Annotated in this window: 92 protein-coding genes, 1 tRNA gene and 2 rRNA genes (1 of these 95 running past the window's edge); 56 read left to right on the top strand and 39 right to left on the bottom strand. The window is 43.7% G+C overall.

Annotated features, from left to right (window positions below; genetic code table 11):
- From ACGHAV_RS04960 to ACGHAV_RS04945, 4 genes are all read left to right on the top strand, one after another.
- Positions 1-905 carry the 3' portion of an OapA family protein gene (locus tag ACGHAV_RS04960; protein WP_390377263.1) on the top strand. The gene continues 421 nt to the left of window position 1, outside the view, so 905 of the gene's 1,326 nt are visible here — the last part of the coding sequence; the start codon falls outside the window, past its left edge; it ends in the stop codon at positions 903-905.
- 6 nt (positions 906-911) lie between these two features.
- Positions 912-2,072 carry an anhydro-N-acetylmuramic acid kinase gene (locus ACGHAV_RS04955; RefSeq protein WP_390377260.1) on the top strand — a complete coding sequence of 387 codons (1,161 nt, stop codon included), beginning with the start codon at positions 912-914 and terminating at the stop codon, positions 2,070-2,072.
- 142 nt (positions 2,073-2,214) lie between these two features.
- Positions 2,215-4,041 (top strand): EAL domain-containing protein, encoded by a 1,827-nt coding sequence (locus tag ACGHAV_RS04950; RefSeq protein ID WP_390377257.1) that lies wholly within the window; start codon positions 2,215-2,217, stop codon positions 4,039-4,041.
- A gap of 206 nt (positions 4,042-4,247) precedes the next feature.
- Positions 4,248-5,369 carry an alkene reductase gene (locus ACGHAV_RS04945; protein ID WP_390377254.1) on the top strand — a complete coding sequence of 374 codons (1,122 nt, stop codon included), beginning with the start codon at positions 4,248-4,250 and terminating at the stop codon, positions 5,367-5,369.
- 61 nt (positions 5,370-5,430) lie between these two features.
- On the opposite strand, the gene ACGHAV_RS04940 is transcribed toward ACGHAV_RS04945, so the two are convergent.
- The 3 genes from ACGHAV_RS04940 to ACGHAV_RS04930 form a co-directional block, all read right to left on the bottom strand.
- Positions 5,431-7,179, bottom strand: coding sequence for a substrate-binding domain-containing protein (locus tag ACGHAV_RS04940; RefSeq protein WP_390377252.1), 1,749 nt, complete (start codon positions 7,177-7,179; stop codon positions 5,431-5,433).
- 103 nt (positions 7,180-7,282) lie between these two features.
- On the bottom strand, positions 7,283-7,729 hold the full coding sequence (locus ACGHAV_RS04935; RefSeq protein WP_390377249.1) for an SRPBCC domain-containing protein: 447 nt from the start codon (positions 7,727-7,729) through the stop codon (positions 7,283-7,285).
- 144 nt (positions 7,730-7,873) lie between these two features.
- Complete coding sequence (locus tag ACGHAV_RS04930) at positions 7,874-9,673, bottom strand: trans-sulfuration enzyme family protein (RefSeq protein ID WP_390377246.1); 1,800 nt, start codon at positions 9,671-9,673, stop codon at positions 7,874-7,876.
- A 155-nt stretch (positions 9,674-9,828) separates the two neighbouring features.
- Here ACGHAV_RS04930 and ACGHAV_RS04925 point away from each other — a divergent pair, with 155 nt between their 5' ends.
- Positions 9,829-10,812, top strand: coding sequence for a D-2-hydroxyacid dehydrogenase (locus tag ACGHAV_RS04925; protein WP_390377244.1), 984 nt, complete (start codon positions 9,829-9,831; stop codon positions 10,810-10,812).
- Between the two features lie 41 nt (positions 10,813-10,853).
- On the opposite strand, the gene ACGHAV_RS04920 is transcribed toward ACGHAV_RS04925, so the two are convergent.
- The 7 genes from ACGHAV_RS04920 to ACGHAV_RS04890 all read right to left on the bottom strand — a co-directional run bounded on the left by ACGHAV_RS04920 (position 10,854) and on the right by ACGHAV_RS04890 (position 16,729).
- Entirely contained in the window at positions 10,854-11,426 is a 573-nt protein-coding gene (locus ACGHAV_RS04920) for a glutathione S-transferase family protein (RefSeq protein ID WP_390377241.1), read from the bottom strand.
- Between the two features lie 133 nt (positions 11,427-11,559).
- Entirely contained in the window at positions 11,560-11,904 is a 345-nt protein-coding gene (gene erpA, locus ACGHAV_RS04915) for an iron-sulfur cluster insertion protein ErpA (RefSeq protein ID WP_334013734.1), read from the bottom strand.
- A 176-nt stretch (positions 11,905-12,080) separates the two neighbouring features.
- Positions 12,081-13,631 (bottom strand): sensor histidine kinase, encoded by a 1,551-nt coding sequence (locus tag ACGHAV_RS04910; protein ID WP_390377237.1) that lies wholly within the window; start codon positions 13,629-13,631, stop codon positions 12,081-12,083.
- Between the two features lie 198 nt (positions 13,632-13,829).
- The gene (minE, locus tag ACGHAV_RS04905) at positions 13,830-14,084 is read right to left on the bottom strand and encodes a cell division topological specificity factor MinE (protein WP_390377234.1); all 255 of its coding nucleotides are present in this window, start codon (positions 14,082-14,084) and stop codon (positions 13,830-13,832) included.
- The gene (minD, locus tag ACGHAV_RS04900) at positions 14,084-14,893 is read right to left on the bottom strand and encodes a septum site-determining protein MinD (RefSeq protein WP_390377231.1); all 810 of its coding nucleotides are present in this window, start codon (positions 14,891-14,893) and stop codon (positions 14,084-14,086) included. The genes minE and minD overlap by 1 nt, the downstream gene beginning before the upstream one ends.
- Before the next feature lie 85 nt (positions 14,894-14,978).
- Positions 14,979-15,773: a septum site-determining protein MinC gene (gene minC, locus ACGHAV_RS04895; RefSeq protein WP_390377228.1), complete on the bottom strand. Its 795-nt coding sequence runs from the start codon at positions 15,771-15,773 to the stop codon at positions 14,979-14,981.
- A gap of 239 nt (positions 15,774-16,012) precedes the next feature.
- Positions 16,013-16,729 (bottom strand): DUF6776 family protein, encoded by a 717-nt coding sequence (locus ACGHAV_RS04890; protein ID WP_390377225.1) that lies wholly within the window; start codon positions 16,727-16,729, stop codon positions 16,013-16,015.
- Positions 16,730-16,832: 103 nt separating this feature from the next.
- Between ACGHAV_RS04890 and ACGHAV_RS04885 the strand changes: the two genes are divergently transcribed.
- The 3 genes from ACGHAV_RS04885 (at position 16,833) to ACGHAV_RS04875 (ending at position 19,274) form a co-directional block, all read left to right on the top strand.
- Positions 16,833-18,509 carry a chloride channel protein gene (locus tag ACGHAV_RS04885; protein ID WP_390377222.1) on the top strand — a complete coding sequence of 559 codons (1,677 nt, stop codon included), beginning with the start codon at positions 16,833-16,835 and terminating at the stop codon, positions 18,507-18,509.
- Between the two features lies 1 nt (position 18,510).
- Complete coding sequence (locus ACGHAV_RS04880; RefSeq protein WP_334013741.1) at positions 18,511-18,939, top strand: CopD family protein; 429 nt, start codon at positions 18,511-18,513, stop codon at positions 18,937-18,939.
- 143 nt (positions 18,940-19,082) lie between these two features.
- Positions 19,083-19,274: a hypothetical protein gene (locus ACGHAV_RS04875; RefSeq protein WP_334013742.1), complete on the top strand. Its 192-nt coding sequence runs from the start codon at positions 19,083-19,085 to the stop codon at positions 19,272-19,274.
- Positions 19,275-19,307: 33 nt separating this feature from the next.
- Here ACGHAV_RS04875 and ACGHAV_RS04870 read toward each other — a convergent pair whose 3' ends face one another.
- Positions 19,308-20,036, bottom strand: coding sequence for a UPF0149 family protein (locus ACGHAV_RS04870; RefSeq protein ID WP_390377219.1), 729 nt, complete (start codon positions 20,034-20,036; stop codon positions 19,308-19,310).
- Positions 20,037-20,274: 238 nt separating this feature from the next.
- Between ACGHAV_RS04870 and ACGHAV_RS04865 the strand changes: the two genes are divergently transcribed.
- Positions 20,275-21,471 (top strand): Nramp family divalent metal transporter, encoded by a 1,197-nt coding sequence (locus ACGHAV_RS04865; protein WP_390377216.1) that lies wholly within the window; start codon positions 20,275-20,277, stop codon positions 21,469-21,471.
- Between the two features lie 80 nt (positions 21,472-21,551).
- Here the strand turns inward: ACGHAV_RS04865 and ACGHAV_RS04860 are convergent, their stop codons facing one another.
- The 3 genes from ACGHAV_RS04860 to typA all read right to left on the bottom strand — a co-directional run bounded on the left by ACGHAV_RS04860 (position 21,552) and on the right by typA (position 25,312).
- Entirely contained in the window at positions 21,552-22,703 is a 1,152-nt protein-coding gene (locus ACGHAV_RS04860) for a MalY/PatB family protein (protein ID WP_390377213.1), read from the bottom strand.
- Between the two features lie 126 nt (positions 22,704-22,829).
- Positions 22,830-23,207 carry a response regulator gene (locus ACGHAV_RS04855; protein WP_390377210.1) on the bottom strand — a complete coding sequence of 126 codons (378 nt, stop codon included), beginning with the start codon at positions 23,205-23,207 and terminating at the stop codon, positions 22,830-22,832.
- Positions 23,208-23,479: 272 nt separating this feature from the next.
- The gene (gene typA / locus ACGHAV_RS04850; protein WP_334013748.1) at positions 23,480-25,312 is read right to left on the bottom strand and encodes a translational GTPase TypA; all 1,833 of its coding nucleotides are present in this window, start codon (positions 25,310-25,312) and stop codon (positions 23,480-23,482) included.
- Between the two features lie 470 nt (positions 25,313-25,782).
- Here typA and glnA point away from each other — a divergent pair, with 470 nt between their 5' ends.
- The 4 genes from glnA (at position 25,783) to glnG (ending at position 30,515) form a co-directional block, all read left to right on the top strand.
- Entirely contained in the window at positions 25,783-27,192 is a 1,410-nt protein-coding gene (gene glnA / locus ACGHAV_RS04845) for a glutamate--ammonia ligase (RefSeq protein ID WP_334013749.1), read from the top strand.
- 102 nt (positions 27,193-27,294) lie between these two features.
- On the top strand, positions 27,295-27,900 hold the full coding sequence (locus ACGHAV_RS04840) for a DUF4124 domain-containing protein (protein ID WP_390377206.1): 606 nt from the start codon (positions 27,295-27,297) through the stop codon (positions 27,898-27,900).
- A gap of 130 nt (positions 27,901-28,030) precedes the next feature.
- Positions 28,031-29,116: a nitrogen regulation protein NR(II) gene (glnL, locus tag ACGHAV_RS04835; RefSeq protein WP_334013751.1), complete on the top strand. Its 1,086-nt coding sequence runs from the start codon at positions 28,031-28,033 to the stop codon at positions 29,114-29,116.
- Positions 29,106-30,515, top strand: a complete 1,410-nt coding sequence (glnG, locus tag ACGHAV_RS04830; RefSeq protein WP_390377203.1) for a nitrogen regulation protein NR(I) — start codon at positions 29,106-29,108, stop codon at positions 30,513-30,515. Before glnL ends, glnG begins: the two co-directional genes overlap by 11 nt.
- A gap of 132 nt (positions 30,516-30,647) precedes the next feature.
- Here the strand turns inward: glnG and ACGHAV_RS04825 are convergent, their stop codons facing one another.
- The gene (locus ACGHAV_RS04825) at positions 30,648-31,787 is read right to left on the bottom strand and encodes an HD domain-containing phosphohydrolase (protein WP_390377200.1); all 1,140 of its coding nucleotides are present in this window, start codon (positions 31,785-31,787) and stop codon (positions 30,648-30,650) included.
- 255 nt (positions 31,788-32,042) lie between these two features.
- On the opposite strand from ACGHAV_RS04825, the gene ACGHAV_RS04820 reads away from it, so the two are divergent.
- The 6 genes from ACGHAV_RS04820 to ACGHAV_RS04795 all read left to right on the top strand — a co-directional run bounded on the left by ACGHAV_RS04820 (position 32,043) and on the right by ACGHAV_RS04795 (position 39,677).
- Positions 32,043-32,768, top strand: a complete 726-nt coding sequence (locus ACGHAV_RS04820) for a 1-acylglycerol-3-phosphate O-acyltransferase (RefSeq protein WP_390377197.1) — start codon at positions 32,043-32,045, stop codon at positions 32,766-32,768.
- Positions 32,769-32,800: 32 nt separating this feature from the next.
- Complete coding sequence (gene rraB / locus ACGHAV_RS04815) at positions 32,801-33,202, top strand: ribonuclease E inhibitor RraB (RefSeq protein WP_390377194.1); 402 nt, start codon at positions 32,801-32,803, stop codon at positions 33,200-33,202.
- A gap of 118 nt (positions 33,203-33,320) precedes the next feature.
- A complete protein-coding gene (locus ACGHAV_RS04810) occupies positions 33,321-34,109 on the top strand; it encodes a choice-of-anchor H family protein (protein ID WP_390377191.1) in 789 nt (262 codons plus the stop codon).
- Positions 34,110-34,296: 187 nt separating this feature from the next.
- Positions 34,297-35,580: a PotD/PotF family extracellular solute-binding protein gene (locus tag ACGHAV_RS04805; protein WP_390377188.1), complete on the top strand. Its 1,284-nt coding sequence runs from the start codon at positions 34,297-34,299 to the stop codon at positions 35,578-35,580.
- Positions 35,581-35,638: 58 nt separating this feature from the next.
- A complete protein-coding gene (locus tag ACGHAV_RS04800) occupies positions 35,639-38,302 on the top strand; it encodes an ATP-binding protein (RefSeq protein ID WP_390377185.1) in 2,664 nt (887 codons plus the stop codon).
- 202 nt (positions 38,303-38,504) lie between these two features.
- Complete coding sequence (locus tag ACGHAV_RS04795; protein WP_390377182.1) at positions 38,505-39,677, top strand: GGDEF domain-containing protein; 1,173 nt, start codon at positions 38,505-38,507, stop codon at positions 39,675-39,677.
- A gap of 104 nt (positions 39,678-39,781) precedes the next feature.
- Here ACGHAV_RS04795 and ACGHAV_RS04790 read toward each other — a convergent pair whose 3' ends face one another.
- The 3 genes from ACGHAV_RS04790 to pepA are packed head-to-tail and all read right to left on the bottom strand — an operon-like array spanning position 39,782 to position 44,526.
- The gene (locus ACGHAV_RS04790; RefSeq protein ID WP_390377179.1) at positions 39,782-42,556 is read right to left on the bottom strand and encodes a valine--tRNA ligase; all 2,775 of its coding nucleotides are present in this window, start codon (positions 42,554-42,556) and stop codon (positions 39,782-39,784) included.
- Between the two features lie 35 nt (positions 42,557-42,591).
- Positions 42,592-43,014 (bottom strand): DNA polymerase III subunit chi, encoded by a 423-nt coding sequence (locus ACGHAV_RS04785; RefSeq protein ID WP_390377176.1) that lies wholly within the window; start codon positions 43,012-43,014, stop codon positions 42,592-42,594.
- 6 nt (positions 43,015-43,020) lie between these two features.
- Positions 43,021-44,526 carry a leucyl aminopeptidase gene (gene pepA / locus ACGHAV_RS04780; protein WP_390377803.1) on the bottom strand — a complete coding sequence of 502 codons (1,506 nt, stop codon included), beginning with the start codon at positions 44,524-44,526 and terminating at the stop codon, positions 43,021-43,023.
- A 262-nt stretch (positions 44,527-44,788) separates the two neighbouring features.
- Here pepA and lptF point away from each other — a divergent pair, with 262 nt between their 5' ends.
- A complete protein-coding gene (gene lptF, locus ACGHAV_RS04775; RefSeq protein WP_334013762.1) occupies positions 44,789-45,901 on the top strand; it encodes an LPS export ABC transporter permease LptF in 1,113 nt (370 codons plus the stop codon).
- Positions 45,902-46,963, top strand: coding sequence for an LPS export ABC transporter permease LptG (gene lptG, locus ACGHAV_RS04770; protein WP_390377173.1), 1,062 nt, complete (start codon positions 45,902-45,904; stop codon positions 46,961-46,963). It abuts the gene before it with no gap.
- Between the two features lie 96 nt (positions 46,964-47,059).
- Here lptG and ACGHAV_RS04765 read toward each other — a convergent pair whose 3' ends face one another.
- Positions 47,060-47,629 (bottom strand): RDD family protein, encoded by a 570-nt coding sequence (locus ACGHAV_RS04765; RefSeq protein WP_390377170.1) that lies wholly within the window; start codon positions 47,627-47,629, stop codon positions 47,060-47,062.
- A gap of 315 nt (positions 47,630-47,944) precedes the next feature.
- Between ACGHAV_RS04765 and ACGHAV_RS04760 the strand changes: the two genes are divergently transcribed.
- The 8 genes from ACGHAV_RS04760 to ACGHAV_RS04725 all read left to right on the top strand — a co-directional run bounded on the left by ACGHAV_RS04760 (position 47,945) and on the right by ACGHAV_RS04725 (position 55,560).
- Positions 47,945-48,478, top strand: coding sequence for a sigma-70 family RNA polymerase sigma factor (locus tag ACGHAV_RS04760; protein ID WP_390377167.1), 534 nt, complete (start codon positions 47,945-47,947; stop codon positions 48,476-48,478).
- The gene (locus ACGHAV_RS04755; protein ID WP_390377164.1) at positions 48,475-49,176 is read left to right on the top strand and encodes an anti-sigma factor domain-containing protein; all 702 of its coding nucleotides are present in this window, start codon (positions 48,475-48,477) and stop codon (positions 49,174-49,176) included. Before ACGHAV_RS04760 ends, ACGHAV_RS04755 begins: the two co-directional genes overlap by 4 nt.
- A 252-nt stretch (positions 49,177-49,428) precedes the next feature.
- Entirely contained in the window at positions 49,429-50,949 is a 1,521-nt protein-coding gene (locus ACGHAV_RS04750; protein ID WP_390377800.1) for a DUF4331 domain-containing protein, read from the top strand.
- An 11-nt stretch (positions 50,950-50,960) separates the two neighbouring features.
- Positions 50,961-51,497, top strand: coding sequence for an Ig-like domain-containing protein (locus ACGHAV_RS04745; RefSeq protein WP_390377161.1), 537 nt, complete (start codon positions 50,961-50,963; stop codon positions 51,495-51,497).
- An 81-nt stretch (positions 51,498-51,578) separates the two neighbouring features.
- The gene (locus tag ACGHAV_RS04740) at positions 51,579-52,829 is read left to right on the top strand and encodes a saccharopine dehydrogenase family protein (RefSeq protein WP_390377158.1); all 1,251 of its coding nucleotides are present in this window, start codon (positions 51,579-51,581) and stop codon (positions 52,827-52,829) included.
- Between the two features lie 134 nt (positions 52,830-52,963).
- A tRNA-Leu gene (locus tag ACGHAV_RS04735) sits at positions 52,964-53,050 on the top strand.
- Positions 53,051-53,493: 443 nt separating this feature from the next.
- Positions 53,494-54,018: a methanogen output domain 1-containing protein gene (locus tag ACGHAV_RS04730; protein WP_390377155.1), complete on the top strand. Its 525-nt coding sequence runs from the start codon at positions 53,494-53,496 to the stop codon at positions 54,016-54,018.
- Between the two features lie 3 nt (positions 54,019-54,021).
- Complete coding sequence (locus tag ACGHAV_RS04725; RefSeq protein ID WP_390377152.1) at positions 54,022-55,560, top strand: response regulator; 1,539 nt, start codon at positions 54,022-54,024, stop codon at positions 55,558-55,560.
- Between the two features lie 82 nt (positions 55,561-55,642).
- Here the strand turns inward: ACGHAV_RS04725 and ACGHAV_RS04720 are convergent, their stop codons facing one another.
- Both ACGHAV_RS04720 and ACGHAV_RS04715 read right to left on the bottom strand, forming a co-directional pair.
- Positions 55,643-55,906 carry a hypothetical protein gene (locus ACGHAV_RS04720; RefSeq protein WP_390377149.1) on the bottom strand — a complete coding sequence of 88 codons (264 nt, stop codon included), beginning with the start codon at positions 55,904-55,906 and terminating at the stop codon, positions 55,643-55,645.
- Positions 55,866-56,576, bottom strand: a complete 711-nt coding sequence (locus ACGHAV_RS04715) for an alpha-1,6-glucosidase domain-containing protein (RefSeq protein ID WP_390377146.1) — start codon at positions 56,574-56,576, stop codon at positions 55,866-55,868. The genes ACGHAV_RS04720 and ACGHAV_RS04715 overlap by 41 nt, the downstream gene beginning before the upstream one ends.
- Positions 56,577-56,647: 71 nt before the next feature.
- Here ACGHAV_RS04715 and ACGHAV_RS04710 point away from each other — a divergent pair, with 71 nt between their 5' ends.
- Positions 56,648-56,896 carry a hypothetical protein gene (locus tag ACGHAV_RS04710; protein ID WP_390377143.1) on the top strand — a complete coding sequence of 83 codons (249 nt, stop codon included), beginning with the start codon at positions 56,648-56,650 and terminating at the stop codon, positions 56,894-56,896.
- 168 nt (positions 56,897-57,064) lie between these two features.
- Here the strand turns inward: ACGHAV_RS04710 and ACGHAV_RS04705 are convergent, their stop codons facing one another.
- The 5 genes from ACGHAV_RS04705 to ACGHAV_RS04685 all read right to left on the bottom strand — a co-directional run bounded on the left by ACGHAV_RS04705 (position 57,065) and on the right by ACGHAV_RS04685 (position 64,475).
- Positions 57,065-58,207, bottom strand: coding sequence for an acyl-CoA dehydrogenase family protein (locus tag ACGHAV_RS04705; protein ID WP_390377140.1), 1,143 nt, complete (start codon positions 58,205-58,207; stop codon positions 57,065-57,067).
- 97 nt (positions 58,208-58,304) lie between these two features.
- Positions 58,305-59,306 (bottom strand): helix-turn-helix domain-containing protein, encoded by a 1,002-nt coding sequence (locus ACGHAV_RS04700; protein WP_390377137.1) that lies wholly within the window; start codon positions 59,304-59,306, stop codon positions 58,305-58,307.
- Between the two features lie 79 nt (positions 59,307-59,385).
- Positions 59,386-61,029: an AMP-binding protein gene (locus tag ACGHAV_RS04695; protein WP_390377134.1), complete on the bottom strand. Its 1,644-nt coding sequence runs from the start codon at positions 61,027-61,029 to the stop codon at positions 59,386-59,388.
- A gap of 64 nt (positions 61,030-61,093) precedes the next feature.
- A complete protein-coding gene (locus ACGHAV_RS04690; protein WP_390377131.1) occupies positions 61,094-63,244 on the bottom strand; it encodes a 3-hydroxyacyl-CoA dehydrogenase NAD-binding domain-containing protein in 2,151 nt (716 codons plus the stop codon).
- A 22-nt stretch (positions 63,245-63,266) separates the two neighbouring features.
- Positions 63,267-64,475 carry an acetyl-CoA C-acetyltransferase gene (locus ACGHAV_RS04685; RefSeq protein WP_390377129.1) on the bottom strand — a complete coding sequence of 403 codons (1,209 nt, stop codon included), beginning with the start codon at positions 64,473-64,475 and terminating at the stop codon, positions 63,267-63,269.
- A 397-nt stretch (positions 64,476-64,872) separates the two neighbouring features.
- Here ACGHAV_RS04685 and ACGHAV_RS04680 point away from each other — a divergent pair, with 397 nt between their 5' ends.
- The 11 genes from ACGHAV_RS04680 to ACGHAV_RS04630 all read left to right on the top strand — a co-directional run bounded on the left by ACGHAV_RS04680 (position 64,873) and on the right by ACGHAV_RS04630 (position 78,802).
- A complete protein-coding gene (locus ACGHAV_RS04680) occupies positions 64,873-65,964 on the top strand; it encodes a CaiB/BaiF CoA transferase family protein (RefSeq protein WP_390377126.1) in 1,092 nt (363 codons plus the stop codon).
- A 17-nt stretch (positions 65,965-65,981) separates the two neighbouring features.
- Complete coding sequence (locus tag ACGHAV_RS04675) at positions 65,982-66,413, top strand: hypothetical protein (protein ID WP_390377123.1); 432 nt, start codon at positions 65,982-65,984, stop codon at positions 66,411-66,413.
- A gap of 203 nt (positions 66,414-66,616) precedes the next feature.
- The gene (locus tag ACGHAV_RS04670; RefSeq protein WP_390377120.1) at positions 66,617-67,117 is read left to right on the top strand and encodes a (2Fe-2S)-binding protein; all 501 of its coding nucleotides are present in this window, start codon (positions 66,617-66,619) and stop codon (positions 67,115-67,117) included.
- Positions 67,114-69,393 carry a molybdopterin cofactor-binding domain-containing protein gene (locus ACGHAV_RS04665; RefSeq protein ID WP_390377117.1) on the top strand — a complete coding sequence of 760 codons (2,280 nt, stop codon included), beginning with the start codon at positions 67,114-67,116 and terminating at the stop codon, positions 69,391-69,393. Before ACGHAV_RS04670 ends, ACGHAV_RS04665 begins: the two co-directional genes overlap by 4 nt.
- A 22-nt stretch (positions 69,394-69,415) precedes the next feature.
- Positions 69,416-70,105, top strand: coding sequence for a hypothetical protein (locus ACGHAV_RS04660; RefSeq protein ID WP_390377114.1), 690 nt, complete (start codon positions 69,416-69,418; stop codon positions 70,103-70,105).
- Positions 70,106-70,545: 440 nt separating this feature from the next.
- Positions 70,546-71,142, top strand: coding sequence for an NAD(P)H-dependent oxidoreductase (locus tag ACGHAV_RS04655; protein WP_390377111.1), 597 nt, complete (start codon positions 70,546-70,548; stop codon positions 71,140-71,142).
- Between the two features lie 33 nt (positions 71,143-71,175).
- Positions 71,176-71,538 carry a hypothetical protein gene (locus ACGHAV_RS04650; RefSeq protein ID WP_390377108.1) on the top strand — a complete coding sequence of 121 codons (363 nt, stop codon included), beginning with the start codon at positions 71,176-71,178 and terminating at the stop codon, positions 71,536-71,538.
- A 487-nt stretch (positions 71,539-72,025) separates the two neighbouring features.
- Entirely contained in the window at positions 72,026-72,457 is a 432-nt protein-coding gene (locus ACGHAV_RS04645) for a DUF3010 family protein (protein ID WP_390377105.1), read from the top strand.
- A gap of 289 nt (positions 72,458-72,746) precedes the next feature.
- On the top strand, positions 72,747-77,261 hold the full coding sequence (locus ACGHAV_RS04640; RefSeq protein WP_390377102.1) for an EAL domain-containing protein: 4,515 nt from the start codon (positions 72,747-72,749) through the stop codon (positions 77,259-77,261).
- Between the two features lie 130 nt (positions 77,262-77,391).
- Entirely contained in the window at positions 77,392-77,634 is a 243-nt protein-coding gene (locus ACGHAV_RS04635) for a hypothetical protein (RefSeq protein ID WP_390377099.1), read from the top strand.
- Positions 77,635-77,728: 94 nt separating this feature from the next.
- Entirely contained in the window at positions 77,729-78,802 is a 1,074-nt protein-coding gene (locus ACGHAV_RS04630) for an ADP-ribosylglycohydrolase family protein (RefSeq protein WP_390377096.1), read from the top strand.
- Positions 78,803-78,863: 61 nt separating this feature from the next.
- Here the strand turns inward: ACGHAV_RS04630 and ACGHAV_RS04625 are convergent, their stop codons facing one another.
- Entirely contained in the window at positions 78,864-79,628 is a 765-nt protein-coding gene (locus ACGHAV_RS04625; protein WP_390377093.1) for a hypothetical protein, read from the bottom strand.
- Positions 79,629-79,733: 105 nt separating this feature from the next.
- On the opposite strand from ACGHAV_RS04625, the gene ACGHAV_RS04620 reads away from it, so the two are divergent.
- A complete protein-coding gene (locus tag ACGHAV_RS04620; RefSeq protein ID WP_390377090.1) occupies positions 79,734-80,606 on the top strand; it encodes a LysR substrate-binding domain-containing protein in 873 nt (290 codons plus the stop codon).
- Here ACGHAV_RS04620 and ACGHAV_RS04615 read toward each other — a convergent pair.
- Both ACGHAV_RS04615 and ACGHAV_RS04610 read right to left on the bottom strand, forming a co-directional pair.
- Positions 80,603-81,757 carry a Kelch repeat-containing protein gene (locus ACGHAV_RS04615; RefSeq protein WP_390377087.1) on the bottom strand — a complete coding sequence of 385 codons (1,155 nt, stop codon included), beginning with the start codon at positions 81,755-81,757 and terminating at the stop codon, positions 80,603-80,605. The two genes, ACGHAV_RS04620 and ACGHAV_RS04615, sit on opposite strands and share 4 nt — an antisense overlap.
- A 115-nt stretch (positions 81,758-81,872) precedes the next feature.
- The gene (locus ACGHAV_RS04610; RefSeq protein ID WP_390377084.1) at positions 81,873-82,769 is read right to left on the bottom strand and encodes a LysR family transcriptional regulator; all 897 of its coding nucleotides are present in this window, start codon (positions 82,767-82,769) and stop codon (positions 81,873-81,875) included.
- 97 nt (positions 82,770-82,866) lie between these two features.
- Here ACGHAV_RS04610 and ACGHAV_RS04605 point away from each other — a divergent pair, with 97 nt between their 5' ends.
- The 4 genes from ACGHAV_RS04605 (at position 82,867) to ACGHAV_RS04590 (ending at position 87,219) form a co-directional block, all read left to right on the top strand.
- Positions 82,867-84,366 carry a CoA-acylating methylmalonate-semialdehyde dehydrogenase gene (locus ACGHAV_RS04605; protein WP_390377081.1) on the top strand — a complete coding sequence of 500 codons (1,500 nt, stop codon included), beginning with the start codon at positions 82,867-82,869 and terminating at the stop codon, positions 84,364-84,366.
- 9 nt (positions 84,367-84,375) lie between these two features.
- On the top strand, positions 84,376-85,251 hold the full coding sequence (gene mmsB, locus ACGHAV_RS04600; RefSeq protein ID WP_390377078.1) for a 3-hydroxyisobutyrate dehydrogenase: 876 nt from the start codon (positions 84,376-84,378) through the stop codon (positions 85,249-85,251).
- A 450-nt stretch (positions 85,252-85,701) separates the two neighbouring features.
- Positions 85,702-86,433 (top strand): hypothetical protein, encoded by a 732-nt coding sequence (locus ACGHAV_RS04595; RefSeq protein ID WP_390377075.1) that lies wholly within the window; start codon positions 85,702-85,704, stop codon positions 86,431-86,433.
- A gap of 21 nt (positions 86,434-86,454) precedes the next feature.
- Positions 86,455-87,219, top strand: coding sequence for a zinc-dependent metalloprotease family protein (locus tag ACGHAV_RS04590; RefSeq protein WP_390377072.1), 765 nt, complete (start codon positions 86,455-86,457; stop codon positions 87,217-87,219).
- Positions 87,220-87,330: 111 nt separating this feature from the next.
- Here ACGHAV_RS04590 and dld read toward each other — a convergent pair whose 3' ends face one another.
- Complete coding sequence (dld, locus tag ACGHAV_RS04585; protein WP_390377069.1) at positions 87,331-89,064, bottom strand: D-lactate dehydrogenase; 1,734 nt, start codon at positions 89,062-89,064, stop codon at positions 87,331-87,333.
- Positions 89,065-89,373: 309 nt separating this feature from the next.
- Here dld and ACGHAV_RS04580 point away from each other — a divergent pair, with 309 nt between their 5' ends.
- Complete coding sequence (locus ACGHAV_RS04580; RefSeq protein WP_390377066.1) at positions 89,374-90,180, top strand: thioredoxin family protein; 807 nt, start codon at positions 89,374-89,376, stop codon at positions 90,178-90,180.
- On the opposite strand, the gene ACGHAV_RS04575 is transcribed toward ACGHAV_RS04580, so the two are convergent.
- The 3 genes from ACGHAV_RS04575 to ACGHAV_RS04565 form a co-directional block, all read right to left on the bottom strand.
- The gene (locus ACGHAV_RS04575; protein ID WP_390377063.1) at positions 90,177-91,655 is read right to left on the bottom strand and encodes a DEAD/DEAH box helicase; all 1,479 of its coding nucleotides are present in this window, start codon (positions 91,653-91,655) and stop codon (positions 90,177-90,179) included. The genes ACGHAV_RS04580 and ACGHAV_RS04575 overlap by 4 nt on opposite strands.
- Before the next feature lie 284 nt (positions 91,656-91,939).
- Positions 91,940-94,351 (bottom strand): EAL domain-containing protein, encoded by a 2,412-nt coding sequence (locus ACGHAV_RS04570; RefSeq protein ID WP_390377060.1) that lies wholly within the window; start codon positions 94,349-94,351, stop codon positions 91,940-91,942.
- On the bottom strand, positions 94,351-96,912 hold the full coding sequence (locus ACGHAV_RS04565; RefSeq protein ID WP_390377057.1) for an HWE histidine kinase domain-containing protein: 2,562 nt from the start codon (positions 96,910-96,912) through the stop codon (positions 94,351-94,353). Before ACGHAV_RS04565 ends, ACGHAV_RS04570 begins: the two co-directional genes overlap by 1 nt.
- Before the next feature lie 559 nt (positions 96,913-97,471).
- Here ACGHAV_RS04565 and ACGHAV_RS04560 point away from each other — a divergent pair.
- Positions 97,472-98,797: a mechanosensitive ion channel family protein gene (locus tag ACGHAV_RS04560; RefSeq protein WP_390377054.1), complete on the top strand. Its 1,326-nt coding sequence runs from the start codon at positions 97,472-97,474 to the stop codon at positions 98,795-98,797.
- A gap of 39 nt (positions 98,798-98,836) precedes the next feature.
- Here ACGHAV_RS04560 and ACGHAV_RS04555 read toward each other — a convergent pair whose 3' ends face one another.
- The gene (locus tag ACGHAV_RS04555; protein WP_390377051.1) at positions 98,837-99,322 is read right to left on the bottom strand and encodes a hypothetical protein; all 486 of its coding nucleotides are present in this window, start codon (positions 99,320-99,322) and stop codon (positions 98,837-98,839) included.
- A gap of 181 nt (positions 99,323-99,503) precedes the next feature.
- The gene (gene katG, locus ACGHAV_RS04550) at positions 99,504-101,807 is read right to left on the bottom strand and encodes a catalase/peroxidase HPI (RefSeq protein ID WP_390377048.1); all 2,304 of its coding nucleotides are present in this window, start codon (positions 101,805-101,807) and stop codon (positions 99,504-99,506) included.
- Positions 101,808-102,261: 454 nt separating this feature from the next.
- Here katG and ACGHAV_RS04545 point away from each other — a divergent pair, with 454 nt between their 5' ends.
- A complete protein-coding gene (locus tag ACGHAV_RS04545) occupies positions 102,262-102,858 on the top strand; it encodes a porin family protein (protein ID WP_390377045.1) in 597 nt (198 codons plus the stop codon).
- A 69-nt stretch (positions 102,859-102,927) separates the two neighbouring features.
- Here ACGHAV_RS04545 and ACGHAV_RS04540 read toward each other — a convergent pair whose 3' ends face one another.
- Positions 102,928-104,670 carry a PAS domain S-box protein gene (locus tag ACGHAV_RS04540; RefSeq protein ID WP_390377042.1) on the bottom strand — a complete coding sequence of 581 codons (1,743 nt, stop codon included), beginning with the start codon at positions 104,668-104,670 and terminating at the stop codon, positions 102,928-102,930.
- A 247-nt stretch (positions 104,671-104,917) separates the two neighbouring features.
- Here ACGHAV_RS04540 and ACGHAV_RS04535 point away from each other — a divergent pair, with 247 nt between their 5' ends.
- The 5 genes from ACGHAV_RS04535 to ACGHAV_RS04515 all read left to right on the top strand — a co-directional run bounded on the left by ACGHAV_RS04535 (position 104,918) and on the right by ACGHAV_RS04515 (position 110,301).
- Complete coding sequence (locus ACGHAV_RS04535) at positions 104,918-107,155, top strand: VTT domain-containing protein (RefSeq protein WP_390377040.1); 2,238 nt, start codon at positions 104,918-104,920, stop codon at positions 107,153-107,155.
- Positions 107,143-107,847, top strand: a complete 705-nt coding sequence (locus tag ACGHAV_RS04530; RefSeq protein ID WP_390377037.1) for an endonuclease/exonuclease/phosphatase family protein — start codon at positions 107,143-107,145, stop codon at positions 107,845-107,847. The genes ACGHAV_RS04535 and ACGHAV_RS04530 overlap by 13 nt, the downstream gene beginning before the upstream one ends.
- 209 nt (positions 107,848-108,056) lie before the next feature.
- A complete protein-coding gene (locus ACGHAV_RS04525) occupies positions 108,057-108,422 on the top strand; it encodes a response regulator (protein WP_390377034.1) in 366 nt (121 codons plus the stop codon).
- Positions 108,419-109,003 carry a chemotaxis protein CheX gene (locus ACGHAV_RS04520; RefSeq protein ID WP_390377031.1) on the top strand — a complete coding sequence of 195 codons (585 nt, stop codon included), beginning with the start codon at positions 108,419-108,421 and terminating at the stop codon, positions 109,001-109,003. Before ACGHAV_RS04525 ends, ACGHAV_RS04520 begins: the two co-directional genes overlap by 4 nt.
- Positions 109,003-110,301 carry a sensor histidine kinase gene (locus ACGHAV_RS04515; protein WP_390377028.1) on the top strand — a complete coding sequence of 433 codons (1,299 nt, stop codon included), beginning with the start codon at positions 109,003-109,005 and terminating at the stop codon, positions 110,299-110,301. Before ACGHAV_RS04520 ends, ACGHAV_RS04515 begins: the two co-directional genes overlap by 1 nt.
- Positions 110,302-110,366: 65 nt before the next feature.
- On the opposite strand, the gene ACGHAV_RS04510 is transcribed toward ACGHAV_RS04515, so the two are convergent.
- The gene (locus ACGHAV_RS04510) at positions 110,367-111,377 is read right to left on the bottom strand and encodes an MBL fold metallo-hydrolase (protein ID WP_390377025.1); all 1,011 of its coding nucleotides are present in this window, start codon (positions 111,375-111,377) and stop codon (positions 110,367-110,369) included.
- A 233-nt stretch (positions 111,378-111,610) separates the two neighbouring features.
- On the opposite strand from ACGHAV_RS04510, the gene ACGHAV_RS04505 reads away from it, so the two are divergent.
- Both ACGHAV_RS04505 and ACGHAV_RS04500 read left to right on the top strand, forming a co-directional pair.
- Positions 111,611-114,010: a DNA polymerase II gene (locus ACGHAV_RS04505; RefSeq protein ID WP_390377022.1), complete on the top strand. Its 2,400-nt coding sequence runs from the start codon at positions 111,611-111,613 to the stop codon at positions 114,008-114,010.
- Positions 114,011-114,205: 195 nt separating this feature from the next.
- Complete coding sequence (locus ACGHAV_RS04500) at positions 114,206-114,784, top strand: hypothetical protein (RefSeq protein ID WP_390377019.1); 579 nt, start codon at positions 114,206-114,208, stop codon at positions 114,782-114,784.
- A 102-nt stretch (positions 114,785-114,886) separates the two neighbouring features.
- Here ACGHAV_RS04500 and rrf (ACGHAV_RS04495) read toward each other — a convergent pair.
- A 5S ribosomal RNA gene (gene rrf, locus ACGHAV_RS04495) occupies positions 114,887-115,018 on the bottom strand.
- Positions 115,019-115,159: 141 nt separating this feature from the next.
- Positions 115,160-115,275: ribosomal RNA gene (rrf, locus tag ACGHAV_RS04490) — 5S ribosomal RNA — on the bottom strand.
- Positions 115,276-115,343: the final 68 nt, after the last annotated feature.

Raw genomic sequence — 115,343 nt, 5'->3', positions numbered from 1 at the left:
TTAAGTACAGATTATCGTCTACAGAAACCTTGTTTGTACGTCCTGACAACAGCGACGAAAATAGCGTGTTAACGGCTGAAATTGAAAAGCGCGATGTAGACATTCGTTATAATTTTGCACAAGGTGAAATTACGTCGAGCTTTTGGAATGCCGCAGTCGATGCGGGCCTAACCAGCAACCAAATAATGAACTTAGCGGGCATATTTGGTTGGGATATCGATTTTGCCATGGAAATTCGCTCTGGTGATACTTTCAACGTGGTATTTGAAGAGCAATTTATTGATGGCGAATTTGTGGGTTATGGCGACATTGTTGCTGCTGAGTTCACAAACCAAGGTGAAGCATTCAGTGCGATTTTGCATGAAGACGGCACTTACTACACGCCTGAAGGCCGTAGTATGCGCAAGAGCTTCTTACGCGCACCAGTGAACTTTAGATATGTAAGCTCTAATTTCACTAAAGCACGCTTTCATCCTGTTCAAAAACGCTGGAAAGCACACCGCGGTACCGACTATGTTGCTGCCGTTGGCACACCAATTATGGCGGCAGGCGACGGCAAGGTAATTAAAGCGGGTTATGACAAGTACAACGGTCACCACGTATTCATTCAGCATGGTGAGAAATACACGACTAAGTATCTACACTTTAAAAAGCGCGCAGTGAAGCTTGGTGAGACTGTGAAGCAAGGCCAAACAGTGGGCTATTTAGGAAGCTCAGGTATGGTAACTGGCGCACACTTGCACTATGAATTTCTTGTAGATGGCGTGCACCGCAACCCTCGTACTGTGGAGTTGCCTAAGGCGCTGCCTATTGCAAAAGAAGAGCGTGAGCGTTTCATGGAAATTGCCAGCCTTCGCCAACAGCAGCTTAATAACAACAAGCGTATTATGCTTGCTATGAAATAGCTTTGTATGGCGAAATACATTGGCCTAATGTCAGGAACTAGCATGGACGGTGTTGACGCCGTCCTATGCGATATATCTAACCAAAGCTGCAATACACTCGCTGCCCATACACTCCCCTACTCAAACGACCTTCTAACTGTCTTAAACCGTCTATGCTCTGAAGGGCCTAACGAATTAAACACACTGGCAGTAGCCGATAGATTAGTAGCTGAAGCATTTGCGTTAGCCGTAAATGAACTGCTTGCTAAATGCGAACTTTGTGCCCGAGACATCGAGGCCATAGGCTCTCACGGCCAAACCATTAGACATTACCCTAACGGTGATGCACCAAACACAGGCTTTTCTGCACAATATGATAGAGGGTTTACCTGTCAGATAGGCGATCCAAATACCATTGCAGTGCTCACCAATATTGATGTTATCGCTGACTTTAGGCGAAAAGATATTGCGCTAGGCGGGCAAGGCGCACCGCTAGTGCCGGCCTATCATAACGCGGTATTTGCACACAAAGAAAAACATCGAGCTTTAGTGAATATTGGCGGCATGGCTAATATTTCTATCCTTGCGCCTGAAAATTCAGGCATCGCGCCGCTTGGTTTCGATACAGGGCCCGGCAATACACTAATGGACAAGTGGGCACAGCAGCACCTTAACAAAGCGTTCGACGAAAATGGCAACTGGGCGGCGTCTGGTAACGTTAACGAAGCATTGTTAAACCACCTCGTGAAAGACCCATACTTTAAACAGCTACCGCCTAAGAGTACTGGAAGAGAGTATTTCAACCTGCAATGGCTAAGGAAAACCTTACTTTCCTTTGCCGATACTGCACCAGAAGACGTGCAGGCAACTCTTTTACAGCTAACAGCAATTACCATTGCCAATGATGTGAAGCGTGAGTTGCCCGTACCAAGAAACCAAGAGCCTAATGAGGTTATTGTGTGCGGTGGAGGCGCGTTTAACAACACGCTTATGCAAACACTTCGTTCACTTATGCCCGCTTTAAACGTAGTAGATAGCAGTAATGCTGGTATTCACCCTCAACACGTGGAAGGTACTGCTTTTGCGTGGTTAGCAAATGCGTTTAAACACAATATTCCTGGCAATGTTCCTGCGGTAACCGGGGCATCACGGCCTGCGGTGTTGGGCGCACTCTTCAAATCTAACTAAAATCTTATTCTTTAGTCTAACTTTTGATTAATATTTAAACTATTCGAATTCCTTATACGTTTTTGTCTTATATGACACTGTCGCAGTGAGATGGTTATGTAATACATGAACACGCTTATCGATAGCGCTTAAGGTCCATTCGATGGAAATGATTAAAGGCAGTATCCCCGCAAAACCCTATCCAGTTGAAGAGTTAAGGTTAGATGTTCTTCGCCAAACCAATTTGCTCGACTCTGAAGCATCTGAACGCTTTGATGCTATAACGCGACTTGCCGCAAAATGCTTTGATGTGCCAATTTGCCTTATATCTCTAGTTGATGTAAACCGACAGTGGTTTCTATCAAAATGCGGATTAAATGCTAGCGAAACCCATCGAGATGATGCTTTTTGTGCGCATGCTATTCACGAAGAGACCATGCTAGTGGTTGAAGATACCCTAGAAAACCCTCTGTTCCGCCACAACAGACTGGTAACTGGAGCACCACATATTCGATTTTACACAGGTGCCGTACTAAGAGGTAAAAACAACTTACCTCTTGGCACACTTTGCATAATTGATACAAAGCCAAGAACAATGTCGGAAGAAGATAAAGCAATGCTTGCTGACTTCACAAAGCTGGCATCACAAGAGATAAACGTACCACAAACGCTTAGTGACGACCGCATGAGAAAGCAGCTACAGAGCTGCCGCGACCCGTTAACCAATGCGCTATTCTCTTCGGCTTTTTTTAAAGAAGTAGAGACCAAAATATCGTCTGCAAAAGAATCGTTTAAACAGTACATAGTGCAAATGCATATCGCAAATATTGATTATGTTACTACCGCATTTGGTAGCGTAACCGCTGACGAGATGGTGCTTGAAATAATAGCGCGATTAAGAAACTGCGCTGCGGATATTGGCATGTATTCCATTGGAAAGTTGAGCAACGATAGATTTAGCGTGTATTTACAGTCGCCACTTGAAAGCGATGATAATCTTACAGCGGAAAGATTAAAAACATGTCTTGAGAACCCTATCAATACGTCATCTGTAAGCCTGTCGCCAACACTTTCGCTTTGCGTATATCACTTGTCTGATACTACTCAATCACTTGAAGAAGTTAGCAAAATGTCGCGAGCCTACCTTGATTCATTCTCGAATGAAGATGGAGTTGTGAGCCGTGTATTGTGCGCAAAACAAAACGAGGAAATTCAAAAACGTTTCGTGTTATTGGGTGAAATAAACAATGCTATTTCCAAAGATAAGCTTCATTTGCTGTATCAGCCAAAATTAACCGCACAGGGGTTGGCTCTAGAAGGCATGGAGGTGCTATTAAGGTGGTATCACCCCACTCTAGGTGCTATTTCGCCACTGCTTATTCTTGAATTAGCAGAAGAGGCGAGACTACTTAACAAACTAGAGCGTTGGGTGTTCGATAAAGCACTGCATCAAGCAGCTGTGTGGCGCGCGCGTGGAATGAACGTGCCAAATATTTCTATTAATGTGAGTGGTAAAACACTGCTGTCGATGGGCTTTCAAAGCTTCATTTTGGAGCGATTAACCCATTACGACCTACCCGCAGACATACTAGATATTGAAATTGTTGAAAGCTCTATTTTCGAAGATATCGTTTCAGCTATTTCAGTAATGAAAAACTTGGAAGAAACGGGAATAACTTTTTCTCTTGATGATTTTGGTACAGGTCATTCATGCCTGTCGTATTTGAAAAACCTTCCGGTTAAGTTCCTTAAAATTGATAAATCGTTCGTTGATAATATCGTGGATGAACAAGAGGCTGCTACTGTGTGTTCAGGCATCATTAGTTTAGCTAAGGCAATGAACATACAAACGGTTGCTGAGGGCATTGAAGACGCAACCCAATCGATAATTCTAAAAAGTATGCGCTGCGATATGTTCCAAGGGTATCACTATGCTAAACCCCTTAGCGCCGAGCAGCTTGCTGAGAAATACCTGACACTTGCTTTGTAATGTTTAAATCTGTAAATGTGCTAGCCAACTTCTCTAATTTGGCTAGCACGATATCAACTTTTCTATAGCAAATCGCGATAAAAACCAGTCTTGAATCAATCCAAGTCGTAGCTATCTCTGTACTCACTGATACATAGCGGTGCGCAAACCCTTTTGGGTTTGCTATCAACTGACATCGCGTTAAAGCATAATTTCAAGGATTAAAAATGACAGACTCTGTACTATTTCAAACCGTTGAATGGGCGGGAAACAAACTAAAAAACCGCATGGTACTTGCACCACTTACCAGAGGACGAGCAGGTCCAGACCGCGTTCCCAATAAAATAATGGGCGACCACTATGTACAACGTGCTGGAGCAGGGCTGATTATTTCTGAAGCCACATCAATTTCAGAAGAAGGCAATGGTTGGGTAGAGTCGCCAGGAATATATACTGACGCTATGGTAGAAGGATGGCGCTCGGTGGTAAGCCGTGTTCACCAAGCAGGAAGTAAAATGGTGCTTCAGCTTTGGCATACAGGGCGTGCATCACATAGCGACTTTCATAATGGTGAACTGCCCTTATCAGCATCAGCGATAAAAATTGAGGGTGATGAAATTCACACGCCAAAAGGCAAAAAAGAGTATGAAGTGCCTAAGGCTATGACGGTAGATGACATTCAGCGTACCGTAGAAGACTATAAAAAAGCGGCAGCTAATGCTAAAGCGGCTGGTTTTGACGGCATAGAAGTACATGCGGCAAATGGCTATTTAATTAACCAATTCATTGATAGCAGAAGTAATCAACGTACTGATGAATACGGTGGCTCTTTGGCCAACAGATATCGCTTTTTATCTGAAGTGATGGACGCGGTGCTTAGCATTTGGCCAGCAGAGCAAGTTGGCGTTCGCCTTTCACCAAACGGCGTGTTTAACGACATGGGCGCTGATGATTATCGAGAAACATTCACCTATGTGGCCCAGCAGCTTAACAAACTAAAAATCGGTTACTTGCACGTTATGGATGGTCTAGCATTTGGCTTTCACGAGCGTGGCGAGCCAATGACATTAGCCGAGTTTAGAGCGCTGTTTGACGGTGTAATCATCGGCAACTGTGGTTACACCAAAGAAGAAGCTGAAAAGCGTATTAGTGACGGGGACGGTGACATGATTGCTTTTGGTAGACCGTGGATTACTAACCCTGATCTTCCAGAACGCTTTGCTCACAACTACCCCTTGACCGCGTTTGATGACCCTGCAAGCTGGTATGGCAAAAGTGTTGAGGGCTACAATGATTTTGAAACCTTCGATGAACAAAGTGGCAAAAGCACGCTTGAAGCGCTTAGCTGAATGTAAGTTTTAGTGACGTTGCGAACGCTATTTTTCGAAACGTAAAATACATAGTGTCGCGCTAGAATTCAGGCCTTACCGTGTTTTCTAGCGCGCTCTTAGTAATGGGCTTTACAGGTAAAAACGTTAATAACGGCACATCGTCACCCAGCATAAATCTAACCAGTATTTTTACAGCCAAATCAGCTTCCTCTGTTGGCGACTGCCACACCGACCCCCAAATTTTTCCTTGTTTTATAGCATCATAGCCATCACCAAACAGCGTAGCTGAGGTTACTTTCAAGTCGGTTGGCCAATTTGCATCTGTTAATGCCTGCATTGCGCCTAATGCCATATTATCGTCAGCAGCGTATAAACCATCGAACTCACTGTGACGTCTAATAACTCTTTCCATTGTGGTGTAAGAACGCTCTCTCGACCAATACCCTGAAGACACATCAATGACTTCAATATCAAACTCGCTGTCATGTTGGCGTCTCTCTTGTAAATAATGATGAAACCCTAGGCTTCTTAGCACTGCAGTTTTATATCCAGGGAATCCTTGAATTTCCACCACTTTGCCTTTACCACCCAACGCAGTGTCCATCATCTCGGCAGCTAGCCTGCCCTCTTTGTAGTTATCAGGGCCAATATAGCCCCTAACATATTTCCACAAACCTTCTGCTACAGGTGTATTTACCAAAAACACTGGAATGCCTGCCTCATAGGCATATTGAAGCGCAGGCTTAACCTTGTCACCGTGTACAGGCCAAAAAGCAACGACATCCGGCTCATTATCGATGACTTGTTTCATCAAATTGTTTTGCTGTTCGATACTGCCTTTAGCGTCGTGAACTGCAACGTTAACGCCTAGCATCTCCGCCATTTCAGTAAATTGTTCTATGTAAGTGCTTTGATAGGTGTCGGTAGACCAGCTGAAGCCAATAATAGCGACATTTATTTTATCTGATGATGACTTGATAGTACGGGGGGGCAGCCCGCTGCCTTTAAGTGATCGTAGCCGACTGGGCTCTAGATACGTGGCAACGGGGGTTTCATCAGGTATCATTTGAATATTGTCGTCTATTTGATAGCGCGAGAGTATTTCTTGGTATGTTCCAGAACGCTTCAGATGCGCAAAGCCTTCCTCGAAAGCTTGCTTAATACTGTCTTTTTGATCGTCGGCTTCGCTTATACCTAAATACAGTTCAGATGAACTTATGTATGGGGGAGACAACACAACCAAGTCTTTGTAAGCTGGCATCTGGAGCATGTAGTCTGCTGTTAGTCTATCGGTAATCGCGAAATCAATACGGCGCTTTTGGACCATATTAAATAGCTGTTCAGTAGTGCCAATCTCTACTTTATGTGCGCCCGTAAAATTACTATATTCATCCGAAATCAACATGCCTCTGTGAGAGGCAACACTGTGGCCCTTCAAACTTTCAAGGCGTCCATTCCACTTATCACTTTGTTCGGTATGTTTAACTAAAACAACAGGTAACGTGTTATGAATTAATACTCTAGAGCCGTTTATATCAACAACATCTTCGTAACTTGCCGGAAAAATAACATCTGCTTCACCCGTCATTATTTGTAACTTTGCGCGTGTCCACGGCATGCTGTATCGAATGACGTTGTAACCACCATAGAAAAAAGCAGACTCTACCACTTCACTTAAAAAGCCTTTGCGTTTATCAACATCACTCGTGTAAGGGGGGCGTTCTACCGTAACAATGCTGATGGGTTTAAGCTCACCCTCATTAGGTAAGTCAGCTTTTGCGAAGAAAGAAACGAAAAACAATAAAATAAAAAGAAAATGAAAAGGCATTTAGGCGCGATCCAACTGGTTAAAAACACGTGTTACCCCAAAAAGATAGTTTCACGATTGCATTTCTTCCAGTAAATCATACACCTAATTTAGTGCTTAAACGTTAGCTAAAGGCTTTTTTCTGGCTGGCAAATACGGCTAACTTTTCTAAACACGACATCCACGCGTAGTTGTGTTGGTCACATTCAGCTTTATTCGCAAAACCACTTTGAACAAGCACCAACCGTAAGTTTTTCTCGTCGATCTCTTCAAAATGAATATCTACCGACGTCATTACCGAGTCTTCTAAATCATCTTCCCATGCCCAAGAAAACGCCAGCTGTTCGTTTGCCAAAATTGTAACGTACTCGCCTGTTAACGACATTTCAGCACCATTGGGCTCCATCATTTTAACACGATACCTTCCGCCTTCTTTGAAGTCGCTCATCACTTGCGTCACAACACAATCGCCTGGCGCAAACCACTCAGCTAAGTATTCCGGCTCGTGAAATGCCGCAAAAACAAATGACAGTGAGGCATCTAGCGTAACATCAATTTTGAATTGGTGCATAGGGCAGCCTTTTAGCTTGAATAATAAAAATCCCGAGCCTGCATAAGGAAAGACTCAGGATGAAAAAACGTTCTCGTTTTTATATCGACCGCAATGCAGATTAACTTAATACTGGCTTGCCAGTTCTCTGTTAACCTTTAATGATTACTGGCCTTTCATTAACGATGCCATACTTGCCTTACTGCCAAAATGCTGCGCACATACGCGCTCGCTTGTACTTAAATACAACGTGTCTATGCGGTCGTTTTCCATAAATTTGGCACAAAAACCGGGAGAGTAAGGCTCAATAAAATGCTTCGCCGCTAGCATAAAGTGTGCAATGAGCTGTTTAACGTTATCGGTTCCCATGGCTATACGCATAGTAGTTAGCTCAATGCCCGCTTTCTTCTGCTCTTCGGTACTTAATTCGGAATGCGACGTTAACGCCGGGCAAAGAATAATGGTGTTGTTCTGTCCAATGCTCACCTGATGACTAAACGCGGGCTCAAGTGCATCAAAGAAACGCGTAAACACATCACGTGGTAAATTGGCGGGTGCCATATCTACCGTAAACAGCGTGCAAGGCCAGCCATGCGCATGCTGTTTCTCGCGAAGTCCAGCATTACTGTGTTCCGGCAAAGCATGACAGTTTACTCTTATTTGCTCGTGCGCATTTAAGAACGATGTAAACACTTCGGTGTTTATCACTTTCGTCATCATACGTTGTTCAAGGGTTTTCATGCCGTTTAAAACATCAAACGCTTTTTCAGAATCTAAAAAAGCCCCTTTAATGTAGTACACATCCCAAAACATAGTTTGCGACCAGTCCACACCATTCATGCTGCTGCCTTTTGGCTGAAACATTCTATGGCCTTCACCAATTACTACCCCAGCGGTAGTGGCACCGCTACCGCATAAATCCTTGGTGTAGCTGTGCATAACGTAGTCTGGTCTTGCCGCTTTGTTTTTATGTTGTAATGGTTGATGAAGCACAGGCGTTGCGAGTGTGGAATCTAGCATTACCAATGCACCCTCGGCATGTGCTAGTTCACAGATTCCAGGTACATCTAGTACGTACCCGTGCGGATTACACGGCGACTCTAAATACACATGCATACTAGCGCCATTGTTTAAGCGATCAGCATGCTGGTGTTTAGTTTGCTGCATGAAATCAGCAAAACTTTGGGCGTCGTAACCGTCAAACCAAGCAATCTGAATATCCATGCGATTACTGCGCGCAAAGTAGTCGTGAAGAAGCTGGTATACGCCGCCATACACATTTCGCGACACAATAAGTACATCGCCATGACTTAACACGTTAGACAAGCAAGCATCAATGGCTGCCATACCAGAGTTAAAGTTCCACGCCAGATATTCAGCGGCGTACGGACCAGCTTCCATATCAACAATGGCATTCGCTAGTGAGATATTGGTAGGGTTCAGCAAGCGTGAGTAAATTTGGTGAGTGAATTCTTTACCTTGGAAGGCGTCATCGACCCACTCGGTACAGGCATAAACGTAGGTTGCCGTGCGCACAACCACAGGCGTTGCAGAAAAAAGCGCGGTAACATTATCGAATAAAGGGTAATGCCCCTGAGAACCATTGCCCCCCGACAAGCTTTGATAAGTTGCTCTAAAGGGGTTTTGTAGCGTATCTAAAATTTTCGCAATTTGAAAAGAGAGAAACTTTTTAGCGTTGAAGTAAGCTACTCTGTCTTCTTTATCAAGCCCTTGTAGCGTATTGCTGGTAATGTCCCACAATTGCATTACGCTTGATTGCGCACCGTAAAGATGATGAGCTGTGCTTGCTAGCGCTTTTCCATAATCGCTTGTTGCATCTATTCCAAAATGAGAGAGTTGCTCGGCAACTAGCGCTTCCGTGGTGTTAGCCTCGGTTGTGTTTCGTTTTGGTGAAAGCACTTTCGCGTGCTCAACATTGATTGGAGTATTAGTATTTGACTGCATAGTGATTCCATTACGTATTGATACCAATGTTTATTGATATGGCACTTTTTCATTTACAAAAATGTAAAACTTTAATCACAACTTTAGAACAAAGCACGGCCCGATAAGTAGGATGCTAAGAGGAAAGAAATGTTTACTTGGAAAGAGAGAAGCTAATGAAAACAAGCGTTCCAAGCACTATTGCACTCACTATTCTAAGTGACGAAGCCCCAGATATTGAACAAGCTATAACGGCCCAATTGAACCACCAAGCAGAGAAGTTCGCTGACGTATCGATTGACGTTGTACAGTGCGCGATGTCTGCAACAAACATAGACGTAAACAACGTTAGTGTTTTACTTGCCGACCCCGACCTTGCTGCAAGCATCATTGAAAAGTGCCCAAGCCTGACGTGGTGTCAGTCAACATGGGCGGGCAATGCACCACTTCTGCAATTGAACAAAAAAGACTATGTGCTAACCGGACTGAAAGGTGTTTTTGGAAAATTAATGCGCGAATACGTTTTTGCCTATTTGTTACAGCACGCTAGGAACATCCCTACTTTTGCAGCGAATCAGCTAGCATTACCGCCTAAGTGGGAGGCTTCAAGTAGACTTCCTCTGAACGGACAAACATTAGGTATATTGGGTATTGGAAGTATTGGGCAAGCGTTAATTCCAGTAGCGAAAGCCTTTGGTATGCATGTTGTTGGGCTTTCACGAAGTGGCGCTCATGTTGAAGGTACTGACAAAGTATACACGCCCGACCAAATAGCTGACTTTGCAAAACGCGCAGATCACGTTGTTAACTTAATGCCTGATACACCGAATACGCAAAACATGGTGTCTTATGAATTGCTGAATCAGCTAAAACCACACAGTATTTTCATTAATGCCGGGCGCGGCAGCGCGGTAGATGAAGACGCTCTTATAAAAAGCTTAGATGAGGGTAAATTGGCGCATGCCGTGTTAGATGTGTTTAGACAAGAGCCCCTACCCGTCAATCACGCGTTTTGGGCACATCCCAACATTTCAATTACGGCACATACCGCTGCTGAATCGGCACCAAGCGACATAGCAGATGTGTTTTTAAACAACGCATTACGTTACGCCGCAAATAAGCCATTTAACTACGCATTTAACTTCGAGCAAGGCTATTAAGTATCGCGCCTAATAGCCTTGGCTGCTTTAAATTACGTTTACTAGTTACGTGGATCGGTAGCGGTTACTTCAATGCGGTGATGATGTTTTTCGTGAAAGGCTAGCAGCTGTGGGTACGCTTTCATGTTGTGCAGCTCTCTAAAAAGCACCCAGTCAATCATGGTATAAAGACAAATTTCTGGATAAGCCCACCCAGATAAACCACCTGCATCTACTTGTTCTGACAATGCACCAAGCACGGCTTCAATTCTTTCATTTTGCAAACGGTAATACATTTTATCCTGACTAATGTCGAAGTCAGACCGCTTTAACAACATTAACTGCACAAACGAATCGTTTGCTGCATCGATAAGTGTTAGCTGATTTTCTTCTTCCCACGATAAGCCAGTATGTCCAAGCTTTTCAGCCAGATAACGGTAAATGAGTCTTGAGTCGAAAATGACCCGCCCATCATCTTCTAAGCAAGGCACCTTTAATGTGGGGTTACGAGACGCTAATAAATCGCGGTCTGCACCCGAGAAGATTTGTAAATTTAAAAATTCATGTTCAGTGGAAGAAAGCATAATACGAATTCTACGAACATAGGGAGAAGTAGTGGAGCCATACAATTTCATACAAAATGCCTTATGCGAAAATTTTGATGAAATGAGTGTAGCTGGAATATGAAAAGAATGGGAAGAGCGAACTGAAGTACAACCGATAAGCATACAAATTAATAAGATGTATGCTTATGATTGTTAACCTTTATTACACGCTGAAGCTAGCGCCGCAGCCACATGTGGTTGTAGCATTAGGGTTTTGAACAAGAAAACGAGAACCTTCTAGACCATCTACATAGTCAACCACACCGCCAACTAAGTATTGCAGGCTCATTGGGTCGACAACCAGCGTTACGCTATCTTTTTCGATAGTCATATCACCTTCGTTAACTTTTTCGTCGAATGTGAAGCCGTACTGAAAGCCCGAACAGCCACCACCGGTAACATAAACACGCAGCTTTAGGTCAAGATTCTCTTCCTCTGTAACAAGGGCTTTTACTTGTGCTGCTGCTGCGTCAGAAAATTCAATTGGCAACGCCGTTTCTACAGACATACCTACCTCTTAATAATTACCGTGCGCCTATACACACTGTTGCACACAATTATCTAATACTTGAGTATTTTCATCAACTATTGGGGCAAAAGTTAACAAAACAAGTAAACGGTATATACCGGTAAACATTCGGGTGTACGCTGAACTGCACTTTTCTCCATCAACCAACAAATTATCTAACTTTTCTGGCCTTCGTCATGCTGCTCCATATTAGCCGTTCTTAGCTTGGGCATGCTAATTGTGAAACAGGAGCCAACATTCACTGTCGACTCTACCGCTAAAGCGCCGTTATGCGCCGCAATGATATTTTTTGATACTGATAAGCCGAGGCCCGTACCTTCGCCAATAGGCTTAGTAGTGAAAAAAGGAGAAAAGATTTTTTGTAGATTGTCTTCACTAATACCTACGCCACTGTCTTTTATCGACACAACGTAGTTACTATCAGCTTCATCTACCGTTACTACCACATCACCACCCTTTGATGTGGCGTGAAGCGCGTTAATAATAATATTTAAAACAACCTGCTCTATTTCGCCTCGGTTAGCGTGTACTGTAGCTTTGCCTTCAAAAAGATTAACTTGGAGCGCATGTTTGTATTGCTTGCTGTAAGAAGCAATTTTAGCCGCATGAGACACTAGCTCGTTTAAATCGACAGGCGTAAATTCGGTTTCACCGCGATACACAAAGGTACGCAAACTGTTGCTAATGTTACTTAAGCGCTCAATACCTTCCATATTGTCTTGCAGCACTTCGTTTATAGACAGCTCCAATTTTGAAAGCTTATCTAGCAAGGGCGCAACGTCATTACTCAACGCATGTTCATCAGCTAAATCGTTGAGCGACAGGAACAAGCTATAAAGTGTTTTTTTGAGGTATTTGTTGTTGGCAGAGATAAACGCCAAAGGATTATTGATTTCGTGTGCCACGCCGCTGGCAAGCAACCCCAAAGACGACATTCTGTCGGCTATGGCTAGCTGACGCTTTACCTCAATAAGTTCGTCTTGCAGTTTGCTACTAAGCTGAAATGTTTGCGCTACTGACTTATCCATGTTCAGCTTTTCAAGACCCAATCTAAGCTGAGCAAGATGCGTATCTAAAATAAAAAGCATTTCAACATCAATAGTTGGGGTTTCTATTAACAGTCCTATCCAACCCAATCTTTTATCGTCATACTCGAAATTAGAGTATACAAACCAAACCGTGCGGTTTTCACTGTCCAGCTCTTCGTTAAACGGTAATTCCTGAATACACCAAGAATTAATAATATTGTCGATTGAGGCAGGAATAAGGGAAGCAATATCAATATCGCCATAGTCAGGGTTTAATTCCCCTTTCACAAGCGGGTTAGTTTCAAATACTCCGTTTTGGCTGAATAAGCAGGTGGCAAAGCTGGCCGAGGTGAACTCGAAACACAGACCCAGTAGTGATTCTACATAGGTTTGTCTACTGCGGCTATTTTTATGCTCTTGTGCCGATTTAACTAAGAACTCTATTTCAGCTTGTTTTTCGGTACTGTGAAGAATAGCCTCACGAAGCTTCTCGTTAGCTAGGTAAGTTTTCTGTGCGTATTCGTCAAGCATGCTCTCGGCAGAATGACGCGCTTGCTTTTCACGCTCAAGCCGCCGCTTAAGCAGTGCAACTTCGTTTTGCAACGCAGCATTGGCTTGGTCCTGCTCAGTCAATTCCGTATGCACCAAGTCAATGTCTACTGTATCAAGTCTGCCCATAGCACCCTCCGAATCAGAGCACTCGGTAAGCATAAACGCCTAATTTGATAGACTGAGTGCACGTCCTTAAATTCAGTCTAGTTCAAAAAGTAATCACAACAATATTTCTCTTGTGTTATTAGCCAAAAGACTAATAACACAAGAGACCCGTTATATTGTGAGCATTTTTAATATATTAGCGCTTCATTGCTATGCTGCTTACTGCTCTGGAAGGGTAACGTTTAATTCTAAAACGCTGCAATCATCATTATTGTCCAGCTGCACCGACACTTGGTCATCAGCAATAGTGACATATTTACGGATCACCTGAATAATTTCTTGCTGCATCATAGGTAGATAATCGGGCTCGGTACGTTTTTTTCGCTCATGCGCTACAATAATTTGTAAACGCTCTTTCGCTACCGCGGCTGTACTTGGTTTTTGCTTTTTCTTAAGCAAATCAAAAATGCCCATTACTTACCTCCTAGCAGTCGCTTGAAGAATCCTTTCTTCTCTGCCTCAAGAAAGCGATGTGGGATATCTTCACCTAACAATCGTTTTACTGCGTCGGCGTAGGCTTGCCCTGCATTTGCTTCTTCATCCAAAATGACAGGTTGCCCTTGGTTAGAAGCCTTAAGTACTGCTTCAGACTCTGGAATAACACCTAGCAGTGGAATAGCTAATATTTCTTCAACATCGGCAACGCTCAGCATTTCAGCACTTTCAACACGCGTAGGGTTGTATCGTGTAAGCAGCAAGTGCTCCTTTACCGACTCGCCTTTTTCTGCGCGGAGCGACTTACTTTGCAAAATACCTAAAATGCGATCTGAATCACGTACAGAAGACACTTCGGGGTTGGTTACTACAATGGCTTCGTCAGCAAAATACAGTGCCATTTGCGCGCCCTGCTCGATACCAGCTGGTGAATCGCAGATAATAAAATCGAAGTCTTTCTTAAGCTCATCCAATACAGCTTGAACGCCCTCAATGGTAAGTGCATCTTTGTCACGCGTTTGAGACGCAGGAAGTATAAATAAGTTTTCTGTGCGCTTATCTTTAATCAGTGCTTGCTTCAACGTTGCTTCTTTATTAATCACGTTAACGAAGTCGTATACCACACGGCGCTCACAGCCCATAATAAGGTCTAGGTTACGTAAGCCCACATCAAAATCTATTACCACGGTTTTGTTGCCCGCCAATGCAAGCCCTGTGCTTATAGCTGCACTTGATGTGGTTTTTCCTACGCCACCTTTACCTGACGTAACTACGATAATCTTTGCCATATACTTTTCCTATTTTCCGCACTGCAACACGGTTATTAACGCTAAGTTTTTTTACGCTTAAGCTAATAGTGCTTAGTTTTTTCACTTAGCTAAGCGGTGCAATACGTAATGTTTCTTCTTCTAAAAATATTTGTGCGGGCTTTTTCCAACAATCGCCCTTCACAGATTCATGCATAATGAACTGGCCTGCTATAGATACCAATTCAGCGTCTAACGATTGGCAAAACACCCGCGCGTTGCTGTTACCTTTCACCCCGGCTAGCGCACGGCCTCTAAGCGTGCCATAAACATGTATATTGCCGTCAGCCAATAATTCAGCGCCTTCGCTAACCGATGCAGTAACCACTAAGTCGCTACCCTGGGCGTAAATTTGCTGTCCTGAACGCACTGGGCGTGATACTACTTTTGCAGGCTTAAGCACACTTGGCGTCTGTGCCGTTGGTAAAGACTGCACTGTACTGTTATTGGCATTTTCTGCCTTCACGGCGCTGTTCTGTTCTTTTTGAGAGGAATTTATGCCAGCGCCTTCTTCGCTATTTGTCTCTGAACGCTGCGACTTAAGTACACTGTCGGTAAACTTGCTCTGACTAACGTCAGCTAAGCCCAAGTCGTTGATAACAGGTTTAAGTTCGGCAACTTGCCCCTTTACTGCCATAGGCTGAAGGTTTAAACGCTTGCATAAGGCCACCAGCAACTCGAACTCTGTTGCAGACAAGGGTTTCAACAAATGCAAAATTAATGATGAACGGGTAAAAAATTGTGGAGCGCTTGCTACTTTTTGCGTGAGTTGCGCTTCAAACTCATCTAATTCAAACTCTATTACTTCAAGTACAATGCTAGTTAGCGTTGTACCCTTCATGCGAAAGCACGTTTCTGTCATTTTTTCTTCCTAGAAAGGCTTTTAACACCGCTTAGAATAAAAAGCCTAAGGGCGCAGAAACACGCCCTTATTTACTTGACTGACACTGTATCAAAATTCCCTCTAACGGCAACTGTTAAGGCTCCATTGGCCCTGAATAATCCACGTTTGCGCAATCAATTGAACACTTATCAATCAAACACTTATTTGGCGCAACGTAACATTGATATAAGTAATCAAAGCCAAAGGCTTTCACTGATTTATTTCTGAGGCTCAATAACCGTTGTTAACGCCTCGTCCCAGGGTATCGAAAGCGTATAGTCGCCTTTTCGGGTTTTGTATTGATAAAACGCGGTAGAAAATGAAATAGTGTCAGGCGTTACACCGTCAGGTAAGTCAAACGCCACATTTACAGCTTGGAAAAACCGGAATCTATATTTGATGTCTTGCGCTATAAAGCTTTCGTTTCCAGAAGAAACCGTGTATTTCGAGTTATCTTTTTGGCCTGTAAGCGTGACGTTCAGTGCGCCGTTTATTACCGCTTTTTGCTTACGAGATTGCAACAACACTAAACGAAGCTGGTAACGGTTATTGGCCAGTTTAAAAACTTCTACGCCCTCAATTGCGAAGCCATCTTCCGACTTTTCAGGAGCCACAACGCGCTCGTAAAAAGCAATAAGCTCTTGCTGCGCTTCAAGCTCCTTACGCTGTTCATTTACTACGCTTGTCATTTTTTCGGTTTCAAGTTTGGCAAGTTCAAGGGCTACCTCAAGCTGATTAACGCTTGTTGTCAGCTTATTATTTTCTTCAGAAAGCACATTGATGGTGTCTTGCTGCGCACGTACTTTTTTACTGTCGCCTTCATCGAAATAGCGCGCGGTTTGATAACCAAAGCCAATCATTAATATCATGACAAACGCCATAATAAGCGACCATTTATGACTTCCCAGCACTGCTTTTAATTGATCAACTGTCATTTTTTACGTCAATTTTCATGCTTAAACACCACCTTCTTAACATTATGAAAATTAAGTGTTTGTGGTAAGCTTATATCCTATGTTGATTCTACTGTAACACATCATGCGCATACAGGCTTTAAGAGAGGAAGTTGCTCACCCACGCACATCAGTGCAGTTATGCCTGTTAGGTATTGTTGGCGGTACCAGCGCTGCGTTTATTATTATACTTTTCAGATTATGCGTTGAGTGGCTTCAAGAATCCGGCATTGCAACGTTACAGTCTTTTCTTAAATACGACTGGCTCGTGTGGCTAGTTATGCCTCTGATAAGCGTGCTGCTTATTTTGTTTATCGCTTTTCTTACAGGCTTTAAACATTATCGATTAGGCATTCCTTTTGTTATTCACAGGGTTAAGTACTACTACGGCCATATTCCTTTTCGCACCACAATTAACCAATTCTTTGGTGGCATGCTAGCCCTTGCCGGTGGTTTTGTTGTAGGTCGAGAAGGCCCGTCTGTTCACCTTGGCGCGTCGGGAAGTGGTTTTTTAGGTCAGTGGCTACGTTTACCTTATAACAGTATAAGAATACTGGCTGGATGCGGTATCGCCGCAGGTATTTCCGCTTCATTCAACACCCCATTTGCTGCTGTTATTTTCGTGATGGAAGTGGTATTGAGAGAATACAAAATACATATTTTCGTGCCCGTTATGCTGGCTGCAGCATGCGGTTCAGTGCTTACCCGCATTGTGTTTGGTGAAGTAAACGAACTGTCCTTTCTTTCGTTTCACGCCATTAGTCAGTGGATGTATTTCTACTTAGTTGTGTTGGGTATATTGCTTGGCATACTTGCCGTGTTATTTAACAGCCAATTAATGCGTGTAATGACATGGTTCAGACCAGTTTCTATGGTGTGGCGATTGGTGTTAGCAGCAGTAATCACTGGCGTTATTGGCATGTTGATTCCTGAAGCGCTAGGGGCGAGTTTTGTTGATGTTGAACACCTTTTCGCAAGCTCACCAGGCACTTTGCTACTTATATCCACTTTAGTATTTAAAGTAATTTTAGCGGTGTTCGCTATCGGGCTAGGTGTACCAGGGGGAATTATTGGGCCCGTAATGGTTATTGGAATGCTGGCTGGCGCAGTGCTACTTCTGCCACTGTCTTATTTTATCGACGTGCCAGAATTCACCAGTAGTTTTGCACTTCTCGGTATTGCCGGCATGCTAACCGCGGTGCTGCATGCGCCCTTAGCCGCGTTATCTGCTGTAATGGAACTGTCTTACAGCCCACAAATCATTTTACCCGCTATGCTGGTGATTGTGCCTGCCTATGTAACCTCTACCCAGTTTTTTGGTAACCGCTCTATATTTATTAGGCAACTTGATTACCAGAACCTGCCCTATGCCATATCGTCAATTCGAGAAGCGTTAGAAAAAACCGGCGTATTGGCGGCGATGAACACAGACTACAAACTATTTCACGATGCGCCAGAAATCGCTCTACGCAATCATCTTGAAAAGAATCCAACTAAAATTGTGGTTCAGAAACTAAAATTTGAAATAGATGTGCAGTATAAGCTGGTCCAATACAATGTCAGTTTAGATCATGATGCATCGGCGCTCACTTATCATGAAATGGAAGGCATTAGTGCACAGTCGACGCTTCATGAAGTTTATGAGCATTTAAAAAATTCGCGTTCAGGCGCGGTGTATATTTACGATCAGGAGCTAAACGATATTGTGGGTGTAGTTACTTGGAATATCTTACAAAGCTTCCTACAGAAGGCACATTATTAACATGTACATTTTATGGTTTAAGGCATTACACATCTTTTTCATGCTCGCATGGATGGCAGGTATTTTTTATCTACCAAGACTGTTCGTCTACCACGCATCTACACAGTCTCAAGTGGTTAAAGATGAGTTTAAAGTAATGGAGCGTCGATTATGGTTCTTTGTAACGCCATTCGCCTTACTCACACTTGTCTTTGGCGTAGCGCTTATTGTTAGTTACGGAGAAACATGGTTTAAAATGTCTGGGTGGTTACACCTAAAGTTATTACTTTTACTTGCACTTTATGGCTACCACTTCTATTTGTTTAAGTTACTAAAGCAGTTTGCGCGAGATGAGAACAGACACTCATCCCGTTTTTATCGCTTCCTAAACGAAGCGCCTGTTCTGGTCGTACTTGCCATTGTGTGTTTGGCTGTAGTGAAGCCATTGTAATAATTTACAAAAACCGGACTATCAGGCAAGAAAAAACAATGTAGTATGAAAGACAGCACTCAAGGAACAAGTGCTGCAAAGGAGACCAAGCCAAGGGTGACCTCGGTTTGATTACATTGATTTGTTAAACACGAGATAAGCACATGGATGACAGTAACCAACACCTAAAACACTTGCTCAAACAGACTGACCTCGCTTTCAAAGCGCTTATGCGCGAGCCGTCGTCGTTGCATCTCAACGAAGAGTATGAAAAGGCAAAACTTGAGCTTGATAGCTACACGGCATCGTTAAAACATACGCTTGATCAAAGGCATCACCAGCAGCGGCAGCGCTAAAATGCTTGCGTTGGCGCGCAGGCAAAAATTGGCTTAAGTCACCTTATTAAACATTTCAAACTGATTAGGTAAAGCGTCTGCGAGCTCGCCGGCAAGCTTGATATAATCTTGAAGCACCGCAGGAAGTTGTTTAATTAACAGCGTTAAATTGTTGTTTAACTGCGCTGCTTGTTCGTCATTTCTGTGTTTTAGTGCCAGCTCAACATTGGCTAGTGTTGAAAACATTTTAAGACAGCGTGACAGTCTTACTTCGGGCGTCTCTTGAGCATCATCGCGTGTGCCTTGGTGAGCCCTACTTTTATCTTCGCTTGCCTGTTCATATAACTTTTTATCTGATTTTTTATCCCGCTTTTGTTCTAAATGTCGCCATGCACTTTGCCACACTGGCTCAACCATTTTGTGCACCTGCAAAAGCCCGTTCAGCCATAGCACTAGCGACTCAGAAGGTCTTGCTCCTGAGGGAGTGTCGACGGCCACAAACAATGCGCTATCAAGTGGCCCTCTACCTTGACGCATAAAGTCTAAATGCGCGCGTAACCCATTCATAAGTGTGTCTGCAAGCTCATCAACATCACTGTCTATTAACCTGCTGCCGCTTTGCTGAATAAACCAAGGCATCCACTGCTCAGGCATGGGAATTTCAGGGGCTGCGGCAACCGCGAATATCATTCCATCGGCTTGCATGGGTGGAGGAAGCACATTGCTAGCAGAATGCTTTTGCACAACGTCCTGTATATATGTAATGGGTAATGCTTCGCTCACCGGTGAATCCTGTATATGTTTGCGTTCTTTTTCTCGACACGTTAGGCTTCGCGTCCCTTTTTTTGATACTGCCTGTTTAACGCCAGCTTAACAAGCGCTGACGAAGCTAAACAGGTTAGTTTCAAATTTGGCACGCGACAATGAGGAAATCAGCACGTTCTGATTAGAATTGAACGGTATTGTTGCGTGCTTGCTTTCCTATTGTCATGATAGCAAAACTTAACCAAGAGTCGTTGCAATGGCAAAAGATAAATCAGGATATATCATCGCTGCCGCATTCATTGGGCCTGGCACCGTTACTACTGCTAGCTTGGCAGGGGCAAATTTTGGCTTTCACTTAGTTTGGGCATTGCTGTTCTCAGTTTTTGCAACCATTGTGCTGCAAGACATGGCCGCCCGCTTAGGTGTTGCAAGTGGCCAAGGCCTAGCCAGTGCAATGAAGAAGGTGGCGTACAAACCATGGCTTAAAAATGCGTTTATTTTACTAATTGTTAGCGCTATCGGTATTGGCAATGCAGCTTACGAGTCGGGTAATTTAACCGGTGCCGCAATAGGGTTAGACGCCTTTATCGATATTGGAATTGGCGCATGGGCAGCAATTCTCGGCGCACTTGCCATCGTGCTACTTTATTCTGGCAGCTATAAGTGGATTGAAACCATATTGGTGTACCTCGTCTTCATTATGGCTGGGGTATTCTTTATAACGTTGCTGGTTGCCAAGCCCGACCTTGCAGCTATGTTTAGCCAACTGCTTTCTCCACAATTAAATAACGATACCATCACAACCGTGCTGGCACTTATTGGTACCACTATTGTTCCTTACAACCTGTTTCTTCACGCCAGCCTAGTGGCAAAGTCATCGAAAGGACAAGATAAAAGTGCAGCCGTGAAGACCTGCAGAGCACAGTCGGCTAAAGCAATCAGCATGGGTGGATTAATAACCCTTGTGGTCATGGCAACAGCAATGATGGCGTTTTTCAATCAAGCGGCCACCATGGATGCCAGTAATATGGGCGCACAACTTAAACCAGTATTGGGCGATAAAGCACAATGGTTCTTTGCGCTTGGTTTATTTGCTGCAGGGCTAACAAGTGCCATTACTGCACCTCTTGCCGCAGCCTATGCGGTGACAGGTGCGTTAGGACTATCTGATGATATGCACAGCAAGCCATTCAAGGCTGTGTGGCTGGTAATTATTATCATTGGCGTAAGTGTGGCTGCATTGGGTTTTAAACCTTTACCAGCAATTTTGTTTGCACAAGCCACCAATGCCCTTCTGTTGCCTATTATTGCCATATTCTTGCTCATTGTTATGAACAAAAGTAATGCATTGGGTGAATTTAGAAACACGTGGAAAAGCAATATTGCTGGCGGCGTTGTGGTAACAACCGTGGTTGGTTTAGGGCTTTACAAGCTTTCTGGAGTTTTCTTTTAACCCCTCACTTATAAAACGGCTTCTGATTAGCGAAAAGTAAGCAGAAGCCGTTAAACTTGAATTAAATAGTTGTAGACCTATTAGCGTGCTAGACGAGATAAAATGTCATCTAGCATGGCGCTACTACAGCCAAAGTTAATCCTAAAATGATCAGCTTTGTGGAAATCTACACCAGGTGATGGCCCAACGCCCTTCTCTTCAGCCCAAGTTAAAACATTCTCAACGCCAAGCTTACTCGCATCTATCCACGCCAAGAAAGTAGCATCATTTTTAATCATGCTTAACCCCTCTATTTCATTAATGGCGTTAAATACTTTGTCGCGATTTGACTTCAAATAAGCTAACTGGGCCTGATGCCAGTCGTCACATTGAGTAAACGCAGCTTCGGTGGCTGCAAGACCTAATACGGTAACCCACGGCACAATACCTGCTGCAGCTTGGGTGAATGCTTGGCGTAACTTGCGGTTAGGAATGATTGCAAACGATGTACCTAAACCTGCAATGTTAAAGGTTTTACTGGCAGCCATTAAGGTGATGCTATTTTCAGCTAAATCTGCTTCTCGTCCTGCGGGAATGTGTTTTTTTCCCGGCTCTAATATTAGGTCGCAGTGAATTTCATCAGAGCAAAGCTTTACGTTGTTTTTATTGCAGATGGCCGCAATACGGTCTAGCTCGTCTTGTGTTAACACCGAACCAACAGGGTTCATCGGGTTACATACTATAAACAACTTACACTTAGGGTCGGCCGCCTCACGCTCTAATGCTTCAAAATCTAGCGTGTAGCGTTCTGGTATGTCGTCGGTAGCAGGTTGAATAACGGTACCAATATCAACACGCTCAAGGCCATTTAACTTGGGGGCAGCTAACAGTGGAGGATAGTTTGGCGTTTGTACAAGTACTTTATCACCCGCTTCACAATAGGCTTTGCAAGCAACGTTAAAGGCGGGCACCACACCCGGTGTCCATACCAACCATTCGGGTTCAATATGCCAATGGTGTTTGTCTTTAAGCCAGCGAACTACAGCGTTTATTGCGCCTTCGTGATGTGCTGGCAGTATGTAGCCCATATTGCCGTGCTCAATCTGTGAGGATAACGCATCTAGAATAGGCTGTGCACAACGAAATTCAGTATCAGCAACCCAGGCGGGAATAATGTCTTTGCCTTGGTATTTTTTCCATTTGAATGAAAAGGTGTCTTTTCTGTCTGGGGTATTATCGAATAGCGCGCTCACGTGAAGTCCCGTATCTCATTTCTATAAAAATTCAGATACCAGTGTAGAAGTTTCGTTTTCAAGAAACTAGGCGCAAATGCAGTTTTACTATATCGAAATCAACTTAATTAGGAATGGTAGTTCTTTCTAGGCCAGTGCCTTCATTACTTCTTGTGACTTGTTGATGAGGTCTTTCATATCAAGTGGTTTCGCCAGAAACCCTGAAACCTTGAGATTTTTAGCCTCAACAACAAGGTCTTTATGCGGGTCGGCGGTGATCAGCAGAAAGGGAATGACCAACCCTTTCGCTTGAATGGTTTTAAGTAAACTAAGACCGTCAAATTCAGGCATTACCTGATCGCTTATCACTAAGCTAATAGAATTAGACGTTTGTTGAAGGAGGAAGTCACGAGCAAACTTACTGCGACTGAAAGGGTATACCGTAGCGTTAAGCTTGGTCTCTAATGCATCAGTAATAAGGTCTAACGTAATAGGGTCATCTTCAACAACAGCAACTGAGAACACGGCTTACTTCCTCACTACAAACTTCTTCATAAATTAGACATATGAAACTCAACACACTGCATTAAACAACCTGGCGCAAAGTGCAAGATCACACATCTTTACTATTCCTAAGCATAGAAGGTAGCAAGTAATTTCTCCACTCACCTTTCGGATAACTTATCAAAAGGTATTATTTCATTTTACTGTCAGTTGCTTACAAATAATCTGCCGATAAAACAAAAAAAATGCCAACACGAGGTTGGCATTTTTCAACGTTTTTGCGTTTAAGTCGTTTACGACTTAGGTGCGCGAGATGCGCGCTTACGCTCGTTTTCAGTAAGAAGCTTCTTACGAATACGAATAGACTCAGGTGTTACTTCTACTAGTTCGTCATCGTCGATAAACTCAAGCGCTTGCTCAAGAGACATCTTGATTGGTGGAACAAGTGTTTGTGCTTCATCAGTCCCCGATGCACGAACGTTAGTAAGCTGCTTACCTTTAAGCGCGTTTACTGTTAGGTCGTTGTCGCGGCTGTGAATACCAATAACCATACCTTCGTAAACTTCAACACCGTGACCGATAAATAGGCGACCACGCTCTTGCAAGTTAAACAGGGCGTTAGTTAGTGCTTTACCGTTTGCGTTCGCAATTAGTACACCATTCTTACGCTTACCGATAATACCGCCTTTGTAAGGGCCATAGTGATCGAACGTATGATACAGAAGACCAGAGCCCGACGTCATTGTCATAAAGTCTGTTTGGAAACCAATTAGACCGCGGCTTGGAATTACGAAGTCGATACGTACACGACCTTTACCGTCTGGAGACATGTCGGTCATTTCAGCTTTACGAAGACCTAATTGCTCCATGATTGAGCCTTGGTGTTGCTCTTCACAGTCGATAGTTAGCGTTTCGTAAGGTTCTTGTGTTTCACCGTCTACCTCTTTCAGAATTACTTCTGGACGAGATACAGCAAGTTCGTAACCTTCACGACGCATGTTTTCAATAAGAATACCAAGGTGAAGTTCACCACGGCCAGATACGCGGAACTTGTCCGGATCTTGTGTTTCTTCTACACGCAGCGCAACGTTGTGAACAAGCTCATCGTTCAAGCGCTCAAGAATGTTACGCGACGTTACGTACTTTCCTTCTTTACCAGCAAACGGAGACGTGTTTACTTGGAAAGTCATCGTAACTGTTGGCTCGTCAACCGTTAGCGGAGGAAGTGCTTCAACAGTGTTAACGTCACAAATAGTGTCAGAAATCTTAAGCTCGCCAAGACCTGTAATGGCAATGATATCGCCAGCATGTGCAGATTCAACTTCGTGACGTGCAAGACCAAGATAGCCATATACTAGGCCAACTTTACCGTTACGCTTTTGACCGTCAGCAGTTACAACTGTAACTTGCTGGTTAGGCTTAACTGAACCACGCTTAACACGACCAACACCAATTACACCTACATACGAGTTGTAATCAAGCTGTGAGATTTGCATTTGGAATGCGCCATCTACATCGGCGTCTGGTGCAGAAACCTGCTCAACGATAGTTTCGAAAAGTGCAGTCATATCTTCTGCCTTTTCATCAGCATCGTGCGATGCCCAGCCGTTAAGCGCTGAAGCGTAAACAACTTGGAAGTCTAGCTGTTCATCAGTTGCACCTAGGTTGTCGAAAAGGTCGAATACTTGATCCATAACCCAATCAGGACGTGCACCTGGCTTGTCAATTTTGTTGATTACAACAATTGGCTTAAGACCCTGTGCGAATGCTTTTTGCGTTACGAAACGCGTTTGCGGCATTGGACCTTCTTGTGCATCTACAAGTAGAAGTACAGAGTCGGCCATTGACATAACACGCTCTACTTCACCACCGAAGTCGGCGTGTCCTGGAGTATCCACGATGTTAATGCGGTAGTCATTCCAGTTAATTGCCGTGTTTTTCGCAAGGATGGTAATGCCACGTTCTTTCTCGATGTCGTTCGAGTCCATTACACGGTCTTCTTGCTCGCCTCGAGATTCAAGGGTGCCAGACTGTTGTAACAGTTTGTCTACCAGGGTTGTTTTACCGTGGTCAACGTGAGCGATAATTGCGATGTTACGCAATTTACTAATATCAGTGGTATTCATGCTTATATAGAGCCTGTGTAAATCGGTGCCTACCCCTTTCACAATGAAATAAGTGTGCACGAGATTTGTTGCAAAAAAATGCAGATAGAAAAATTTGCGCGGATTGTACAGAAAAAACACGACATTTGCGCATCTTTTTTTGATCCCAAACGAAATAAAGTTATCGCTATTATTCCAGACCCTCTCTTATCACGATGATTGCTCAAATTAATTACAAGCCAAAAACCGATTTGGGTGGTAAGTGTACAAAAAGTCATCTAGGCTAATGATCAACTATTCGCAACTCTTGAACCATTTGCGTGCATCTACGCACCAAAATAGTGCACAACACTTTACTAGAGAGTGATTTGCCCTGCCCTATGCCGCAGAAAACGGTATGCATATAGATGGCATGATAATCGCTTTCACTTTTTTCACTGTTGGGGTGAAGCTGATCATTCCGCATTTTTACATTAAACCTGGAGGACACGATGTCAGTAGAAAAGGCATTAGAGCTGATTAAAGAAAGTGAAGCGAAGTTTGTAGATTTACGTTTTACCGATACAAAAGGTAAAGAGCAACACGTATCAATTCCTGCTAGCCAAGTTGACGAAGATTTCTTCGAAGAAGGAAAAATGTTCGACGGCTCTTCAATTGCTGGTTGGAAGGGCATTAACGAGTCTGACATGGTACTTCTTCCAGATGCAGCAAGCGCTGTAGTAGACCCGTTTGCAGAGGAAACTCAAGTAAACATTCGCTGTGACATCGTAGAGCCTTCAACGATGGAAGGTTACGAGCGTGACCCACGTTCTGTTGCACGTCGCGCAGAAGAATACCTTAAGTCTACAGGTATCGGCGACACATGTTTCTTCGGTCCTGAGCCAGAGTTCTTCCTTTTTGACGACGTTCGTTTCCATACTGACATGGCTGGTTCTTTCTACAAAATCGACTCATCAGAAGCGAAGTGGAATTCAGGCGAAGAGTTTGAAGGTGGCAACATGGCGCACCGTCCAGGTGTGAAAGGCGGCTACTTCCCAGTACCTCCAGTAGATTCTGCACACGATATTCGTGCTGCTATGTGTCTTGTTATGGAAGAAATGGGCCTTGTAATTGAAGCGCACCACCACGAAGTTGCGACCGCTGGCCAGAACGAAATTGCATGTCAATTCAACACGCTGGTTAACAAAGCTGACGAAATCCAAATTTACAAGTATGTTGTTCACAACGTTGCACACGCATACGGCCAAACTGCTACGTTTATGCCTAAGCCACTTGTAGGCGACAACGGTTCTGGTATGCACTGTCACCAATCAATTTCTAAAGATGGCGTTAACATCTTTGCTGGCGACAAGTATGCTGGTCTTTCTGAAGAAGCGCTTTACTACATTGGTGGTATCATTAAGCACGCGCGTGCAATTAACGCATTTGCTAACGCTTCTACAAACTCTTACAAGCGTCTTGTACCAGGCTTTGAAGCACCAGTTATGCTTGCTTACTCTGCACGTAACCGTTCTGCTTCAATCCGTATCCCTCACGTTACTAGTGATAAAGCGCGCCGTATCGAAGTTCGTTTCCCTGACCCAACAGCTAACCCATACCTAGCATTCACTGCAATGCTTATGGCTGGTCTTGACGGAATTAAGAACAAGATCCACCCTGGCGACGCAATGGATAAAGACTTGTACGACCTACCTGCTGAAGAAGCAGCGGAAATTCCAACTGTTGCAAGCTCGCTAGAAATGGCGCTTGAAGCACTTGATAACGACCGTGACTTCCTTAAAGCGGGTGGCGTTATGACTGACGACATGATTGATGCATACATCAACCTTAAGTCTGAAGAAGTGACTACTCTTAACATGACAACTCACCCTGTTGAGTTCGACATGTACTACAGCGTTTAATTTACGCGGTATTAAGAAACATACGAAAGCCCGCCTAGCGGGCTTTTTTTATGCCTAGCGATTATCTACTATGTTGTAATGGGCATGATAGAGGTGAATCTGGTGCTAAATAAAAAACAACTACTTTCGCTGTTACTTTCACTAGGTGTTCTGTGTTGCAATGTATCCTTAGCGCAAACGGCACAGACTACGCAAAACGAAAATAGTGGAACCAAAGCCACTGAAAGCAAAGCCCAAAACGCAGCGGGCAACAAAGCTATATACAAAATAGTGAATAGCGACGGCACCGTAACCTATACCGATAAGCCCGCATCACAAGCACAGCCTATGGCATTCGATGACAAAACGTTAAACGTAGTGAATGCAGCAAAAGCGCCTGTGCTGCCGCCACCAGCACCTAACAAAGCAAAACCACAATATCGCGTTTCCATTGTTAGCCCTCAGCCAGAAGCGACAGTTCGTAACAACTTAGGCGAAGTGACGATATCCGCAAAACAAACCGGCACGCCTAAAGCTCCGCTTTTTAGATTAGTGTTTGACGGTGCACCATACAAAAGCAATTCATCAGGCTTGTTTAAGCTTAAAGGTTTACATCGTGGTGCACACACGTTCAAAATTGAACTTACCGACAATACGGGCAAGACTCTTGCATCGTCTCCTACTCAAACCCTTTACCTTCATCAGGCATCGGCGTTAATTAATAACTAATAGCGTGCAACACCAGCGCCGAAGGCGCACCATGGCAGTTCAGTCACATTAAATAAATAGGCTGTTTTGTCGCGATTCGAAGGATTGCACGCTACAATGCACAATATTGGTGCAAAGGAGATAAACTCGGATGCAATCCACCGAGTTAGACACATTACAACTTATCAATAGCCTTAATACCGCGCTGGTAATGGTAGACAGCAAGCTAGTGATTGTTTACGCCAATCATGCTGGCGAAGCGCTGTTTGAAACGGGGCGCAAACAGCTTGTCGGACATCCTCTACCTGAATTCTTCTTACCTGGCACTATTGAAACAACGCGTTTGAAAGCCGCTATTCGCAAAGGTGAAGATTTCACAGAAAACGAAATTAAATTAGCCTTTAGAGATAATCGCTATGTATCTGCCGATTTAACCGTTACCAATATTCAAATTGATGGCGCGCCACGGCTTCTGTTTGAAGTAAAGAAAATTGACCAACAAAAGCGTATTTCTCGTGAAAATTTACAAAACGCACAGCACTATGCTGCAAGAGAGTTAGTTCGCGGTTTAGCCCATGAAATTAAGAATCCGCTTGGCGGCATTCGCGGGGCGGCACAGCTTCTTGAAAAAGAACTAAGCGACGAACATAAAGAGTTCACCCGCATGATCATCGAGCAGTCAGATCGTTTACGAAGTTTAGTTGATAGGCTGTTAGGTCCGAACTCTCTACCGCGTTTTGAGTGGAGTAATGTGCATCAAGCGCTAGAGAAAGTACGCAGTCTTATGCGCGTAGATTCTGAAAACCCCATTACCATTGTGCGCGACTACGACCCCAGTATTCCGCCTCTCATGCTTGACCCAGATATGATTCAGCAAGCAGTGCTTAATATTGTGCGTAACAGTGTGCAAGCATTGCATGAGAGCAATACGCCATATCCAGAAATTCGGCTAGTTACGCGTATTGAGCGCCAAATGACTATCCAAACCAAACGACACCCCTTAGTAGCAAAAATTAAAATTGTTGATAACGGCCCGGGTATTCCTGCTGAAATCAAAGACACCTTGTTCTATCCCATGGTAACCAGCAAGCAAAACGGCTCTGGTTTAGGGCTATCAATATCACAAACCCTGATTAATCATCACGGGGGTAAAATTGATGTAGATAGCTACCCAGGACACACCGAATTCGTAATTTACATACCAATAAATCGTAAGGAGACAGACGATGACGAATGAATCTGTATGGATCGTCGACGACGATAGTTCAATTCGTTGGGTGCTGCAAAAGGCCTTGCAAGCAGCAAATATTAGTTGTCTTAGCTTTGAGAACCCTGAAGACTTGCTACTACAGCTGCAAAGTGGTCAGGCACCGGAAGTCATTATATCTGACATTCGAATGCCTCAGATGGATGGTATGACGCTGCTTAACGAAGTGCACAGTTCGCATCCACTGCTTCCGGTTATCATAATGACCGCGCACAGCGATTTAGACAGTGCAGTAAACGCTTATCAAAAGGGGGCATTTGAATATTTGCCAAAGCCTTTTGATATAGACGAAGCTGTAACTTTAACACAGCGCGCTATTGCGCATGCCCGAGAACAATCTAACGTACCAAAAGTGACGCCAGAAGATGCTGTCACCGAAATCATTGGTGAAGCCCCTGCCATGCAGGAAGTATTTCGCGCGATTGGCCGACTTTCTCGTTCATCAATTAGCGTATTAATTAATGGGCAGTCGGGTACCGGTAAAGAACTAGTAGCTCAAGCACTGCATAGACATAGCCCACGCGCTAGCAAACCATTTATTGCGTTGAACATGGCGGCAATCCCCGCCGACTTGGTAGAGTCTGAGCTTTTTGGTCATGAGAAAGGCGCGTTTACCGGAGCGCAAGCGGCAAGACAAGGACGCTTTGAACAGGCCGATGGCGGTACCCTATTTTTAGATGAAATTGGTGATATGCCGCTTGATGTACAAACACGTTTGTTACGCGTCTTAGCAGACGGCCAATTTTATCGTGTAGGTGGCCATCAGTCAGTAAGTGTCGACGTTCGAATTATTGCGGCAACACACCAAAATTTAGAACAACGTGTAGCAGACGGTAAATTCCGAGAAGATTTATTTCACCGTTTAAATGTAATTCGAGTACACCTTCCCTCACTTGCAGAGCGTCGAGAAGATATTCCTTTGTTAACCCGCCACTTTTTACGGCGCGCCGCGAAGGAGCTTGATGTAGAGGCAAAAAGTATTTCAAAAGATGCTGAACGCGTTATGTCTCAACTGCCATGGCCGGGCAACGTTAGGCAACTGGAAAACGTGTGCCGATGGCTAACGGTTATGGCAAGTGGTCAAGAAGTACTACCTAGCGACTTACCGCCCGAAATACACGGCGACAGCAGCACCCCAAATGTTGCCACACAAGAAGGCGGCTGGCCGGAACTGCTAGCAAGTTGGACCGACCAACAACTACGCGATGGTAACCACAATATATTGAATGATGCTATGCACACCTTTGAACGCATTATGCTTGAGCGTGCTTTACAACACACTCACGGCCATAAGCAGGATGCAGCAAAACGCTTGGGGTGGGGAAGGAACACGCTAACACGTAAGTTGAAGGAACTGGGAGTTAGCTAACGTTAAGTGACGTCACGTCATATATAGGTAGCGTGAATTTACCGTCCAACAAAAAAGGCAGGCTTATAATAAGCACTGCCTTTTTTATGATTGTTAAAAAGCGTTATTCGTTTTCAGGCTCAAATCAGGTATTTAAAGCCCTTTCGTTAATAGCACAGTCATCGCTTTATTGAAGGTGCGCACCCATTTCATACTAAATTGTCCTTTCGCAATCTTATTAATGCGAATAACGGCGTCTTTCTTTGACAATACGTTGTCTTGATTATGGGCCCTTGGATGGGTCATAGCGTCGTACGTATCAACAATGGCTAATAGCTTTGCACCTTCGCATATATCGTCCTCTTTAATGCCAAGGGGGTAACCTGTACCGTCGGTTCTTTCATGGTGTTGCATCACTATTTTGCGTGCAACATCCCACTGATCTAAATGCTCTAATAATCGTGCACTCTTATACACGTGAGAACGCATCAAGTTGAACTCTATTTCCGTTAATTCCTCGCCCTTATGCAGCAGCTTTAATGGCATAAAAGCCATACCGAAGTCGTGCACGTAACTAGCCACAGCAAGCTGATCTTCATCAATGGGATTTTCAGCTACATCGTTAATATACATAGCCAACTTTGCTATACGATCGCCCCTGCCCTGCCAGTAGTCAGAGCGACGTTCAATGGTTTGCATAAGGTCGCGAAAGAACAAGATGTCTTGTTTCTTCTCGCTACTAATATCTTTTGGAATACCTGTCGCTGAAATTTTAGGCGGTTTTATTTGAACACTTTCAGGGTCGTCATCGTCAACAACCACGTCCAGCGCCGGATTTAGCAATAATACTGCTTCGGTTAAGCGTTTTTCATGCTCTGCGCTGTTATCAGGGGAAATTCGGCTTATTGCAAGCACCAACTGACCATGTAAATTATCGTCATACTCCGCTTTGCCATTGCTCATCACGCTTTCGACAAACGCTTTAACTCTATCCATGGTAAGCAATACCAAGTCACTCATTGTGCTGGTGTACGCCACTTGGCCTTTACGTAGATAATCCAGCAAGTCTTCAACATGCTGTAAAAGCGGGATCATAGGCGAAAAATTAACTAGCCCAAGATCACCTTTTATAGTGTGTATGGAACGGAATAATGCCCGCTGAAGCTCATTGTCTTCCGGGCGAAGTTCTAGTTCTATCAGCGTCTGCTCGCTTGACTCATAAAGCTCGTTTATCTCCTCCATTAAATCGGCAAGAATATCTTCTTCTAAGTCGTCTGGAGTGAATGTTTGCATACTAATTACCGAGTTAATATCCGTTTAGGCTTTTTATAAGTGTAATGGGGTATCGGCAAAATTTCCTCATACTAAAGAAGATAAAGTGGCGTAGCCCATTAAAAACTTCTTATTTATTCACCACTTTGTTTTAAATTTCAGCAAACGCATTTGCAAACCTTGCGATAATCAATTCATTGCTACAAAAACTCATCGGACAAGTGTACGCTGAAACTTCAACTATACTGCGCGCGTCATTTATATCTAGGAGTTGTTTTGATAGCTTTATTCCGCGTTCCTGCTCTTTTTATTGCCTTTTTACTTATCAATATAGTGCTTTACGTGGTGTGTCTTTTACGCCCGTTTCACCGAGACAACGTGCATATTGCTGGGCAAATGTATTCGTTAATGGCAAAAGTGGTTGGATTGAAAATAGTCATCAGAAAAGACCCTGCTGTTAAAGACAATGAGCCTTATGTATTCATTGCGAATCATCAAAATAGCTTTGACGTTATTACGATATGTAAAGCTGCCCTACCCGGCGTGGTCACTATCGGTAAGAAAAGCCTTATCTGGATCCCTATTTTCGGCCAAATTTATTGGCTGTCAGGTAACATTTTAATAGATAGAAAAAACTCTGGGAAAGCCCGAAATACGCTGGATATCGCAGCCAATAAAATAGCTAAAAAGAAAACATCGGTATGGCTATTTCCCGAGGGCACACGTAGCTATGGGCGCGGCATATTGCCGTTCAAGCAAGGCGCGTTTCGACTAGCAAAAACCACAAACGAGCCTATTGTCATGGTAACGGCCAGTAATCTTCACAAAAAAGTAAAATGGAACCGCTGGAACAATGGCACATTGCTTATCGACATATCAGCGCCAGTACCTTTGAATGATGATCGCGATGTAAAAGAATGGATGGCGCATTTCAACAAACAAATGAAACAAAAGTTTGATGAACTGAATGCACAGGTCGATGAACTGGAAAAAAGCAGGTAAACTTGCCCCAATTTTTACAGTGAGTGTTTATTATGAACCAGTTTGATGAAAGAGAAGAGTGGTACGAGTTTAACCAAGAAACCATAGATGCCCTCTTAGAAGACGGTAGCCAAGCCGATGCTGATTACACCATTGAACACCATTTCGCCAGCACCGACTTTGACGTATTAGAAAAAGCTGCTGTAGATGCGTTTAAGGCAGGTTTTGAAGTAACTGATGCCGAAGAGCTGATGCTTGATGATGGTGAAACTATATTTTGTTTTGATGCCGTTGTTGAACGCAAACTCGATATTGAAAAACTGAATGCAGATTCTGACACACTTTTGAAAATCGCAGATAAACATGACGTGACCTACGACGGATGGGGAACGTACTTCGAACCACGTGAAGACGGCGATTTTGAACAAGACGGTGACTTTTTAGACGACGAGTAAACAAGTTTCTTAGTATTCAATATCACTAAATAATTCACGTTAAGTAACGCTTCAGGTTTTGTTCATCTTTTTCCATCGACAATGACACTGTCATAACCGATTGGAAAAGGATGCACAAATGAACATACCCACTTTCTCTTTCGCTACATTTACTGCACTTGCATTCATTCAAGTGTTTACGCCAGGCGGCGCGTATGCTGATACAAGCGAGCGTACAATTGCGGTTGAATCGAATGAATTTCGTTACGATAAGCCCTTTTCACCAGAACCGTCTTCTACGGTAGCAGAAACTTCACGTACTCAGGCCAAGCTGGCCGCTATAGAAAAAGGTTCACAAAGCGTAAAACTGAACAAACAACAGCGCGAACAAAAACACATTGGCACCGATAAAAATGCGCGTGAAACAACAATTAGCAGCATTAATGAATTTTGGATTTACGAAAGCTTTGTCACGCTAGACAACGATATAGATTACGACGGCTACCATTCTACGTTTTCTATTGAATTCGACGCAGACACTATTTTCACCAGCGCCCCAGTCTATGCTGTACTGTATATAGGTAATAACGGGCTTTACGATGCTATTCACGTTTCATCAGAGTTTTTTATCTATGGTGAAGACGCCACCGATAGCTTTACCATTGAAAGTACGTTGGTATCTGGCTTCCCAACAAACGACTACGACTTACTGCTAGAGCTTTACGACGCTGATACAGAAGCATTAGTAGCGTTTACCGATGGTAACGATGATGTAGCCCTAACGCTGCTGCCACTTGAAAGTAGAAATAACGAATATGTGGTAGAAGAAACAGTCGTTATTGTTGAGGAGCATGGCGGTAGCTGGTCGTTCTTATCATTGCTTTTCATTCTTGGCGGTGTGATATACAAAACCACAAAAAGACAATAGCACCCGCAAGATTTCACCAAAGCGTTTGGGTTCAGTAAGCTAAATCACTAACCCAAGCGTGCTTTTATCATCACACCCAATTCAGCTATCGCTTTCTTATTTACATAAATATATTAACTTTATTTGGTATAAGCGCATTTAACTGCCAAAATGATGTAAGGACTTGGTTTGCCACGGATTCAAGTTAATGCCAAATACCCCCCAAAAGCATAATTCTACATCAACACAGCGACGAACGCTTCTTAAAGGCGGAGTGGCTTTTGCACTTACAGCAGGCGTTACACCTTTCGCCATTGGCAAGTCAAAACCAACGTTGCGCGTGCTAGGCACACACGTAACGTTACAAGAATCATTACGCCAGCGCGCCATGGAAGATTTAGGCATTAACATTACTTTTGAACCAGGTGGCAGCGCCACAGTACTTCAAAAAGCGTCAATGAACCCATCGTCTTTCGACTTATATGAACAGTGGTCGAACAGCATTAATGTGTTGTGGCGAGCGCAGGCCATTCAGCCCATTGAAAAAAAGCGATTACAGTATTGGGACGAAGTGAATAACCTGTGTAAGACGGGAAAGTTAACAGAAAACGCAAGAATGGGAGCAGGAGATGCGCCCCATAAAATCATAAATGTACAAGAAGATGGCACACTTGGTGAACGGCACACAAGTGAAATTAGCTTTTTGCCCTATGTACATAATGTTGATTCCTTTGGGTATAACCGAAACCATTTACCTAATGAGCTTCAAGGTCAGGAAGAAAGCTGGGGATGGCTGTTAGACAGTCGCTATTCAGGGAAAGTTGCCATAGTTAACGACCCTACCATCGGGCTTTTCGACCTTGCGCTAGCCGCTGAAGCAAAAGGGTTTATACGCTTCAATGATATAGGCGCTATCACCGAAGACGAACTCGATGACCTTTTTAATTTGCTTATCGAGCTTAGCCAACTCAATCACTTCAGCGGTTTTTGGACTTCGGTACCTGAATCTGTGCAATTTATGAAAAGCGGTAGAGCAACCATAGAGAGTATGTTCTCTCCCGCTGTTTCCGCACTCAATGGGCAAAATATTCCCGTCACTTTTGCCGCCCCAAAAGAAGGGTATAGAGGTTGGCATGGTGTTATGTGTTTGTCGTCGGCAAGCCAAGGGCGCAATAAAGACGTGGCCTATGAATACATGAACTGGTGGCTATCTGGTTGGCCCGGCGCGTTTATTGCGCGACAGGGTTATTATATTTCGAACCCTCAACGTTCCGCATCATACCTATCAGAAGCCGAATGGAACTACTGGTATAAAGGAAAAGTAGCGTCTGAGTCACTTAAAGGTACCGACGGGAAAATAAGTGTCGAAAAAGGGTCACAGCGTACTGGTGGTAGCTACGAGCAGAGATTTAGTAACGTGGCCGTATGGAACACCGTTATGCCAACCTATGCGTATAGCCTTCAAAAGTGGTATGAATTTATTACTTCCTAAATTACAGTGTGTTAGCACACAACAACCTCTTTGAATAATAAAGGCAAACAAAACCAGTATGCTCTCATCAATACGTGCACAACTTATTTCTGTGTTAGTTGCATTAATTGCGTTAATTCTTATACAAGGCTACGTTGCGCGTGAAAATCAGGATATTTTGAATACTGGTGTTGCTTCAGCCTCCAAAGCCGTTGTTGAAGTTGGGCTGGTAAAAGAGCTTGAGCGCGACGTTATAGACTTACAGCGAAACGTTCTGATTTTCAAAGAGAATGCGAGCAAGTCTGCAATCACACGATTCTCGCGTTTAATGGTAAGCATTAATGAAAAGCTGGATAGATTAGCCGGTGATGGCTCGTCAGTGAATATTAGTAACGACGACTACATTCTTACGCGCATGCGAGAGCATTTGAGTTCATACCAAGAAAATTTCACCCAGGTGGTCGATGCGCGCTCAGAGCGAGATAACTTGGTAACAGCAGGTTCACTGTCTGATATTACTCAGCTTGAAGCTTTATTGAGGAAAAGTACTGAGAAGGGTTTAGTTCAACAGAAAGACGCAAACGAAGCGTTAGCCCATTTACTTAAAGCAGAAAACACCATGCTTAAGTATTTTGCGAAACCCGATGTTGTGCTTATTCGTTCATTCAATGCAGCAATTGACGCCTTTCTTGAAATGTCGTTATCAAGCGACCTTACAACACAGCGCTCTCTTGAAGGGTTAGCTATTGCCTCTAAAACCGGTTTTCTCAAGCTAACACAAATCACGCAGGGAAATTTATTTTTAGTTAATGTGGTTATGGCAGGCTCTGCAAACGAATTTCTTTATCTTAGCGGCGAGCTTGCTAACAAAGTGTCGGCAAATTCCAAAGAAGTCACCACGCAAACCTACCTACTTGCAGAGCAAACGCAGCGAAACGGTGAGATTTTTTCTTTTATTGCAATCTTACTTGCACTTATTGCGGCACTTTATTCAATACTACGAATTTTGGAGCCTATACGGTCGATAACCGAGGTATTCAACAAGCTGTCAGAAGGCGTACAAATTGACAATATTCCAGCCAGCACTCGTAAGGACGAGATTGGTAAGCTGGCCAAAGCAGCATTGGTTTTCAGTGACAAAAACCGTCAAACCGAGAAATTGCTAATTGAAGCTCAAAACATGAATACGCAATTAGAGGACTTAAATAAAGCGCTTACTGAATCGAAGATTAAGGCGGAACAGGCTACCGCCTCTAAGAGTATTTTCTTGGCCAATATGAGCCACGAAATTCGTACACCGATGAACGGTATCACAGGCTTAATTGAACTGGCTCAACAGCATGACGTATCGCCTACCGTTAGAGGTTATTTAGATAAGGCCGCTTACTCCGGCCAAATCTTGCTAAGTGTAATTAACGATATTCTAGACTTCTCGAAAATTGAGGCAGGCAAACTAAAAATTGAAGAGGTGAGCTTTTCACTTCACTCGCTGTTCGACAACCTAATAGCTGTTATTGCTTTAAGAGCGAAAGAAAAGAACCTATCGGTGCGGTTTATGGTAAACCCCAAAATACCACCCAAAGTGATTGGCGATCCTCTGCGTATTGCACAAATAATTATGAATATAGGCAACAATGCGGTGAAATTTACCGAGCAAGGGCAAATTTATATCGAGTTCGACGGCGAAGTTTCAGAGTCTGGAAATTTACTGCAGCTAACAATGAAAATAAAAGACTCGGGCATTGGCATGAGCGAATCACAGTTAAATAAAATTTTTAACCCATTTACCCAAGCAGACGGTTCAACCAACAGAAAATACGGCGGTACAGGATTGGGCCTCGCCATTGTAAACCAGCTAACCGAACTGATGAGCGGCACGATAAGTGCCACTTCCACTCAGGGAAAAGGCAGTACGTTTACTGTGTCGCTACCACTCAAAACCTTCAAACATCAAAATGGCGTGCTAGAGTCGCTTACAGGCATGCCCAAACGAAGCATTTACGTTACCAGTTCACCGCTTATTCCCGACGCCTATTGTGAACAAATTAATATTTCAGCGGCCTCTCATAGGTCAATTACTGAAGCAAAGGCAATTGCAAGTTTGCCCACACACATACTTATCGATGTGCCAGATTTCAGCGTATTCAGAGAACACATTCAGTGGTTTAAGCATTTGCTTAAGAACGGGCACTCGGTTGGTTTGGTAATGGAAACAGCAGGTGACGCACTTCTGGCCAAATACGATTCGCTGTGGCACGGCCCGTTCATCATGCACCCGTTTACACCGGCGCAATTCGAAAGCTTCATAAACAACGTTGTTCATGGCAACACTGAGAATGACACAGTTAAACATAAAGAAACGCACCATGAAGTCTCATTAGAAGGTCATATATTACTTGTTGAAGACAATAATATTAACCAACTAGTAACTGGAGAAATGCTTACAAATTTAGGGCTTACTTTTGATATCGCCGAGGATGGGAAGCAAGCCGTGCAAAAAATGGAAAACGCCCCGCATTACGACCTGATTTTAATGGATGTTCAGATGCCGGTAATGGATGGTTTTGATGCGACAACAAAACTTCGAGAAAACGGCTTTACCCAAATTCCTATAATTGGCCTGTCTGCCAATGCCATGAAAGAGGATAAGCAGAATGCTATTGATTCTGGCATGAATGATTATTTAACTAAACCTATTAAGCAGAAATCGCTAATTGCAATTTTAAGTAAATTTTTAACGTAGCGTTAATATTCTAAAATTATTATACAAAGAAGAAAATACTCGCTTTTTACAGAAAGTTAGGTGGTCTTAGCTCAAAAAGCGCCAACACCATTGGTATATTAAAAAATACTTAGTTATTTAAAATAATACCTTTATCATTACGTAAATTTTATTTTTCACGCCATTATTATTACTACTTTTGTCTAATTTTATTGGCGTAAAGATGGCAAATTCCATTTTAATTGTTCTGCTTCTATCGCTTGCCATTAATGTTGCGGTTGGTGGCTATTTTCGCATCTTGGCGAAAAACCAATACGAGCCTGTTGCTTTTAACTTTTGGGCGTCTTCGTGTTTCGTTTATTGCTTAGGATTGCTTGGCAGTGCGCTTGCTATATTAGCGCCAGGCATAAGTGCCATTAGCGCAGTTGCAGGCCTTCTTTACTTAACAGCTAGTTTTCTGCTGCTTCATGGCTTTTTAAGTTTTAACATTCAATGTGTTCGTTCTACCGTTAAACGCACGGGAAATCGCGTTTTTGTATTCGCAGTTCTCTTTATAGTTGGGGTGTCTTGGTATCCCGATTTAGTCGAACCGGCTACCTCCTTTTTTATTGCGCTAATGTTCTTGTTTTGCTGTCAAAGCTTTCAATCGCAGCAATGGAAAACCATTCAGGGTGTTTCTGTACTACTGCGGGGCATATTATTTATTCATTTTATTATTATGATGGCTCGGGCAGGACTGACCACAGGCGCGACTTATTACGGCTTAGCCTCTAACTTACAGCTTTTCATTACGATTTGTGTTGGGCTACATGTACTTCTTTGCTTGGCAACTTCCGCACTACTTCCATTTATTATTTTGTCTAAAGAAAAAGGCGAATGGGAGGCTATGGCAAACTTTGATGAACTTACCGGTGTATTTGGGCGTCGGGCCTTTATACGAACGGTATTGAAAAGATTAAAGTCAAAAAGTAGACGACCATTCACTTTACTGGTTATAGATATCGATTTTTTTAAAGCCATTAACGACAATTATGGGCACCCAGAAGGCGATAAGGTGCTTAAAAGCGTAGCGCAGTGCCTACAAGAACAGTTGCGTGAGGGTGACATCGTGGGGCGTATAGGCGGTGAAGAGTTTGCGGTTATTGTTTCTCACCAACAGCCTCATCATGCTTATGCTATAGCCGATAGACTTCGTGAATCTGTGTCGGTACTTTCGATTCAAAGTGGCTCAAAACCTATCAACGTAACCATTAGCGTTGGCATGTCTTCATCCAATAACGTTGAAGATACGTGGAATACATTATTTGATCGTGCCGATAAAGAACTTTACAACGCCAAAAAAGGCGGTAGAAATAAAGTGTCTCCCGAATTTGTGGCTGAGACAAAACTGGCTTAGCGCACAAGACTCAAGTCACACTAGGCCACTTAACAACAAAGCATAAAAAAACGCTGCCAAATGGCAGCGTTTTTGTTTTAGCTATTTTTGGTAAACAGTAATGGCTACAGAGCTTTAATAGTCTCGAACTGCTCTTTAAGTTTGGCTAGGGCCTTTTCACCCTCTTCTAACTTAGCACGTTCTTTTTCAATAACCGCCTCTGGCGCGTTACTTACGAACTTCTCGTTTCCTAGCTTGCCACGAGTACGAGAGACATCTTTGTCGATTTTCTCCATGGCTTTAGTGATACGAGCAAGCTCTGCGTCTTTGTCGATAAGCCCAGCCATTGGAATAAGAATTTCCATCTCACCTACAAGCGCTGTCGCACTGGCCGGCGCTTCTTCACCGTCTTTCAATACAGTAACGGTTTCAAGCTTAGAAAGCTTATCTAGGAATGCCTTAGCCGCATCAAGACGACGCGCGTCTTCGTCGCTTACGTTTTTAAGTAGCGCATTAAGCGGTTTGTTTGGCGAGATATCCATTTCACCACGGATATTACGAATACCCACGATAAACTTCTTCACCCACTCGATATCAGCAAGTACTTTGTCATCTTGTTTCGCTGCATCAACTTCAGGGAATGCCTGAACCATAACGCTTGCGCCCTCTTCAACTTTAAGTGCACTCAGTGGCACAACGCGCTGCCAAATAGTGTCGGTGATAAATGGCATAAGCGGGTGCAACAAGCGAAGCAGGCTTTCAAGCACATTAATAAGCGTATGACGAGTACCACGCTTTTCAGCTTCAGTGCTGGCGTCATTGTTAAGCACAGGTTTAGTAAGCTCCAGATACCAGTCACAGAATTGGTTCCAAGTAAACTCGTAAACCGTTTGTGCAGCAATATCGAAACGGTAGTCTTCAAGCGCTTTTTCAAACTCAACCAGCGTTTGTTGGAACTTAGCCCAAATCCAGCGATCGGCCATGCTAAGTACCATTTCGCCACCGTCATGACCTGTATCGTGCTCTTCTGTGTTCATCAATACGAAACGTGATGCGTTCCAAATCTTGTTGCAGAAGTTGCGATAGCCTTCAACACGCGCCATATCAAAGTTGATATCGCGGCTGGTTGACGCCATAGCTGCAAAAGTAAAGCGCAGTGCGTCCGTACCGTAAGCTTGAATACCATCAGGGAATTGCTTGCGAGTGCGCTTAGCAATCTTCTCTGCAAGCTGAGGCTGCATCATGCCGGCGGTACGTTTAGTCACAAGCGATTCAATATCAATACCGTCAATCAAATCGATTGGGTCAAGCACATTGCCCTTCGACTTTGACATTTTATCGCCGTTCTCATCACGGATAAGACCAGTAATGTAGATGTCTTTAAACGGAATTTTGCCCGTGAACTTCTTGGTCATCATGATCATTCTGGCAACCCAGAAGAAAATAATGTCGAAGCCTGTTACTAGCACTGAAGACGGCACGAAGGTTTCAAGATCTGGGGTTTCTTCAGGCCAGCCCATGGTCGCGAACGGCCAAAGTGCACTTGAGAACCACGTATCTAATACATCGTCGTCTTGTGAAAGCGTTACATCACTGCCAAGGCCGTGTTTTTCACGTACTTCTTCCTCGGTACGGCCAACAAAAACGTTACCGTTCTCGTCATACCACGCTGGAATGCGGTGTCCCCACCACAGCTGACGCGAAATACACCAATCTTGTATGTTGTGCATCCACTGATAGTACGTCTTGTTCCAGTTCTCTGGCACAAAGCGAATTTCTCCACTTTCAACCGCTTCAATAGCAGGTTTAGCAAGAGACTCCACCGCTACATACCACTGGTCAGTTAGGTATGGTTCAATTACCGCACCGGTTCTGTCGCCTCGTGGCACTTTCAGCTTGTGCGGTTCAATCTTAACCAACGAGCCTTGTGCTTCTAGGTCGGCAACTATTTGCTTACGGGCGTCGAAACGATCTAGACCACGGTACGCTTCTGGCGCATCGTCGTTAATTTTCGCGTCGTCGGTAAGAATATTGATCATAGGTAGGTTATGACGCTTACCCATGTCGTAGTCGTTGAAGTCGTGAGCTGGTGTAATTTTAACGCAGCCGGTACCAAATTCTTGGTCTACATAGTCATCGGCAATAACCGGAATTAATCGACCAGTAATAGGCAGCTTAATTTCTTTGCCAATGAAGCTTTGGTAACGCTCGTCATCTGGGTGTACTGCAACCGCTGTATCACCAAGCATGGTTTCAGGACGTGTTGTTGCCACTACTAGTTCACCGCTACCATCTGCCAGTGGGTAGCGCATGTGCCACATGTAGCCGTCTTCTTCTTCGTTCAGAACTTCTAGGTCAGATACCGCAGTGTGAAGCACTGGATCCCAGTTAACCAAACGCTTACCACGGTAAATTAGGCCTTCTTCATGTAGTTTAACGAATACTTCTGTTACCGCTTTAGACAGGTCTTCGTCCATGGTGAACACTTCGCGCGACCAATCAGGTGACGTACCTAAACGGCGCATTTGACCTGTGATCGTACCGCCGCTGTGCTCTTTCCATTCCCATACTTTTTTGATGAAGTCTTCACGACCTAAATCGTGACGGGTTTTGCCTTGAGCATTAAGCTGACGTTCTACTACCATTTGGGTTGCTATACCGGCGTGGTCGGTACCTACCTGCCAAAGCGTGTTATCGCCTTTCATACGGTGATAGCGAGTTAAGGCGTCCATAATAGTTTGCTGGAAACCATGGCCCATGTGAAGGCTACCAGTAACGTTTGGTGGCGGAAGCAAAATACAATAAGGGTCGCCGTTACCTGAAGCTTTAAATAAACCCGCCTCTTCCCATGACTTATAGCATTGCTGCTCGATGGACTGCGGTTCGAAGGTTTTATCCATTACACACTCTCAAATTGAAGCTGAACACGAATGGCTTATGCAGATTTGAACTGCATATTACATCCAGCTTGCTGATAGTTTTTGTATCTTACCCGCGCTGCCTGTTTGGCATTTTCATCCACGGGTACAAAATCGATAATTTGGCGATGCTGATTGGGTGAAGGCACCATACCCGAGCCCACATTCACCACCATTTGTCGTCTGGCAACCTGTTGCGCTTGCCAACAAATTTCCACCGGCGTGCCAGTTTGTGGCCCCTCACCATAGAGGTTATGGGGAACAAAGCGGTTTGACGGTAGCTGCCACAACAATTCATCAACTTGTTCAGCTTGCGCCTGTGTATCGCAAAGCACGCTAATTTTTTGTTTGTTAGCGTAAGCCGATGCAATCACCTCGCTAGCGCGACCGGCTACGCCATTGTCGCTACTGGAAAGTTGATAAAAAATAACCTGCGGCATGAATAATTAGTCCTCTAGCTTGATGTCAGCGCGGTTCATCAAGAATTGAGACAGCATAGGAACAGGACGTCCTGTTGCGCCCTTATTCTTACCGCTGCGCCACGCCGTACCGGCAATATCAAGGTGCGCCCAATTGTACTTCTTCGTAAAGCGTGACAAGAAACAACCCGCGGTAATTGACCCTGCAGGGCGACCACCTAAGTTAGTCATATCGGCAAAAGGACTTTCTAGCTGCTCTTGATAATCGTCCCATAGTGGTAAACGCCATGCGCGATCAGAACTTTGCTCTGACGCATTAAGTAGCTCGTGAGCAAGCGGGTTGTGCGTGCTCATTACTGCTGTTGCGTGGTGACCTAGTGCGATAATTGCTGCGCCAGTTAGCGTTGCAACGTCGATAACAAGTTCTGGCTCGTAACGCTCAACGTATGTCAGTGCGTCACAAAGTACTAAACGTCCTTCTGCGTCGGTATTTAATACCTCAACCGTTTGACCTGACATGGTTGTAAGGATGTCACCCGGACGGTATGCCTTGCCATCAGGCATGTTTTCACAGCCGGCTAGAACACCTATAACGTTGATTGGAAGGTTTAGTGCCGCAATGGTGTGCATTGTACCAAGTACACCTGCTGCACCACCCATGTCGTATTTCATTTCATCCATCGCTTCGCCAGGCTTAATTGAAATACCACCTGAATCGAAGGTTAGCCCCTTACCAACTAGCACAATTGGCGCTTGGTCAGCTGGGCCACCACGGTGATGCATGATACTCATCATGCTTTCGTTATCTGAACCACGACCAACGGCAAGGTAAGACTGCATACCTAGCTCTGCCATTTGCGTTTCATCTACCACTTCAGCCGTTACGCTATCATATTGGCTGGCAAGTTCTTGCGCCTGCTGCCACAAATATGCTGGATTACAGATATTTGGCGGCATGTTAGCCACGTCTTTAGTTACTTTTGAACCACGAGCTACAGCCAAGCCATGCTCCACCGCGCGCTCTCCCACGGTAAGTTCACGACGTGTTGGTACATTGAATACAATTTTGCGAAGCGGACGACGAGGTTCACCTTTTTTAGTCTTAAGCTGCATAAAGGTGTAAAGCGTGTCTTCAGTGGCTTCTACTGCCTGACGCACTTTCCAGTAGGTATCGCGGCCTTTAACGTGAAGCTCGGTCAAGAAGCACACGGCTTCCATTGAACCGGTCTCATTTAAGGTTTGAATGGTCTTAGCAACAATGTTTTTATACTGACGCTCGTCTAACTCGCGCTCTTTACCACAACCGACAAGAAGCACGCGCTCGCTTAATACATTTGGCACGTTGTGTAGCAACAACATTTGGCCAGCTTTACCTTCAAGGTCGCCGCGGCGCAACAAATTGCTGATATAACCTTCACTGATTTCGTCTAGTTGTTCAGCCACTGCCGTTAGGCGACGCGGCTCAAAGACACCCACAACAATACATGCACTGCGTTGTTTTTCAGGGCTGCCACTTTTTACACTAAACTCCACGATATCACCTCGCTTTTCGTCGTTTATGGTTTGCACGATGACTAAAATCACGTAACGTTTCGCGCTGCTTTATGTTTTAATACACAGCATAACTTTTTAGTACGCTGCAATTCTCGCAAATGCGTTGCTGAATATAGGCAACTTTTGCGTAAAAACACCATGCAAACGGTTTATGATTGCAGGCAAAACTTGTAAAAACGGTAAGTTTAAACAAAATTGTGCATTCTTTCACTAAAATTCCTAATTTTCCGGAAGGGCTGAGATGCTGATATTCCGCTATTTACTTAAGGAAACGCTGAAATCTCAGTTAGCGATTTTCTTCATCTTAATGGCTATTTTCGTCACATTAAGATTTGTACGCGTATTGGGCGATGCGTCAGACGGTGATATTCCCGCTGGACTGGTTCTTGGTTTTCTTGGTTTGTACGCCCCAATCCTTTCTTCTTTGGTGCTTCCAATAAGCGCCTACCTCGGCATTATGTTGGCACATGGTCGCTTGTATGTAGACAGCGAAATGACGGTAATGCGCGCCTGTGGTATCAGTGAATGGTACGTTACTCGGGTGATGCTGTTTTTATCTGTTTTAATAATGATTGTTACTGGCGCAATAACGTTATATTTCGCGCCGCTGGCAGCCGAAAATGAATATCAGTTGCGTGAAAAAGCGCGCAGCGAAGCCGGTATTTCAGCATTGATGCCGGGGCGATTCCAACAAACTGGAAACGAAAAAGCCGTTATTTTTGTGCATGACGTAGACACCAACACGGGTAATCAAGACCAGCTGTTGCGCGTATTTTTATCGCAAAACCAAACCGAAGGAAGCGACGGTGATGTTCGTGTGGTTTATGCGCAAACCGGTGAGGTTGCGAATAACCCTGACGGTACCCGAAACTTGGTGCTAAAACAGGGCGTACAGTATGAAGGAAAGCAGTCTGAAATGGCATACCGTAAGGTTGAGTTTGATGAGTATCAAATTCAGATTGCCGACAAACCAGCAGACGAAACGCGCAGAAAAGTAAGCGTGCTTCCCACGAGTGAACTATGGGAAGACGACAGTATTGAAGCACGCGCCGAACTTCAATGGCGTATTGCAATTCCGTTATCTATCCCCTTTCTTGTACTTATTGCTGTTCCTCTAAGTGCGGTAGACCCTCGCCAAGGTCGCTTTGGGAAAATGTTCCCAGCTATCTTGCTTTATCTCGGGTATTTCCTATTACTGCTAGCGAGCAGGCGCGTACTAGAAGACGGTAAAATGCCACCGCAACTTGGCCTGTGGTGGGTGCATACAGTGATGCTAATTATCGGAATAACGTTAATAGCCCGAGATAGAAAAACAGGTACGCTATTTCGTGCTTGGGTATTGGGTAAAAAGTAGATGTTTAGAATCCTCGATTTATACATAGCACGTACCCTATTAGGCACCATTACTGTGACCTTAAGCGTGCTCATTGGCTTAAGCGCCTTAATTAAATTTGTTGAGCAGCTTCGTAAGATTGGTGAAGGTGACTACGACATGCTTGCCGCTTTCATTTTTGTGATACTTAGCCTACCGAGAGATTTAGAACAATTCTTCCCCATGGCAACACTGCTTGGCGGACTAATTGGTATGGGTGTTCTAGCCAGTAACAGTGAATTGGTAGTCATGCAGGCGGCAGGTCTTAGTCGCTGGAACATAATCAATTCAGCAATGAAGTCTACACTGGTAATGATTTTGCTGGTTATGGCAGTGGGAGAATGGGTAACACCTTACAGCGAGACCAAAGCTAAGCAAATTAGAACAGAAGCCATTTCCGGAGGTAGCCTGTTTTCGTCCGACAAATTGGTTTGGGCTAAAGACGGAGACCGCTTTGTAAGCATTGGCCAAGTACTTAGCCAAGACTCATTGAAAGATGTAAGCATATTCAATTTTAAAAATGACCTGTCGCTTGAAAGTATTACCTATGCCAAAACCAGTGAGTTTGATGGTGATGGTTGGTGGCTAAGCGGCGTTGAAGTAACACAGTTTACTGACACGCAGGTAACCCTTGAAACATCTGAGCGTATGCGCTGGAACTCAACACTTACACCAGACAAATTAGGTATTGTTGCAGTGAAACCTGAAGCATTGTCTATCACAGGCCTGTTAGATTACGTTAATTATCTTGAAAATAATGCACAGGACCCCTCACGATATCAACTTGCTCTTTGGCGAAAAATTTTGCAACCGGTGTCAGTGGGTGTAATGCTGCTGATGGCGCTTTCATTTATTTTCGGACCGCTGCGCAGTGTTACTATGGGCGCACGCGTAATTATGGGAGTGTTAACCGGGTTTGGTTTCTTTATTCTTAATGAAGTGTTTGGACCCGTGAGCTTGGTGTACCAGCTACCGCCATTCTTGGGCGCATTGTTACCAAGTTTACTTTTTGCCGCGATTGCAGGGGTAATGTTGAGGCGTTGATCAATTAGCATTCGTCTAACTCAACAATCAAAACTAATAAAAAAGAGGCCTTACAGCCTCTTTTTTATTATTCGTCTAGCGCTCCATAAAGCACTTTTACCAGCTTTTGTGATCGTTCGCTTCTTTTGAAAGCTTCAATACTTCAGTATTTGCCAATCTATCTTGTAAAGACTGTTTATTTTTAAAATCTAAAAGTACCAGCAACGTTCCAAGCCCACACAAAGAAGACACTAGTCGAATTAGCAATCTAGGCCATGTAACCGGCTCATCTACTGTACTAAAAATGCGTAGTCGCCATGCTCGCATCCCAATGGTTTGGCCACCGCGCTTCCAAAACCATAAGAAAAAACCAGATATCCATAGCGCAACCCACACTTGAATAAGCAACTTATAACTGGTTGATGCTTGGATAAGGTCGGCTGGCTCGGCAAAACCCTGCAAGTCTAAAACACCGTTTTTAAGCATAATCACTAGCGTTACTATCATTACCATTGCCGCACACATGCCAACGGCAATCGCTACCAGCGCATCGTAAACCATGGCCAATAGGCGACGAAAGAAGCTCGCCCGCTCTCCCCAAGCATCGCTTGTCTGTGCTTGAGTTTCGACTGTGTTGTTTGCTTTGGAACGTTTAGAACGCTGCTCACGGGTGTTACGTTTTGCCACATGCATCTCATTTAAAAACAAATTCCATAATAGTGTGGCATATCCCATGGCTGTCATAAATACACAGTGCGCTTAATTACGTGCTTTTCATCATTTCTTTTTAATATTCACTTTATCTAATTTACTCACTACGTACATTTGTACAAAATTCATGCTACCTTGAAAGGGTTAGCACAACATAACGGGTCGCTTGCATCTAAACGCATTAAGTAATCGTTAGTACATATAACACATCGCCAATGGCTTAACGCTTGTGTGTTGTGGTGCCAACAATAATACGAAGCGCCAACATTAGGCGCCTAATAAGGAGCGAAAATGGAACACGAGATACTGTTTCCCTTGCTGTGTAAGACCGCGCAAGGCAGTAAAGATGACTTTGCGGAGCTTTACAGGATAACCAGCCCACAGCTCTATGCGGTGGCTTTGAAATTACTAAAGAGACCAGAGCTTGCAGATGAAGCAACCCAAGATGCGTACATTAAAATTTGGCACAATGCTGGTAGTTACCAACGAGCGAAGGGCACTGTTCTTACATGGATGGTAAGCATTGTAAGATATCGTTCACTCGACCTTATGCGCTATCACAATGTGCGCAATGAAGTAGAACTTAACGATGATGAGCCATCGGGCAATGACTCTGGGCCAAGTATAAAGCTAGGCGCTGAGCAAGCTCGTCTATCAGAATGCCTTGATGAACTTGATGGGCCTCAAAGGCAGGCAATTCACTTAGCCTATATCAATGGTATGTCACATCAAGAGGTAGTGAACCATTTAGCGTCCCCCCTTGGCACGATTAAAAGTTGGATTCGTCGAGGTCTTCAAAGCTTACAAAGGTGCCTATCGATATGAATTACTTAAAAGAAGAACGATTAAATGCGCTTGCCGCTGAATATGTTCTGGGAACACTCAGAGGAAAGGCGCGTATTCGATTTCAAAAACTGATGATGCAGTTCCAAGCAGTAGGCGACGCTGTTGCGCAGTGGGAGCAACACCTTTCAGGTTTTGCCGATACTATCGCCCCCGTTAATCCTGGTCAAAACGTATGGGAAACCATTCAGCTGCGTTTAGGTCACAAGGTAATAAATACGGATCACGACAACGTTGTGGAAATTGAACGAGCCAAACGCGGTCGTTGGCGCGTGCTGTCCATGCTGTCTACCGCTGCCGCATTATTGCTGGCTGTTGTACTTATCACGACGCAACCAGAACCGATTGACGAGGTTTCACACATTGCGGTTGTAAACAATGCTGATAATACCCCTCTTTGGGTTATTGAGGTGTCGTCATCTAGCCTATCGGTGAAAGTTACCGATGCTTTTGCAGCATTAGACAACAAAGACTATGAACTTTGGATGGTACCAGCGAGCGGCGAAGCACCAATATCATTGGGGCTGTTACCTGAATTGGGTGGGGATAGTCGAGCAACGCCTAGTATATTGCTAGATAAAAGCATCACGGCCTTGGCAGTTAGTCTAGAAGCTCCTGGAGGCTCTGTAACTGGATCACCAACAGAGGTGCTTTACATCGCGCCAATCGTATCTGTTTAATCAAAAACCTGCCTATTAATTAAAAGCCACTTTGTTAAGTGGCTTTTTTGTTTGTTTTTTATTCATTAATAACCTATCCCTTATGTTAGAAATTTATTTTCAAAAAATTCACATCTTATTGAATCTAATTTCACTTGCCAGTCGTAAGGCTTCTTGAACTCATAAACAAAGAGACTCACCATGACTACGTTTCAACAAAAAGCATTGGCTGCTGCCGTTGCATTAACGTGCACTGCAGGCGCTATAAATGTAATGGCTTCTAGCCACCGTGAAGCACCCAACATTACTCGTCACCCCAAGTTAGATAGCACTGACTTTTATGCCTTCAATAGTTATGAAGAAGGTAGAGAAGGCTATGTAACAATGATTGCCAATTATATTCCATTGCAAGATGCGTATGGCGGTCCGAACTACTTCGCTATGGATCCCTACGCGCATTACGCCATTCACATAGATAGCGACGGTGATGCCGTTGAAGACTTAAGTTTTGTTTTCCAGTTTACTAATACACTTGCCGCTGAAAACGAAGGTATCGCGTTACCTATCGGCCCTGAAGGCGACAAAAAAATGGTTAAAGTGCCGCTTAAAAACATTGGCGGAATAAGTGCCGATGACCAAAGCGCAGCAAACTTTTCAGAAAGCTATACGCTGACCATGGTAAGCGGCGACATGTCTACGGGCACACGCACAATGCTTACTCCAGCCATGGGCGACATGTTTAAGAAACCGCTGGACTACATTGGTAATAAAACATTCACCAGCGAAGCAGAATATGCAAGATACGCAGAGAGCTTTATCTACTCATTTGCCATTCCCGGCTGTGACGACATGGCGCGCGTTTTTGTAGGTCAACGCAAAGACCCGTTTGTGGTAAACCTAGGCGCAACATTCGACCTTGTGAATTACGTTCCTGTTGAAGGTGACAGTGCGCCAGGCGCAGGTGATGGTGATGGTTTCCCTGGCGGTATTACCCAAAGTGCCGACAATGACGACCTCATCGATAAAAACGTCACCGCTATCTCTGTTGAAGTACCTGCAGCCTGTGTTACTGGCGAGGGTAACGGCACTATTGGTAGTTGGACAACCGCTAGCCTACCTCAAGCACGTATATTGAACGCAGACGCAACCTTCGCAAAACCAGAAGTTAATGGTGGTGCTATGACGCAAGTGTCGCGTTTAGGTAGCCCGTTAGTGAACGAGTTAGTGATTGGTATTGGCGATAAAGATAAGTTTTCAAGCGCCCACCCAAGTAACGATGGCCAGTTTGCCGACTATGTAACCAATCCGTCGCTACCAGAACTGTTAAACATTCTGTTCAGAGATGCGGTAAACGCCACATTGGGCACAGACATAGAAACACTAGCCCCCACTAACTTCCCGCGCGTTGACTTGGTAACTGCGTTTTTGACCGGCTTCCCAGGTGTTAACCAACAAGCAACGGTAACGGCGTCTGAAATGCTGCGATTAAATACGGCTATTCCTGCCACGCCTGCAGCATCGCAGTCGGCCTTTGGTGTAGCAGGTGACGATTTAGCAGGTTTCCCAAATGGTCGTAGACCGGGCGACGACGTAGTTGATATTGCGCTTCGCGTTGTTATGGGAAGACTATGCTACCCCATCCCTGTTGCGGGCGAAGACACTGACTTAGGGCTTTGTGCACCAGAAGATGCAAGCGTAGGCACAGTACCATTTACTGATGGTGCACCTGTTAACGCAAGTATGTTTGACACAACATTCCCTTACCTTAAAACGCCATTAGCAGGCGCAGAATAAGGAGGAATGTTATGAACACATTCACGAAAAAGCGCACTAGCGGGGCGTTTGATTCATTAGCATTTAAAAACCGGGTTAAATTAGGAACACTGATAATCCTAGCTACTGCTGTTGTAGGCTGCTCTGACAGTGATGATGATGAGCCAAACCTAGCACCTGTAGCGGTTGATGAAACATTTACTACGCAGGCCGACATTGCTTTTGACGGTGCACTAACGGCAGTTGACCCTAACGGTGATGCAGTTAGCTTCGCATTAGACCAAAACGGAACGTTAGGTAGTGTAGATATTGCTGCTAACGGCAATTTTACGTACACCCCTAATGCACAGGTAACAGGCAGCGACAGCTTTACGTTTAGTGTTTCTGACGGTGTAGCATCTTCCACGGGTACTATAACGATAACCATTGAAGCACAACAGTTATCATTAACTAGCTATACCCGCGAAGCCTTTGCGCAAGCACCTACCGATACACCTTTACCGGTTAACGGGCGAGAGTTCACGCAGGATGCAAATGAAGCAAGTTTTGATGACCTAGTTGGTCAGTAAAAAAGAGCACGATCCCAAGGCCAAGGATGGCCCTTTTCTGAGTTACATTTTAGCTACGTTGTTGATAAGAAGCAGGTATTCATGCAAAGTGAATACACCACAACAAAATCAATAGCTAACATGCCTACATCAACAGATACCCAGTTCGACATACTGCTTTATGGCGCCACTTCATTTGTTGGCAAAATAATGATTAACTATTTGGCTAACCTACCCCAAGACGGTTTTCCATGGGCCATTGCTGGTAGAGACGAGCAAAAGCTAATTGCACTTAAAACCAAACACAACTTAGCTAGCCTTCCCCACTTCGTAGCCGACGCTAGTAATGAAGCCGCACTGACTGCGCTAAGTGAAAAAACCAAGGTGATTATTTCAACCGTGGGTCCATACGCACTATATGGTGAAACATTGGTAAGAGTATGTGCAAAAACGGGTACCGATTATTGTGACCTTACGGGTGAGCCACAGTGGATAAAAGCCATGCTAGATAAGTATGAGGACGACGCAAAAGCCTCTGGGGCCCGTATTATTAATAGCGCAGGCTTCGACTCTATCCCATCCGATTTAGGCGTTTATTTATCACAACACCTTGCTATCGAAAAAACGGGACTGCCCGCAGAGCACATAAAAATGCGCGTGCGAAAAATTAAAGGTGGCGCGTCGGGCGGTACCATCGCCAGCATGTTAAACGTAATGAAAGAAGTAGGCGAAAACCCTAAGCTTCGCAAAATGTTAGTAAATCCTTACATTCTTTGTGGAGCAGACAATCCGTTTCACGTTCGACAGAAGAATCATAAGTCAGCAGAGTTTGATAAAGAACTTGGCATATGGACTATGCCCTTTGTGATGGCCGCAATAAACGAACGTATTGTGCATCGTAGTAACCTGCTACTAAATGGTAAATATGGCAAAACATTTAAATACGATGAAGCCATGTCGAGCAAAACCGCATCTACTGCATGGATAACCACACTTGGGCTTGGTGCCTTTGTGGGTGCTGCGAGTTTTTCTCCGCTGCGCCACATTTTAGCCAATTATATTTTACCGAAACCGGGAGAAGGTCCGTCGCCGAGTGAGCAAGAAAACGGTATGTACGATATGCGGTTTTACGCCACATTAAGTAACGGCGAGAAACAAGTAGTGCAAGTAACGGGCGATAGAGATCCGGGTTACGGCAGTACAGCTAAAATGCTTTCGCAAGTCGCCCTTTGTTTATCGCAAGATGTGCCCGAGCTTGAAGGTGGTTTTTGGACACCTGCTGCAGGTTTGGGTGATAAGCTAATGGAGCGCTTGAAACTGCATGCGGGCGTTGTAGTAAGTGAAATGCATTAACCTGCGTATTTAAGTGCGGTACTGGCTGCACAATCTTTCAGCACTTAATAACGTTATCGTTAAAAAAGAGTTGTATAGATACGCCGCATCGCTATAATGCCAAGCATCAACACCACGTTGATACCATACACAATGCCAGTGTGATGGAATTGGTAGACATGGCGGATTCAAAATCCGCTGCTAGCGATAGCGTGGCGGTTCAAGTCCGCCCACTGGTACCATTTACTTCCTATAAAAGTAAATACTGAAACCGACGGAAGTCGGTTTTTTTGTGCCTGAAGTTCAGCAAATCGCCACGCTAGCGTGTCGGCCGACGGTCGGTCCCATCAAGCCCGCCCACTGGTACCATTTACTTCCTATAAAAGTAAATACTGAAACCGACGGAAGTCGGTTTTTTTGTGCCTGAAGTTCAGCAAATCGCCACGCGAGCGTGTCGGCCGACGGTCGGTCCCATCAAGCCCGCCCACTGGTACCATTTACTTCTCATAGAAGTAAATACTGAAACCGACGTAAGTCGGTTTTTTTATGTCTACAGTTCGGCAAAGCGCCCCACCAGTTATACTAAAGTCTAATGGCGCACTGTATCTTTACTGTCTATTCGTTATTAACGGTCAAAAAGGGCCTTCCCTGCTATGTCGAAGGTGCCACAAAGGTGAATAGACACATGGAAACTGTCAAGCGCGCTGGCATGATCAGTGAAGAGAACGCGGTAAAATTCAATAATACTGAATTCTTCGGCGATATCGTCGCCAAGCTAGCGGAGACGCTAGAGGCCACAGTCGGTCTTCAGGATGCTGAAGGCTTTATCGCGAATGTAGGTGAAAGCATTGGTGAAGAGATTTCTACAATGTACGATACCGGAGAAGCGGTTAGCAATGTTTACATTAGTCAGATACTGGTCGATTTAAAACGCCGCATCGGTGGTGAATTTACCGTTGCTGAACTTACCGATGAAAAAATTGTGTTAACCAACACACGCTGTCCATTCGCCCATAGAGTCAACGGTAAAAAGTCACTGTGCATGATGACCACAAATGTGTTTGGCACCATTACCGCCGACCGAAATGGTTATGCCCATGTAGAGGTTGAAGACGCCATTGCGGACAACGATAAATATTGTCGGGTGGTTGTAACACTAACTCCTGACGCTGTTACATCTGAGGAAGGCATCGAATTTTTCGGTGGATAGTCCTTGGACATTGCAGCGTTAAAAGTATTAACGGACGTTTGTCTTCACCCTGCTGTCATTATTGACCAGGATCTTCTAGTTGTTGCTTTAAACAAGTCTGCTGAAAAACAGGGCTTTTCTCTCAATAGCAACGCCATGACCAACTTCTCCGTTAACGGAGATGCAGAAAAACAACTAAAACAGTGTTTTAAAAGCTCCAACAAAAAACATATTCGAGCGCTTTTGCAAAACGGCGATGAAACAGATGTGATGGGCTGTCGGCTTGCAGGCCCTTTCCGCGCTGAAAGTCTGGTGATGCTGCAGTTTACTGATACCGCCTCGGCTCGTTCGCACTTTATAGTAACCACTTTAAAAAACCTTGAGTTTAAAGCTAAAAAAGCACAGCAAGAAGCGAATAAAGCTAACGCCGCGAAGTCGATGTTTCTGGCTAATGTGTCACATGAGATCCGCACTCCTCTACATGCCATTTCGGGTCTACTGGAACTGCTGTCAGCAAGTGAATTGAATGAGCACCAAAGAGACTACATTGCCCGAGCAAATAAATCAGCTTCGCTTCTAGCGCAGCTCATCAATGATGTATTAGACATTTCTAAAATTCACGCGAAACAACTTCAACTTGAAGCCATTCCGTTTTATATCGATAGGCAATTGGTTGAATTAGAGGGCATGTTTAGCGATAAAGCTGCAGCGAAAGGCCTCGATTTTAAGTGTGAATACAAGGGATTAAAAAATCTCCCCCTTAAAGGTGATCCCATCCGCATAATGCAGATCCTGATAAATCTATGCTCTAACGCCTTTAAGTTCACTAAAAAAGGTGGGGTATCTGTTACCGTTGTGCAGAAAAAAATGGGACAGGAAGCCAGCTTTGAGGTAACAGTAAAAGACTCCGGGAGTGGTATTGAAGCTTCTTTTATTCCTTCCATGTTTAACAGTTTTACTCAGCAAAACTCGACGATTACCCGAAAGTTCGGCGGCACAGGATTAGGGCTTGCTATTGTAAAAGAACTAGTGGTGAAGATGGGAGGAAGCATAAATGTTAGTAGTACTATTGGCGAAGGAACGGAAATCGTATTATGTATCTCATTCCCTGTTAGCAACGAAAAACCACATGGAGAGGAAGATACACCATCGCATAAAGACATATTAAAACCACTGAATATCCTGCTGGTAGATGATAACGATATCAACCTAGAGATTGCGCGGTCGATGCTGGAACAAGAAAACCACAACCTGACTACTGCGCTTAACGGTCAGTGCGCCATTGAGTGCCTTGAAAAACAAGATTTTGATTTTGTCTTTCTTGATATTCAAATGCCGGTGATGGATGGTCTTACCGCTATCAAGCTAATCCGTAAGCAATCCCGATGGAAAAATCTACCCATTATTGCGCTGACCGCCAATGTGTTATCCAATGAAGTTAGAGAATACCTTGCAAGTGGGTTTGACGGGCATTTAGGGAAACCTTTCAGCAAACAGGCGTTAATAGACGCCCTTAGACAACACGTACAAAGTTATGATAACCGTCAAAAGACAGCGTCCTAATTGAGTGCCTATTTAAATAAGCCAGGCTATAAACAAAATACAGCCTGACTTTCTAGTTTTCACATCTGATTTGTAAGAAGCTTTACTCCAAAGCAGCCTCAACACCTACCACAGGCGCGCCGGTATCTGAGGCGTCTACTACGAAACGTAGTGTTTGCGACTGACTTACCGATAGCAGAATATTACCTGCGCCTTGTTGTAGCGTTAGCGATTCGCCAACATTTATTGAACCACCATTACTGCCCAAGTTAGGTGAAGACCAATTTGCCTCTGCTACCTTAAACTCGTGGGTTCCTGCAGGTACTTCAAAGCTGATAGAGTAAATACCCGCGCCTTCGTACACCATTGGTGTGAGTTGTACCCCATTCAGTCATTGTGCCGCGTACATAAATGGTGGTATCACCATACGGTGCAGGTACTGCATCAGTGTCTTGCGTGGTAATAGTAAGCGTAGGGTTTGCATCGTTCTCGGCATCTAGCTCAAAGGTGTACTCACCGTCGCTTATAATATTGAGCGTTAAGTTGTTACCGCCATTGGTAAGAGTAGCCGACTGACCTGCGCCAACCGATATACCACCGCCAATGTTGGCCGTACCAAAGTTTTCATCAGCAAATTTGAAGTCATAGGTACCTTCAAGCAAATTAACAGTAATACGATAGGTATCGTTACCTATATATTCTAACTGCAGCGACGTATCCCAGTTGTTCATTGCACCACGTAAATAAACCGTTCTGTCTCCGTAAGGTGGCAATGCAGACAATCCATAGCCCTGTTCACCATTTTGCGACTTCACAAATACAGCAGTAGTTAGCGCCGGCACGCTAAAGGTTCCGTTGTTAAACGATGCGCGTTTAACGCGCTCGTCTGCAGACTCTTGCTGGTTAGCGTGTAATACAAAATTCGTTGCATCACCAATGGTGAAGTTCTGCGTGCTTTGCGTACCGTTAAACAGCACTGCAACGGCATCGTTGTTTTCATCGAGGTCAGTAAGACCAATTCCATAGTCAAGACTCATTACAATAAGCCCTTGAACCTGCCCTGCTCTGGTATTTTGAAAACAACGCCTATTCGGACAGATATAGCAAAATGACGTTTCTTATTTTGCTTAACGACAATTTCGAAGGAGGAGAAACACGGTTTTTGGTGAATGCTAACCACCCGGGAAAACCAGCAAAACGAGGTGACAGACAAGCACAAGTTAATGTGCGAACGCCTGCTGGCGGTGCCCTCTTATTTCCACATGGACATCATTCATTGCACTGTTTACACAGTTCAACACCAATAACAAAGGGCGTTAAATACATTATTCGCACCGATATGCTGTTTGAAATCTGACGGTAACTTAGAGCGTAGACGAACAGGGTATACTTGGCATCATGAGTAACACGATGCCTCGGCTTCCTTAACGCTAACGGCTTGAGGGTCAACTGCATACAGCATAAGCCGTCTATGGCGGTTGTTTCCGTCAAGCCGACAGTAAAGGCTGATTAGCGAATTAGGTAGCTATTTTAGCAGCTGCCTAGCAATGATAAGTTTCATAATTTCACTTGTACCGCCATAAATTCGCATAACGCGTGCGTCTGCGTATGCCCTTGCGACGGGGTACTCCAGCATGTAACCGTATCCACCGTATAGTTGTAGACACTTATCAACCACTTTTCCGAGTAGTTCAGTCACCAATAACTTAGCTTTTGATGCAAGTTCTGTAGTGAGGTCTTTCGTCAAATGTAATTCAATACAGCGGTCTGTAAAAGCGCGGGCCGCATCAATTTCAGTGTCTAAATCGGCTAAAACGAACTGGGTGTTTTGGAATGCCCCTATATTCTGGCCAAACGCTTTTCGCTCTTTAACATACTCAACGGTTTGCGCTAAAACAGATTCACACATTGCCATACAATGCACAGCGATCGTTAAGCGCTCCTGTGGTAACTCTGCCATTAATTGCGCGAAGCCACTTCCCTCGGGTCCGAGCAAATTAGACTGAGGCACTCTCACATCATTGAAAAATAATTCCGAAGTATCCTGAGACTTCATGCCAATTTTCGCTAAATTTGAACCTCGCTCAAAGCCGGGTGTATTCGCTTCAACGAGTATTAAACTTAAACCTTTTGCGCCAGCGGTTGGGTCGGTTACTGCGACAACAATAACCAAGTCAGCTAATTGACCGTTCGTAATAAACGTTTTACTTCCGTTGATAACGAAGTCATCACCCTCTTTTTTTGCTGTAGTTTTGATTCCTTGCAAATCAGACCCAGTTCCTGGTTCTGTCATGGCGATAGCCGTCACTATTTCGCCAGAAACACACGCGGGAAGGTATTTTTGTTTTTGCTCTTCAGTGCCTAATCTCGATAGATAAGGAACGACAATGTCAGAGTGTAATGGGAAACCTATTCCGTTTAGTCCAAGTCTGCCGATTTCTTCTGTAAGGATAACGTTGTATAGAAAGTCTAGACCCAGCCCGCCATATTCCTCTGAAACGAGCGGTGCTAAGTAGCCCTGCTCGCCAGCCGCTTTCCAAATTGATTTATCAACCTGCCCAATCTTTTCCCATTTTTCGTAATGTGGAACGGCTTCAGTTTGTAAGAATTTTCGAAAACTATCACGCAGCATCTCGTGCTCAGAACTAAATAAGGTTCTCGGCAACATGGTCCTACTCCAACGTTCAATGTAAGTTTCACAACATGTTAACAACCTAATTAGTGCTTACCAATGACCGAAAGCGCCAGTGAATAGACCAAAACGATCATTGACGTTCGCGCCATTCCCCAGGAGTGAGGCCAGTCCATTTTTTAAATGCGCGTATAAAGGCACTGGGTTCTGAAAAACCGACCAGATAGGCAATATTTTTAATGGAGGTGTCTTTTTGCGTAAGGTGGTAGGTTGCAATATCTTTCCTAACGCTTTCTTTTAATGCCGCAAAACTTGTATTTTCTTGGGCAAGATAGCGACGAACAGTTTGCGGGCTTTTATTCAGATCATCAGCCACTTTTTTGAGTGGCAAATTTTCTAAATTGTCGCACTCTCTTAACATGCGTTTAATTTGCGCCGTAATGCTGGCGTCAGACATGCGATTAATGAGTAAGTTGGAAAGGGAATTTATAAACTGAGTAACACTTTCTTCTTTTTGAGTAACAGGTAATTCTAGGTCGCTTCGATAAATACTTAATTCCGTCTGCGGCCTTTCGTAATAGTGACGACAGGGAAAAGCAGAGTCTAAATCGTGTGAGTAAGTCGACTTTTTACCACTGAAATTCAGGCGATTAAGCGATATTCGATGATTTGTTACCCAAGACGACCATCTAAATACAAACAACATAAGCGTAATATAAACCAGCATGTCTGCATCCGACTCTTCTCGCTTTATGTTAATAACAATATTCGCTTCTTCACCGCTCTCAACCAGTTTTATATCTAAATCATCATGCAACAGCATTAAATATTTAAATAGTCTGAAATACGCATCTCGCAGTGTTTTACCTCGTAAGGCATACAGCACACCTATCTTCACGCCACCTAGTTTGGTGGGCCGTTCAAAAAAGCCTATCGTTTCATCGTTGAGTTTGATTGCCGCAAGTCGAACCAGTTTTCCCAACTTTTCTGACGGCAACCTAAAACTCGCTTCTTCAAAATCTCCCGCGTCATAACCCAACTCGGTAAATAACGCTTTAATCGAGAGCCCATGTTTTTCATAGCCAGCAAACAGGTGCTGTAAGGCTGCTTTTTGTAACGATTGCTTTTTCTTCATTGGCTTAAAGTTAGAACGCTCTCATACATTGATCCCATTAATACCGTATCGAATACGTGTAATACAAGGGGTCTCGATATTAAACAAAGACAACCTCTTCCTTGTTTTCACAACATTTTAGGGCGTCTGGCTTAAAGCAGCTTTCAATGGTTTTTCGATGGTATTTCAAGGTTGGAGTCAACATACCGTTATCGATTGTCCACGCAGCCCGAGTAATTAGAATATGCGAAATACGCTCGTAAGGGGCAAGTGTGGTGTTTATTTTCGACAAATAATGTTTCAGCTTATCGCGCAACTCACTGTTTGTTAATAAACAAGCAAATTCAGAGCGTGTCGCTAACAAAATTGGTTGATTAAGCCCTTGCCCAACAACGATAAATTGCTCTATCTCCGGTACACCGCTAAAGCATTTTTCTAACGGCACCGGATGGATAAATTTTCCTTTGGCTGTTTTGAATTCATCTCCTTTACGCCCGGTTACCACTAGGTTGCCACTCTCGTCATAAGTGCCACAATCTCCCGTGTGAAACCATCCATCTTTAAGCACGCTCAGCGTTTTTTCTTCGGCTCTGTAATAGCCAAACATCATGCCCTCAGATCGCATCAGTATTTCGTTTTCATCGGAAAGCTTTACCTCTACAACATCACCAAGGGGCTTTCCTACTGTTCCCGACGCAGGTATATCCTCAAAGCATCCTGTTCCTGTCGCAAAAGTCTCGGTCATTCCGTAAACTTCTCTTACTTTAATTCCCATGTGTAAGTACCACTGGTGGACTTTTGGCTGCAGCGGCGCTGAACTGCTCAGGATCATATCAGCTCTAGAGAGGCCCAACATATATCGTATTTTATGCTTATCCTCTTCACTCATTGCAGCCTGTGCCTCAGGGGGAATTTTGCTATCTACCGATAATTTAAACTTGTCCCACAGCCTTGGAACCGCAAAGAAAAATGTAGGCTGCACGCTAACGATTTCGTCACTAAAATCGTCGAGACCTGCAGAAAATGAAATACAAGCATTACTATAAAGGCCCGTAAATTCGACAAGGGCACGCTCTGCCATATGAGCCAGTGGCAAAAAAGAGAAAAGTGAGGCTCTATACCCTTCTTCTCGTGAAATTTTGAACTCCTTGGCGATAGAGGGCGTTACCTTTGCCGGCGCAGAATACAAGTGTATAACGCCTTTGGGCATACTCGTTGTGCCGGATGAATACACTATCGTCATTAGACTATCGAGCTCTGCTTTTGGGTTGCTTAACACAAGACCAAACGTCTGCTGAATTTGCGCTAAATTGTGGTCTACCGCTATCGAACAGCCGTGCATGCCCACTAGGGTGACGTTTGCCGTATTCCATTCTGTAAACTTTTGCTCTTGCCCACATTCACCAACAAACATTAGCGAAACATCACATTCTTTTAGTACATGATTAGCAGCCTTAACTGATTGATTGGGGAATAAGGGCACGCTGATGTGCCCACTTAGCATGATAGCCAAATCTACCATGATCCAATCAGCTGAATTTGCTGACCAAAGCGCGATTTTGCTTTGAGGAGGAAGGTTACGAGAATGGATAAAGCTAGCTATTTTTCTAACTCTTTCTCCGACTTCTGACCATGAGTACTCCCTCCACTGCCCATTGCCAAAGGACTGCCTCAGAAATATGTCGGTAGGTGTTTTTTCTTCCCAATAATAGAAATAGTCTAACGGTGTTTTTAACTGGCTCATGCTACACGCCCCTTCAGTCTATAAATGTAAAGCGATATTGTCCGAAGAAATAGGTGAAGTATTTCTAAAGAAATAATTCACCTGCTGCTATTTTCTTTCCTACAATGGCAGGAGCTTTAAATCGCTCACCATATTTTTCAGCAAGCTCTTCACACCTGGCTTGGAAGCGCTCAAGCCCATAGCTATTAACAAATTGAATGTATCCGCCTGTCCAAATGGGTGCACCTATCCCAAAGATACTGCCAATATTGGCATCGGCCACTGATTTCAACACACCCTGCTCCAAACACAGCAAGCTTTCTATTACGTTTATAAACAACAGCCTGTCTTTGATGTCACTATCCGAAATGTCGACGGTTGGGTCGTAATACATATCAAGTAATTGAGGCCAAATTGCCTTGTCACCATCAACATAATTGAAATACCCGCCTTCACCGTGATAGCGACCACCGCGATTGTGTTTCTTCACAAGTTTTTCGATGAGTTTGTTCCCTTCTGGCCAGCGATCATCTTCAGCCTTTATCAAGCCGGCAGCTACTTGCGTTTGTCGTACTTTAATACCAATCGTTAAGCTTACTTCGTCATTTACCGTTAGCGGGCCTACGGGCATCCCAATAGCTTTACCTAAGTTATCAACTCTGACTGGGTGAATACCCTCACTGACCATAGTTGCCGCCTCTTGTAATTGCGAAGCAAAGGTTCTGGAAGTAAAAAAGCCAACACTGTCATTAACGACGATGGGGGTTTTCTTTATCTGCTGGACGAAATCGAATGCTTTTGCGAGGGTAGCGTCACTCGTTTTTTCGCCACAAATTATTTCCACCAGCGGCATTTTGTCTACGGGAGAGAAGAAATGCAGCCCAATAAAATTTTCAGGCTTGTGACTAGGTTCAGCCAGTTGAGTGATAGGAAGTGTTGAGGTATTAGAAGCCCAAATTCCATCTTCGGTTAGAAATTGCTCTGAGCCTGTAAGCACCTTGTGCTTCAGCGACATGTCTTCGAAAACAGCCTCTACAACAAGTTCACAGCCTTTCAAGTCTTCATCATTATCAGTAGCAATGATAAGTGAGAGAGCTTGCTCTTTATCTTGCTCAGTTGCGCGGCCTCTTGCTATTTTCTTGTCGTAAACTTTGGCCGTATAAGCTTTACCTTTCTCAGCTGCGTCAATAGACACGTCCTTTAACACGACCTGTATACCTAAACCTGCCGCTACTGCAGCAATGCCTTGCCCCATCATGCCAGCACCTATCACCCCAACTTTATTGAATGTGAACGTTGTTTTCACATCAGGGCGGCTTCCGCCACCATTAATCTGATTCAGTTGGAAGAAAAAAGCAGACATCATATTCTTTGCTTCAGGCGTAACAGGCAAAGAGGCAAATTTTCTGGACTCTATTTTAAGTGCCGTATCAAAATTTACGGTAACCGCTTGTACTGCTGTTTCTAAAATCGCTTCTGGCGCGGGTAACAAGCCCCTGGTTTTCTTAAGAAGCATATGCGGCGCCATTGCCACAGTTTGCACTATGGATGGCCTGTTGATATTTCCGCCGGGTATTTTGAAACCTTTTTTATCCCAAGGCTGAATAGCGACTTCACCGTTATCTTTGTTGTTAATAAGCCACGCTTTGCAATGTGAAATAAGCTCATCTTTGCTTTGTACAGTGGCGTCAATTAACCCGGCTTTTAAAGCTTGCTGCGGTCTGACTTTTTTACCTTCAAGAAGCATTGGAAGCGCCGCCTCTACCCCAACTAGGTTTGTAAGCCTAACAACGCCCCCTGCTCCTGGTAATAACCCCAACGACACTTCAGGTAAGCCAATTTCAATGCGGGGGTTATCTACACAAACTCGATAATTACTCGCTAAGCACAGCTCATAGCCACCACCTAATGCTGCACCGTTTATCGCAGCGACTACGGGAACCGGTAACTTCTCTAATCGACGGAACAACGACTTATTCGCCTCTACCGTATCAAATATTTTTCGCTCATCACCTGGCTCCATTGCCATGAGCATATTGAGATCACCACCAGCAAAAAACGTATCTTTAGCTGAAGTGAATACGACACCTGAAAGATCTGTTTCTTCTTCCAAAGTGTCTAGTGCTTCCGACATTTCGCGATAAAACTCGTCATTAATTGCGTTTACCGGTCCATTCATGTCCATGGTAATGACTACAATGCCGTTATCGTCTTTTTGGTATTTAAAAGTATTCATGCTTTCCTCCATTATCCTTGGGTTACAGTCTTTCGATAATGGTGGAAATGCCCATGCCACCACCTACACAAAGTGAAATCATTGCGCGTTTTAACTCTCGGCGTTCCAACTCATCTAACACGGTACTGACGAGCATTCCGCCAGTCGCACCTAACGGATGTCCCATGGCAATTGCACCACCGTTAACGTTGGTCACCTCCTCACTAATACCTAATTCACGCATATACCTAAGCGCCACAGAAGCAAAGGCTTCGTTGATTTCCCAGAGGTCGATATCTTCTTTGCGAAGCCCCGCAATCTTTAAGCATTTTTCGGCAGCAGGCGCGGGCCCGATTAGCATAATAGAAGGCTCGGTAGAGGTAACCGCTCCGGCAACAATTCTTGCACGAGGGTATAAACCCAAATCCTTTCCTGCTTGCTCGCTACCAATAAGCACGGCACTAGCACCATCTACAATCCCAGAAGAATTCCCGGGAGTATGGACATGGTTAATGCGCTCTACATGCGGATACTTCGACAATAGTGTGGCGTCCATTCCCATTTCGCCCATTTTTTTAAAGGACGGCTTTAAACTGGCGAGCCCTTCTAACGTGGCATCGCCCCTAATGAAATCGTCTTTAGTTAATATCATTAAGCCGTTTGCATCTCGCACAGGTACTACTGAGCGGTCGAAATACCCATTATCCCGGGCATAAGCTGCGCGTTTTTGTGAAAGAAGCGCATAATTATCTACATCATTTCGAGACCAGCCTCCCAAGGTTGCAATTAAGTCAGCGCCAATACCTTGGGGTGGTGTTTTTTGCGTCATTACAAACTCGGGGTCAAACATCATCGAAGCCCCCGCGGCTCCCATGGGGACCCTAGACATAGACTCCACACCACCAGCTACAATTAACTGATTCCAACCCGACATAATATTTTGAGCAGCGGAATTGACCGCTTCTAAGCCTGAAGCGCAAAACCTGTCCATTTGTACGCCTGCCACACTCTCATCCCACCCAGCAAACTGCACAATTGACTTGGCAATATCGCCGCCTTGCTCTTTGATGGGACCAGTACAACCCAGCATTACATCATCGACATAAGACGTATCTAGGTCGTAGCGTTTTTGCAATTCACGTAATAAACCCGCACCCAGCTCTATAGATTTCACTTCATGAAGCGAACCATCAGACTTTCCCTTACTGCGTGGTGTTCTCACCGCATCAAAAATATAAGCTTGTGTTGCCATAACACCATTCCCCTTTGCTGTATCAGCAACGCCACAGTACATGGTGAAACCTTTACTATTTCACTGAGACCACGGCCTTGTTAAAAAAATGTTGCTTAAAACTATAGAGAGAATGGACGAAAAAACGATGACTAAAGGCACCATATAAATTGACTAAAAGTGACAAATAATTCGAATACATGCCTGACAAGAATGGTATTGCAGTAACTTGTTGGATTTTGTCAATCACACTGAGCTTTCTGGTCATTATCATTGTCGCGGTAAAAAAGTAGATTGTTAAAACAAAGTAAAACTCAGAAGCCAACGCCAGTGTGGCAATGCTAAATACAGTGCAGCGCTATTAGTTAGGCTGCTAGCGAATAGGTGTGATTCGGAGTTTCTAAGAGGACAATGAAATATGTTAGGTGGTTTAAGAGTCATAGAAATCGAGGGAATTGGGCCAGGGCCTTTTGCTGCAATGATGCTGGCAGACCTAGGTGCCGATGTCACGGTGGTTCACCGGGAAGACGTTCCAGTGGAGGGAATGACCGATAAAAGCTTACTTGATAGAGGAAAAAAGTCTGTCCTATTGAACTTGAAAACAGATGAAGGAAAAGCGAGCGTTCGCGAGCTGATTAGAACGGCTGACATTATTATTGAAGGTATGCGCCCAGGCACGATGGAAAAGCTAGGGCTGGGCCCAGATGACCTTCATGCTGTGAACCCCGCGTTGATTTATGGCAGAGTGACTGGATGGGGCCAAAATGGGCCCCGAGCAAAAGCGGCCGGACATGATCTAAACTACATCGCATTATCTGGCGCACTTTGGTACGCCTCTCCACCTGGACAAGCGCCTTTCACACCACCAACACTATTGGGTGATATCGCAGGAGGAGCGCTCTACCTTGTTGCTGGCGTTTTGTCGGCATTGTACCGTGTTGGCCGAACTGGTGAGGGAACAGTTGTTGATGCTGCTATCGTTGATGGCTCTGCACACATGATGAACTTGATCATGTACATGTCAGGCATCGGCGTGTTCAGCGAAACTCGCGGGAAAAGTATGCTAGACGGTCCTCATTGGAGCCGCTGTTATCAGTGTTCAGACGGAAATTGGATGTCTGTTCAATGTCTAGAACCACAATTCTATAAAGCCTTTTTAATTCAATTGGGGCTAAATAGTGACCCAGACTTTCGCCAGCAAAGAAACCCCAAACTGTGGAAAACATTGAGTGGCAGACTGGAAGAAATCTTTAGCAAACACCCACAACAATACTGGAAAACAATGTTCGAGCAGAGTGACGCATGTGTTTCACCCGTGCTCAGCCCTGAACATTCTCAACACGACGCACATATGGATGCACGAGGTGTGTGGACTACCGCAGATGGATTTTTACAAGCCGCGCCTGCCCCGCGATTCTTAGACAAGGCATATTCCTGTGCGGCCTCTAAAGCAATACCAAAACGTGGACAGCACACTGATGAAATACTGAGTGCGTTGAAAGTTGATTGAATAAGGAGGGCACTCTGATGAATGAACACGGTTCCTTTACATTGCGATTTGTGAATGACGTTATTTATTTAAAAATGATTGGCCCGTGGAACGCAGAAACATTCCGCCACTACAATTCAGATCTTACAGATATGTTAGAACAATCAGGTTCTTCAAGCTTTTCGGGCTATGTAGTGCTTGAGGGTGATAGCCTTATGATGCCAGAGGTATACGATAACTTCCGCATAGCAAGTGTTCAAAGGGTTGGAACTGGCTTGAAGAACGTCGCTTTTCTGATTCGAAACTCACAATGCCCATTACTAGTGCAAGAGCAAATCGCCAGTTTATATAAAGACCTGCCAATTAATTACCGATTTTTTGAATTAAAGAACAGTGCCATTACATGGCTCCAATCCCTGAATGTCGGTCTCAATAACGCACTTGTTGATTCGATTGAGGGGTACCTATGAATATTAAGACGCAGCGGCCCGCCTTAACAGCCACCGAGACAAAAAACAAAATAGAGGAAATATCATAAGCTTACAGTAGTTACAAAAATGTAACCAATTGTAGTGCGGGCAGCCTTGGTTCAATATCAATCAAAAAGTTGGATGGGAAGTCTCATCTATCTTTCTCTTTTTTTCCAGTTTACAAACCTTGATAGGGGAAGCGAATGGTAGCGTTCACACTTAATGGTAAGGAAGTAAGATCCAAGGCGCCTGACGATACACCGTTACTTTGGGTAATCAGAGATGAATTTGGATTTAAAGGTACAAAATTCGGCTGCGGTGTTGCCATGTGCGGAGCCTGCACTGTTCATATTGACGATAATGCTGTTCGCTCATGCTCATTCCCAGTTTCAATGGCGAAAGGCAAAAACGTAAAGACTATTGAGTCCTTAGGTGGTGAGCACCCATTACAAAAAGCATGGATTGACGTTCAGGTACCGCAGTGTGGCTACTGTCAATCTGGCCAGATTATGCAGGCCGTAACGCTTCTCGATAGAAACAAATCACCAAGCGATACAGACATTGTCAATCACATGAGCTCAAACTATTGCCGCTGTATGGCTCATGCGAGAATCAAAAAAGCGATTAAAGTGGCAGCAGAGTATCAGAACAGTGCAGTACAGATTTTTGATCCTCTCAAATCTAATGAGGAGGAAGAATCATGAAATTGTTCAAATCCAAGAAAGATGCAATTAGCCTTTCAAGAAGGGGTTTTCTTGTAGGTAGCGCGAGTAGTGGTCTGCTAATGGCGTTCGCTCCCACGTTGGTTTCAGCCAACATTTCAGCAACGGAGTCACTTTCGAGTAAACGTTTTTCTCCAACTATTTGGTTTGAGATTAACGAGCATGGATATGTGACTATTAATGTTGCTAAAGTTGAAATGGGCCAGCATATTGGGAGTTCGTTAGCAAGAATTGTTGCCGAAGAGCTCGAGTGTGATTGGAGCAAAGTATCCATTAACTACGTGAACACCGACCCCAAATGGGGGTATATGGTTACCGGAGGCTCATGGTCTGTTTTTCACTCCTTTAAACCATTGTCGCAAGCGGGTGCTGCTGGACGGATAGCAATGATTGATGCTGGCGCAAAACTTCTCGGTGTTCCTTCTCAAAACTGTCGTGCGGAGAATGGTTTTGTCATTGCTGGAGCAAAACGAATCGATTATGGCGATATTGTTGCAAATAGCGCTCTAGACAGAACATTTACAGCTGAAGAAATTAGCAATATGCCCATCAAACCCAGTGGCAAAAGGCATTTGTTAGGCAAATCATATAAAGCACTTGATATTCCACCTAAAACTAATGGAACGGCGGTCTACGGAATTGACGTTGAAGTAGAAGGAATGGTTTACGCCCGCCCCGTTTTGCCGCCAACACGCTATCACTCTAGGGTTAAGAAGGTCGATGATTCTGCATGCAAAAGCATTCCTGGCTATGCGGGATATCATGTATTGACTGACCCCAGTGGTACGTGTGAAGGTTGGATTACTGTAGTTGCAAATGACTATTACTCAGCGGTAAAAGCGGCTGACAAGCTAAAAGTCGATTACGAACCCGGCCCCTCTATTTCTGTCTCAGAACAAGACATATTGAATGAGGGCGAACGCTTATGCCGTGATAGTAAAGAAGGCCATTTGTTTGTAGACGATGGAAACATTGACGCTGTGGCAAACGATGCTGCACACGTGCTCGAGTCAACGTTTACAACAGCAACTGTGAACCATTTTCAACTTGAGCCACTGAATGCTGTTGTTGAATTCAAAGATACAAAATGGCACGTCCATACAGGAAATCAGTGGCAATCATTAACGTTACCTATGCTCGCAAAGGCAGTAGGAGTTTCTGAAGAGAATGTAGTCATACACCACCACTACCTTGGTGGTGGTTTTGGGCGCCGTCTTTATGGTGATTGGATTGTGCCTGCCCTGCTCACGTCAAAGATTATAAACAAGCCTGTTAAGTTAATCTTTACTCGTCCCGACGATACAGCATTTGATCAAAGTCGCTCCCCCTCAACGGCAGTCCTTAAAGCGTTTTTTGATAAAAACAACCAGTTCACAGGCCTAGAACATTCATTCTCGGCAGGGTGGCCCACTGCGGCAATGGCGCCAGGCTTTATGTCAGAAACGATAGAAGGGCAAGGTAAAGTTGATATGTTCTCTGCCTCGGGCGCAGATCACTGGTACACAATGGAACATCACCGCGCAAGAGCAATTCAAAATGGTATTGCTCAGGACACTTTTACGCCTGGCTGGTTGCGTTCAGTTGGACAAGGTTGGATCGCCTGGGGGTTAGAATCATTTATTGACGAGATTGCACATCAAACAAATCAGGATCCTTTGCAATTTAGGCTCTCACTGCTTGATGGAAAAGGAAAACAAGCAGGTAAAGCACCTGAAAGCGTTGGCGGTGCCACCCGGTTACGCAATGTTCTTAGTCTGTTAGCTGAAAAAGTAAAAGACATCGAACTAGCCAATGACGAAGGGATCGGGTTTTCAGTCACTGCGGGGCAAGAGCGAACCATGCCAGCATGGATTGCGACAGCAGCGCACGTTCATGTTAATAGAAAAACAGGAAAAATCACACTAAAGCGCCTTTATGCAACCGTTGATGGCGGGATTATCGTTCACCCTGACGGAGCACTTGCTCAGCTCGAAGGCTCGCTTTTGTGGGGTGCCAGTATTGCACTTCATGAGTCAAACAGCTACGAAAAAGGCAAGCCTAAAGCATTGAACCTCCACACCTACCATCCCCTAAGGATGAACGATTTACCAGAACTCGACATTGAGTTTGTGGATAGTGACGAGTTTCCTGTTGGCTTGGGTGAGCCAGGGGTTATTGGTGTTGCACCCGCTGTAGCAAATGCCGTCTATCATGCGGCAGGGATTAGACTACGGTCTTTACCAATGACCAGCAAAGACGTTAAAGCAGCTTTGGCTTAATGAAATTTTGAAGGAGGTAAATATGAAGGTTCCTTTTTTGCACATACTTACTCTGGTGCTAGTCATGAGTTTTTCATTATCTGCGCATGCAACAGAAGCCAAGACTGCTTACAAAGCGTTCACGGCCAATCCCGATGGACGCACAGCGTTTGCCTATTTACACAAAGTCGCAGTGCATCCTCGTTGTGCAAATTGCCATGGGGTTGTTGAAGAAGGCATCCATCGTCCTACTGTTGGTGACGAAAGATCGCTTCACCCAATGAATATATCGATGTTGAATAACATTAGGTTATCTGTAGAAAATGGTGAATTTGTGCAAACGGGCAATCCACATCCTGTCAACTGTCGAAGCTGTCATCAAAATGCGAATAGCGATGAGCCAGGTATGCCTCCAGGCGCATCAAACAACTTGATGCCCGGATTCATCTGGCACATGCCGCCACCTACTATGGCTATACCGAGAGACTTGAGCGCACAAACGTTATGCAAAACATGGTTAGATCCAGCGAAGAACTCTTTCTTAGCTTTCAGAGGGGGGCTTGACCAAATGGATGTGTTTAAGAAAGAGTTTATACATCACGTAAAAGATGACCCTCTAGTAAGGTGGGCTTGGGCGCCTGGCCCGGGAAGAACGCCTGCACCTGGAACACATTCAGATTTTGTTAAGGCAATGAAGCTGTGGATTCAGGAAGGAGTACCCTGCCCACAATAACCTGCACTAGCTATAGGGGTAAATAAACAGGCTTAAGCTAACAACTACCCCATCCTAGCTTAATAAATGATTATCCGCTAATTGGAGCGCCTCCCAAGAAGGGAGGCGCCAAACGATTCTTTGCATTTTTATCTTTTGGATGTCGAGCCACACCCCGCATCTACTTTTTAACCAGCAAATAACGTTTAGTCTTGCATTTTGGTTATTGTATTTCCTTATCAAAAGCAGAAGTTCCAATACAAGCATTGTAAATTTTTTTGGTTCTTTACCGCCTGTTTTAATAGGACTTTTTTCTAAAAAAACTTCCTTTGCAAGGTAGTAACTAAAACTACACTAGTTGAAAAAAGTACCAAAGTTACTAATATATACCCCATAACATTTAGTGAGCAAATACACTTGCTTTCGCTAGCCCATAGACAAGTAATTTTAGGAGTTTTTCAATGAGTATAACCGAATCAGGTAATGTACTAATTATTAATGCACATCAGTATTACCCATTCTCTGAAGGAAAGCTGAATGCTGCTTTAGTTGATAAAGCGGTATCCCTACTAGAGGAAAAGGGCTACAACACCCGTGTGATAACCATGGCGGAAGAATACGATGTTGATGAGCAATTAGCGCATCACCAATGGGCAGACTATGTCATTCTTCAAACGCCTATCAACTGGATGGGTGTGCCTTGGTCATTTAAAAAGTATATGGACGAAGTCTATACCGCAGGTATGGGGGGCGCAATGTGTGCAGGCGATGGACGTGTAGCAGAAGAGCCTAAGAAAAACTACGGTACTGGCGGAACGCGATCTGATGTGAAATACATGATGTCGTTGACCTTCAATGCCCCAGAAGAATCGTTCAACGATAGTGAAGAGTTCTTCGACGGTAAGTCTGTTGATGATTTACTGTTTCCAATGCACATGAACTTTAAGTTTTTCGGCATGCAGCCAATGGCAACCTTTGCGAGTTTTGATGTTATGAAAAACGCAGACGTTGAAAACGACTTTAAACGTTTCGAAGCCCACATTAACAAGCACTTTTAATTGGCGTTGGTAACATACGCCCTAGGAGTTTTTATGCCTATTTTACGAGTAGGACTGTTTTTATTAGTGGCAGCAGCCGCCAACGCTTATGCTGAAGATCATCATGAATCTGGACATATAGCCTCGCCACAGCAGTACGACCTGCTTCTTGATAATGAACGAGCCTTAGTTTTGAAAATGGTATTAAAGCCAGGCGAAAGCGACTCGTTTCATCGTCACAATAACGAAACCGTTTATTTTGAAAAAGGTAGCAAGTTAAGAATTGAAATGCTTGGCGGCGAGACAATAGTTGCTGATATTCCTGACGGGCATGTTATGTGGCATGAGGCATGGACTCACAGAGTCACAAACCTTGGTGAGAAGACAGCCATTGCAATAATTGTAGAAGAAAAATAGTCACACTCTTTATAACGTTACGGCTAACAAAACTGTGCAATAAGCCTTGTTCGTAAACGTTAAAAAGCTGATTAAACCAACCTTGAACGCATACTAAATAAAAAGCCAGACTCTGAACAGTCTGGCTTTTTTGGTTACAGCTGTAGTTTTTAGCAAACGAGTTTCGAGGTCACTATTGATTATAAAGTTTGCGATCGCAAATGCAGTTATAGCAAACTGGTGAAGCGTATTCAGAACAAACAAAAGACGCTTTGTTAAAAACAACTTAAACTGATATTTCGTCAGTACGTAAGCAGGAGCATTAGCTAAAGCGTGGGTTGACTCTGGCGCACACTGCCCTAGCTCAATGTAAAATCGAGTAGCAGTCTAGCAGACATTATTAAAACGCTAGGCTGCTTTACCATGCTCTCACCACATCAAAGGCAGCTTTGATTCTTAAAAGTTGGAAACGCGCTATACTTATCGCCCCATTTTAAGAGGATTAATTATGAAAGCGTGTGGTATAGAAATTAAAAGTAATGACGCGATTGTATGCTTGCTTACGTTAACTGATGGTGTATTTCATTTACCAGACTGCCGTACACGACGTTTAACCTTGGCCGATACCAGTGCTAAAGGCCTTAAGAGTTTTCAAAACACATTTGCTAAGTTGGTTGAAGATTACAAAATTGACGCTGTAATTATTCGGCAACGCCAAAGCAAAGGTAAATTTGCAGGAAGTGCCATCGGCTTTAAGCTTGAAGCAGCTATTGAATTGATCAACGACTTAGACGTTAAGATATATAGCCCCACAGACATTAAAGAGTCTTTACGCAAAAATCCTATTACAGTGCCATTTTCAGAAACAGGACTTAAACAATTCCAAGAGCCTGCTTTCACCACCGCATACGCATGGTTGATGTCAGATGCACATAAATAGTGATGCTTCAGTGCCAAGCTTAAGGCCTATTCATCAATACGCCATCAGCAGTATTTAACCCAAGATTGTATCGCTCTCCTCTTCCCTTTTACCTAATTAGCCAAATGACCACTATCATGTTGAGCGATACATAGGCTATTATTTCAAGTAACAAATTGTTACAAAACACGCTAACGCAGCGTTGCTGCGTTAGACGCTTATAAAAATAAAAATACAGAAAGCGAATTAATATATGCGGTACCAGCTTGAACAGTTATTAAATAGCTCCTTAAAATTAAAGTCTTCACTTTTGGGCTTTTGGTTTCTGTTTTTCACACTGCTATCCACAACCGTATTTGCTGACCCTATTATCAATTCGCCCCGCTTCAAACATCTCTCAACTGAAAACGGCCTTTCTCAAGATTCCATTAACGATATGCTAGTTGATAGCGAGGGCTTTCTTTGGGTAGCTACTGAAACAGGACTTAACCGCTACGATGGTTATCACAACAAGCAAGTTTTAGGTTTAAACAACGAGTTTGCAGATGATGGTATTTATTCCTTATTTGAAGATAAAGACAAAAACCTGTGGGTAAGTACGTTTAGCAGCGGTGTATACAAAGTAGAGCGTGAAACGGGTAAGAGTAAGAGGGTTGTTGCAATAACCTATAAAAGCCAGCCAGACTGGTATCAATTTGCCTCACATTTCATTAATGGCCCCAATAACACGATTTATATCGCGCATGATCACGTTATTGTGCAATACGACCTCACTACAAACACGTGGTCGAGCGTATTTGACCTACTTACTCCTGAATTTGGCATTCCCGAAAGCGAAGTAATTCGACAGCTGGCACTTCACGACAATGTACTTTTTATTGCAACCTCTGCAGGTTTGTATACTCAAGATTTAGCAACGCAAAAAGTCAAAAAAATACAGTATGAAGAAAATAGAGAATCTAACAAAGATAAGCTAAACGCCAAGCTTATACTTGTTGATGACCAGGCTAACTTTTGGTTAGGTACTGTAGAAGGCCTTTACAAATTTAAGCTAAATGCACTTTTACATTATGCAAAAGGTGGCGAGACAATGCCCGATGGCGCACTTGCTCTGCCATCTCTAAATATTTGGAGCCTACTACATATCAACGGCAGCATTTATTATCTTGCGACGAGCGAAGGCCTGTTTACTGTCGATTTAAACTCTCTACAACTGCAGCATTTATTCAAACCATCAAGTGCTAACTTACTGATAACCGATGACAGCTTAACAAAAATCGCAGTAACACCTAACGAACAGCTATGGTTATCCACGAAAACGTCTGGCATGTTGCTGTGGAACCCACGCTCGGTGCTATTTGATAACGTCTACGCTGACGGAGCATCACAAGATTCTCTTAGTGACAATATTGTTCATGATTTTTATGTTCAAAACGATGAGAATTTATGGGTTGGCACCAACAACGGATTGAATTTGTATAACCTTGAAACAGGTGAAGTCGAACAGTTTTTGGTAAACCCCGACAAGAAAGCAGTGGCCTCTTCAAGTTCTATTTACATTATAAGAGAAGGGGAAGACAACTGGGTATGGTTAGCTACTTTTGCAGGCTTGCGCAAGTTTGACCTTGTCGAGAAACAAATTATACCTCTTGATATGAACGCTACTACAAACGAAATGTTAGCGTCTGACAAAACCTATGACATTTTAAAGGTGTCAAAGCACAAATTTATTGTGGCGTCTGAACAACAGTTCTACAAACTGGACGAGAAAAACAACACGCTGATTAACGATGAAATACTGTCGACGTCGTTGGACGTAAGCCAGTTTTATACGTTTATTCCAGATTACAGCAATACGGATGATTACGTTCTAATATCAATGACCGGTGGGTTGTGGCGTTACAATACAAAAAGTAGCGAGCTTAAGAAAGTTCATACCACCCGCAATGTGCAGTCTGAATATATTTTACAGCCTACTGAGGCTATTCTTGATGACTACAATACGCTATGGATAGCGTACCCCGGCCATGGATTATATGGCCTAGACGCCACATCATATGAACAAAAATATTTCTTCGATACGTCAAATCTACTTCCTACCAACATTGTTTTTAGCTTGGAGAAAGACAGTAACGGCTTTATCTGGATGGGAAGCCATAAAGGCTTACTGCAACTAAATCCCAAAACCCTTAACCTTAAACAATACACAACAAAGGAAGGGTTAATTAGCAACGAATTTAAATGGGGCTCAAAAACACCTTTGAGCAATGGAGATTTAGTTTACGGGTCTCAAAAAGGGTTTACCGTTTTTAACCCAAATAAGTTTAACGACGGTAAGAGCGCTTTTCCGCGGCCCCTGATAAGCGATGTTAGCCTTATATCAAAACAACTTTCACTGGGCTTGGGCGACAAAAGCGGAAAACAACTAGCGCTTGCACACGATGATATCGGGTTAACCATTGATTTCTCTGATATGCAATATGACAACACCAATTTACATCAATACCAATACAGCCTTTCTGGTGACATTGACATATCTTATCCGCCGACTAGGTCAACCGAGATTTTTTTTCCTCAATTAAAGCCAGGTGAATACGTTTTCCATGTCAGTCGATTCGATATTGCGAACAATGAATCTGGTGAGAAGTCATCTTTATACATTACGGTAGGCTACCCCCCATTTTTTTCACCGCTTGCGTACTTCCTTTATGCAGTTGCCATCGCTTCTTTCATTTTAATTATTTTGTGGCGACGCAAACTCAATAGCGACAAACTAAGGGCTGCCCATCAAAGCGTTGTGAAAAATAAGAACAGGCTTTCTATGGCCCTCACGGCCAGTAACACACGCGTTTGGGAGTGGAGTGAATCGACCAATATTATCGAGCAAGAAAGAACAATAAAAGAGCTAAATTATCAAAGCCAATCCTTTAGTTTCGACCAGCACTTCGAACTTATTCACGAACACGACAGAGCGAATTACATCTCGCAATGGAATGACGTAGTAGAGAAAAAACGTCGGAACATAGACATCACCTATCGTCTGTTAGCAAGCACTGGGCAATACGAATGGTATCGTGATGTAGGCGCGTTAGTCACCAATAGCGATACCGTTAAGTTAGCAGGTACCTATTCCAACATTACCGAGTCTATTAACACCCAAACAAAAGCACAGCTTTATGGTGAAGCCTTTGAGCACACAAGAGATTGGGTGGTTATCTTCGATGCCAACTTTGACCCTATTATTGCCAACAACGCGTTTAAAGAAGCATTGTGCCTTTGCCCTAGCAAAGACATATCGTCACAGCTGACTCAAATTTTTTCAGACCAAAAAAACAACCTCATTGAAGCTCTCTGCAAAATGAGAAAATTAACGCCAAATGAACATTGGCATGGCGAAGCTGGAATTCACAGTTTGCTAGGTGCAAAATACACGGTAAACATAGGAATTACGGCGATAAGCAACCCAAGAGATGATCAAGATATAAGCCGCTACCTTGTTATCTTGTCTGATATTACTGAACAAAAAGATGCTCAAGGTGCGCTGGTACAGCTGGCTAACTATGACAGCCTCACGGGCTTACCAAACCGTTCTTTGCTGCTCGATAGAATTCAGCATGCATTCGACCAAGCCTCGCGTGATGAAACCTCCATTTGCTTGTTCTTTATAGACTTAGACAGATTCAAGCAAATCAACGATAGTTTAGGCCACGATGCAGGTGACGCGCTATTACAGGAGGTTGGTAAGCGTCTCGAAAACCTACTTCGTAAGTCTGACACGGTTGCTCGCCTTGGAGGAGACGAGTTTGTGGTCATGATTGAAAAGGTTCAGGTTGAAAGCGACATCAGCCACCTTGCCACTGAGATGATTAAATCGCTTTCCGAGAGTGTAACGCTGGATAATCAAGTAGTAAGTGTTTCAGCCAGTATTGGCATTGCGCTTTATCCAGAAGATGCGTTAACGCCTACTGAGCTTTTAAAAAACGCAGACATTGCGATGTATCATGCGAAAAAGCTGGGTAGTAACAACTTCCAATACTTTACCGAGCATATGAATGAAAGGGCTCAGGCCAAGCTTAAGCTGGAAAACGCAGTAAAGCAGGCTCATACCATGCGTGAATTCGTAGGCTATTATCAGCCCATCATCCAATGCCAAACAGGGAAAGTTGCTGGGTTTGAAATGCTTATGCGATGGCCATCTGAAGGAAGCATGATACCGCCCGACGTATTCATACCCGTTGCAGAAGATATTGGCTTAATTGAAGACATGACTGTTCAGCTTATTGAGCAAGCTATTCCAATGCTTAAAACAACACAGTGGCAACAAAGCGGGCTTTACCTGTCGGTAAATCTAAGTGCACTTCATATATCTAAAAGCGTAAAAGTTGACGAAATTGTGAATCTATTGCGCGAGCATGATATTCCCACCAGCGCCATTCGCTTTGAAATTACCGAAAGTGCGCTAATGTCGGACTACGAAGCAGCTATGCAGGCCATTGCCAGCATGAAAGATAAGGGGTTCGTTATTGCACTCGACGACTTTGGCACTGGCTATTCCTCTTTGAAGTATCTAAAAGACTTTCCCATCGATATTCTCAAAATCGATAAAAGCTTTGTCAAAGATATAGGGCTTAATAGCGCCAATGAAGGCATTATTCTCGCCATATTAAGAATGGCTGAGAGTTTGAATATAGATTGTGTAGCCGAGGGCATTGAAACCGAAGCACAGGTGTCATTTTTCAAAGCCCAAGGGTGCGAATACTTACAAGGTTTCTATTACTCTAAACCCATCCCTGCAAGTGAAGTACTTGAACTTGATTTAAAATAACAAGCGTTTTTTGATAGGTGAGATAGATTTTCAAGCTCATATAAAAACGCTTTTGCACTGTTGGCAAGCTAATTGAAAGCAACACAGATAAGACTATGTAGTAATCAACGAATAACGGAATTTTGACACTATGCGTTTACCTACTCAAAAGCTTATCAATAAAATTGAGCACTTATCGAAAGACCTATCACCCAGCCAGCTTACCCACTTTTTAGATATTATTGACGCCATGACAGCGTTAGTTGAAGAAGCGGGTACGGTAGGGTTAGATCAAACACCGCAAACTAAGATAGCAACAAATAGCGATACTACGCACACATCTGCAAATGCTCTTGCCAATACTCCTGCAAACACGCCTTCAGTTATTCATTAACGCATTAAGAATAACTCACTAATCACAATATACGCTCCCCTCGTAGATACTGATATCTAAAAAGAAGACGCTTATCTTACAAGAGGGGAATTGAATGAACACATTGTTTGTCGCACGGGCAACAGCGGCGCTAAAAAATGCATTTATTGGCGATGCACTTGCGATGCCGGTGCACTGGTATTACAACCCTGCTGACATTCTAAAAGCGTTTCCATTAGGTATTGAGCAGTTCGAAGACGCACCTGAATTTCATCCATCCTCTATTATGTCGCTTCACTCAACGCAACAAGGTGGCCGAAGCAACCTTGCTTCAACGTCCCAAAAAGAAATTGTTGGAGACGTAATACTAAAAGGTAAGCGTGAGTATTGGGGCGGTTCAAATCGTCATTATCACCACGGCATGAAAGCTGGCGAAAATACGCTTAATGCCTATTGCGCTAGGGTGCTGCTAGACACCATTGCCAGTGGTTACTCTGCAGATGCATTTCTTAACAATTACATAGCGATGATGTGCGCCGACCCAGTGCAGCATCCAGATACGTACGCTGAATCTTACCACAGAGGCTTTTTTGCCAATCTTGAGCTAGGCAAACCACCACAAGAATGCGGCGCCGTAACTCACGATACAGCATCAATAGGCGGGCTGGTTTCCGTTACACCACTTGCATTAACACTTGCGTGCACTGACGCGTCATTACCGGAAATACAAAATACTTGCCGCACACACCTAATGTTAACCCATCCAAGTGATGAACTAGCCAAAGTGTGCGACGCTTTCGTTGAACTCATATATCGCTTATTAAGGCGTGATAGTGAATCGCCAACAACCATTTTAGAAGATATTGCTCAACGCTCTGCCTCGCTTTCGCTTGAAAAGCTGGTAGCGAAAAAGAAAAGCGACATTGAAGTCGTTGGCAGACTGTACTCGCCAGCTTGCTATATTTCAGATGCATGGCCAAGCGTCTTATATTTTGCCTATCGATATAGAGATAACGCGAAGCGCGCGTTAACTGCCAATACCAATGTAGGTGGCGACAACGTGCACCGTGGGTTTGTGTTAGGTGCCATTATGGGTTTGATTAACGATGAACCTATTGCATCGCTTTATTCAAAGCTACTTCACAAAACAGAAATAGAAACGCAGATACAGCAAGCACTAGAGGCGTAATAAGCGCCTCTTTAAACCTTTCTTCTTTAAGCCTACTCCTTACACTTGGCTACACATTTTGCTATTGCAAGCGTGGCGTAACACGATGAAGCTCAAAACGAACCGTGCCTGACTGCAGTTTTTTAGCAAGTTCGGCAAATTCTGGTAACGCTTGAAGCTTTTCAACACCGTCTTTCGAGTCCCATTCAACAAACGTAATTTGTTGCGGCGCGAGTTCATCAGGGTTATGTGCACTCACCACTACATCGTTAAATTGATGCATAAAACGTCCACCTACTTTTTCAACAAGTGGTGGCAGTGCTGCCATGTATTCGTAGTAATCACTGGGGGTTGAAGGGTTTGTCCATGCCAATGCTACCGTATAGGTCTTGTCTTCGGTGAAGGTCATCTCAAGCGGAACATCTAATTCATGGTCGTATAGTTTCAGTGCTTCCCACGCCTCCCTTCTAAGCGACTTAACATCAGAAAATAGTGGCAAAGCTTGAAACGTTTTCTGTGCTTTTAGTGATGGCCAGTGACTTACAACAAAAACATTGGGTTTAAAATTGCCAACTAACGTTTCATCAACAATTAACACACCATCTTGTCGATAGCCGTGACGCTGTGCTGTTTCTGCATTTTTTTGGAAATACAGGTCACGTAAATGACGCTTTTCAGGGTCAGTCACCGGCGCAATAAGCTGCACAACCATACCTGGTGCATACTGAACCGACAGAGCCTTTGTTGCTTCTTGTGCAACACCGGGAAAAGCCAACAACAAAAGCATTGGCGTTAACAGCTGTTTTATAAAAACTTTTTTTGAAAAAGTACGAACAAAAATTTTCATTGGCATTACATCTTACGAATTAAAGTTGATTGAACTTACACTCTATCAACGCTTTTTTAGTAAAACACGGTTTGTTTTTTGATCGCGTTGGTGCATTATCGTTCCATGAATAATTGGAACGACTACGCACTTATTTTGGCATTACACCGGGCAGGCACATTGCGCGGTGCAGCCATAACCATGGGTACTACTCATACTACAATAGCAAGGCATTTAGCCTTGCTACATAAACGCCGTGGTGCCGCAGTATTTGAAAAAATACCTGGTGGCTATCGCGCGACGCCGGTAGGTGAGCAGCTAGTCACCATTGCAAAAAAGATGGAAGATATTGTAACTGTGTCTGAGCGTTTACACCTTGCATCTACCGACAACTTAAGCGGCCCAGTTACATTGTCATTGGGCGAGCCAATGTCGCAATTTTTATTAGTGAAAGAGATTGGTGAGTTCGCACGAGCCTATCCTGACATCCAACTTCGAATAAACAGTTCAACCGAATTTGCCGACCTCGATAAAGGCGAAGCAGATGTAGTGATAAGAGGCGCACATAAATTACCAGATCATCTGGTAGGCCGGCGCGTGTGTAAGTTAGGGCTATGCTTTTATGCACATAAAGATTATTGCAACGATGTACCAGAACAAGACTGGCGCTGGGTTGCGCCTAGTGACAATACGCTTTGGCCAGCATGGTTAGACGCCTCTCCCTATCCTAATGTTCCAATTGGCGTTGTGATTGACGAAATTGTCACTCGCTATCATGCCATTGCAGCGGGGGTAGGAATGGGAAGAGCAGCATGCTTTATGGGAGACACCAACAGTGCGCTTGTCAGATTACCTAGTAGCACGCCTACCCTATCTTATGACATTTGGGTACTCACTCACCCCGAGCTGCGCGAACAACCAAAAGTGCAGCTGCTGATGCAATTTCTCGTTGATGCACTTAAACAAAAACAAAGGCTGATAGAAGGCGACACATTTTAATCAATAACGGCAAAGCGTGACATCATTGAAGTGGTTTTGTTTCCACCCGCTTCCATCGCGCCTGCAATAACATAGATACTGTCGCCGATTGTAACTGCACCTAAGCCATGGCGCGGGAAAGGCATTGTGCTTACTTCGTACCATTCGTCACTATCTACTGAGTACTGCCAAACTTTAGAATAAACACCGCCACCGTTATCGAAATACTCGCCACCAAACACATAAATACTGCCATTCAACGTTGCGCATGCTAGTCCACCTTGCGCCTCAGGAAGAGGCTCAGCTACTTGCCACTTTCCAGTGGTAAAATTGTACACTTCATGGGAAGCCAAATTTCCTCCTGATACCGTTCTTCCCCCAATAGTATGCATCTGATCATTAAGCGTTACGCTACAGGCACTATTTCGCGCGGTGGGTACCGGTTCAGCATCTGTTGAATTCATTTTTTCTGGGTTAAACATCAAATGTGTATCCACGTCAATTTGGTCAATCCACTGACTATTTGAAGTATCACTTTTAGGTGAACGGCCTGAGACCAGATGAACAGCGTTGCCATTTACACTACTGAGCGTTTCAGACAACGGTGTTGGTAAGCTCGCTACTTTTTTCCACCGCGCGTGAGTAAATATATTTTCCTCGTTTTCGTTTTTATATTTGTCGCTATCTTTGTTGTTGCTTGTGTTGTTATCTGTGCAGTTATGTTTGCTGCAATCGAATGTAAGCTCGAGAATATCAGTGCTGTTATGCCAAATACCTTCGTTATCAACCGTAAAACCGCCAAACGCAAACAGCCTATTGCCCGCATTAACAAGCATAGGATGATGTCTTGCTTCGGGTAATTTCGGCCCTTCTGTCCATGTATTTTTCTCTATGTTGTATATAACAACGCGGTTAGACACATCGATGTCACGATCACTCACGTCCGGTGATAACCCACCAGCAACCACAATATGATTTCGAAAAACGACAGGGTAAATTTCTTGCACGCGATACGGCAATGCAGCCATATTCTCCCATTTTGCCTGTTTTGTCTGGCGTGTATCTTCAGGTACATCAGACTCACCAGCAGCAGAAAACGATAGTCCAAGCAGCACCGTAGCTACGCCTGCACACTGACAAAAAGAACGACGAAAAACGCGAGAAAAACTCATAAACAATGGTGCCTTATTGGTTGTGTAAGCTTAAAACTATGACTCATAAATATTTAAGTGCAATGTAATATGGGCGGTATGTTCGCCTACTTCATCACACATAAAACACGCATCTCTAATCGACAAAGCGATGCTGATCCTGTTGTACTTTTTCGTGTAGCCAATGGGTAAATGCTTGAAAGCGCGCTTGTGAATGCGTTTCTTTATGACTTGCCAACCAGAAAGTACGCTTTATTTGAATTTCATCTTCAACTAATCGCACGAGCCCTGGGCGCATTTCAGCCATGAATTTGGGAAGAATACCAACGCCACCACCATTCGCTAGCATTTGATATTGTGCATTTATACTTGTGCTTCTAAGCGCACTAAGCTTTGACAGTGCTGTTTCTTCAATAAACTTTAGCTGTGGAGCATAGACCAAATCTGGTACGTAGCTTACAAGGTTGAAGTCACCGAGAGATTGCAGTGACGTTAACCTTCCGTTTGTCACATCGTCAGCAACCAAGTCTTTATGGGCGTATAAATATAAGTTGTAATCGGTAAGTTTCTTTGTAACCAATAAACCTTTGCTGGGTTTCTCAAGCAAAATTGCCATGTCGGCTTCCCGCTTGTTCAAATTCAAAAAACCGCTTGTGGCCACAAGTTCAATAACAATTCCCGGGTACTGCTTTTTGAACTCGGGGAGCAACGGCGCTAAAAACCAGCTACCGAAGCCCTCTGAAACGCTCACTCGTATACTGCCTTCCATGTGCAAACGCTCGTCGCCCAACTCATTTTGTGCTTGTAAGAAGTAGTGTTCAGCCTTTTCTATATAACGAACAAGCTCGCTACCTTGCGACGTTAGCACATAACCTTTATTTGTTAGTTCAAAAAGCTCACAATTAAGTGAATCTTCCAGCTTTTTTACACGCCGAATAAGTGTTGTAGGATCGACCTTTAAACCTTTCGCTGCAATAGCTACACGACCATTTCTTGCCAAACCAAGAAACAAGCGCATATCGTCCCAATTCACATCTACACCTGCATTTTTACAGCACCATGCTGCAAGTATATGTATTGCTATTGCAAACACAAGGTTTCAATATTGTTAAAAATACAGGAGCTTTGTCATGAGAAAAATTGTTCACTTTATTGCGGGTAAAGATTTTGAAGAAAAGGGCGAGCGTACGTCGCCAGTTTACGCGCCTAACACAGGCGAAGTACAAGCCGAAGTAAGTCTGGCAAGTCAGGCTACATTAGAGTACGCCATTGAAACCGCTAAAGCTGCGCAAGTAGAGTGGGCAGCAACCAACCCTCAGCGACGCGCTCGCGTTATGTTTAAATTTAAAGAACTGGTTGAAGCAAACCGAGACAGGCTTGCCGCTTTGCTTTCAAGCGAGCACGGCAAAGTATTAGTAGATGCTCAAGGTGATATTCAACGTGGTTTAGAAGTGATTGAATTTGCCTGCGGTATTCCGCACGCACAAAAAGGTGAATATACCGAAGGTGCAGGCCCAGGTATCGACGTTTATTCAATGCGTCAGGCTTTAGGTGTTGTAGCGGGTATTACGCCATTTAACTTTCCAGCCATGATACCTATGTGGATGTTTGGTGTAGCCATTGCTTGTGGTAACGCATTTATACTTAAACCGTCAGAGCGCGATCCGTCGGTACCTGTAGAGCTTGCTAAATTAATGCTGGAAGCTGGATTACCCGCTGGCGTATTAAACGTTGTTCACGGCGATAAAGAAGCCGTAGACGGCATTCTTGACCATCAAACTGTTAAGGCGGTGAGCTTTGTAGGCTCGTCTGACATTGCAAACTATGTTTACGAACGTGGCGCACGTGCTGGCAAGCGCGTACAGGCCATGGGTGGCGCGAAAAACCACGGTATTGTTATGCCTGACGCCGATTTAGACCAAGTAGTTACCGACCTAGTTGGTGCTGCTTATGGCTCAGCTGGCGAACGCTGTATGGCACTGCCGGTCGTAGTTCCTGTAGGTAACGAAACCGCAGAAAAGTTAAAAGCTAAGCTGATTCCAGCTATCAAAGAGATCATGGTAAGCAATAGCGAAGATCCTAACGCCCATTACGGCCCAGTAGTAACTGCAGCACATAAAGCTCGCGTAGAAAGCTACATCGACCTTTGCATTGAAGAAGGTGCCGAGCTTGTTTATGACGGCAGAAACAGCCAGATTCCAGCCGACAGTAACGGCTATTTCATTGGCCCAACATTCTTCGACCACGTAACCCCTGAAATGCGTTCTTACCAAGAAGAGATATTTGGCCCAGTACTACAAATGGTGCGTGCTAAAGACTTTAATGAAGCAGTAAGCCTTGCCAGCGATCATCAGTATGGCAACGGCGTTGCAATGTATACCCGTAACGGCCACGCGGCACGTGAGTTTGCTCAGCGCGTAAACGTTGGCATGGTTGGCATTAACGTACCTATTCCTGTACCTGTGGCATACCACACTTTTGGTGGTTGGAAACGTTCTGCGTTTGGCGACACTAACCAGCACGGTATGGAAGGCGTGAAATTCTGGACCAAAGTTAAGACTATCACGCAGCGCTGGCCTGACGGCTCAGACACGAACGACAACGCGTTTGTTATCCCAACAATGGGCTAGGAGTTAATTATGACAACTGTTGCATTTATTGGCCTGGGTAATATGGGCTCAGGCATGGCCGACAACTTGGTAAAAAACAACTTTAACGTAGTTGCTTTCGACCTGAGCGATGCGGCATTGTTAAAAGCTAAAGAAGCAGGCTGCACTATTGCTGATACTACAGAACAAGCTGTTTCAGACGCCGATATCGTGGTTACCATGCTGCCAGCAGGCAAGCACGTAATGGATATTTACACGTCACAAATTCTTGATAACGTGCGTGAAAACACCTTGCTTATCGACTGTTCAACCATTGATGTTGAAACGGCGAATAAGGTGTCTGAACTTGCCTCTAACAAAGGCCTTAAAATGCTCGACGCCCCCGTATCAGGAGGTATTGCAGCGGCAGCAGGCGGCACGCTTACCTTTATGGTGGGTGGTGATACTGAGGCATTCGATCAAGCACAAGGCGTGCTTGGTGCCATGGGCAAGAAAATTGTTCATGCAGGCGGCAACGGTGCAGGCCAAGCTGCAAAGATATGCAACAACATGCTGCTAGGCGCTACCATGATCGCAACCTGTGAAAGCCTACAGCTGGCACAAAAACTTGGTCTAGATCCGCAAGTGTTTTTCGATATCGCGTCTAATGCATCAGGTCAAACATGGTCACTTACCAGCTACTGCCCGGTTAAAGGTGTGGGCCCTCAAAGCCCTGCCGATAACGATTTTGCCGGCGGTTTTGCCTCAGCACTAATGCTGAAAGATCTCGGCCTTGCTATGCAGGGAGCGAAAAGCGTTGATGCACAAGTGCCTATGGGTGAGCTAGCGGCAAAATGGTTTGACGCTCACTGCGCAGAAGGAAATGCTGGAATTGATTTCTCATCAATTATCAATAGATTAGCGTAATTACACGAGCAATTTAAGCATTGAGGGTGGCTGTTTGTATTCAGCTACCCTACGTTCACCTTCTATGCCACGTATTTATTCCAAAAATTCACTTTATCAATAATTGTAAAGACGTCCCTTCCTTAATACTCGCTACCCCCTGCCCACATTGCTCTTACACAAACAAAAGCAATAATCTCAATAAAATCAAATTGTTACACTATCACACTGCATTTATATTTTGTTACATCTTAAAACTGGGCTAAATGGTCAAAAAACCGTTAAGGTGCTGTTTTTTTGAGCCTCATGACTGTTATTTAACTGATATTGTTAAAAAACATCACCACGGATGGTACTGAGCTGCTTAGTAAGCATTAGCGTCAATAGCATCCTTCTACACATCAGAATTTCCGCTTTTTTCTCTAAGTGCTTTTTTACAAGACAACAATAACGACAAGTTTGGAGAAAAGCATGATTAAACGCGTCATCTTCACATCTGCCGCCGTGGTAGCGGGCAGCTATTTGGTTTATTCGTTAAATAAAGAAAAGAACAACACAGTCGTCGAAGCGCCTGTTGTTCATGCAATAAAGGAAGCCCCTATCGCTCCAAAAGCGCAACGTGGAGACCAAGTGCTTTCAACTGGCATAGATACCTTTGTTCCCAAGAAGGCATCGACGGGCAACGACATTCAGCTGAATTCAAATGAAAATGACACCATTATTTGGCAAGAGTCTGAGGTAAGTAAGAAGGTATTAACTGAGTCTGGCTTAATTCCAGCTGACGTAGCCGATGAAGCATACATAGAGCTTGATAGAGAAGAGCTGCTAACCGTTGAGGTGGGCGAATATTTAGACCTGTATATTCCTCAATTTGGCGGCAGCTATACGGGTGAAGTTGACCATATTGAAACTCACCCGAATGGCGATAGAACCGTTGAAGCACATATTCCAGGTGCAGGCTCACTTTACGCTGCGGTCATCACTATCGGCGAAAATGCCACCTACGCTAACTTAGCCACCCCACGAGATGTTTTTGTCCTTGAGGGTAACGACAAATATGCGTGGATAGCCCCGAAATCATCAATGATGCAAAGCCATATTGAGCATGAGCTTGGTCATTCAGAGAGCACGCATCAACAAAACGGTAATGACACTACAGATGTCTTTGATTTACCTGAAACCGAATCCCCTACAGGCAACTAGAACAATAAGAAAGGAAATAAAATGAAACGCACATTTAAGTGTTTTACGGCAATGGCTGCGGCTTTGCTGTGTTCTACAGCTGTGTCTGCTGCAACCATTGATGTACTTGTGTTGTACACACAACCAGCGGCAAATAGCGTATCTAATATTGATACTAAAATTAACCAATATATCTCACACGCAAACCGTGTATACCGCAATAACGCTGTTGATCTTCAGCTACGTATTGTAGGTGCACAATCGTCTGCGGCAACGTCTAGCAACCTTCAGCCTACTGAAGATGCCCTTGATTTAGTGACAAACAGCAGCGGCGTGAAAAACTTCCGCTCATCTGTTCGTGCAGACATGGTAGTACTACTTGGTAAGCGTGAAAATATTTATCAAAACGGTCAGCTTTCTGGCTATGTATGTGGAATTGGCTGGGTAGGTCAGGGTAACAACGGTACCCTTTACTCTAGCTCTAAAGACCGTATGTACAGCATCAGTGCTGTAGACTGTGGTCTATCTACGTTTGTGCACGAGCTAGGTCATAACATGGGCTTAGGTCACTCAGTACGTCAAAATTCAGTAGGTGGTGTTTACCGCGATGGCATTGGTCATGGTGTAGATAACAACTTCTCTACTATTATGGCGTACCCACAGGCATTTGGCAGCGCAACACAACTAGACTACTTCTCAGACCCTTACTGGAACGGTTGTAACGGTCAAGCATGTGGTGTTCCAAATCAATCAAATGCGTACCGTGCGGTAAATGCCGTAATCAATCAAATCGCTAATTACTTCTAATTAAGCATGCTTGTAGGGGATATATAACTATAAGCATACTTAACAGAATGCACGGAACAAAAAAGCCAACTTATTAAAGTTGGCTTTTCTGCGTTTAGCTTATTGAAACTGTTAATCGTGACCGCCACAGCAACCACCGCTGTGCTCAGCCCAGTTTTTCAGCTTTGTTGTTTTACCTATGCCGGGGTTAAAGCTGTTGGTAGGATCTAATTCTCGATAAAAGTTTTTCAACGCATCTTTTGCAAAATACTCATGTCCCACATTGTGTTCTGCCGGATATTCTGCGCTCCGAGCATCAAAGGTTTCTAAAATTTTGCCTTTCAACGTTTTAGCGTCAGCCCCTTTCTTTAATACATAGTTTTGGTGCATAACATGGCAGAACAAGTGCCCGTAATACAGCTTTGTGTCTATCTGCTCGTCTATTTCTTTAGGTAGAACTTCAAACCAATCAGGATCGTTACGGCGAAGCGCTACATCAATGGTCATCATGGCGCCAACGTCTTTACTGTGCATAACGTGATAGCGCCCTATTGCACCACCGGCAACAAAGCGGTGTAAGATAGCTTTATCAGCCTCCTCTTCTGTACATTCAAAGTAGCTACCTTCGTTCTTTGTGAAGAACTCATCTAGGTAAGCTTTTGCTTCGGCAACGCCGTCGTTACTCATTTCCAAAATCCAGTGGTGCTGGTATCTATCGCGGAATGCTTCCATTCGCTTGGGCAAATGATTAGGAAATAGGTAGCTTAAATACTGCATTACGCGGTCAGACATTTTGTTAGGCAAAAAACCTAGTTTGTCAGTAAATGCATCGAATTTACGCTTGAATGAAAACAGCTTAGGAATGAATTTAGCTCCCAACTTGCTAATAACAATAAACATATCCTTACCGTACTTCTTAGATACGTCATAGCAGTCGCGATGCAAGTATTCACCTGAATCAGGCAGATTTTTAAAGCTTGATAAAATGTCGCGACGCACTTTAGTAAATACTGCGGCATCATTAGAGCCCACATAAAAAACCTGTTTTTTCTCAGGGATGGGGAAAGTGTCTAAACGCACAGCAAATACCGCAAGTTTTCCTGCACAGCCAGATGCTTCGTGAAGTCTGCGTCCGTCGTTGTTGAAACGCGATGGCGTGTCAGAATCTACATCTCTTACACGTGCGTCATATTCATTGTCAGACGCACGGGCATCTGGGTGCTTAACATCGGCTTCACTGTAACGCTTGTGCTCAAGGTTATTGAGAATTTCCTCAGGGTCAGTGCCTAAGTCAATACCCAGATTGTTCACCAATGAAAGTTCACCCGACGCGTTTATTTGAGCGAACAATGATAGTTCGGTATACGCTGGCCCACGCTTAACGAGCGCACCGCCAGAGTTGTTACAAATACCGCCCACGATAGACGCGCCAATGCATGATGAGCCAATAACTGAGTGAGGTTCACGTCCATAAGGTGCTAACGTTTCCTCCAAGCCGAAGAGTGTACTTCCTGCCAACCCTACAATTTGCTTGCCGTTATCAACAATTTGAATTGCATCAATACGCATGGTGCTAATAATCACCAACGGGCGATCGTAATCTTTGCCATCAGGTGTAGAGCCACCGGTTAAGCCTGTATTGGCCGCCTGCATAATTACGGCGACATCGGCTTCAACACACAGTTTAAGAACTTGCCAAATTTCTACTAAAGAGCCTGGACGAACTACCGCTAGCGCTTCACCTGCACCAAATCGAAAACCTTTGCAATAAGGCTGTTTCTTGGCTTGGTCAGTTAACAGGTAAGCTTGCCCTACTACATCTCGCATGGATGCGATAAGAGATTGAGTATCAGTATTTACGGCCATGATTCTCTCTGTGTTAGTGGTAGAAAATTGTGCAGGAGTCGAACTATACACGAAACCCATCGATAACAAAGAGGGCGAACGCCTTTTCTAAAGACAATTTATTCATATTTAATATATCAAGGTTACGATTAAATGGCGCTTTATACGGCGGATGACCTTTGCAGCCCGACTACACTTTTTACTAGAAAAACACCATCATCCGATAGATGTTAATCACTCAGTTCAGTGATGCTTTACAGCAATCAAAGAATATAGGTAAAACAATGAATTGTGTTACATTGCAGATGAATTCTTAAACTAGATGCAATTATGAAACAACACACCATTTCTTTGCCAACATTATTGATAATCATAGTAACACTGCTACTGCTTTGCGGTTGCAGCGCTATACAGTCAAATAGTCAGTATGAATATGCACCTACAGCAGATCCACTTAACAAGGTGGTACGTGCTCAGTCAGACGCTTTGAAACAAAACAAACTCTTACTTGTAGTATTAGGCGCACAGTGGTGTCACGACAGTACTGGCCTAGCAAAGCGGTTCTCTTCAAATGAAATGCAGCGCATTTTAACGCCCCATTATGAAACGGTGTTCGTTGATGTTGGCATGCTTGAAGACCGCCGAAACATTACCGAACGATTCAACTACCCAATTTACTATGCTACGCCAACGGTAATGATTGTGGACCCATCAAGCAGTGCGTTGCTTAACAGAGCCAGTATGGATATATGGGGCAAAGCAGACAGCATTCCATTAGCGCAGTATGTCGATTACTTTTCAGCATTCGCCAATATGAGCGAAAAACAAAAGGCACCAATGATAGCGTGGCAAAGTACACCACAAGAAGCCCAATATTACGCCGAGCAGGCTTTGCGACTGCAAGAGGCTTATGATGCCCTCAATCCAATGCTATTGCGCGATATTAACGGCGATACGCCAGATGGCTTTTACAAACTGTGGAAAGAGACCAAAGCGTTTAGAACTGAACTACAAGAAACAATGACAAAGCGCGCTGCGCTTACGCTTGAAATGAAAGGAGATGGAAGTGACGAAGCGAAGGCTGCTCCAGCGCTAAGACACTACCACCCATTTTCTTGGGAAGCTAACGAAGGTTAGCTTGCCCCTGTTACGGCCGCGCGATTACCTTGCTTAGGTGCTCTGCGCGGCGAGCCTGCTTTGGCGTTATTACTTTGAGCAGGTTTTTCATTCTGCCTACTTTTATTTTTCTCATTGTACTTATTGCCGTTCGCCGAGTAGCCAGCGTTAGCTTTGTTCGCTGGTCTGCGCCTCTTGTTTGACGGCTTATGAGCTCGCGAACCACCATTTTCGCTGCCTTCCTGCTTATTTTTATGCTTATTATCGCCCTTAACATCGCCTTTTCCGTTGTCTGATGTCGCTTTTGGCTTCTTTGGCTTTTTAGGCTTCTTTGGCTTTGAAAGCGTTGTAGGCGGCACAGCTTGCTGTGGCTCGAAACCTTCTAATACCTCTCTGGGCAACAACTTTTGAATAAGTGTTTCGATGTCCTTAAGGTTTTGCAGCTCTTCTGCGCAAACGAATGACCACGCTTGGCCTGTTGCCCCTGCTCTTCCCGTTCGCCCTATACGGTGAACATAATCTGCAGCGGTATTTGGAAGGTCAAGGTTAACAACAATGGGCAGCTCGCTGATATCAATTCCACGCGCAGCAATGTCGGTAGCTACTAACACTTTAATGTCGCCGCTTTTAAATTCCGCTAGCGCTTTGGTACGCGCACCCTGGCTTTTATTGCCATGAATTGCTGCACTTGGGATTTTTGAGCGCGACAGTTTTTCAGCAATTCGGTTGGCACCGTGCTTGGTGCGGCTGAATACCAACACCTGCTCCCACTTTTTCTGCTTAATTAAGCATATAAGCGCGGTGGTTTTTTTCGACTTATCAATAGTCACTAAATGCTGCTCTACCGCATCCACCGTTGTATTAGCTGGAGCCGTTGAAATACTAACTGGGTCTTGCGTAAGCGTTTTAGCAAGCGCTGTAATGTCAGGTGAAAATGTTGCTGAAAACAGCAAGCTCTGTCTTTTTTCCGGAAGCAGTTTCAGTACACGTTTTATGTCGTGAATAAAGCCCATGTCCAACATTCTGTCAGCTTCGTCTAAAACCAGCACTTCAAGCTGGTCGAACTTAACAGCGTTTTGCTGATGCAGGTCTAACAACCTACCCGGAGTGGCGATCAGCACATCAATGCCCTTTCTTAACGCCATCATTTGCGGGTTAATGCCTACACCGCCAAATACAACAGCTGTTTTAAGCGGCAAAAATTCAGCGAAAGCACATATGCTTTCTTCTACTTGGGCAGCAAGTTCACGCGTTGGTGTAAGTATCAGCGCCCTTACGTTATTACCTCGTACTTTAGGTCCATCCATTAGACGCTGCAAAATAGGTAAACCAAAACCCGCTGTTTTACCAGTTCCGGTTTGTGCTGCAGCCAACACATCTTTTCCTGCCAATACTTCAGGTATTGCCTTCTCTTGAATAGGTGAAGGGGTTGTAAAGCCGCGTTTTTCGATGGCTTGTAACAAGGGTTTTGCTAACCCAAGTTGGTCAAATGACATTCAATGACTCCTAATGTAGGCACGTAGCCTAAAATACATGATCACCAACTAATACATGTCGGTAACACAAATACGCTGTGATAATTTAGATTATTGAGAAAGTGTGGAGATACGTTGTTGCAGATAATGCAAACTTGGTTGTTATTGATTTGGGAATTGTACGTACTTTTTACTCTTATCAATTTGCGCGAATACTACCATTATAGACCTCGCACCACCAGCATATAATTTAACCAACCTCGTAATAAAGGTGTAACGTAAAGTCTATCTATAAGATTACTTACCTACAGCTTCACAGTCTTTACTACTGTAGCAGCGTGGTTTTCTTGTAAATATTCCATTAATCCAAGCAGGCTCAAAGGGCGCGCAAACCGATATCCTTGCATAGCTGTTGCGCCAATCTCTTTGGCAAATTCAACTTGTTCTTCAGTTTCCAATCCTTCAATGGTGCAAGGCATATCTAGAAGCCGACAAAGCCCAACCACATTTTTAATAATTAAAGCTCGTCGTTTACTTGGATCGTCGTGCAGCGAAAAGTCAGGCAACAAAGAGCGGTCTAATTTTATTGCGTCATAGGTTTCGTTGGCGAGTTCGGAAATGCACGAAAAACCCGTACCAAAATCATCTATGGATATCGTCATACCTAATGACTTGAGCGCCGACAATGATTTTCTGGCCTTAGCACTTTGTAACGTAGATTCTGTAATTTCCAATACAAGTTTACGTGGCTGAATATTGTGAATTGTGATGCATTCCTCAAATATGCCTACCACTGATTCATGTTGCAGTTGTACCGCCGACATATTTAAATTTATTTTAATCTCACCAAATCCCCATTGTTCCAAAGTTTTAAACGCCATACACACTTCTTCCAGCATCAGCCTACCGACTTCATGAATGTACTTTGTACGTTCGGCGATTGGGATAAATTTATCAGGTCGGATAGTTCCTTTATCAGGCAAATGCCAGCGAGCAAGCGCTTCAACAGACAGCACGCTTCCATCGGCCGCAACAATGGGCTGAAAAAACGCGGTTATATGTTTGTTTGCTATTGCAGCACCAAGCCCTTGTTGAATGAACAGCCTGTACTCAATATCCTTAGAAAGGCCATCGTGAAAACGAACAATATTATTCTTTCCAAACTGTTTGGCTGAGTACATTGCTATATCAGCATTTTTGAGTAACTCGGTTGCAGACATACTTTCAGAGGCAGTAGCAACACCAATACTAGCAGAAATTTGAAAAGCGCCAGATGACGTACTAAACGAACTGGAAAATGCACCAGTAATACGTTCAGTTATGAGGGCAAGTTCTTCGCTACATGTTGTTGTTGTTACAACAACAAATTCATCTCCACCAAATCGTATTACCGTATCCTCTTCTCTTACCGCAGTCTTGAATCGACTGACACAGCCACGAAGAATTTCGTCGCCCACCTCATGACCATGTGTATCGTTGATCAATTTAAATTCGTCAATATCGATAAATATAATGGAGCAAGGCTCGAGGGATTCTGTAAACTCCTCAACAATTCGACTTAGATAATTGCGATTTCCAGCCCCTGTTAATGCATCAGTGAAGGCTAAATATTTAAGCTGGCTTTCTGACGATTTTAACTCGGTTACATCGGTTAAAATGGCGACAAAATAGTCTTTGTTGTCTGCGATAGAAAAAGCCGAAGTAGACATAACAATATGTCGTCTTACGTCGTATTGGTCCACAATCGTAATGTCAGTTCGTAACCCATCAACAAGATAGTTAGGTCTATTGTCTTTCTTTCTTGATTGAGGAAAAACGCTGTTAATGTGAAAACCGATTATTTGCCCTTCCTGTTTATCAACCATTTCACAGAACGCGCTATTAACCTTTATAACGGTTCCTGTGTGGTCGTATACGAGAACTCCCTCTTTGATTTCACTTACAATCTTATCTGCTATGCCCAAGCTCGATTGCGTACTTCTTAGCTCTGTTACATCCTGAATAGCCCCCACCTGCACTTCATCTTTTGTTAACGTGACGTCTGATAAAACGACTTGGAACCACTGTCGCTCTCTGCCTTCTAAGTCAAGCTGCAATACAGAACGAAACTGATGTTTGTTTGCTATTGAGTATTGTAATTCTGATAAGTCTCGGCTAGGAAATAACGCGATAAAATCGTCTAACGCCATTGTTTGAGGAAAATTAAGGAGGTTATCTACGTTTTTAATAACAACCGAGTGGGATACTTTATCCACTTCTAAAATACTCAACTTCGCGACTTCAGAAGCTAGCGTTAGGCGTTTGTTAGAGCTCGCTAATTCTTGCTCAATACGCTTTCGTTCAAGTGCAATCTGAACTGCTGTTTTTAAAGATATCTCTCCAAAAGGTTTTATTAAATAGCCATAAGGCGAAATAGAAAGTGCGCTTGAAATGGTGTTTTCATCAGTATAAGCCGTTGTGAATATAATGGGGAGATTGTGCTTTTTTATTATAGATTTAGCGACATCTATGCCCGATTCAGCGCCACCCAAGTTTATGTCCATCAAAATAAGTTCTGGTGAGCTTGCGTTTAATATGGGCTCAATTTGGGTGGGCTCATTAGCTATCCCCACCACATCCATACCAAACCCTTTTAGAAGTCGGCTGGTGTTCATTGCCTCTACTAACTGATCTTCAATAATGAGTATTTGGGGCTTTTTATCCTTTTTCGCCATCATTACGCCTCAAACCCAAGGTTTCTGATTTCTTTTTCTAAAAGTTCAGTATCCACAGGTTTTGTTAACACGGTGACATCTTCCAACGCTTGAGGAAGCGCCATGGCTGCACCATATCCAGTGATGAAGAAAAACGGTACTCCACGCTTTTTCAAATCCTCACCTAGCTGAAAGGAATTTTCATTCCCTAAATGTACATCAAGAAACAGCATTGAAGGGTCGCGCTGAGCTAGCGCAGCTCTTGCTGACCCAACATCACCAAAAATTTCTACATTTTTAAAACCGACACTTCTCAGTTTTCTTTGTAAGTCTAAAGAGATAAGCAAATTGTCTTCTACGATAAACGCCGACGCTGTTTTTTTACGCTCACTTAAAGGGATTACCGACGACTTTGTGACTGATAAAGAAGATACATCGTCCTCATCAGAGCTAACACCAAGCTCAACATGCTTTTCAGGGATCGTAAATCGCGCTTTTAAGCCTGAAATGTCTGGGAACAATTCTGTTTTGCCACCCAGTTCATGAGGAATAACAGATTTAATTACCGTCATTCCAAATCCTTCGCTCGCCATTTCCGCCACCGGCGGGCCGCCTTTTTCTTCCCACTCAATCACGCAGCCTTTTTCTTCATCGAAAGACCAAGTAATGGCAACACGGCCATCGTTGCTAGTAGCACTCAATGCACCATATTTGGCTGCGTTGGTAATCATTTCGTGAAATACTAAAACAACCGGCGTAACAGCGTGGGCAGTTATTGAAATATCTGGCCCAGCTATCTTGAACGCTGACTCATTGACCATGTAAGCCTTGAGTTCATTGTGTAGTAACTTTCTAAAGCCAATGCTTTTCCACGAGGCATGTGTTAGCTGATCATGACCAAGTGCCAATGCAGATATTCTTGCAGATAACGAGTTAACAAACGTATCGATGTCATTTTTTGTTTGTGATGTTTGCCCTACTATCGCATTGACCAAATTAAGAATATTTCTAACTCTGTGATTGAGTTCGCCAATGAGTAACTCTAATCGCTTTTTGGCCTCACGCTGTATTGTCTCTTTTTCGTGTAGATGCCTGATCGTTAGTTCCATTACTCCAAGTCTAATCGACTTTGCTCTCTCCATGTCTAAATCTGTCCATGAAATAGATTTTGTTGCGTTAACTTCTATCCATTTTTCAAAGCTTGAGCGCGGCGTCAGTATGTTTTCATTACCGCGCTTTTCCACACGTTTTTCAGGATTTCCAGCCCACGTCACTTTTTGAGTAATAGATTTGCGGTACAGAAAAATATAATCCATTGGCGAGGATGATATTTTTATAGCTAGCACACCAGCTACTTCATTGTCAGAAAGTGCCTCATCGGCGATCACTAAGTTATCCAAACGGTGCACTTCTGCATCGGAGTACTTTGCAAGATACTCGGTGAGCATTTTGACTTTTTTGTGACTAAGTGCAGCCCCATTCTTTACATACTCATCACTGAAACAACACCCTATACCGTCAATATCAATAAGTCCTTTCAGCAATTCTAGCTGTTCTACTATGGCATTCGCTAGTGACTGTCCTAGCGCAAGATTACTCAATACTTTCGTGAAGGTACTCGTTGCCTTTTCGCTTACACGAATACGCTCTTGTATTAGTCTATTCGAAAGTTCTAATGAAAATATTTCACTAAAAAGCTCTAACTGCGAAAGTAGCCGCACTGGAACAATTTTGTCTGAGTTGTGGTGACATGCAATGAGCCCCCATAATTCACCTTCAATAATGATTGAGATAGACATGGATGCACTCACCCCCATATTTTTTAAATATTGAATATGGATAGGGGAAACAGCGCGTAACTTGGACTGTGATAAATCAAGGGCTGGGGCATTATCGTCGTGAGATAATAAGGGAGATGTTTTGGCATGTACACTAGCGATAGTTCTAGTTAACGTGCGTTTGTATAACGCTCTCGCTTGTTTTGGAATATCAGAAGCGGGGTATCTCAAACCCAAAAATGGCACCATGTCTGCATTTTTAGCCTCAGCAACGACTTCACCTGCACCATCTGATAAAAACTGATAGAGCATGACCCTGTCAAAACCAGTCGCAAATTTTAAAGCTTCCACTATTCCATCATAAAGCAGCGGGATGTCTTTTAACTGAGAGACTTGATTCATAAGTGCTGATAGCACATTGTCATGACTTACAGTGGAGGCTTCTGGTTCAAACTCCATAACCACGGTTCCCCCTACTGCATGAACCGCAATATTGAACTTATCAGTTGCGCCTTTTAACGTTCGGGCCTTTAAGTGGCAAGGCTTACCAATAATAACAGACTGATGCTGCGCACCCCGGATGGCGTGAGCTAGCTCTTTATCTACCTGTTCCCATAAGTTTTCACCAAGTAATTGCGAAGCTTCTACATCAAGAAAATCGCCAACATTTTCTGATATGTGGGTAACGATGCCTTCTGTGCTTACAGCGATGAGAAAGCCATAATGTTGCACATGCTCTAGCAAATGAATGGGTTCATTGTCACACTGACTCACCAGCGTGTTTATGTCACTCGAATCTCTTTGCATTGAACTCGCCTGTGAGAGATGGAGCCCTCTATAGAATAGCGAGCCACTGACCATAAACATTAAAAAATGTCGAAAGATAACTCGCAAGATACGGTTGTTGTTTAGAGTGTAGACTAGTTTGTAGATAACACCGCACTTTTATTCAAAGAATCTTATATTCTTAAATTTCTGGCCGCCTTAAAAGAAATAGAAGTCTTTGACGAAGTGTTAAAACCGCAAAAATGGTGTTTCCACAAACTGTTTTTATTTTTATCAAAACGACAAAAAAAGTAGAGTTAACAAACCTTGTATGTTGCTGAGCCCCAAAAGAGACAGCTCGCTAAAAACTCAATAAAACAATATATATCAAAGTATTAAATCATTTGAAAAAGACTCTGGCACAATCAGAAATGGCAAATGACGAACTTTGTCGAGCGACGCAAGTTCGCAAAATCATCAAAACTATGACATGTTGATGTTGTGGATGTTAAAAACCACTTTACCTACACCACGTTAAAGGATAAAAACCGCGCACTATTTAATTACCACATCACCGTGGTTTAGCAATGAAGAAGAAAACATGAATGTTGATAGTTTGACTACGCACTTTGAAGAAAAGTGGTCGCTGGTAAAAGCATCTGTGATGTCTGACAGCTTTATGATTCAGCTTGCAACCATCGCAGTGATTTACTGCGTTGCTTTTATACTCGCAAGACAAGTGAAAAAACCATTTAAATTTACCCGTGAAGCGCCTGAACATGGAGCGCATACTTTACATGGCTTTATGTTCAAATTGGGTGAGGCATTGTTTCCGCTAATTACTATTAGCATGTTGAAACTTACCACAGTGCTTGGCGAACAGTTTCAGTTCGACGCTTGGTTACTAGAAATAGCTATTGTCGTTGCTTTACTGCTTTTCGTAAGCTCGCTTATTTATGGTTTTGTCGAAAACAGAACCATAGCAACGTTTATGCGCTGGCTTGGCCTACCCATATTGTTTTTACACCTAATAGGTATCTTACCACTAATCACCTCTACCCTAGAATCTATTGCTATCTCGGTTGGAAATGTAGAAATCTCCGCGTATGGCGTTACCCGTGTACTGTTATTTGGCGCACTACTTTTCTACTTGGGAAGAAGCTCTAATGCCATTGGCCAAGATATCATCCGCAACCATAAGTCGTTGGACGTATCTACCAAGGAAGTGTTTGCAAAGCTGTTCGAAGTAGCCCTGTTCTGCGTGGTATTCCTGCTACTGCTGAATGTTATGGGTATAAACCTTACTGCATTGGCCGTGTTTGGTGGTGCCGTAGGCGTTGGTTTAGGTTTGGGTTTACAGTCGATAGCGTCAAACTTCATTTCGGGCATCATCATTTTATTAGATAAGTCACTAACGGTAGGTGACTATGTTGAGTTAGAAGATGGTCAGAAGGGCATCGTGCGCGAATTTAAGATGCGTTACGCTGTGTTAGAAACATACGACGGTAAAGACGTACTGGTTCCTAATGAGAAGTTTATCAGCTCACTGCTAATAAACTGGACCCATAAAAACCAGAAACAGCGTTATCGCATTGACTTTTCCGTGGCCTATAAAACTGATATTCGTGCCATGGTTGAAATTGTGAAAGAGGCTGTCGGTCAGCATCCTCAAGTAATTAACGGTGACGATGTGCCTTTTGAAGAACGCCCAGACTGCGAGATTGATAGCTTTGGCGACTCGGGTGTAAATATGTTTGTCGAATTCTGGATGGAAGGCGTAGATGACGGTAAAAACCGCGTAGGTGGCGATTTGCTACTCATCGTTTTTGAAACACTTCGCGAACATAACATTGAAATTCCGTTCCCGCAGCGTGAAGTACGTGTGATCAATGAACAAGACGTTGGTATTCGTAACACCACACCATAGATAATACGGTTGAACTATTGAGGACGCTTCGCGCTCGGCTCAGAACCTCGCGCGAAGCACATCCCAGCTCCATTCTGGTGCGCTTAATCCACACATTAAAAGAAACTTCTGATAATCAGACTTTCCCATTGCAGTGGCGACGGTTTTAAGCTGCGACTTTGCGCGTATTGCTTTCACCTGCAGCAGCTCTAAACGTTTATCAGCTCTTTCATCAAAGTTGTCATTAATAATCAAGCTGGCCTTATTAGTAGCTTCACACGCTGTAATAACATAACCCAGAAGCTTCACATACACCGACACCATCTGTTTCTTTTCAAACACAGTTTCAAATGGCGAGCCTGCCAGCATTTGCTGAAAGCTTGCGTGCGTTTCATTGCCTATCAAGGTGTTCAGCTCTAGTAACGTATCTAGCATCATCTGTAGCAGGCGCTTGTGAACGTCACCGTATAATGCAGTGTCACTTAAATCGTTTATGTCTTCATTTAGTATTTCTAAGTTAACCAACGCGCGCTGTAGCCTTGCCATTACCACTGTGCCTGTATTTTGTGCATTAATGCGTCAGTGTACCTAATACCCCCTTGCAATGCGACGCTTCCCTCGCTTGGAAGCGCGCAAAAAAAACGGGGCAATATGCCCCGTTTTTAATCGCCTGTGTTAGCTATTTAACCATTGGCGCTTTTCTACGTGCCTTACAAACTGAGTAAGTCTACTTCTTAGACAAAGACGCAGTTAGGTCATGGCGTAAATCGAATCGATCTAGCGTCATTACTTTAGTCCACGCATCAACAAAGTCTTCAACAAAACGTTGTTTTGCGTTGTCGTAAGCATACACTTCAGCTACCGCACGCAGTTCGCTGTTTGAGCCAAACACTAAATCAACAGGAGTACCTGTGTATTTCACTTCACCAGTATTACGGTTTACACCTTCGTAAACAGAAGGGTCGTCAGTTTTTCTCCACTTAATGCCCATGTCTAACAGGTTCACAAAGAAGTCGTTGCTTAACGTATTCACATTGTCAGTAAACACACCGTGAGTAGAATCGTTAGCATTAGCACCTAATGAACGCATACCGCCAAGCAGCACCGTCATTTCAGGAACCGTCAAACTTAGCTGATCGGCTTTATCCACTAGCATATCAGTAGGCGAACGATAGCTTGCTTGCGCATTGTAGTAGTTTCTAAAAGCATCAGCAGAAGGTTCTAATAATGAGAAAGAATTTACGTCAGTTTGCTCCTGAGTTGCATCCGTACGACCTGGTTTCACAGGTACGGTTACTTTTACGCCCGCATCTGCAGCGGCTTTTTCAATCGCAGCCGCACCGCCAATTACGATAAGATCAGCAAGCGACACTTTCTTTTTAGAGAACATGCGAGAATTGTATTCTCCTTGCACTTCCTTAAGTTTCGCCACTACTTCTTTAACAGTGTCTGGTTCGTTTACTTCCCAGTCCATTTGAGGCTGAAGTGCAATGCGTGCTCCGTTCGCACCACCGCGCATGTCTGATGCTCTAAAGCTTGATGCCGACGCCCACGCTGTTTTAACAAGCTGCTGAACCGTCAAACCAGTGTCTAAAATGTCTGACTTCAACTTTTTCACGTCTTTGTCAGAAATCATTTTGTAGTCGGCTTCAGGCACAGGATCCTGCCAAATGAAATTCTCTTCTGGAATATCGTTACCCAAGTAACGTGCCTTTGGCCCCATATCTCTGTGCGTAAGCTTGAACCATGCTTTCGCAAATGCAGTTTGGTATTCTTTTGGATCGGCTAGGAAGCGCTCTGCGATTTTGCGGTATTCAGGGTCGTATTTAAGCGCCAAGTCAGCGGTTGTCATTACCGGCGGGTTCTTTTTACCTTCTACGTGAGCATCAGGCACCGACTGGTGTAACGACTCGTCAGTTGGGATCCACTGGATAGCGCCGGCAGGACTACGCGTTTGCTTCCATTCGAAGCCCAATAGGTTTTGTAGATACAAGCTAGTCCATTTAGTGGGCAGCTGTGTCCAAGCACCCTCAAGACCACTGGTAACAGTATCTTCAGCATTGCCTTTGCCGCAGTTGTTTTTCCAACCTAAACCTTGCTCTTCAAGGCCTGCTGCGCCAGGTTCGCCTTCAAGACAGTCTGAAGGTTTATGTGCACCGTGCATTTTGCCAAACGTGTGACCACCTGCAATTAGCGCGACAGTTTCTTCATCATTCATCGCCATACGACCGAATGCAATGCGGATGTTCTTTGCTGAACCCATAGGGTCTGGCTTACCTTTGGGACCTTCTGGGTTTACGTAAATCAAACCCATATGCGTTGCACCAAGTGGACGCTGAAGCTTACCATCTCGCTCTTCGCGATCGCTGGCTAGCATTTCAACTTCAGGGCCCCAATATACTAGGTCCGGCTCCCAATCATCGGTACGGCCACCAGCAAAGCCGTAAGTATCAAAACCCATGTTTTCCATACCTACGGTGCCCGCTAAAATCATTAGGTCGCCCCATGACAAACTCTCACCGTACTTTTGCTTAATTGGCCATAACAAACGGCGTGCCTTGTCTAAGTTGCCATTGTCGGGCCAGCTATTTAGTGGATCGAAACGCATCTGGCCACCATCACCACCGCCGCGACCATCAAGCGTACGGTAGGTACCAGCAGCATGCCAAGAAAGACGAATAAAGAAAGGACCATAGTTACCAAAGTCGGCGGGCCACCAGTCTTGCGACGTCGTTAATAATTCATTGATATCGCTTTTCACTTGGTCAAGGTCTAGCTTTGAAAACGCTTTTGCATAGCTAAAATTTTCGCCCAAAGGGTTAGAGCGTTTGTCGTGATCGCGCAGTGGTGAAAGGTCTAACTGATCAGGCCACCAGAATTGATTGCTTTTGGCTTGGAATGCCTTTGTCATTCCCATGCCTTTTGCGCCAGCAGGCTTACTTATTTGATCGTTAGCCATTGCACCTGAGGCGCACAAAGAAAGCGCAACGAGTGCAGAAACTGTTGTTCTTTTAAACCTTCTTGTAATCATATTCATTTCCCGTTCTACATTGTTTAGACAATAAAAAGTGATTCACACCCTTTTTATTAACATTCTATTTACCTAATACAGTTAAGAAGATAGTCAGTGCAGCGATTAAATGACAGATAATAAAATGGATTCTGCTGATTGAATTTTTCAATTAAAAAAAAGACATTCTCTTTCAATGATTTAGTATGAAGATCACAGTGCGCCTAAAACCGTGAAGCTATTTCACACGCTGTGAAATGTTTTCGAGTGACGTATGAAGCAGTGAACAATCACTCGCTATAAATTGTGCAAAAATAAATCACATTTAATCAAAGTAAGAAAAAATTTCATGACTTACGCTGACATTTTGAAAGTTTTACGATGGCATGACGTTTGAAATACCTCTAAGGAATTTTGTCGCATTAGCTTCACAACGAAGCCAATGGATTGATTAATAGCGAATGAGGAAAACATCATGAAAAAATTTCTTGGAACAGTAAGTTATCTAAGTGCCATTGCATCTATCAGCGTAATGGCCTCTTTTGGTGCACACGCTCAAAGTGCTCAAGTAGAAGCAAAAACAAGTGGCTTCTATGTTGGTGGTAACTATGGGTATTTGCGTGTAGAAGGTGAAGATGACTTCGACGATGATAAAGATGTTTGGCAAGGTATTGCTGGTTACAAATTCAATGAATGGATAGCTATTGAAGGTAGTTATATTGACTTTGGCGACTACGGCAATGATTTAGCTGGCGCAGAGACTGACGGTTATACAGCAGCGGTAAAAGGTATATTACCGCTTACTGAACGATTTTCACTTTACGCTAAATTAGGTCAACTATGGTCAGAAACCGAATACAACTTAGGTGGTTTCAGCCAGGAAAATGATGATGAAAGTCTATTTGTAGGTGCAGGTTTAAGCTACGCTATTACCAGCAACTTTTTAGTTAATGCTGAATATACGGTTTACGACACTGAACTTGATGCTGACGAAGCATTTGACGACATTGACGATACCGATTTTGAAACGGATTTAAAGCAAGCAAGTATCGGTGTTGAATACCGTTTCTAACAAAAAAATGAAGAACTGAGAAAAACGCAGCGATAAGCTGCGTTTTTTGGTTTTACCTACTTTTTATTTTTACCCATCAATACGTTGTATTAACTGCGCTAGCTCTTCAATTTTTGCCACCGTTGTTTTTACAAGGTTATCAATTTCGTTCGATGAAGCTTGTGAGTTTCCGGCTAACGTTCTTACCTCATCGGCAACCACTGCGAACCCTCTGCCCATTTCACCAGCTCTCGCTGCTTCAATAGCCGCGTTAAGTGCCAACAGATTGGTTTGTTCCGAAATAGAGTTAATGGTACCGACTATGGTACTTATAGTTTGACTGGTAGTGAGCAATTCCTGCATAGCGCCTTGAGTGTCATTCACTGCTCGTTTTCTCGATGATACATTGATTGCAAAAAAGACATACCGAGTGATACTTCCGGAAAAGTTTTTCAGTGCACAAATACGAGAATCGAACGCTAAATACGTACCGTTAGCTTCAAATTCGAATATTTTAGACACGAAGCCCTGCCCTTCCAGTGCACTCTTATCTTCAGGTGTAAGTCTCGACATAACTTCTTGCGCAAAGGTTTTCGAATCATATACGCCTTTCAAGGTATCTCTTAATAATTTATTCGCTTCAATGACTTCACCATTTGGCTTCGTCTCTAGCAACACTAAAGCCTCACCAATAGCTTTTAATTTGTTGGTAAAATCTAATGCCATTTGTTTGACACGGGTAATGTCGGCCTGTACCGCTATGAAATTAACAAGCTGCCCATCATTGAAAACAGGATTAATAGACAGTGACGTCCAATAGGGAACGCCGTCTTTTCGGTAGTTGAGTATTTCATCGTAAAATGCATCTCGATTTTTCAGTTTCTGACGAATAACATCTACGGTTCGTTGGTCGGTTTCTTCCCCTTGCAAAAATGAACCTGGCTTGCGACCTTTCACCTCATCAAATTCATAACCGGTTAATCGAGTAAACCCGTTGTTTACATATTCAATTAACCCGTCGGCGTCTGTAATAATTACTGCGTTATCGGTTTCGTTAGCAACCAAAGAGAGCACCCTTTGCATCTCTCGCTGCTCTACTTCTTCGGTCACGTCTTTAATAAATGCGGTATATAACGTACGGTCTGCTAGGCGAACTTTGGAAAGCGACAGCCTTCCCCACAGCGACCCGCCATCTTTACGCTCAACTTTAACTTCACGGCTGGTGCCAACAATTTTGTCATGCCCAGTTTCCCTATTGGCATTTACAAAGTTGTCGTGATTTGCCTGAATGGCTTGAGGCACAAGCATTTTTACGTTTTGCCCAATTACCTCTGAGCGTTCGTAGCCCCATAGCTTTTCAGCAGAAGCATTGAACAAGGTCACATTATTGTTTTCATCAATACAAACAACAGCATCTAACGCTTGCTCTAGCGTTTGCTCCACGATTTCTCGTGCCTCGCGCTCTTCTGTTACATCGCGAACAAATGCGGTGTAATGCTTTTTCCCACCAACAATGACCTGCGACAAAGCAAGTTGAACCCAAATACGATCGCCGCTTTTAGTTTCTAGTTCGACTTCTCTTGCGCTACCTACTATTTTGTTTATGTTGGTATTTCGATGTGTATTCACATAACTGTCGTGATTAGCTTGATGTTCGTGGGGCACCAACATCTTTATGTTCTTACCAATTACCTCATTAGGTGTATATCCCCATAGATTTTGTGCAGCTTGGTTATAAAACGTGACATTGTTATTCTCATCAATTGTGACAACAGCCAAAATTGACTGTGAGAGTGCTTGTTCTGCTGCATTTTCTCGGGAAAAGAAACCCATTGTTACTCACCTGTTTTTACTAGATAAATCTTTATATAGAAGATAATTTGCATATTCGCCAGCTTGAATTAATACGAAAGACTAATAGTGAAAAAATTACAAAAATTATTTTCCTCCAAACAGTCTGACAGTCCGCTTTAAAAAAATTAAACATTAAATTCAGCACCTTAAGATAATCCAAGTAATTGGAACGTTTTCTGCAATTACTTTGTATTCGCCATTTAACCGGTATTACAAGGCTACTGTTATGAGTTCTAAGCATTCTATTTTTGAACCAGGTCAAAATTGTTGGGTTGAAAGTAAAGCCCGTTTTTCGGCGCCACTCATAGACTGCGGGAATTACTACAAAGCCCTTCACAGTGCCATTGTTAACGCTTCTCATAGCATTTTTATAGTGGGATGGGACATTGATAGCCGTATTCGATTGCTTCGCGGTCAAGATGAAAAAATCAGTGAAGCGCCCAGCGTTATAAGCGACTTACTGGCATGGAAAGCGGAGCAAAATCCAGATATTAAAATTTATCTTTTACGTTGGGATTCGTCGCTAGCATTTTTTGCTCAACGAGAGATGTGGGCAAAAGAGATATGGGAAGAGAAAACCCCTGACAACGTAGAAACTGAGTTAGACGACACGATTCCAATGGGTGGAAGTCAGCATCAGAAAATTGTAGTAGTAGATGATGAAGTAGTTTTTTCTGGTGGTATGGACGTGTCGACGAATCGCTGGGATACCCGAGACCATCCGGTACTATCTGAAGAACGCAGCGGCCCTGACGGTGAATACGGCCCACTACACGACGTACAAATGATATCAAGCGGTGCTGTAGTTGAGCACTTCGCAAAACTAGTAAGGTGGAGATGGCAGCGCGTTGCCCAAACCACACCTTTAGACATCAGAGAAGATGTAGACTACAGCGACGAAGCACAACTGCCTAAATCGTGGCCTGAAGATTACCCACCACTATTTGAGAATGTTTCGTGTGCACTAGCACGTACCATCCCTTTTATGGACGATGTTGAGCCGGCGCAGGAAGTACGCCATATGCTCATCGACCTCATAAGTGAAGCTGAATCGTTTATCTTTATTGAAAATCAGTTTACTACACGTCAAGAGATTGCTGAGGCGCTCAACAAACAACTTAAACTCAAACCTGATTTGAACGTTGTCATCGTGAGTTCATACGAACCCAAAGGCAAGTTTGAGTGCGAGGCTTTTTGGGCCAGTAGAATAGAGTTCAAGGCCATACTTGAAAACGGCATCGAGCCCGATCGAGTGCGCCTCACGTATTCATCAGTAGAAGACATAAAAGGCAGAAAAGCTTACAAGCGTATTCACTCAAAGGTAATGACCATCGACGATAAATATCTTGTTATTGGTTCATCAAACTTAAGTAATCGCTCAATGACACTAGATACCGAAATCGACACTGTGCTTTTTGGCAATACGGCAAAAAACAGGGAAAAAATAGCGCAGGTAAGAAATGACTTGCTTGCTGAACACACAGGAAGAGCGTTAGATGATATGCCTGCTCTCTTTGAACAGTCCAACCCTGTGAAGGCGCTTCTAGAAAACCAATTAGCACATGGCTATGTGCTAAATGAAGTGCGTGACGAAGAATTTACCGAGCATTCGGTTGAGAATGTGTTTAGGACACTTTCAGATCCAGAAGAGCCTCTGATGTCTGTTCCCACTATGGGAGGCGCGTCAATACCTGCCCGAAACCCAAGGCGTAGAAGCGTTATGATCATGATAGGCATTACTATCATCGCTATTCTAGGTGGTTTGATGTATTGGGCTAGTCAATCTATCGAATGGTTAAGCTCCGAGAACATCAGTGCGTTCTTAGAAAAGAGTAGAGGTACGTATTTCGCTTTACCAACCGTACTTTTGGTGTACGTAGTCGGCGGTTTACTCTTCTTTCCTGTAACGGTGTTGTCTCTTGCTGTTGCCGCCATTTTCGGCCCTATTTGGGGCCCTATATACGGTATGTTGGGCGCACTTGTTAGTTCAGCTCTTTTATTTGTAATAGGTAAAATCTCTGGAAACGCGGGTTTACGAAAGATAGGCGGACCCAAAGTTGCTGCGGTAGATGAAAAGTTAAAGCGAAGTGGTATTGTGGGCGTTGCTGCAATACGAATGCTGCCTATCGCGCCGTTTAGTTTAGTTAATTTGGTTGCAGGTATTTCTTCTATCGGTATTGTGCAGTTTTTGGTGGGCACATTTTTAGGAATGTTCCCACCTATGATAGCAAAAGGCCTTGTGGGCGATTCAATTGCGCAAATTTGGAAAAACCCATCAGTCGAGACTATCAGCTACCTAGCCATTGGAATTCTGGTTTGGGCCCTGATGATATGGGGTTCTCAAAAATTTGCTCGTTACTATCAAATGCGTAAAGAGGCACAGCAAGGCAACATGCCCACAAACGACACAAATAACGCATCGAGCACTGTTAAAAATAGTGAAGCAGACGAATGTGCCGCGTAATCTCGTACAACATTCACAGCGGCGTTGGGCGAGATAAGAAGCAAGACTATAAACGTATCGGCGAGTTTCTTGTCGAGCAACGTGCTGATATAGTGCTTTTACAAGAGATGGACACTCGCCCCGCGCATCGCTCTATTGATAAAGACATCAAAGATATTTGCGCTAACAATACGTATAAGTTAACGGCTTCTCCGGCTCTTTTTGAAGAAAGCGGTTGGTACGGCAATGCCGTGCTATCGCGGTTTGACGTAATATCACATGATACCTTTAAGATAGGGCATCCCAATCGGCAGCCACGGAACATTCAAATAGTTAAACTGCTGACCGACCAAGGTCCTCTTACTGTTTTAAATACCCATTTTGGATTAAAACGCTGGGAGCGCAGAAAACAACTCACAGCGTTATTTAGTTATGTTAAAAAGCAGCTTCAAGCTAACCAAACACCGCTATTGCTGGCTGGCGACTTTAATGAATGGCAGTTAGGGTCAGGTTTATTCAAGCCACTGAATAAACTGTTAAATCAACAAGCATTCGGCGCTACCTTCCCAAGCGTGTTCCCGCTATTTTCATTAGACCGCGCTTGGCTAACCTCCGAAATAACGATATTTCAGGCCAAAAAAATCAATACTCAACAAACAAAAAACCTATCTGATCATCTACCGATACTTATTGATTTCGAATTGCCGAACTAAACTTTTAAGTGGAAAACAAAGGAAAATTGCCCTCCGCGAAATACAGCATAAAGTCGAATACACACAATTGTCGCTTTTGTCATATACTGAAAATTAGCTAACATTTTACTAACACTGTTCACATAACGATAAATTGTTGCAGTAACGCGAAAGTTGCACATACTTTATCAAGAAGAGCTGTGTCCCCTGCAGAATTTTGGAGGAGTTTTATGTCGATATCAGTATTAGTCGCTGATGACTCTAAGCTATCAAGGCGAAGCGTTATTCGCTCATTACCACAAGATTTAGACTATGACATCACAGAAGCAACTAACGGAAAAGAAGCGATAGAAGCGCTTAAAAGCGGCTTTTTTTCGCTGCTATTACTTGATTTAACCATGCCAGAAGTAGACGGCGTTGGTGTACTTGAGTACCTCCACGAACAGCAAGATAAACCGAATGTTATAGTTATTAGTGCAGACTTCCAGCCGGAAAAGCAAAAAATAGTGATGGCTTTGGGCGCGAAGCGTTTTCTGCGTAAACCTTTGGACAAAGAAGAGCTAGCAATGGCGTTATTTGAACTGGGGATGTTATGAGCATTGAACTTCCTTTAGACGAAGAGCAGAGAGACGCGCTTCAAGAGCTGCTGAATATTTCCATGGGGCAAGCCGCCAATTCTCTCGCTCAACTTATCGAAACAAAAATTGATATTTCTATTCCAAAAATTTCCGCTGTTACGCCTACTGAGCTCTATAGCTTGCTGTTTGAAACTCAGAACGCTTTATACACGCGACAGTCTTTTCTTGGTGATATCCATGGTGAGGTAATGTCTGTTTTGTCTCGTCGTGGTTTGGTTGAAGTAGCAACCCTTATGGATTACGACGAACCCTTGAGCAAAGAAGACACGCAGGAGATTATTTTAGAACTTTGTAATATTCTGGCTGGCGCATGCCTTTCTGGGCTTTCAGAACAGTTAGCACTTACCACTAACTTAAATATGCCCACGCTCTTTCAACCCGATAAAACGAATTTTGACGAGCTTCAATGGCAGCATAGCTTAGTGATGGAGGTGCAGTTTGTCATTACCGTTTCGTCGTTCAGCATGCGCGTTGTTTTTTGCTTAGACGATGAATCGTTAAAAAGAATGAAGAACACATTAGATGAGCTGCTGGGCTAATGTTTGAGCAGTTAGTAGATAAGCTCCCCGTCGGAATTGGTATTGTTGATGAGAGCTTTAATGTGGTTTATTTGAATGAATTTTTTTTGGATAGGCTACCACAAGATCTGCGTAACGATTTTAAACAGAAACCCATAACCATTCTTTTTCAAGAACAAGAAAAGTTCTTGAAACGCCGATTAAAATCGGTGTTTGTTTTGCAGCATCCCAGCTTTAGCTATTGGGAGCAGCGCCCCCATATTTTCCCATTTAAAAGCTCGCGCCCCATTACAGGCGAAGAGACACAGATGTATCAAAATATGGAAATACTGCCCATTAAAGATAAAAAATCAGGCGGCAGATTTGCGTGTATTTTTTTACAAGATGTTACTGCACAGGCAAGCTACTTCCGTACTCAGCAGAAGCTATCGGAGGCGTTGAAAAAAGAACATGCAGCACAAGTAAAACTTATCCGGAAATTAGATCAAGCACAAAGCCAACTTATCCAAGCAGAAAAAATGGCGTCTACAGGACAGCTTGCTGCGGGCATCGCCCACGAAATTAATAATCCTATTGGTTTTGTTGCGGCTAATTTAGATACGCTTAGCCAGTATGCAACGCACCTTATAGCCATTTGCAATGGTGTACACGAGCGTTTAGACGACTTAAATGAAGATATTAAAGACCAGCTTGAAGCGCTGTACAGCACTCATCACTACGCATTGTTAAAAGAAGACATTGCAGAGCTTATTGAAGAGTCGAGTGATGGCCTAGCAAGGGTAAAAGATATTGTTCAAAATTTGAAAAGCTTTTCCTTGCAAACCGCGGAAGGCATCCAAACTATAGAGGTCTGCACACTGTGTAACCAGCTAATATCTTTAATTTCTGCTCAATATGGTAAGCCGCAGTACAAGTTTGATTGCGCCCTAGAAAAAATTGAAATAATGGGCGACCCTGGTCCGTTAAAGCAAGCTTTAATGAACGTGATGATAAATGCAGCACAAGCCATCAACGATAAAGGCTTCATTAAGTTAACTGTTATTGAAAAAGGCGATACTGTAGTATTTAAAATTCTCGACAGCGGATGCGGAATTCCCCAGAGCAATTTAAAACGGATATTTGAGCCCTTCTTCACAACCAAGCCAGAGGGCCAAGGGCAAGGATTGGGGTTATCAGTAGCTTACACTGCAATTGAAAAGCACCATGGAAAAATTAGTATTAGTAGCAAAGAAGGAAAAGGTACAGTCGTAGAGATTACGATCCCTAAATTCATCACGTCAACGCAGTCTGTCGAAGAGGATTTAGCAGACGCTGAGTAATCAAGCACTCCACACTTTTTTGCTGATTAACTGGCTAAAAAGGAATAGTAGTTATAGTGTCGCCGTTAACTCACACAGTATTCATACACCCCTAATTCATTTTCTGTACGCAACAGTTTGTCGTTATTTATTAAGTAATTTACGTGTGACATACATTCCGCAACAGCAAATACCATGCTTCTGCTGTTTAACTCTCGTTTAAAAAGCACCGGTAATAATGACGTTATCGTTTGAGGCGTTTTACAAGTATCAAGTAGCGCAGACAGGTGATGTTGATGATGCGCTACAAGCTCGTCTACACGTTCATGTAGCCCAATAAATGGAAGCTTATGTGCTGGTAAAACTACAGTGTCGCTGGGCAGTGCTTTAAACTGAGGAAGCGTATCTAAATAGTCTGCCAGCGTATTCGCATCCGGCTCTGTAGAGTAAGCGCCAATATTAGGCGTAATAATTGGCAGTACGTGATCGCCAGAAATTAAAATGTTTTTACTGGCGTTGTATAAGCACGCGTGTTCTGGAGAATGACCTCGCCCTATTATTATTTCCCATTGTTCAGAGCCAAAGCGTAACTTCATATTGTGTTTTAGGCGCGTGTAGCTTACCGGTAGCGGTGAAACAACGCTGCTAAACCCTTTTGTACCGCCTGAGGTTAATTGTGTTATTAAATCGCTATCTAACCCAGCTCTGTGGTAATAACGCTTGTCTCTCTCGTTCGGCGCACCGTTCTTACCAGCGCTAAAAGCACGAGCTGTAAAATATTCAGTTTGAGACATGTAAAAAGGCACATCGAACCTATCGGCAATCCAGCCTGCAAGACCAACATGATCTGGGTGCAAATGTGTTACCAGCACACCAGAAATGGGAGCATCCAACTGTTCAAATATTTTATCCCACAAGGCCTTAGTTGCATTAGTACCTAAACCTGTGTCAACAACAATCCAGCCTTTATCATCACTTATCAGATAGAGGTTAATATGATCTAATTCAAAAGGCAGTGGCATTGTTAGCCACAATACACCGTCTGTTATTTCAATCAGCTCGCCTGGTGCCACCTGTTTGTCGAATAAATAGTGCATAAGTATCCTGCCTTTCAACTTTAACGTGCCACAAAGCTACAAGTTGTAGCAATGCTTTGTATGACGTTTGACGAAAATAAGCTGTGTGATATTTGTCGAACCACGATAAACACAGGTGAAGTTAAAAACAAACGCATCTGCCGAATACAGATCTATAGGAGTGGGTGATAGCAAAGGGTATACTGCTCTCAATCAAGCAATAATATGAGCTGAATGAGTTAACTTTTTAAACTATGTCTGAAAAGGTTCTTCAACGTGGATTTATATTGAATAAAAACACTTTCACCCAGCAAGGGAAAGTGTTCGTTGAACTATGGGTAAAAACCGACATAGGAACAATTAGACTTGTATCTACGCCTCAACAGCCAACATGCTTCATCGCCACATCGGAGCTAAACCGTTTACAAGCCAACAAAGAACTCGTTGTCAGTAAACTTACCTTTTCTAATGATGGCTTTCGCACACTAGAACAGCTACCAGTTACAACAGTAAAGACCCAAACCGAAGCACAAATGCATCAATTACGGCAGTTATGTCAGGGCCTTAACATAACGCTATATGAGGCTGATGTGAGGGTAGCAGAGCGTTATCTGATGGAACGTTTTGTTTATGGTGCTGTAGAGTTTCTAGTACCTAGCACAATGGAAAGTAGTTCCAACGAAAATCATGTTGTAAACAATGCACAGATACGCCCTACTCAGTATCGAACGACATTTTCAGCGTTGAGTATCGACATTGAGTGTAATGAAAATGAAGATCTGTTTAGCGTTGCACTAGCAGGTGAAAATTTACATGACGTTATTTTGGTTCGTCCAAGCTCATGTAACGGAAAAGAAATAAAGCCAAGGAATGAAACAGCTTACACACTCACGGTTGTAGAGAACGAGAAAGCCCTCTTAACAGCGTTCTTTGACAAAGTAACTCAGTACGATCCAGACATTTTGCTTGGCTGGAACGTGAAGCAGTTTGATATGGCTGTTATCGCAAGACGTGCAAAAGCCAATAATCTGAAGTTTACTTTAGGGCGACACAGCCGAGAAGCCAGTGTAAGAGAGTGGGAAGATCAAACACTCGTAGATGTTCCTGGAAGATGCGTCATCGACGGCATTGAGTCTCTTAAAACAATGACGTACCAGTTTGAAACTTTTTCGCTCGATCATGTTGCAGAGCAACTGTTGGGAGAAAATAAGCTAATACAAGACACCGATAAGCTAAGCGCCATTAAAAGCCTATATCAGGACAATCCTGTAGCACTTGCTGATTACAACTATAAAGACACCGTGTTGGTAAATAGCATTCAGGAGAAAACACAGTTCATCGACTTCCTCGCCCTTCGCAGCACCCTTACTGGTTTAGATTTAAGTAGACCAGGTGGCTCAGTGGCAGCGTTTTTAAATGTGTATTTACCAAAGCTTCATCGCTACTCCTATGTTGCAGGTGTACGACCTGAAAATGGCGGCCTAGCTAGCCCTGGTGGCTATGTAATGCGGTCGCAGCCGGGCTTGTATAAAGATGTATTAGTACTCGACTTTAAAAGCCTTTATCCATCTATTATAAGAACATTCAAGATTGATCCTTTAGGTCTCGCTGAAGGCTTAAAAGCGCCTGAGACGGCAATTGAAGGGTTTAAAGGCGCCATGTTTAGTAGGGAACAACATTTTCTGCCTGACATCATTGAAAGCCTTTGGAGACAGAGAGATGAGGCTAAGCGTCAGAAAGATGGGCCTCGCTCTCAGGCTATCAAAATTCTTATGAATTCATTCTATGGCGTACTGGGAAGCGGGGGGTGCCCCTTCTACGATCCACGTCTGGCAAGCTCTATTACTTTACGCGGTCATGAGATTATGCAAACCACCGCAACGTGGATAGAGGCACTAGGTTACACGGTTATTTATGGCGATACAGACTCGACCTTTGTCCACGTTGAAGGCAATGACAGGCTAGGCTGCCCAAAAGAAACAGGTAAGCAGCTAGCCTCTTATATAAATGAAAAGTGGGAGGCGCACTTACGAGAATATTTTGATATCACATGTCATCTTGAAATTGAATTTGAGTCACACTTTTCCACTTTCTTTATGCCAACCATACGAGGTTCATCGGAAGGAAGTAAAAAACGATATGCAGGCCTAAAAAGCAATATTGTTGATGGAAAAGAAAATAGCACCCTTATATTTAAAGGCCTTGAGAATGTGCGTTCTGATTGGACCGACTTAGCAAAAACGTTTCAATACACACTGTACCAGAAGGTTTTTAATAAAGAGCCTGTAGATGACTATATACAAAGCATTTTAGACGACATTCGTCAGGGAAAGACAGATGAACAGCTTGTTTATAAAAAACGACTAAGAAAGCCTTTGTTGTCGTATGTTAAATCTATTCCTCCCCATATTAAGGCTGCCAGACTTGCTGATGCATTACATGAAGAAAAAGGGCAACCGTTACGTTATCAGCGAAATACAACAATTCGCTATGTAATAACCGTTCAGGGCCCACAAACCACAGATATGGTGGCCGCTCCACTCGATTATGAACATTATATTGATAAGCAAATAAAACCCATCGCCGATAGCATTCTACCTTTAATTGGCGCTGACTTTGAACGATTAACTAATCAACAGCTTACCTTGTTCTAATACTGCTTACTTCGTATGAATTTCTTTCAATTGCTGTGTCGAACTAACACTCGCGTTTCAAGTACGGTCACACAAAATCAGTTTAATTCTTTTTTTATCAGACATTTAACCCGCTGGCATGACAAATGAATAATAGTAAATGAATGGCAATTGTTTTTCATTGCTTACATTTTCGTAAATAGAAGGATTTTCATTATGAAGACAACAAAACTAAGTTCTATTGTAGGTGCGGTACTAGCAGCAACAGTGTCGTCTGTAGCTGTAGCAGGTCATCACGAGACTAAGATTGATACTAGCTTCAGTTCGATGGATGAAAACGGTGATGGTTTTATTGTAATGCCTGAGGTGGAAGGCACCATCGATTCAAAGACACTGGCTATGATGGACGTAGATGGCGATAGCATGGTGAGCCGTAATGAATTTTCTGTGTTTGTTGATGAAAAGCCCTCTATGTTTAGCGACGAGATTATTACACAAGTGAAAACGTCTGGCACAACCGACTCTTCATTAATAAAGCGCGGCAATGTATCGTTAATGGGTAACACAGATGGCGAAATGATTGCGGAGAAAAACAAAGAACTTCGCACTGAAATGTCTGCAATGGCAGATGATAAGTTTACCAAGCTAGATACAAACAGTGACGGTAAGCTTACATCTACTGAGATTTCAGCAGCCAAAATAGAAGGCGACTTTACTGCAATGGATGATAACGGTGATCAGGTAATTACAAGAATGGAATACCGTACTTACTTTGAAGAAATTGAGTCTGAATAGAATTAGATTAGGTAATCTTCTAGCTAGCTTAGATTAAAAGCTATCGCTTTTGCATAAAACAAAAAACCCAGCTTTCGCTGGGTTCTTTGTTTTAGAATTAGGACCTGGCAGTGTCCTACTCTCACATGGGGAAGCCCCACACTACCATCGGCGCTAATACGTTTCACTTCTGAGTTCGGGATGGACTGGGCCGACATGTCGGTCAGGTGGTACCGTATCGCTATGGCTGCCAGGAAAAACTGGTTTGCAGTAACGTTTACTGCGTAAAGCTGAGTACTCTCAACTTCACGAAATTTTGTTCGCTCGCATATGTAAAATGCTGTCGCTTCTACATAAAGCAAAAAACCCGCCGTAAGGCGGGTTTCTTTAAATGGGACCTGGCAGTGTCCTACTCTCACATGGGGAAGCCCCACACTACCATCGGCGCTAATACGTTTCACTTCTGAGTTCGGAATGGGGTCAGGTGGTACCGTATCGCTATGGCTGCCAGGATAAAACTGGTAACAATTTGAGAAAGATAATATTAATTCAATCAATGAGTAACTGTCTTTTCACTCTA

The organism is Alteromonas sp. MTD1 (assembly GCF_042848195.1).
In the GTDB taxonomy this organism is placed as follows: domain Bacteria; phylum Pseudomonadota; class Gammaproteobacteria; order Enterobacterales; family Alteromonadaceae; genus Alteromonas.
The sequence above is the reverse complement of the archived record's forward strand: the minus strand, read 5'-3'. Positions and strand labels throughout refer to the sequence as shown.

Excerpts from the sequence above, each read along its gene's own strand:
- ACGHAV_RS04785 (WP_390377176.1), bottom strand. The coding sequence starts at position 43,014 with ATGCCGCAGGTTATTTTTTATCAACTTTCCAGTAGCGACAATGGCGTA.
- ACGHAV_RS04660 (WP_390377114.1), top strand. The coding sequence starts at position 69,416 with ATGAAGGTTCCTTTTTTGCACATACTTACTCTGGTGCTAGTCATGAGT.
- ACGHAV_RS04940 (WP_390377252.1), bottom strand. The coding sequence starts at position 7,179 with ATGCCTTTTCATTTTCTTTTTATTTTATTGTTTTTCGTTTCTTTCTTC.
- ACGHAV_RS04910 (WP_390377237.1), bottom strand. The coding sequence starts at position 13,631 with ATGGGCAGACTTGATACAGTAGACATTGACTTGGTGCATACGGAATTG.
- ACGHAV_RS04530 (WP_390377037.1), top strand. The coding sequence starts at position 107,143 with ATGTGCCGCGTAATCTCGTACAACATTCACAGCGGCGTTGGGCGAGAT.
- ACGHAV_RS04625 (WP_390377093.1), bottom strand. The coding sequence starts at position 79,628 with ATGAAAATTTTTGTTCGTACTTTTTCAAAAAAAGTTTTTATAAAACAG.
- ACGHAV_RS04535 (WP_390377040.1), top strand. The coding sequence starts at position 104,918 with ATGAGTTCTAAGCATTCTATTTTTGAACCAGGTCAAAATTGTTGGGTT.
- ACGHAV_RS04505 (WP_390377022.1), top strand. The coding sequence starts at position 111,611 with ATGTCTGAAAAGGTTCTTCAACGTGGATTTATATTGAATAAAAACACT.
- ACGHAV_RS04865 (WP_390377216.1), top strand. The coding sequence starts at position 20,275 with ATGGCAAAAGATAAATCAGGATATATCATCGCTGCCGCATTCATTGGG.
- ACGHAV_RS04500 (WP_390377019.1), top strand. The coding sequence starts at position 114,206 with ATGAAGACAACAAAACTAAGTTCTATTGTAGGTGCGGTACTAGCAGCA.
- minD (WP_390377231.1), bottom strand. The coding sequence starts at position 14,893 with ATGGCAAAGATTATCGTAGTTACGTCAGGTAAAGGTGGCGTAGGAAAA.
- ACGHAV_RS04520 (WP_390377031.1), top strand. The coding sequence starts at position 108,419 with ATGAGCATTGAACTTCCTTTAGACGAAGAGCAGAGAGACGCGCTTCAA.
- ACGHAV_RS04715 (WP_390377146.1), bottom strand. The coding sequence starts at position 56,576 with ATGAGTCTTGACTATGGAATTGGTCTTACTGACCTCGATGAAAACAAC.
- lptG (WP_390377173.1), top strand. The coding sequence starts at position 45,902 with ATGTTTAGAATCCTCGATTTATACATAGCACGTACCCTATTAGGCACC.
- mmsB (WP_390377078.1), top strand. The coding sequence starts at position 84,376 with ATGACAACTGTTGCATTTATTGGCCTGGGTAATATGGGCTCAGGCATG.
- ACGHAV_RS04710 (WP_390377143.1), top strand. The coding sequence starts at position 56,648 with ATGACGTTTCTTATTTTGCTTAACGACAATTTCGAAGGAGGAGAAACA.
- ACGHAV_RS04545 (WP_390377045.1), top strand. The coding sequence starts at position 102,262 with ATGAAAAAATTTCTTGGAACAGTAAGTTATCTAAGTGCCATTGCATCT.
- ACGHAV_RS04945 (WP_390377254.1), top strand. The coding sequence starts at position 4,248 with ATGACAGACTCTGTACTATTTCAAACCGTTGAATGGGCGGGAAACAAA.
- ACGHAV_RS04615 (WP_390377087.1), bottom strand. The coding sequence starts at position 81,757 with ATGAGTTTTTCTCGCGTTTTTCGTCGTTCTTTTTGTCAGTGTGCAGGC.
- ACGHAV_RS04690 (WP_390377131.1), bottom strand. The coding sequence starts at position 63,244 with ATGAATACTTTTAAATACCAAAAAGACGATAACGGCATTGTAGTCATT.
- ACGHAV_RS04795 (WP_390377182.1), top strand. The coding sequence starts at position 38,505 with ATGGCAAATTCCATTTTAATTGTTCTGCTTCTATCGCTTGCCATTAAT.
- ACGHAV_RS04565 (WP_390377057.1), bottom strand. The coding sequence starts at position 96,912 with ATGCAAAGAGATTCGAGTGACATAAACACGCTGGTGAGTCAGTGTGAC.
- ACGHAV_RS04635 (WP_390377099.1), top strand. The coding sequence starts at position 77,392 with ATGCGTTTACCTACTCAAAAGCTTATCAATAAAATTGAGCACTTATCG.
- glnA (WP_334013749.1), top strand. The coding sequence starts at position 25,783 with ATGTCAGTAGAAAAGGCATTAGAGCTGATTAAAGAAAGTGAAGCGAAG.
- glnG (WP_390377203.1), top strand. The coding sequence starts at position 29,106 with ATGACGAATGAATCTGTATGGATCGTCGACGACGATAGTTCAATTCGT.
- rraB (WP_390377194.1), top strand. The coding sequence starts at position 32,801 with ATGAACCAGTTTGATGAAAGAGAAGAGTGGTACGAGTTTAACCAAGAA.
- ACGHAV_RS04740 (WP_390377158.1), top strand. The coding sequence starts at position 51,579 with ATGCAAAGTGAATACACCACAACAAAATCAATAGCTAACATGCCTACA.
- ACGHAV_RS04935 (WP_390377249.1), bottom strand. The coding sequence starts at position 7,729 with ATGCACCAATTCAAAATTGATGTTACGCTAGATGCCTCACTGTCATTT.
- ACGHAV_RS04755 (WP_390377164.1), top strand. The coding sequence starts at position 48,475 with ATGAATTACTTAAAAGAAGAACGATTAAATGCGCTTGCCGCTGAATAT.
- ACGHAV_RS04655 (WP_390377111.1), top strand. The coding sequence starts at position 70,546 with ATGAGTATAACCGAATCAGGTAATGTACTAATTATTAATGCACATCAG.
- dld (WP_390377069.1), bottom strand. The coding sequence starts at position 89,064 with ATGGCCGTAAATACTGATACTCAATCTCTTATCGCATCCATGCGAGAT.
- ACGHAV_RS04525 (WP_390377034.1), top strand. The coding sequence starts at position 108,057 with ATGTCGATATCAGTATTAGTCGCTGATGACTCTAAGCTATCAAGGCGA.
- ACGHAV_RS04790 (WP_390377179.1), bottom strand. The coding sequence starts at position 42,556 with ATGGATAAAACCTTCGAACCGCAGTCCATCGAGCAGCAATGCTATAAG.
- ACGHAV_RS04720 (WP_390377149.1), bottom strand. The coding sequence starts at position 55,906 with ATGGTGTACGAAGGCGCGGGTATTTACTCTATCAGCTTTGAAGTACCT.
- ACGHAV_RS04700 (WP_390377137.1), bottom strand. The coding sequence starts at position 59,306 with ATGAAGAAAAAGCAATCGTTACAAAAAGCAGCCTTACAGCACCTGTTT.
- ACGHAV_RS04620 (WP_390377090.1), top strand. The coding sequence starts at position 79,734 with ATGAATAATTGGAACGACTACGCACTTATTTTGGCATTACACCGGGCA.
- ACGHAV_RS04730 (WP_390377155.1), top strand. The coding sequence starts at position 53,494 with ATGGAAACTGTCAAGCGCGCTGGCATGATCAGTGAAGAGAACGCGGTA.
- ACGHAV_RS04540 (WP_390377042.1), bottom strand. The coding sequence starts at position 104,670 with ATGGGTTTCTTTTCCCGAGAAAATGCAGCAGAACAAGCACTCTCACAG.
- ACGHAV_RS04515 (WP_390377028.1), top strand. The coding sequence starts at position 109,003 with ATGTTTGAGCAGTTAGTAGATAAGCTCCCCGTCGGAATTGGTATTGTT.
- ACGHAV_RS04650 (WP_390377108.1), top strand. The coding sequence starts at position 71,176 with ATGCCTATTTTACGAGTAGGACTGTTTTTATTAGTGGCAGCAGCCGCC.
- ACGHAV_RS04890 (WP_390377225.1), bottom strand. The coding sequence starts at position 16,729 with ATGACAGTTGATCAATTAAAAGCAGTGCTGGGAAGTCATAAATGGTCG.
- ACGHAV_RS04670 (WP_390377120.1), top strand. The coding sequence starts at position 66,617 with ATGGTAGCGTTCACACTTAATGGTAAGGAAGTAAGATCCAAGGCGCCT.
- ACGHAV_RS04510 (WP_390377025.1), bottom strand. The coding sequence starts at position 111,377 with ATGCACTATTTATTCGACAAACAGGTGGCACCAGGCGAGCTGATTGAA.
- ACGHAV_RS04760 (WP_390377167.1), top strand. The coding sequence starts at position 47,945 with ATGGAACACGAGATACTGTTTCCCTTGCTGTGTAAGACCGCGCAAGGC.
- ACGHAV_RS04575 (WP_390377063.1), bottom strand. The coding sequence starts at position 91,655 with ATGTCATTTGACCAACTTGGGTTAGCAAAACCCTTGTTACAAGCCATC.
- lptF (WP_334013762.1), top strand. The coding sequence starts at position 44,789 with ATGCTGATATTCCGCTATTTACTTAAGGAAACGCTGAAATCTCAGTTA.
- ACGHAV_RS04675 (WP_390377123.1), top strand. The coding sequence starts at position 65,982 with ATGAATGAACACGGTTCCTTTACATTGCGATTTGTGAATGACGTTATT.
- ACGHAV_RS04680 (WP_390377126.1), top strand. The coding sequence starts at position 64,873 with ATGTTAGGTGGTTTAAGAGTCATAGAAATCGAGGGAATTGGGCCAGGG.
- ACGHAV_RS04555 (WP_390377051.1), bottom strand. The coding sequence starts at position 99,322 with ATGGCAAGGCTACAGCGCGCGTTGGTTAACTTAGAAATACTAAATGAA.
- ACGHAV_RS04745 (WP_390377161.1), top strand. The coding sequence starts at position 50,961 with ATGAACACATTCACGAAAAAGCGCACTAGCGGGGCGTTTGATTCATTA.
- ACGHAV_RS04595 (WP_390377075.1), top strand. The coding sequence starts at position 85,702 with ATGATTAAACGCGTCATCTTCACATCTGCCGCCGTGGTAGCGGGCAGC.
- ACGHAV_RS04605 (WP_390377081.1), top strand. The coding sequence starts at position 82,867 with ATGAGAAAAATTGTTCACTTTATTGCGGGTAAAGATTTTGAAGAAAAG.
- ACGHAV_RS04560 (WP_390377054.1), top strand. The coding sequence starts at position 97,472 with ATGAATGTTGATAGTTTGACTACGCACTTTGAAGAAAAGTGGTCGCTG.
- ACGHAV_RS04925 (WP_390377244.1), top strand. The coding sequence starts at position 9,829 with ATGAAAACAAGCGTTCCAAGCACTATTGCACTCACTATTCTAAGTGAC.
- ACGHAV_RS04875 (WP_334013742.1), top strand. The coding sequence starts at position 19,083 with ATGGATGACAGTAACCAACACCTAAAACACTTGCTCAAACAGACTGAC.
- katG (WP_390377048.1), bottom strand. The coding sequence starts at position 101,807 with ATGATTACAAGAAGGTTTAAAAGAACAACAGTTTCTGCACTCGTTGCG.
- glnL (WP_334013751.1), top strand. The coding sequence starts at position 28,031 with ATGCAATCCACCGAGTTAGACACATTACAACTTATCAATAGCCTTAAT.
- ACGHAV_RS04580 (WP_390377066.1), top strand. The coding sequence starts at position 89,374 with ATGAAACAACACACCATTTCTTTGCCAACATTATTGATAATCATAGTA.
- typA (WP_334013748.1), bottom strand. The coding sequence starts at position 25,312 with ATGAATACCACTGATATTAGTAAATTGCGTAACATCGCAATTATCGCT.
- ACGHAV_RS04590 (WP_390377072.1), top strand. The coding sequence starts at position 86,455 with ATGAAACGCACATTTAAGTGTTTTACGGCAATGGCTGCGGCTTTGCTG.
- erpA (WP_334013734.1), bottom strand. The coding sequence starts at position 11,904 with ATGTCTGTAGAAACGGCGTTGCCAATTGAATTTTCTGACGCAGCAGCA.
- ACGHAV_RS04805 (WP_390377188.1), top strand. The coding sequence starts at position 34,297 with ATGCCAAATACCCCCCAAAAGCATAATTCTACATCAACACAGCGACGA.
- ACGHAV_RS04810 (WP_390377191.1), top strand. The coding sequence starts at position 33,321 with ATGAACATACCCACTTTCTCTTTCGCTACATTTACTGCACTTGCATTC.
- ACGHAV_RS04950 (WP_390377257.1), top strand. The coding sequence starts at position 2,215 with ATGGAAATGATTAAAGGCAGTATCCCCGCAAAACCCTATCCAGTTGAA.
- ACGHAV_RS04885 (WP_390377222.1), top strand. The coding sequence starts at position 16,833 with ATGCGCATACAGGCTTTAAGAGAGGAAGTTGCTCACCCACGCACATCA.
- ACGHAV_RS04630 (WP_390377096.1), top strand. The coding sequence starts at position 77,729 with ATGAACACATTGTTTGTCGCACGGGCAACAGCGGCGCTAAAAAATGCA.
- minC (WP_390377228.1), bottom strand. The coding sequence starts at position 15,773 with ATGACAGAAACGTGCTTTCGCATGAAGGGTACAACGCTAACTAGCATT.
- ACGHAV_RS04800 (WP_390377185.1), top strand. The coding sequence starts at position 35,639 with ATGCTCTCATCAATACGTGCACAACTTATTTCTGTGTTAGTTGCATTA.
- ACGHAV_RS04930 (WP_390377246.1), bottom strand. The coding sequence starts at position 9,673 with ATGCAGTCAAATACTAATACTCCAATCAATGTTGAGCACGCGAAAGTG.
- ACGHAV_RS04570 (WP_390377060.1), bottom strand. The coding sequence starts at position 94,351 with ATGATGGCGAAAAAGGATAAAAAGCCCCAAATACTCATTATTGAAGAT.
- ACGHAV_RS04750 (WP_390377800.1), top strand. The coding sequence starts at position 49,429 with ATGGCTTCTAGCCACCGTGAAGCACCCAACATTACTCGTCACCCCAAG.
- ACGHAV_RS04685 (WP_390377129.1), bottom strand. The coding sequence starts at position 64,475 with ATGGCAACACAAGCTTATATTTTTGATGCGGTGAGAACACCACGCAGT.
- ACGHAV_RS04665 (WP_390377117.1), top strand. The coding sequence starts at position 67,114 with ATGAAATTGTTCAAATCCAAGAAAGATGCAATTAGCCTTTCAAGAAGG.
- ACGHAV_RS04955 (WP_390377260.1), top strand. The coding sequence starts at position 912 with ATGGCGAAATACATTGGCCTAATGTCAGGAACTAGCATGGACGGTGTT.
- ACGHAV_RS04825 (WP_390377200.1), bottom strand. The coding sequence starts at position 31,787 with ATGCAAACATTCACTCCAGACGACTTAGAAGAAGATATTCTTGCCGAT.
- ACGHAV_RS04705 (WP_390377140.1), bottom strand. The coding sequence starts at position 58,207 with ATGTTGCCGAGAACCTTATTTAGTTCTGAGCACGAGATGCTGCGTGAT.
- ACGHAV_RS04920 (WP_390377241.1), bottom strand. The coding sequence starts at position 11,426 with ATGAAATTGTATGGCTCCACTACTTCTCCCTATGTTCGTAGAATTCGT.
- ACGHAV_RS04695 (WP_390377134.1), bottom strand. The coding sequence starts at position 61,029 with ATGAGCCAGTTAAAAACACCGTTAGACTATTTCTATTATTGGGAAGAA.
- ACGHAV_RS04645 (WP_390377105.1), top strand. The coding sequence starts at position 72,026 with ATGAAAGCGTGTGGTATAGAAATTAAAAGTAATGACGCGATTGTATGC.
- ACGHAV_RS04880 (WP_334013741.1), top strand. The coding sequence starts at position 18,511 with ATGTACATTTTATGGTTTAAGGCATTACACATCTTTTTCATGCTCGCA.
- minE (WP_390377234.1), bottom strand. The coding sequence starts at position 14,084 with ATGGGCATTTTTGATTTGCTTAAGAAAAAGCAAAAACCAAGTACAGCC.